The sequence below is a fragment of the Citrobacter sp. RHB35-C17 genome (genome assembly GCF_013816795.1).
Classification (GTDB): domain Bacteria; phylum Pseudomonadota; class Gammaproteobacteria; order Enterobacterales; family Enterobacteriaceae; genus Citrobacter_A; species Citrobacter_A amalonaticus.
The window spans coordinates 1038089-1153431 of sequence record NZ_CP057150.1 but is presented as its reverse complement, the minus strand read 5'-3'; the positions used below and the strand labels follow the sequence as shown (position 1 = coordinate 1153431).

The 115343-nt window shown below is 53.6% G+C and carries 88 protein-coding genes, 4 tRNA genes, 3 rRNA genes and 4 pseudogenes (2 of these 99 running past the window's edge); 39 read left to right on the top strand and 60 right to left on the bottom strand.

What is annotated here, in order from left to right; all coding sequences use genetic code 11:
- A protein-coding gene (gene rdgC / locus HVZ37_RS05430) for a recombination-associated protein RdgC (protein WP_044259030.1) crosses the window boundary here: on the top strand, positions 1-478 show its 3' portion. Its footprint begins 434 nt before the window's first position; the window shows 478 of its 912 coding nt (coding positions 435-912); its start codon lies beyond the left edge, outside the window; it ends in the stop codon at positions 476-478.
- 37 nt (positions 479-515) lie between these two features.
- Here rdgC and ppnP read toward each other — a convergent pair whose 3' ends face one another.
- From ppnP to HVZ37_RS05405, 5 genes are all read right to left on the bottom strand, one after another.
- A complete protein-coding gene (gene ppnP, locus HVZ37_RS05425; protein WP_042324593.1) occupies positions 516-800 on the bottom strand; it encodes a pyrimidine/purine nucleoside phosphorylase in 285 nt (94 codons plus the stop codon).
- Positions 801-870: 70 nt separating this feature from the next.
- The gene (locus tag HVZ37_RS05420; RefSeq protein ID WP_043001625.1) at positions 871-1548 is read right to left on the bottom strand and encodes an AroM family protein; all 678 of its coding nucleotides are present in this window, start codon (positions 1546-1548) and stop codon (positions 871-873) included.
- A 253-nt stretch (positions 1549-1801) separates the two neighbouring features.
- Complete coding sequence (gene yaiA / locus HVZ37_RS05415) at positions 1802-1993, bottom strand: protein YaiA (protein ID WP_043001626.1); 192 nt, start codon at positions 1991-1993, stop codon at positions 1802-1804.
- Positions 1994-2018: 25 nt separating this feature from the next.
- Complete coding sequence (gene aroL / locus HVZ37_RS05410) at positions 2019-2564, bottom strand: shikimate kinase AroL (protein WP_044326523.1); 546 nt, start codon at positions 2562-2564, stop codon at positions 2019-2021.
- Between the two features lie 182 nt (positions 2565-2746).
- Complete coding sequence (locus HVZ37_RS05405; protein ID WP_043001628.1) at positions 2747-3205, bottom strand: YaiI/YqxD family protein; 459 nt, start codon at positions 3203-3205, stop codon at positions 2747-2749.
- Positions 3206-3353: 148 nt separating this feature from the next.
- On the opposite strand from HVZ37_RS05405, the gene proC reads away from it, so the two are divergent.
- Positions 3354-4163, top strand: coding sequence for a pyrroline-5-carboxylate reductase (proC, locus tag HVZ37_RS05400; protein ID WP_043001629.1), 810 nt, complete (start codon positions 3354-3356; stop codon positions 4161-4163).
- Positions 4164-4178: 15 nt separating this feature from the next.
- On the opposite strand, the gene adrA is transcribed toward proC, so the two are convergent.
- The 6 genes from adrA to HVZ37_RS05370 all read right to left on the bottom strand — a co-directional run bounded on the left by adrA (position 4179) and on the right by HVZ37_RS05370 (position 9907).
- Entirely contained in the window at positions 4179-5279 is a 1101-nt protein-coding gene (gene adrA / locus HVZ37_RS05395) for a diguanylate cyclase AdrA (RefSeq protein ID WP_181628180.1), read from the bottom strand.
- Positions 5280-5395: 116 nt separating this feature from the next.
- Entirely contained in the window at positions 5396-5716 is a 321-nt protein-coding gene (psiF, locus tag HVZ37_RS05390; RefSeq protein ID WP_043001631.1) for a phosphate starvation-inducible protein PsiF, read from the bottom strand.
- Between the two features lie 127 nt (positions 5717-5843).
- On the bottom strand, positions 5844-7259 hold the full coding sequence (gene phoA, locus HVZ37_RS05385) for an alkaline phosphatase (protein WP_104446084.1): 1416 nt from the start codon (positions 7257-7259) through the stop codon (positions 5844-5846).
- 99 nt (positions 7260-7358) lie between these two features.
- Positions 7359-7619, bottom strand: coding sequence for an anti-adapter protein IraP (iraP, locus tag HVZ37_RS05380; protein WP_043001633.1), 261 nt, complete (start codon positions 7617-7619; stop codon positions 7359-7361).
- A gap of 254 nt (positions 7620-7873) precedes the next feature.
- Positions 7874-9079 carry a multidrug efflux MFS transporter gene (locus HVZ37_RS05375; RefSeq protein WP_181628179.1) on the bottom strand — a complete coding sequence of 402 codons (1206 nt, stop codon included), beginning with the start codon at positions 9077-9079 and terminating at the stop codon, positions 7874-7876.
- 168 nt (positions 9080-9247) lie between these two features.
- Entirely contained in the window at positions 9248-9907 is a 660-nt protein-coding gene (locus HVZ37_RS05370) for an extensin family protein (protein ID WP_181628463.1), read from the bottom strand.
- Between the two features lie 128 nt (positions 9908-10035).
- Here HVZ37_RS05370 and ddlA point away from each other — a divergent pair, with 128 nt between their 5' ends.
- Entirely contained in the window at positions 10036-11130 is a 1095-nt protein-coding gene (ddlA, locus tag HVZ37_RS05365) for a D-alanine--D-alanine ligase (protein WP_043001636.1), read from the top strand.
- 42 nt (positions 11131-11172) lie between these two features.
- On the opposite strand, the gene HVZ37_RS05360 is transcribed toward ddlA, so the two are convergent.
- Positions 11173-11379, bottom strand: coding sequence for a DUF2754 family protein (locus HVZ37_RS05360; RefSeq protein ID WP_043001637.1), 207 nt, complete (start codon positions 11377-11379; stop codon positions 11173-11175).
- A gap of 257 nt (positions 11380-11636) precedes the next feature.
- Here HVZ37_RS05360 and HVZ37_RS05355 point away from each other — a divergent pair, with 257 nt between their 5' ends.
- Positions 11637-11945 (top strand): YaiY family protein, encoded by a 309-nt coding sequence (locus tag HVZ37_RS05355; RefSeq protein ID WP_043001638.1) that lies wholly within the window; start codon positions 11637-11639, stop codon positions 11943-11945.
- 11 nt (positions 11946-11956) lie between these two features.
- Here HVZ37_RS05355 and HVZ37_RS05350 read toward each other — a convergent pair whose 3' ends face one another.
- The 3 genes from HVZ37_RS05350 to HVZ37_RS05340 form a co-directional block, all read right to left on the bottom strand.
- A complete protein-coding gene (locus HVZ37_RS05350; protein WP_054176059.1) occupies positions 11957-13051 on the bottom strand; it encodes a DUF1615 domain-containing protein in 1095 nt (364 codons plus the stop codon).
- A gap of 14 nt (positions 13052-13065) precedes the next feature.
- Positions 13066-14286 (bottom strand): peptide antibiotic transporter SbmA, encoded by a 1221-nt coding sequence (gene sbmA, locus HVZ37_RS05345; RefSeq protein WP_043001640.1) that lies wholly within the window; start codon positions 14284-14286, stop codon positions 13066-13068.
- Positions 14287-14404: 118 nt separating this feature from the next.
- Entirely contained in the window at positions 14405-14938 is a 534-nt protein-coding gene (locus HVZ37_RS05340) for an isochorismatase family protein (protein ID WP_099433859.1), read from the bottom strand.
- A gap of 201 nt (positions 14939-15139) precedes the next feature.
- Between HVZ37_RS05340 and ampH the strand changes: the two genes are divergently transcribed.
- Positions 15140-16297, top strand: a complete 1158-nt coding sequence (gene ampH, locus HVZ37_RS05335; RefSeq protein WP_044259053.1) for a D-alanyl-D-alanine-carboxypeptidase/endopeptidase AmpH — start codon at positions 15140-15142, stop codon at positions 16295-16297.
- Here the strand turns inward: ampH and iprA are convergent, their stop codons facing one another.
- Both iprA and ehaB read right to left on the bottom strand, forming a co-directional pair.
- The gene (gene iprA / locus HVZ37_RS05330) at positions 16298-16921 is read right to left on the bottom strand and encodes a hydrogen peroxide resistance inhibitor IprA (RefSeq protein WP_044328998.1); all 624 of its coding nucleotides are present in this window, start codon (positions 16919-16921) and stop codon (positions 16298-16300) included.
- An 88-nt stretch (positions 16922-17009) separates the two neighbouring features.
- Positions 17010-19931: an autotransporter adhesin EhaB gene (gene ehaB / locus HVZ37_RS05325; RefSeq protein WP_181628178.1), complete on the bottom strand. Its 2922-nt coding sequence runs from the start codon at positions 19929-19931 to the stop codon at positions 17010-17012.
- A 510-nt stretch (positions 19932-20441) separates the two neighbouring features.
- Between ehaB and hemB the strand changes: the two genes are divergently transcribed.
- Together hemB and HVZ37_RS05315 are read left to right on the top strand one after the other, a co-directional pair.
- A complete protein-coding gene (gene hemB, locus HVZ37_RS05320) occupies positions 20442-21416 on the top strand; it encodes a porphobilinogen synthase (protein ID WP_043001645.1) in 975 nt (324 codons plus the stop codon).
- 120 nt (positions 21417-21536) lie between these two features.
- A complete protein-coding gene (locus HVZ37_RS05315) occupies positions 21537-23258 on the top strand; it encodes a GNAT family N-acyltransferase (protein WP_043001646.1) in 1722 nt (573 codons plus the stop codon).
- Between the two features lie 42 nt (positions 23259-23300).
- Here HVZ37_RS05315 and tauD read toward each other — a convergent pair whose 3' ends face one another.
- From tauD to tauA, 4 genes are read right to left on the bottom strand one after another with little or no spacing between them, the layout of a single operon-like run.
- The gene (gene tauD, locus HVZ37_RS05310; protein WP_181628177.1) at positions 23301-24152 is read right to left on the bottom strand and encodes a taurine dioxygenase; all 852 of its coding nucleotides are present in this window, start codon (positions 24150-24152) and stop codon (positions 23301-23303) included.
- Positions 24149-24976 (bottom strand): taurine ABC transporter permease TauC, encoded by an 828-nt coding sequence (gene tauC, locus HVZ37_RS05305; RefSeq protein WP_043001648.1) that lies wholly within the window; start codon positions 24974-24976, stop codon positions 24149-24151. The genes tauD and tauC overlap by 4 nt, the downstream gene beginning before the upstream one ends.
- The gene (gene tauB / locus HVZ37_RS05300) at positions 24973-25740 is read right to left on the bottom strand and encodes a taurine ABC transporter ATP-binding subunit (RefSeq protein WP_109739927.1); all 768 of its coding nucleotides are present in this window, start codon (positions 25738-25740) and stop codon (positions 24973-24975) included. The genes tauC and tauB overlap by 4 nt, the downstream gene beginning before the upstream one ends.
- 11 nt (positions 25741-25751) lie before the next feature.
- Positions 25752-26714, bottom strand: a complete 963-nt coding sequence (tauA, locus tag HVZ37_RS05295) for a taurine ABC transporter substrate-binding protein (RefSeq protein ID WP_099433861.1) — start codon at positions 26712-26714, stop codon at positions 25752-25754.
- A gap of 997 nt (positions 26715-27711) precedes the next feature.
- Between tauA and HVZ37_RS05290 the strand changes: the two genes are divergently transcribed.
- The 6 genes from HVZ37_RS05290 to fbpC all read left to right on the top strand — a co-directional run bounded on the left by HVZ37_RS05290 (position 27712) and on the right by fbpC (position 35572).
- Positions 27712-28341: a response regulator transcription factor gene (locus tag HVZ37_RS05290; RefSeq protein WP_043001651.1), complete on the top strand. Its 630-nt coding sequence runs from the start codon at positions 27712-27714 to the stop codon at positions 28339-28341.
- A complete protein-coding gene (locus tag HVZ37_RS05285; protein WP_181628176.1) occupies positions 28341-29879 on the top strand; it encodes an MASE1 domain-containing protein in 1539 nt (512 codons plus the stop codon). The genes HVZ37_RS05290 and HVZ37_RS05285 overlap by 1 nt, the downstream gene beginning before the upstream one ends.
- Before the next feature lie 84 nt (positions 29880-29963).
- Entirely contained in the window at positions 29964-31268 is a 1305-nt protein-coding gene (gene uhpC / locus HVZ37_RS05280; protein ID WP_044268742.1) for an MFS transporter family glucose-6-phosphate receptor UhpC, read from the top strand.
- Positions 31265-32296: an ABC transporter substrate-binding protein gene (locus HVZ37_RS05275; RefSeq protein WP_043001654.1), complete on the top strand. Its 1032-nt coding sequence runs from the start codon at positions 31265-31267 to the stop codon at positions 32294-32296. Before uhpC ends, HVZ37_RS05275 begins: the two co-directional genes overlap by 4 nt.
- Before the next feature lie 139 nt (positions 32297-32435).
- Positions 32436-34514: an iron ABC transporter permease gene (locus HVZ37_RS05270; protein WP_044259080.1), complete on the top strand. Its 2079-nt coding sequence runs from the start codon at positions 32436-32438 to the stop codon at positions 34512-34514.
- A gap of 11 nt (positions 34515-34525) precedes the next feature.
- A complete protein-coding gene (gene fbpC, locus HVZ37_RS05265; RefSeq protein WP_043001655.1) occupies positions 34526-35572 on the top strand; it encodes a ferric ABC transporter ATP-binding protein in 1047 nt (348 codons plus the stop codon).
- Between the two features lie 40 nt (positions 35573-35612).
- Here fbpC and mmuM read toward each other — a convergent pair whose 3' ends face one another.
- From mmuM to HVZ37_RS05250, 3 genes are all read right to left on the bottom strand, one after another.
- Positions 35613-36545 (bottom strand): homocysteine S-methyltransferase, encoded by a 933-nt coding sequence (gene mmuM / locus HVZ37_RS05260; RefSeq protein WP_090048901.1) that lies wholly within the window; start codon positions 36543-36545, stop codon positions 35613-35615.
- A 352-nt stretch (positions 36546-36897) separates the two neighbouring features.
- Positions 36898-39012, bottom strand: a complete 2115-nt coding sequence (locus tag HVZ37_RS05255; RefSeq protein WP_181628175.1) for an autotransporter outer membrane beta-barrel domain-containing protein — start codon at positions 39010-39012, stop codon at positions 36898-36900.
- Positions 38999-40270, bottom strand: coding sequence for a hypothetical protein (locus tag HVZ37_RS05250; RefSeq protein WP_181628174.1), 1272 nt, complete (start codon positions 40268-40270; stop codon positions 38999-39001). Before HVZ37_RS05250 ends, HVZ37_RS05255 begins: the two co-directional genes overlap by 14 nt.
- A gap of 584 nt (positions 40271-40854) precedes the next feature.
- On the opposite strand from HVZ37_RS05250, the gene HVZ37_RS05245 reads away from it, so the two are divergent.
- The 3 genes from HVZ37_RS05245 (at position 40855) to HVZ37_RS05235 (ending at position 45797) form a co-directional block, all read left to right on the top strand.
- On the top strand, positions 40855-41631 hold the full coding sequence (locus HVZ37_RS05245; protein ID WP_181628173.1) for an MBL fold metallo-hydrolase: 777 nt from the start codon (positions 40855-40857) through the stop codon (positions 41629-41631).
- A 19-nt stretch (positions 41632-41650) separates the two neighbouring features.
- Positions 41651-42619 (top strand): helix-turn-helix domain-containing protein, encoded by a 969-nt coding sequence (locus tag HVZ37_RS05240; protein ID WP_181628172.1) that lies wholly within the window; start codon positions 41651-41653, stop codon positions 42617-42619.
- A gap of 100 nt (positions 42620-42719) precedes the next feature.
- Entirely contained in the window at positions 42720-45797 is a 3078-nt protein-coding gene (locus tag HVZ37_RS05235; RefSeq protein ID WP_181628171.1) for a beta-galactosidase, read from the top strand.
- 89 nt (positions 45798-45886) lie between these two features.
- Here HVZ37_RS05235 and prpE read toward each other — a convergent pair whose 3' ends face one another.
- The 4 genes from prpE to prpB all read right to left on the bottom strand — a co-directional run bounded on the left by prpE (position 45887) and on the right by prpB (position 51432).
- Complete coding sequence (gene prpE / locus HVZ37_RS05230; RefSeq protein WP_181628170.1) at positions 45887-47773, bottom strand: propionate--CoA ligase; 1887 nt, start codon at positions 47771-47773, stop codon at positions 45887-45889.
- Between the two features lie 39 nt (positions 47774-47812).
- Positions 47813-49264, bottom strand: a complete 1452-nt coding sequence (locus HVZ37_RS05225) for a bifunctional 2-methylcitrate dehydratase/aconitate hydratase (protein WP_044327221.1) — start codon at positions 49262-49264, stop codon at positions 47813-47815.
- Between the two features lie 40 nt (positions 49265-49304).
- On the bottom strand, positions 49305-50474 hold the full coding sequence (gene prpC / locus HVZ37_RS05220; protein WP_043001662.1) for a 2-methylcitrate synthase: 1170 nt from the start codon (positions 50472-50474) through the stop codon (positions 49305-49307).
- A gap of 79 nt (positions 50475-50553) precedes the next feature.
- A complete protein-coding gene (gene prpB / locus HVZ37_RS05215; protein WP_044268728.1) occupies positions 50554-51432 on the bottom strand; it encodes a methylisocitrate lyase in 879 nt (292 codons plus the stop codon).
- A 250-nt stretch (positions 51433-51682) separates the two neighbouring features.
- Here prpB and prpR point away from each other — a divergent pair, with 250 nt between their 5' ends.
- Positions 51683-53278, top strand: coding sequence for a propionate catabolism operon regulatory protein PrpR (gene prpR, locus HVZ37_RS05210; RefSeq protein WP_181628169.1), 1596 nt, complete (start codon positions 51683-51685; stop codon positions 53276-53278).
- 78 nt (positions 53279-53356) lie between these two features.
- Here prpR and yahO read toward each other — a convergent pair whose 3' ends face one another.
- On the bottom strand, positions 53357-53632 hold the full coding sequence (gene yahO, locus HVZ37_RS05205; RefSeq protein WP_043001665.1) for a DUF1471 family periplasmic protein YahO: 276 nt from the start codon (positions 53630-53632) through the stop codon (positions 53357-53359).
- A gap of 879 nt (positions 53633-54511) precedes the next feature.
- On the opposite strand from yahO, the gene HVZ37_RS05200 reads away from it, so the two are divergent.
- The 3 genes from HVZ37_RS05200 (at position 54512) to HVZ37_RS05190 (ending at position 60930) form a co-directional block, all read left to right on the top strand.
- Positions 54512-57016 carry an autotransporter outer membrane beta-barrel domain-containing protein gene (locus HVZ37_RS05200; RefSeq protein ID WP_249418379.1) on the top strand — a complete coding sequence of 835 codons (2505 nt, stop codon included), beginning with the start codon at positions 54512-54514 and terminating at the stop codon, positions 57014-57016.
- Between the two features lie 90 nt (positions 57017-57106).
- The gene (locus HVZ37_RS05195; protein ID WP_249418378.1) at positions 57107-60169 is read left to right on the top strand and encodes an autotransporter outer membrane beta-barrel domain-containing protein; all 3063 of its coding nucleotides are present in this window, start codon (positions 57107-57109) and stop codon (positions 60167-60169) included.
- A gap of 128 nt (positions 60170-60297) precedes the next feature.
- Positions 60298-60930 (top strand): LysE family transporter, encoded by a 633-nt coding sequence (locus HVZ37_RS05190; RefSeq protein ID WP_044258897.1) that lies wholly within the window; start codon positions 60298-60300, stop codon positions 60928-60930.
- Between the two features lie 121 nt (positions 60931-61051).
- Here the strand turns inward: HVZ37_RS05190 and HVZ37_RS05185 are convergent, their stop codons facing one another.
- The 4 genes and pseudogenes from HVZ37_RS05185 to HVZ37_RS05170 form a co-directional block, all read right to left on the bottom strand.
- Complete coding sequence (locus tag HVZ37_RS05185; RefSeq protein WP_249418377.1) at positions 61052-63994, bottom strand: autotransporter outer membrane beta-barrel domain-containing protein; 2943 nt, start codon at positions 63992-63994, stop codon at positions 61052-61054.
- Between the two features lie 598 nt (positions 63995-64592).
- Positions 64593-66137, bottom strand: coding sequence for a peptide MFS transporter (locus HVZ37_RS05180; protein WP_043001668.1), 1545 nt, complete (start codon positions 66135-66137; stop codon positions 64593-64595).
- A gap of 532 nt (positions 66138-66669) precedes the next feature.
- A pseudogene (locus HVZ37_RS05175) lies at positions 66670-67494 on the bottom strand (class I SAM-dependent methyltransferase); the annotation flags it as partial.
- Between the two features lie 106 nt (positions 67495-67600).
- Positions 67601-68290, bottom strand: coding sequence for a cyclic nucleotide-binding domain-containing protein (locus HVZ37_RS05170; RefSeq protein ID WP_043001670.1), 690 nt, complete (start codon positions 68288-68290; stop codon positions 67601-67603).
- 331 nt (positions 68291-68621) lie between these two features.
- Here HVZ37_RS05170 and HVZ37_RS05165 point away from each other — a divergent pair, with 331 nt between their 5' ends.
- The gene (locus tag HVZ37_RS05165) at positions 68622-68936 is read left to right on the top strand and encodes a PTS cellobiose transporter subunit IIB (RefSeq protein ID WP_043002012.1); all 315 of its coding nucleotides are present in this window, start codon (positions 68622-68624) and stop codon (positions 68934-68936) included.
- Positions 68937-69031: 95 nt separating this feature from the next.
- On the opposite strand, the gene HVZ37_RS05160 is transcribed toward HVZ37_RS05165, so the two are convergent.
- The 6 genes and pseudogenes from HVZ37_RS05160 to proB all read right to left on the bottom strand — a co-directional run bounded on the left by HVZ37_RS05160 (position 69032) and on the right by proB (position 77508).
- Positions 69032-69928 carry a PHP domain-containing protein gene (locus HVZ37_RS05160; protein ID WP_230324197.1) on the bottom strand — a complete coding sequence of 299 codons (897 nt, stop codon included), beginning with the start codon at positions 69926-69928 and terminating at the stop codon, positions 69032-69034.
- A gap of 363 nt (positions 69929-70291) precedes the next feature.
- Positions 70292-73977, bottom strand: a pseudogene (locus HVZ37_RS05155) (S6 family peptidase).
- 417 nt (positions 73978-74394) lie between these two features.
- A pseudogene (locus HVZ37_RS05150) lies at positions 74395-74750 on the bottom strand (IS3 family transposase); the annotation flags it as partial.
- A 199-nt stretch (positions 74751-74949) separates the two neighbouring features.
- Positions 74950-75025: transfer RNA gene (locus tag HVZ37_RS05145), tRNA-Thr, on the bottom strand.
- A 114-nt stretch (positions 75026-75139) separates the two neighbouring features.
- Complete coding sequence (proA, locus tag HVZ37_RS05140; protein WP_181628167.1) at positions 75140-76393, bottom strand: glutamate-5-semialdehyde dehydrogenase; 1254 nt, start codon at positions 76391-76393, stop codon at positions 75140-75142.
- 11 nt (positions 76394-76404) lie between these two features.
- Positions 76405-77508 (bottom strand): glutamate 5-kinase, encoded by a 1104-nt coding sequence (gene proB / locus HVZ37_RS05135; protein WP_042324793.1) that lies wholly within the window; start codon positions 77506-77508, stop codon positions 76405-76407.
- Positions 77509-77795: 287 nt separating this feature from the next.
- Here proB and phoE point away from each other — a divergent pair, with 287 nt between their 5' ends.
- On the top strand, positions 77796-78848 hold the full coding sequence (phoE, locus tag HVZ37_RS05130) for a phosphoporin PhoE (RefSeq protein WP_042997818.1): 1053 nt from the start codon (positions 77796-77798) through the stop codon (positions 78846-78848).
- Positions 78849-78927: 79 nt separating this feature from the next.
- Here the strand turns inward: phoE and crl are convergent, their stop codons facing one another.
- The 3 genes from crl to gpt form a co-directional block, all read right to left on the bottom strand.
- Positions 78928-79329, bottom strand: coding sequence for a sigma factor-binding protein Crl (crl, locus tag HVZ37_RS05125; RefSeq protein ID WP_042997819.1), 402 nt, complete (start codon positions 79327-79329; stop codon positions 78928-78930).
- A gap of 57 nt (positions 79330-79386) precedes the next feature.
- Entirely contained in the window at positions 79387-80631 is a 1245-nt protein-coding gene (gene frsA, locus HVZ37_RS05120) for an esterase FrsA (RefSeq protein WP_181628166.1), read from the bottom strand.
- A gap of 99 nt (positions 80632-80730) precedes the next feature.
- On the bottom strand, positions 80731-81189 hold the full coding sequence (gene gpt, locus HVZ37_RS05115) for a xanthine phosphoribosyltransferase (RefSeq protein WP_042997821.1): 459 nt from the start codon (positions 81187-81189) through the stop codon (positions 80731-80733).
- Positions 81190-81483: 294 nt separating this feature from the next.
- Between gpt and pepD the strand changes: the two genes are divergently transcribed.
- On the top strand, positions 81484-82941 hold the full coding sequence (gene pepD, locus HVZ37_RS05110; RefSeq protein WP_042997822.1) for a cytosol nonspecific dipeptidase: 1458 nt from the start codon (positions 81484-81486) through the stop codon (positions 82939-82941).
- Between the two features lie 67 nt (positions 82942-83008).
- On the opposite strand, the gene dinB is transcribed toward pepD, so the two are convergent.
- Positions 83009-84064, bottom strand: a complete 1056-nt coding sequence (gene dinB, locus HVZ37_RS05105) for a DNA polymerase IV (protein ID WP_044265098.1) — start codon at positions 84062-84064, stop codon at positions 83009-83011.
- Between the two features lie 96 nt (positions 84065-84160).
- On the bottom strand, positions 84161-85021 hold the full coding sequence (gene lafU, locus HVZ37_RS05100) for a putative lateral flagellar export/assembly protein LafU (protein ID WP_181628165.1): 861 nt from the start codon (positions 85019-85021) through the stop codon (positions 84161-84163).
- On the opposite strand from lafU, the pseudogene HVZ37_RS05095 reads away from it, so the two are divergent.
- A pseudogene (locus tag HVZ37_RS05095) lies at positions 85002-86705 on the top strand (flagellar biosynthesis protein FlhA); the annotation flags it as partial. The gene lafU and the pseudogene HVZ37_RS05095 overlap by 20 nt on opposite strands.
- A gap of 105 nt (positions 86706-86810) precedes the next feature.
- On the top strand, positions 86811-87050 hold the full coding sequence (locus HVZ37_RS05090) for a hypothetical protein (RefSeq protein WP_042997826.1): 240 nt from the start codon (positions 86811-86813) through the stop codon (positions 87048-87050).
- On the opposite strand, the gene HVZ37_RS05085 is transcribed toward HVZ37_RS05090, so the two are convergent.
- The gene (locus tag HVZ37_RS05085) at positions 87047-87796 is read right to left on the bottom strand and encodes a C40 family peptidase (protein ID WP_071888436.1); all 750 of its coding nucleotides are present in this window, start codon (positions 87794-87796) and stop codon (positions 87047-87049) included. The two genes, HVZ37_RS05090 and HVZ37_RS05085, sit on opposite strands and share 4 nt — an antisense overlap.
- 348 nt (positions 87797-88144) lie before the next feature.
- Between HVZ37_RS05085 and dpaA the strand changes: the two genes are divergently transcribed.
- Complete coding sequence (gene dpaA / locus HVZ37_RS05080; RefSeq protein ID WP_042997828.1) at positions 88145-88885, top strand: peptidoglycan meso-diaminopimelic acid protein amidase; 741 nt, start codon at positions 88145-88147, stop codon at positions 88883-88885.
- Here dpaA and HVZ37_RS05075 read toward each other — a convergent pair.
- Both HVZ37_RS05075 and lpcA read right to left on the bottom strand, forming a co-directional pair.
- A complete protein-coding gene (locus HVZ37_RS05075) occupies positions 88856-89623 on the bottom strand; it encodes a class II glutamine amidotransferase (protein ID WP_044258806.1) in 768 nt (255 codons plus the stop codon). The genes dpaA and HVZ37_RS05075 overlap by 30 nt on opposite strands.
- 45 nt (positions 89624-89668) lie before the next feature.
- Positions 89669-90247: a D-sedoheptulose 7-phosphate isomerase gene (gene lpcA, locus HVZ37_RS05070; RefSeq protein ID WP_028017728.1), complete on the bottom strand. Its 579-nt coding sequence runs from the start codon at positions 90245-90247 to the stop codon at positions 89669-89671.
- A 239-nt stretch (positions 90248-90486) separates the two neighbouring features.
- Between lpcA and fadE the strand changes: the two genes are divergently transcribed.
- The gene (gene fadE / locus HVZ37_RS05065; protein WP_042997831.1) at positions 90487-92931 is read left to right on the top strand and encodes an acyl-CoA dehydrogenase FadE; all 2445 of its coding nucleotides are present in this window, start codon (positions 90487-90489) and stop codon (positions 92929-92931) included.
- Between the two features lie 109 nt (positions 92932-93040).
- Complete coding sequence (locus tag HVZ37_RS05060; protein WP_061070498.1) at positions 93041-93811, top strand: amidohydrolase; 771 nt, start codon at positions 93041-93043, stop codon at positions 93809-93811.
- A gap of 62 nt (positions 93812-93873) precedes the next feature.
- Here the strand turns inward: HVZ37_RS05060 and HVZ37_RS05055 are convergent.
- Both HVZ37_RS05055 and dnaQ read right to left on the bottom strand, forming a co-directional pair.
- Positions 93874-93950: transfer RNA gene (locus HVZ37_RS05055), tRNA-Asp, on the bottom strand.
- 133 nt (positions 93951-94083) lie between these two features.
- Positions 94084-94812, bottom strand: a complete 729-nt coding sequence (dnaQ, locus tag HVZ37_RS05050) for a DNA polymerase III subunit epsilon (RefSeq protein ID WP_044258800.1) — start codon at positions 94810-94812, stop codon at positions 94084-94086.
- Between the two features lie 64 nt (positions 94813-94876).
- Between dnaQ and rnhA the strand changes: the two genes are divergently transcribed.
- Positions 94877-95344, top strand: coding sequence for a ribonuclease HI (rnhA, locus tag HVZ37_RS05045; RefSeq protein WP_181628163.1), 468 nt, complete (start codon positions 94877-94879; stop codon positions 95342-95344).
- On the opposite strand, the gene HVZ37_RS05040 is transcribed toward rnhA, so the two are convergent.
- Complete coding sequence (locus HVZ37_RS05040; protein WP_044265108.1) at positions 95341-96063, bottom strand: class I SAM-dependent methyltransferase; 723 nt, start codon at positions 96061-96063, stop codon at positions 95341-95343. The genes rnhA and HVZ37_RS05040 overlap by 4 nt on opposite strands.
- Positions 96064-96100: 37 nt before the next feature.
- Between HVZ37_RS05040 and gloB the strand changes: the two genes are divergently transcribed.
- Both gloB and mltD read left to right on the top strand, forming a co-directional pair.
- On the top strand, positions 96101-96856 hold the full coding sequence (gene gloB / locus HVZ37_RS05035) for a hydroxyacylglutathione hydrolase (protein WP_181628162.1): 756 nt from the start codon (positions 96101-96103) through the stop codon (positions 96854-96856).
- Positions 96857-96927: 71 nt separating this feature from the next.
- Positions 96928-98295, top strand: coding sequence for a murein transglycosylase D (gene mltD, locus HVZ37_RS05030; RefSeq protein WP_042997837.1), 1368 nt, complete (start codon positions 96928-96930; stop codon positions 98293-98295).
- Positions 98296-98343: 48 nt separating this feature from the next.
- Here the strand turns inward: mltD and HVZ37_RS05025 are convergent, their stop codons facing one another.
- From HVZ37_RS05025 to HVZ37_RS05015, 3 genes are all read right to left on the bottom strand, one after another.
- On the bottom strand, positions 98344-99114 hold the full coding sequence (locus tag HVZ37_RS05025; protein ID WP_054177343.1) for a class I SAM-dependent methyltransferase: 771 nt from the start codon (positions 99112-99114) through the stop codon (positions 98344-98346).
- A 77-nt stretch (positions 99115-99191) separates the two neighbouring features.
- Positions 99192-99992, bottom strand: a complete 801-nt coding sequence (locus HVZ37_RS05020; protein WP_042997839.1) for an endonuclease/exonuclease/phosphatase family protein — start codon at positions 99990-99992, stop codon at positions 99192-99194.
- A 131-nt stretch (positions 99993-100123) separates the two neighbouring features.
- Positions 100124-101302 carry an MFS transporter gene (locus tag HVZ37_RS05015; RefSeq protein WP_181628161.1) on the bottom strand — a complete coding sequence of 393 codons (1179 nt, stop codon included), beginning with the start codon at positions 101300-101302 and terminating at the stop codon, positions 100124-100126.
- Between the two features lie 104 nt (positions 101303-101406).
- Here HVZ37_RS05015 and yafC point away from each other — a divergent pair, with 104 nt between their 5' ends.
- Positions 101407-102321 (top strand): DNA-binding transcriptional regulator YafC, encoded by a 915-nt coding sequence (gene yafC, locus HVZ37_RS05010; protein ID WP_090050897.1) that lies wholly within the window; start codon positions 101407-101409, stop codon positions 102319-102321.
- A 21-nt stretch (positions 102322-102342) separates the two neighbouring features.
- On the opposite strand, the gene dkgB is transcribed toward yafC, so the two are convergent.
- The 7 genes from dkgB to gmhB all read right to left on the bottom strand — a co-directional run bounded on the left by dkgB (position 102343) and on the right by gmhB (position 109500).
- Entirely contained in the window at positions 102343-103146 is an 804-nt protein-coding gene (gene dkgB, locus HVZ37_RS05005; protein WP_181628160.1) for a 2,5-didehydrogluconate reductase DkgB, read from the bottom strand.
- A 164-nt stretch (positions 103147-103310) separates the two neighbouring features.
- A tRNA-Asp gene (locus HVZ37_RS05000) sits at positions 103311-103387 on the bottom strand.
- A 54-nt stretch (positions 103388-103441) separates the two neighbouring features.
- A 5S ribosomal RNA gene (gene rrf / locus HVZ37_RS04995) occupies positions 103442-103557 on the bottom strand.
- Positions 103558-103757: 200 nt separating this feature from the next.
- A 23S ribosomal RNA gene (locus HVZ37_RS04990) occupies positions 103758-106663 on the bottom strand.
- A gap of 196 nt (positions 106664-106859) precedes the next feature.
- Positions 106860-106935, bottom strand: a tRNA-Glu gene (locus HVZ37_RS04985).
- Between the two features lie 86 nt (positions 106936-107021).
- A 16S ribosomal RNA gene (locus tag HVZ37_RS04980) occupies positions 107022-108563 on the bottom strand.
- The 16S, 23S and 5S rRNA genes sit together here with 2 tRNA genes alongside, the layout of an rRNA operon.
- 370 nt (positions 108564-108933) lie before the next feature.
- A complete protein-coding gene (gmhB, locus tag HVZ37_RS04975; RefSeq protein WP_042997843.1) occupies positions 108934-109500 on the bottom strand; it encodes a D-glycero-beta-D-manno-heptose 1,7-bisphosphate 7-phosphatase in 567 nt (188 codons plus the stop codon).
- A 189-nt stretch (positions 109501-109689) separates the two neighbouring features.
- Here gmhB and metN point away from each other — a divergent pair, with 189 nt between their 5' ends.
- The 7 genes from metN to HVZ37_RS04940 all read left to right on the top strand — a co-directional run.
- On the top strand, positions 109690-110721 hold the full coding sequence (gene metN, locus HVZ37_RS04970; RefSeq protein WP_042997844.1) for a methionine ABC transporter ATP-binding protein MetN: 1032 nt from the start codon (positions 109690-109692) through the stop codon (positions 110719-110721).
- A complete protein-coding gene (locus HVZ37_RS04965) occupies positions 110714-111367 on the top strand; it encodes a methionine ABC transporter permease MetI (protein ID WP_042323638.1) in 654 nt (217 codons plus the stop codon). Before metN ends, HVZ37_RS04965 begins: the two co-directional genes overlap by 8 nt.
- A gap of 39 nt (positions 111368-111406) precedes the next feature.
- Complete coding sequence (gene metQ / locus HVZ37_RS04960; protein ID WP_042997845.1) at positions 111407-112222, top strand: methionine ABC transporter substrate-binding lipoprotein MetQ; 816 nt, start codon at positions 111407-111409, stop codon at positions 112220-112222.
- 118 nt (positions 112223-112340) lie between these two features.
- Positions 112341-112745, top strand: a complete 405-nt coding sequence (rcsF, locus tag HVZ37_RS04955; protein ID WP_042323642.1) for an Rcs stress response system protein RcsF — start codon at positions 112341-112343, stop codon at positions 112743-112745.
- Positions 112742-113449, top strand: a complete 708-nt coding sequence (gene tsaA / locus HVZ37_RS04950; RefSeq protein WP_181628159.1) for a tRNA (N6-threonylcarbamoyladenosine(37)-N6)-methyltransferase TrmO — start codon at positions 112742-112744, stop codon at positions 113447-113449. The genes rcsF and tsaA overlap by 4 nt, the downstream gene beginning before the upstream one ends.
- Before the next feature lie 111 nt (positions 113450-113560).
- Complete coding sequence (gene proS / locus HVZ37_RS04945; RefSeq protein ID WP_181628158.1) at positions 113561-115279, top strand: proline--tRNA ligase; 1719 nt, start codon at positions 113561-113563, stop codon at positions 115277-115279.
- 53 nt (positions 115280-115332) lie between these two features.
- Positions 115333-115343, top strand: partial view of a YaeF family permuted papain-like enzyme gene (locus HVZ37_RS04940; protein ID WP_125339474.1) — the beginning only. The gene runs 814 nt beyond the window's last position; 11 of the gene's 825 nt are visible here — the first part of the coding sequence; its start codon is at positions 115333-115335; its stop codon lies off the right edge, out of view.

The window sequence follows — 115343 nt, the reverse complement described above, 5'->3', positions numbered from 1 at the left end:
AAAAGCGGAAGATACGCTGGCGCTGCTGCGTAAGAGCCTCGGCTCTCTGCCGGTGGTTCCGCTGGCGCTGGAAAACCCGATTGAGCTGACGCTCACCGAGTGGGTGCGTTCCGGCACCGTGGCGCAGGGCTTCCAGTTACTCGACGAAGCCGAACTGAAAGCCATGCTGGAAGACGGCGGCGTGATCCGGGCAAAGAAACAGGATCTGGTGAGCGACGAGATCGCCGTGCACATTGAAGCCGGTAAAGTGGTGACCAAACTGGCGCTCGACTGGCAGCAGCGTATTCAGTTTATGATCTGCGATGACGCGTCGATTAAGCGCCTGAAATTCAGCGACGAACTACGCGATCAAAACGAAGACATCGACCGGGAAGATTTCGCCCAGCGTTTCGACGCGGACTTTATCCTGATGACCGGCGAACTGGCCGCGTTGATTCAGAATCTGGTGGAAGGTTTAGGCGGCGAAGCGCAGCGCTAAACGAAGATTCCCTCTCCGCACGGAGAGGGAAAAAATATTACAGATAGCGACAAAGATAAGAGGTCGGTTCTGCGACCTGTAAATGAAACTCGCTATGGCCCGGGACGTTAAATACTTCTCCTGCGGCATACACTTTCCATTCGGTGGTATCCGGCAGTAACACATTCAACGCGCCGCTTACGACCGTCATCTCTTCAGGCTCTGCGGTACCGAAGGTGTATTCACCTTCCAGCATCACGCCTACACTGGCACGGCCAGTACTGCTGCTGGTAAAGCCGATTGATTTTACTTTGCCGGAAAAGTATTCGTTACTTTGAAGCATAAACGGACCCTGTCTCGTTGGTAAATTGACAACCAATATAGGGGGCAACCCTTTGGCCTGTCACGCAAAATTAAACCAGCAATTCTGAAGCCAGTCGCGCAATCAGCACATTAGAGAGCAGTACCGGGACATCGAGCGATTTTTGCAGGACATCGCGGTGGCGCTGATGAAAACCCAGGGAGTCCAGCATGATGACATCCGCCCCTTGTTCCAGCAGGTCTTTACCGGCTTCAATCAACTGCTGGGTACTGCCGTGAACCGGATTCGCCAGCGAGAACAGCGGCGGCGACTGTAAAACCTGCCATTTTTCCGCTTGATCGGCCATCAGATCTTCAACCGGCACAATCACCCCCACCTGATGGCCATCGACAATTGAGGCCACCAGCGGTGGAATAATACGCAGCGGCTCAAGCAGAATGCTGTTACGGGCGGTCATGCTGGCAATCGACACGGTGCTCATCAGTAAAATGACGTCGTAGCCCTGGTTATCCAGCACTTCGATGACGCTTTGCAGATCGCGTTCTACTTTCTGCCGCGAAACATAAGCCAGTTCATTATCGTTAAGCAGGGTTAACAGCGGGTCTTCGTCGGACTCCAGCGCATATTCCGCCAGGACGTCATCACGACTCATTTTTCCGAGCAAGCTGTGATGGGTGATATGTTGTTCGTCGATGTACTCAGTCAGAAGCGGTAAGACTTCACTCATGGGTACAACACCGATTGTGAGGATAGCCAACGACGCACTCATTTTTTCCACCTTCTTTTTTACTTCGTCGTTTATTCCCGGGCAAATGCGCTGCACCACTGCCGACACTTACCTTTTGCAAATGCAAAAAAGCGTAGCAGGCGCAGCGCAAATCGCTGTGTAAAGATTCCAGATCGTTCCAGTAATAGGTTGTTATTGTTTGATGTTAGTTTTCAGGTACAACGATTCATCGGCGAAAAATGTGATGCAGGTTGGGTTTACACTCGCTCAGATTCCATTCCGAGCTGTTCAGTCGTCAGGTTTTATCAGGATCTTCGTAACGGGCTTTCGCATCCATCGCTTCCTGCGCGCTGGGATGCTCGCTGATTAACGAATCCGGTTTCGGGTGATCGGCGCGCAACTGGTACCAGGTGACCGTCTGTCCCGGCGTCCCTTTCTCAATGGTGACAATATACGCTTCGCGTGGATATGGCGGTTTGGTTGGCATAGTGCTTCCTTCTGTCGAATGAAGTTTAAGTATAGACCCCGCCTTGCCTGCAGCGCGCGCGCTGCGCCAGCCTGCGCTGAATTTCAGAAATCACCTGGTCAGGTGAATTCGCCGCATCAATGATGAAATGGGCCGCTTCGCGATACAAAATATCCCGCTGTTGCAGCACCTCCCGCACCTCTTCGCTCAGGGGTTTACCGGTCAGCGTGGGGCGCAACTCCTCTTCAGGCGAGGCCTCAAGACGATGAACCAACGTGGAAACCGGCGCGCTTAAATAAATGACGATGCCGTTATCACGCATAAAGTGACGGTTATAATCAGTGAGAATGATTCCTCCACCGGTCGCGATGACCGTTGACGGTGCAGTCACCGCCGCCAGTGCAGCCGTTTCTCTGGCGCGAAAACCCGGCCAGCCTTCACGCTCGACGATTTCCGCGACGGTCATTTGTACCTGCGACTGCAGCCATTGATCGGTATCGACAAACCGACAACCAATTGCCGTAGCCAGCGCCATGCCAACCGTTGTCTTTCCACAGCCGCGTGGGCCAACAAGATAAAGCGGTTGCGTCATAGTGGGCGTTCCCCAGAAGGCCGCAAAGCGGCAGGATCAGATGTCATTAAAGGAATAATCATACCATCAAACTAGTACAGCGTTAAGTGTAAAGTATTTATTCCACCAGAAGTGAAAATATCAATGTACGCCCTACTATATCAAGAAATAGCGCCGAGGAAAGTGTAAAAAATAAATTACATTCACGCGTTTCTGCGCTGAACTTCCAGCCACCACTTTTCCAGTTCCGCCGCAAAATGCTGACGATCGCGGGCAGAGAGGCTATCCGGACCGCCCGTCTGGATCCCGCTGGCGCGCAATGTATCCATAAAATCGCGCATTGTCAGACGTTCGCGAATGGTCGATTCGGTATAGCGCTCACCGCGCGGATTAAGCGCCGACGCGCCTTTCGCCAGCACCTCGGCGGCCAACGGGATATCGGCCGTGATGACCAGATCGCCCGCCGCACACTGGCGCACAATCTCGTTATCCGCCACGTCAAAACCCGCAGGTACACGCAGCGTACGGATATACGGCGACGGCGGCACGCGCAGGCTCTGGTTCGCTACCAGAATCAGCGACATTTGCATGCGCCCGGCGGCACGATAGAGGATCTCTTTAATTACGTTCGGACACGCATCCGCATCCACCCATATGGTCATACTTGCTCCCGTCTCTTGTGCAATCGGCTATTGTCTCGTGCTTTTGCGCTGCGGCAAAGTGCTGTTTACCCTTCATGCGTCTTTCAATCCGCGCTAAGCTAGGCTTTATCAAACAAAACAACAACTATCACCCATAGGGAGTGACGAGATGGAGAAGAAAATCGGTTTTATCGGCTGCGGTAATATGGGGAAAGCAATCCTCGGCGGCCTGATTGCCAGCGGTCAGGTGCTTCCAGGCCAGATCTGGGTCTACACCCCTTCCCCCGATAAAGTTGCCGCGTTGCACGATCAGTATGGGATCAACGTCGCGCAGTCCGCCCAGGAAGTCGCCCAGGTGGCGGATATTGTTTTCGGCGCCGTGAAGCCGGGCATTATGATCAAAGTGCTCAGCGAGATAACCTCCAGCCTCAACAAAGAGTCGCTGGTGGTCTCTATTGCAGCAGGCGTGACCCTCGATCAACTCGCCCGCGCGCTGGGACACGACCGGAAAATCGTACGCGCAATGCCGAACACGCCGTCGCTGGTTAATGCCGGGATGACCTCAGTGACGCCAAACGCGCTGGTTACCCCGGAAGACACCGCGGATGTGCTGAATATTTTCCGCTGCTTTGGCGAAGCCGAAGTGATTGCCGAGTCGATGATTCATCCTGTGGTTGGCGTCAGCGGCTCCGCCCCGGCGTATGTCTTCATGTTTATCGAAGCGATGGCAGATGCCGCAGTATTGGGCGGTATGCCGCGCGCACAGGCTTACAAATTTGCCGCTCAGGCGGTCATGGGTTCCGCGAAGATGGTACTGGAAACGGGCGAGCATCCTGGCGTACTGAAAGATATGGTTTGTTCGCCTGGCGGCACGACGATTGAAGCGGTCCGCGTACTGGAAGAGCGAGGATTTCGTGCGGCGGTGATTGAAGCGATGGCGAAGTGTATGGAGAAGTCAGACAAACTCAGTAAATCCTGAGTGAACAACCGGACGTCAGGCCGCCACTTCGGTGCGGTTACGTCCGGCATTCTTTGCTTTGTAGAGCGCCAGATCGGCCGATTTCAACCATTCCCGATAGTGACTGAACTGCGGCGTTAACGGCGCAACGCCCACGCTGATATGTAAAATGACCTGCGGCGCGCAGGCCAGACGTAACCCGCGTAGCCCCTCATGAATCCGTGACATCGCCGCGATGGCGCTCTCGGCTGGCGTACCGCACATAATCACCGCAAATTCATCACCGCCAAAACGCCCGATCACATCGCTCCCGCGCAAGGTGATTCTCAGCTGTTGGGTTAGCGCCAGAATAGCTTCATCGCCAACATCATGACCCCAGGTGTCATTAATACTTTTGAAATGGTCGATATCAATGATCAGCAGCGTGGCCTCCCGATGCTGGCGACGGCAGTGCTCAAATTCGTTGCGCAGTAATATTTCCCAGTGTCGCCGGTTGTAAACGCCTGTCATGCCATCACAGGTACTCATCACCTGTAACCGGCGCTTATGTTGCGCCAGCCTGGTCGCAGCCTGATAGCTAATCCAGGAGAATAACAGCGGGTAAATCACGATGACCGGCAGCGTCAACACCCCTTCCAGCGGCGCGCTTCTTAAAGCCAGAGAGGTTCCCGTTAACTGCAATGTGACCAGACAGGCAACCACCATCAGGGCCAGTCCGGTAACAAACAGTCGCACACCGCCTGCGCCCATCAGATTCATACAGATGATCATCAACAACGCGGCGGTAGGCAGCGCATTGACGCCCATCAGTCCCATCCACATTCCGGCGAGTACCGCATCTGTTTTTAAATTGGCAAATTCCCGACTCATCGGGTCGACGGCTCTGCTGGCGATTTGCCAGGCCAGATGAGGCCAGACGAACGCCCATCCCACCAGCAACAACCACCAGACGCCGGGGACAGGGTTCGCGACCAGCGCGGCGGCGACAGGGAAAAACATCCCTCCCAGCGCCACTGCGCGCGGCACTCTTACTCGCCGGGCGAATCGCAGTCCAGAACGTTGATGGTCGTTTTGCTGCGATGAAAGAGCGGTTTCATCGAGATCGACCGCTTGTTTGTAAAAGTTTTCGTCGTTCATTATTTTTTGGGAACATTCTGAAACAATTTTCCCAAATTATAGAGACGGGTCAGGCGGGGAAAGTATGATATTTCGGGTGAGCGTTTTTCTTTGCTCACCCGTAAGCACTAGGTCGGCTAGGCTGCTTTCTTCAGGCAGGCACTCATAAACTTACTGCGGTCGTCACCTTTTAGCGATTGTTCCGTCGCCTGGACGTTGCACTCGCGCATTTTTTGCTGTTGCGGCGTCAGGCTTTTTTCACCAGGAGCTGACTTGCTGTTTTTAAGGCAATCGCTCATGTACGTCTTACGGGCATCTCCTTTCAACGCTTTCGCCGTCGCCTGTTGATTGCAGGTGGTCATGCGCTGCTGCTGCGGGGTTAACGTTTTCTCAGCCGCACCAACGGTCGTTAAAAAGATCAAACCAAACAATAGGGTAACCAGTAATGTTATTTTCATAGCACCATCCTTTTTTGAGTATTCACTCGACTATCTCCCGCGAATAAACGCCGGGAGATTCAGATAAGTCTGGCTGCTAACGATAAAAAAACCACCCGACAGCAAAAGTTATCCTGCCGGGGGTGGATTATTTCAGGCCGAGTGCCGCTTTCATGGTATAGAACAGGTCGGTTTGATCGGTCAGCCCCACCACGTTGGCCGCATGAGGGCCGTAGGCCGCAATACGCAACTGGCTGCCGGTATGCTCCTGCGATTCCTCTTCGGAGTTGCCATAGCTGATCACCATCACGGCGCCATCTTTGGTGTTTAATGCCTGGGTCAAGCCCGGCGCTTTTGTCTCTGGTGCGACGATCTGGCTGGCGTGAGCGTGATCGGCAGTGACGATCACCAGCGTGTTACCTTCTTTTTTCGCAAAGGCCAGCGCGCGCTGCACCGCTTCGTCCAGATCCACCGTCTCGCCGATCTGTCCGCAAGGATTGGCGGCGTGATCCTGTTTATCGATGGAGGCCCCTTCCACCTGCAGGAAGAATCCCTTCTCATTTTTGCTGAGCAACTCAATGGCTTTGTCGGTCATTTGCGCCAGCGTGGGTACGGTCTCATCGCGTTTTGGATTCGGCGTACAGGTTACGGCAGGCTTATCAATATTGCCGTGATAAGACGCTTTTGGGCCTTCCCAGCGCACAGGCATGTTGCCGTCAGAGAACAGTCCCAGCAACGGTTTGTCCTGACTGGCTTCACCGATCGCCGCCAGCGAAGCCGCATCGCCGACCAACTGGTAACCCCGGGCCTCGGCCTGTTCACGCAGCGTTTTGCCCTGCCACTCGCCGGCGGTTGCGGTTTCGGCGAACGTTTTCGCACCGCCGCCCAGCGTGACATCCGCGCGGGCATTCAGCAGTTGTTCGGTGATCGAGCCTTTACCGCCATTTTCCAGCGCATTCGTCGGGCATTTCTCGCTCGTTACGCTCGGGCCATAGCATTTACGAGACGTCACGTGCGCTACCAGCGCGGCTGGAGTGGCATCCTGCAGCTCGGCGGTTGAGACGTTACCCGTCGCCAGCCCCGCCGCTTTCGCCATTTCCAGCAGCGTCGTATGATCTTTTTCGTGAATATCGACGCCCAGCGCGCCATTGTAGGTTTTCACGCCGGTTGTCCATGCGGTTGCTGATGCCGCAGAATCCGTCACGTAATCCGGTTTACCGGTTTTTTTATTCAGCGCATAGTGGGTGTATTGGCCAGTCAGCGGTAAGGCATCAATCCCTTTAAAATAGCCACCCGCGCCTTCAGCATAATTTCGCGCGGCCGTAATTTCCGAATCCCCCATACCATCGCCAATCAATAAAATAATATTTTTAGCCGGTTTATCATTCAGTGATTCGCGCAATGCTTGTGTTTGATCGGCCGATAATCGGCGTGCTCCGCCTGGCGTTGTAATATCACCCTGTGCGGCACGATTGTCCAGCACCGCCATTGACGACGTTTCAGAATGACTCACAGGCATATACAACAGTGGTAACAATGCAAGAGCAATAGCGCTTTGTTTCACTTTATTTTCTCCATGTACTTAATACACTTAAAATAAAAAACAAAGCGACTATAGGTCTCTGATATGACAGGTTTATGACAGCATAGAAACGAAATAAAACTAGTAACGAGGATGCCTCAACAGCTTTTGTACGTACTGGCGCAGCAACTCCGTATCGTTATCCGGAACGCTGGCATCGGGCTTTACGTCATCAAGTGCGCCCTCTACCTGATGAATCAGCATTTGCTGCTCGTTCTGAGCCATATTGCGCAGCATCGCTGTAACGATAATCTCTAATGCTTCTACCTGAGCAACCAGTTCTTTCGACTCTTCCTCTTTCTGGGCAAGCTTAAGCAACAACTCAGCTATTAGATTTTTCATGACCGCATTTCCTTATCCAAAGAAGGCTGACGGTATCACTATGAATCCATGCTGCCTAGAGTCTGAAAGTAGTATTTTTATAAAAAAGGAAAGACTTTGCGTAAATAATCACAGAATACGGTGAGCGAAACGTTTCTCGCGCAAAAACCGAACGCTAAATTAAAAGCCAGGAATAAAATAGTCACCCCTGGCCATAATCAAAAGTTATGCTAAAAAATGACTAATTTCACTTAAGTCATTTCTTTTTAATCGCTTCACACCCGCTTGCGGATATTTCGCCGCTGACGCAGAACCAGGGCTAACTGACAAATGTTAATCATCACGATAATGGCAGTGGCAATAAATACCCAACGAAATCCTGCCATGGCTGAAACCGTTGCGCCCATCAGCGGGCCAGCGACATTGCCAAGATACATAAACGATTGGTTATAACCAAATATACGCCCGGTTATTTGGTCACTGGAATATTTGACCAGTAGCGTCTGAACCGCGGGTAGCATGGCGCCATCGGCAAAACCGAGCAGAAAACGTAATACCCCGAGCTGGAAAGGCGTCGTCACCCACGACATGGCAAAAAACAACACGACCGCACAAATCAGCGTTGCCATCAGGATCCTTTCGGTGCCGATGCGATCCCCAAGTTTACCCAGCCGGGGCGCGGAGATAAGCGCGGAGACCCCAGGCACCGAGGCAATTAATCCACTCAGAAAAGCAATATTATTACTGTCAGGGGCCATCGACTTAATAAATAGCGCCAGGATCGGGCTGATTGAGCCATTACATAACTGAATCACCAGCGTGGTGAAAAACAGGCTGATCACCAGCACCGGATAAGGTAGCGACGCAAATACGGCTTTTCCGCTCAATCGTTCGCTCTTTTTCAGCGTCGGGCGCACGCCTTCTTTAATCAAAAAGAGCGTGACCATAAAGCTGACGATCAGCAGCATTGCAGTGATAAAAAAGACCGGGCGTAAGCCCACATGATCGGCAATAAAACCGCCCATCAGCGGGCCACCAATCACACCGCTGATTTGCGCGGTCGCCAGCGTACTGAGTGCCCATCCACTACGTTCACGGGGCACCTGAGACGCCACCAGCGCCATCGCGTTAGGAATATAGCCGGACGTTAACCCCATGATGCCGCGCAGCAGGAAAAGCTGCCAGACGTTGGTAGCAAAAGCCTGCAGCAGTATCGCAATCGCCATGCCGAGCGAGGCGCGTAGCAACATCAGCTTGCGACCTTTACGGTCTGCCAGGCTACCCCAGAGCGGAGAAACAATCGCGGAAATTAAGAATGTGACACTGAATGTCAGACCGGACCACATTGAGAGCGCTTCGTGGGAGGTCACCCCAAGCTGCGAAATATAGAGTGGCAAAAACGGCAGGATTTGACTGATTGCCAGACCGGTAAAAAAGCAGCCGAACCAGACGGAAATGAGATTAACTTTCCAGGATTCCATAAACGCTCATCGTGATAAATAGCAGAAAACGCCGGCTAGTTTAGCAATCTCCACGTCTGTCAGGGGATCCGCAGGTGCGGTGGCACGTAATTTGCTATTTTATCTTCCCGTTCACCACATTTGTGATACACATCACATTAAAACCCAACAAGCCACAGGGCTTTATGCTTAGCGACAAAGGCCAATTCCCCGTATTCCCAGGTGAAAATGGTTGGCGTGAGCGGCGTTGTAGTCCGGCCCCAGGCCGTTGCCATAATATTGACAGCTCGCACTGAGCAACGCCCGCAGCCACGTTGCGCTTTCTTCCTGCTTCCAGCCGCGCAGAACGGTAACGTGTCGCCCGTCAGCAAGAATAAAGCCGCTGATGTCCAGGGCCTCTGCGCTCGCGTGTTCGCTACGGCGTGCATCAGGGCGATGGTAAATGTTGCGGCAGGCATAGCTGCCGAGATGCTCGATCCGGGTCAGCCGGCTTTCCATCATACGTTCCGTTAAGGGTGCAGCCTGCTGAGCGACATACAGCGCGGAACGCAGCGCCAACGGACAGGAGGCAAGGAAGCTGCTGCTCAGTTTAACTGCGCCAAAATCCCGCACCCGTACTACGTCGGTTAAGGGACATTCGCCAGCGCTGTCGGCTATGGACTGCGACGTGATCAGCTTCTGCTCGTTTGCCTGTTGCAACAGCGTCTGACAGCGCGCTGGCGTCAGACGTTTAAGCTTAAATTGGGTAAGCCAGTTTGGCGGATCGGATACCTCAAGCGGGGCGAGCGGGTCATAATAAGACGGCAGATAGCGATATCCCACGCCACACGCCACGCTCAGAATCATCATCGTCAGCCAGACTTTTCCTCTCACGCATCCTCCCGTGTAATTCTCCCTAACATTATGGCAGAAGCCCGCGAATCCCTCGTTTTGTCGTGGTAATGTATACGCTTTGCGTTCGAAGGAATGGGTTTAAGATGGCAAAGTTGCGGGTAGGAATCGTATTTGGTGGTAAATCAGCGGAACATGAAGTGTCATTGCAATCGGCAAAAAATATTGTCGATGCCATCGACAAGACCCGCTTTGAGGTCGTGCTGTTAGGCATTGATAAGCAAGGACAATGGCACGTCAGCGATGCCAGCAATTATCTGCTCAATGCCAACGATCCTGCGCATATTGCGCTGCGTCCTTCTGCGACCAGCCTTGCGCAGGTTCCGGGCAGACACGAGCAACAGTTGATTGATGCGCAAAATGGTCAGCCGCTGCCGACCGTAGACGTGATTTTCCCGATTGTGCACGGCACGCTGGGTGAAGATGGCTCACTGCAGGGAATGCTGCGCGTGGCGAATCTGCCCTTCGTCGGTTCCGATGTGCTGGGTTCAGCCGCGTGTATGGATAAAGACGTCACCAAACGCTTGTTGCGTGATGCCGGACTGACTATCGCGCCGTTTATTACGCTGACGCGAGCCAACCGCAACACGATAAGCTTTGCCGAGGTAGAAGCCCGTCTTGGCCTGCCGCTGTTCGTTAAGCCCGCCAATCAGGGATCGTCTGTCGGCGTTAGCAAAGTCACCAGCGAAGCGCAGTACGCGCAGGCGGTCGCCCTCGCCTTCGAATTCGATCACAAAGTGGTGGTGGAGCAAGGGATCAAGGGGCGCGAGATCGAGTGCGCGGTGTTGGGTAACGATCATCCGCAGGCCAGTACCTGTGGCGAGATCGTGCTCAACAGTGATTTCTATGCCTACGACACCAAATACATTGATGATAACGGCGCGAAAGTGGTGGTTCCTGCGGCGATTGATCCGCACATCAACGACAAAATCCGCGAGATCGCCATTCAGGCGTATCAGGCGCTGGGCTGCGCTGGCATGGCACGCGTCGATGTCTTTTTAACCGCCGACAATGAGGTGGTGATCAATGAGATCAACACCCTGCCAGGCTTTACCAACATCAGCATGTATCCGAAACTCTGGCAGGCCAGTGGCTTAGGTTACACCGACTTGATCACCCGCTTGATCGAACTGGCGCTGGAACGCCATGCTGCAGATAACGCGCTGAAAACGACAATGTAATCTGCACTCCCCGATAAGCCTGACTGCGGTTTGTTGTCAGGCTTACGCCGCGTCATCCTCCACACGACGACGAATAATCAATCCTGCCAGCCAGAAACTGACGATCCAGGTCACCAGCCCCACGGCATAGGTTTGCCAGCCCCTGGCTTCAAACCCCAATAGCCCGACAACGCCGTTCAGAATGAAAATCAGGCCGATAGCAAAGGCGTAGTAGTGCCAGTCACGGCGAATTTTTAAAGGCAGGTTCATGGAAACTCCGCAGCGAAAAAAACGTATCGTCGCATATTACGGGAAACCGGTCTGTGTCGTGTGCGGAATTTCTTAAATGTTGCCAAATTTAATTTAAGGTAACCAATTTGTGACAACTGACAAAAATCTGCAATCCAGGATTCATCCCAGACTGAAATTACCATCATTCTGATATTGACAAACGCGATGACCTGTCACACTCACGGTAAGTTACTGGCATGGTGTCAGAGATGCAGAATTACTCGCGGAGGTCATTTATGGCTGATTTCACTCTCTCAAAATCCTTGTTTAACGGGAAACATCGAGAAACCGCCTCTACGCCAGGCAATATCGCTTATGCCGTGTTTGTTCTGTTCTGTTTTTGGGCCGGGGCGCAGATCCTGAACCTGCTGGTTCACGCGCCTGGCGTATATGAACATCTGATGCAAGTGCAAGAGACAGGACGCCCGCGCGTAGAGATTGGGCTGGGCGTCGGCACCATCTTTGGTCTGGTGCCGTTTCTGGTCGGCAGTCTGATTTTCGGCGTCATCGCCGCCATTCTGCGCTGGCGCTACCGCCGCCAGTAATGGCCAGGCGGTTATTGCCCCATGCACTTCGCCCGACGATCGTCGACCCGTTTTGCAAACCATGCCGTGGTGAGATTACGGGTGATTTTCGGGCTTTCCAGTTGAATACCGGGCAGCATTTCACGCGGTAATCTCTTCCCTGTCTTTGCTTCAGCAAGCGTAAACACCTTTTCATAAAGCGCCGTTTCTTCAAACGCCAGACTGTCGCCTTTCTCCAGTTGGCGACGGATCGCGCTTTCGCTGAGATCCAGTTTTCCCGCCAGTTTACGCACCGCCAGCTCCGTTTTACCGGCGTCTTTACTGCCGTAGGCGATCAGGTCGCCATCCAGCGCCAGTTTGACGCCGCTGGCTTTACTGACTGCGTTCTGAAACGCGGCGTTTCGACTGGCATACCATCCGGCGTTGAAGTCGGCAAAGCGGAAAATCGGCGCGCTGTAGTTGGCCGGGTAATTGAGCAAATGGTAGGTTCCGAACCAGAGTCCACCGCGACGGCTGAACACTTCCTGGCGCACCGTTCCCTCCATCTTCCACGGATATCCTTTGCTGTGCTGCTCGGCAAACGCAATGCTGACCTGCATCGGACCACCGGTATGGACCGGATTCAGCGAACCGAACAGCGTCTGCCCCATCGGCACCATATTAATAAAGTCATCGAAAATGGCGCTGAGCTGTTTTTCCGTTTTTACTGTGTCCAGACGCTCGCTATAGCTCTTCCCGTTCGGGGAGGTGATTTTCAGCGCGGTATGCACCAGGAAAACCGGAATATGCATCCGTTCGGCGCGCCGGTCTATCTCCTTCCAGGCAATGTTGTTCAATCCCGGAACGGCGGGATCGGCCTGATAGTTGGACTCCTGCTGCGCGACCGCCAGCACCGAACAGATATTTTCCACCGTCGGTGCCAGCTTCTGGCTTTCAAAGGTTTTGGCGATATCCTGCGCCCAGGCGTCCCGATCCTTCACGCTGGCCGGCATTTTCTGGCGCACCACGCTCGCGACATCGACCGGTTTCTCGCCTTTTTTGAGCGGTTGCGAAGGCTGACTGCTACATCCCGCCAGCACCAGTCCGGCCAGCAATGACAAAGGGTAAAGACGAGACACCGCCGACATAACGTTTCCTTTTGTTAACCAAGTGTGTGGGTGACAGCCTGAATATCCCGCTCGTCCAGTTCACGCTCAAAACTGCGCAGACGTTTATAGATAGACATCAGTTCAACCAGCGTTGTCCAAGAGTTGATCAGGTACTGGAACGCGCCCCGCACCTGGCTAAAGACGTTGGTAATTTGCGTCATCAGACCCAGGGTAATCGTACCGGCAACAATCGACGGAAACAGCAGGAACAACCCGAAAACGTTGTCCACCTGCAGGTAGAGAATGCGCGCGATATTAAAATACATGTAGTGGAAATAGAGACGGAAATAGTTCTGGCGAACCGCACTGAACAGCTCACGAACCGTCGGCGGCGTGGCGCGGTTGGCATCATCTTCCCCGTATACCAGCTCTTTACGATAAGCCGCTTCCACCCGCTGATTTTTAAATTCCAGTCCCGGGAGCTTGATCCCGACTACCGCCAGCATACCGGTGCCCATCAGTGACCAGACGATCGCCGCAATCACCAGGCCATAAGGCACATGACCGACTATCGGCAGTTCGGGCACGTGCGGAGAAAGCGCAACCAGCACCGGCAGGAAGGCGATTAGCGTCATGATAGCGTTAATAAAGCTCACGCCCATGCTTTCCAGCGTTGAGGCAAAACGCATGGTGTCTTCCTGCACACGCTGCGCGGCCCCCTCAATATGGCGCAAATGCTGCCACTGCGCCATGTAATATTCGTTCATCGCCGTACGCCAGCGGAACACATAGTGGCTGACAAAAAAGTTGTTAAGCACGCTAATCACCACGGCAATCAGCGCGATACCAAGAAAGATCCCCAGTTCGTTATAGAACTGGCTCATGGTGACCTTATGTGGTGCGCTGAGGGCGGTCTGGATCAGATCGTAAAATGGCGCATACCAGGCGTTGACGGCCACCCCGACTTCAACGAGAAACCAGGTGACGAAGATAATCAGCGAGGTGCCAAGAATTGACCAGTACTGCCAGCGATGCGGACTGTAGAGAAACCAGAACAGCGCAAACAGCCCGACACAGAGCACGTAGTAGGCATAAAAAATCAGGTAGCTCGGCGACCAGAAACGGGCGGCGCTGATAGGCACGGCGCCCGTTGCGCCAGTCATCCGCGCAACCCAGTCCCCACCACCGGCTTGCCAGAAAATAACCGCGACTATTGCCCAAATAAAAGCCGAAAGGAAAAAAGGACCCGGCTTTGGGAAAAAAGACTTAAACATGATGCTCTCCTGCTCACTTCTTATCGTTATGACAACTGCTGTGCTTCTGCCGCTGCGCGGACTAAAAATAAACGATCACAACAGGCGAAACCGCCCATTGTGACCAACATGGCGACGCTTAGTTCGTTTTCCAGTCCTGAAGAATTGTTTCGACGGGTTTCACACGTACCGGATTGCCCGGCACGATCAGATTGCGCCAGACATCATTATGGTGCGCAATCAGCGTCTGGGCAGGTGCAGCCGCGCGATGTGCGGTGGTGTGGGCATCTTCCGCAACCGTAATGCGATAACCCCGGCTGGCACCGTTTCTGATGGTGGTATCGACACAATAGTCCGTCGCACAGCCGCAGATGACAAAGTGTGAAATCGCCTGCTCGCGGAGCAACTGTTCGAGCGCCGTTTTGTAAAAAGCATCACAGGCGGTTTTCGTGACATATTTGGCGTTCACGGGTGTCTCCAGTTCAGGCAGCAGCGCAAACCCCGCGCTCCCCTCCTCCAGGCCACCCGCCTCGGTGTGTTGAATAAAAATCGTGAGATCGGCTGCCCGCGTCAATTGATTGATACGTTCCACACACGCATCCCGATTAATACGCGGCGTGGCAAACACGCCGATTTGCATATCAACAACCATCACAACCCGTTTTTCAGACATCGTCAGCCCCATCCAAGAGTGGTAATGAAAGATTATTGCACGCCCCGGATCACAAAAGCGGACTTTCTTTCGCGGCAAAAACGCTACGTTTACGCGTCGTTACGTTTTTCTCACTATCCTTGCTCTAATTAGCGCTTTGCAACAGGCGGTACAGTAGTATAAATACGCTTAGTTTTTTACTCTCATTCATGGACACCACCGTTGAAACGTAGTCTGCTTTTTTCTGCCGCGCTGTGTGCGGCGTCATTGACCTCAGTCCAGGCGGCTCAGCCTGTTGCCGAACCGGTTTTTGCGTCTGATATTGTCGAACGTTACGCCGAACATATTTTTTATGGCAGCGGCGCGACGGGGATGGCACTCGTCGTGATCGACGGAAACCAGCGTGTTTTTCGCAGCTTCGGTGAAACCCGTCCGGGCAATAACGTTCGTCCGCAGCTGGATTCGGTGATTCGCATTGCGTCACTCACCAAACTGATGACCAGTGAAATGCTGGTCAAACTGCTCGATCAGGGCACCGTAAAACTGAACGATCCGCTGAGCAAATATGCCCCCGTCGGCGCGCGCGTACCGTCGTATGAGGGAAAACCGATCACGCTGGTCAACCTGGCGACGCACACCAGCGCACTGCCCCGTGAACAACCCGGCGGCGCGGCAAAGCGCCCGGTATTTGTCTGGCCGACGCGTGAACAGCGCTGGAGCTATCTCTCCACGGCGACGTTAAAAGCCGCTCCGGGTTCACAGGCGGCCTATTCCAATCTGGCGTTCGACCTGCTGGCGGATGCGCTGGCAAACGCCTCCGGCAAACCCTATGCCCAGCTTTTTGAAGAGAAAATCACCCGCCCGCTGGGCATGAAAGACACGACCTATACTCCCTCTCCCGATCAGTGCAAACGTCTGATGGTCGCGGAGAAAGGGGCCAGTCCGTGTAATAACACGCTGGCAGCCATCGGCAGCGGCGGGGTTTATTCAACGCCGGGGGATATGATGCGCTGGATGCAGCAGTATCTTTCCTCTGATTTTTACCAGCGCAGTAATCAGGCCGACAGAATGCAAACGCTGATTTATCAGCGCGCGCAGTTAACGCGGGTAACCGGTATGGATGTCCCCGGCAAGGCCGATGCGTTGGGCTTAGGATGGGTCTATATGGCGCCGAAGAATGGACGCCCGGGCATTATTCAAAAGACCGGCGGTGGCGGAGGGTTCATTACCTATATGGCAATGATTCCGCAAAAAAATGTGGGTGCGTTTGTCGTTGTCACTCGCTCTCCGCTCACCCGCTTCACAAGCATGAGCGATGGTATTAACGAACTGGTGGTTGAACTGAGCGAAAATACACCGCGCGAGGTTCCTGCGTCTTAATTAATAATCTGAAGGCAAACGGTTTATTCCCACCAGTTTGCCTTTATTCATTTCGATGTAGCCGCCTTTTCGTAACGCCGCAAGGACCTCTGCTACCACGGAACGCGAAATTTGCGTGCGCTGATGAATATAACTCATCACCCCAATTTTTGAGCGTAAACCTTCATCCCACTCAATCATCGAGAAAAGGGTGGTTCGGATCTGTTCGTAGGAATTATTGCCAATTAACTGGCGATCGCGCTGCTGCAGGATACGGTTCTGCCAGGTCAGCCAGTAAAACGCCTCACGCCATAGCTGATATTCTTCAATAATCTCAATAGCTTGTGACGACGGCAGGTGATAGCCTGAACATAATCCCTCGCTGATGAGATCATAATGAGCATCATTTTTCATCACCCCATTGCTCAATCCCATAATGAAAGGGGCCTGGGCGATACCCACAAGAATATGTTCATTACGTCTTAATGAGATAATCCCCTCCAGAATCACTACCGTCGTGTCGGGATTTTTTTCAGTGGAATAAAGAAGATGTTTTGCATGGACATATTCAAAACGTGTCCCAAATTTTGACAACGACTTATCAAGCTGAGCAAATTCTTTTAACGGTTTATTCAGAGATAACATCTGCGCGTTCCTTGCAGTAATGCCCGCCAAATTCTTGACGGGCATTTTTTAGATTAACTACGCGATATCCATTTCCGTAAGGGAATGATTACCAGGTATATTTAACGCCTGCGTTAGCCGACCAGTCCTGATCAACATCGCCGCCGCCAAGGTAGTTCGCATCGGTATACGCGCTGAAGTTCTTGGTAAAGCTGAACTGCGTACCCAGCCCAACGCGAACCGCTGAACCTTTGGTGCCATTGTCGATTGAATCGCCGTTGACATCCGCATGGTTGCCCTGATCGTCATACACGTACGCCAGTTTGAAGTAAGGCGTCAGAGCCTGATCCTGGCTATAGGTGAAGGTATAGCCCGTATCTACACCCAGTTCATAACGCATGCTGTCGTAAGACTGACCATCAAGATGCATGTCGTTGCTCAAACGATAGTCGTCACCAGACTGGAACAGACCTGACACGCTGCCATACGGCGTAACATAACCCGCGTCACCCACTTTCCAGTCGTAGCCCACTTTCAAACCGAAGCCCCAGGCATCTGTTGACGTGTTGCCATCGACATACTGACCGTCACTCATATTGGCAGACAGATCGTTGTTGAAGTGAGAGTAGCTCAGGTTGCCATCCACAAAGACGTCATTGGCAAATCGGGCAGAGGAGTACAGGTAAGCAGACTGACTATCCTGATCTACCTGGCCGGTATGGTCGCTCATGTCGCCTTTAGCGAAACCAGCTGCCGCACCAACAATCCATTTAGCGTTGTTACCATCAACTTTGGTATCCACACCCACCATGATGCCGTTGACATCCTGGTCGTAATTGATGGTGCCATTGTCGCCGCTGAAACCGCCGCCGAAGTAGCTTACCCATGCGCCGCCGTTATCCGCCAGACCGTGGCGAGAGTTGGTCAGACGTGTTCCAACGGTATCCTGCTCCAGGTTCCAGGTATTGGTGTTCGCAGACGGGATGCTCAGCGCCATATTGGCATAGTCAGTCAGCTCCATCTGTTGCATAACAACCGTATTACCCTGCTGCTGAGCCTGGTACGTGTACGCCCCCAGGTCTGCTTTATTGGCCGCAGAGAAAGTCGCGGTGCTGTTCTTATCGTTAACGTAGATCAGCTCTTTGCCTTTGTAATCGGCAATGGAGCCTGCACCCGTGGCGTTATCGATACGCACTTTGTAGTTACCGGTTGCCGCCGCAATGCCGTCGCCCGCGTTATCCACTTCAGACTGGTCAGCGGTGTAAGCATCGCCGTTACCATTAATCGTCAGGTGACCATCGGAATTCATGCCGATAACACCGTAACCATAGTTAGACTTGCTGGTGTCTGCAGTGCGATCGTTGACCAGATCAGCGTTCAGAACGTAGTTGTTGCTGTGAAGGTCAAATACACCGGCATGCACATTGCCACCCGCATCGGTGGTGCTGGTCAGATTCAGGGTATCCGTCTGCAGCGCATAGTCCGCGCTGTTACCGACATCCAGAACACCGTCGTTTGTGACCTTAATGGTGTTGGCATACAGCGCAGCATCACCCACGCTCCAGCCTGAAGCCACATCATCAGCAATAGTCACGGTACTGTTGTCAACCGTCAGGGTATCTGTCGCGACATGACCATCTTCGTTAATGTTCAGCGCTGCGCCACCGGTCAGGCCAATGGTGTCAGAAACCAGCGATGAATCGCCGACGTTCACCACAGAACCGCTGTTGATGCTCAGCGTATCAATCAGAGAGGTTTTGGTGGTATCCCACTGTGAACCATTCTTCAGCGTGACGTTGAACAGACCGCTTTGATAAACCTCTTTCCCCACAACATGACCATTTTCGTCATAGGCGGTGTCGCCGTTATCAATGCCATACGTTGAGGTCGGCCACAGGCTGTTAGACGCGATATCAATCAGCGTAGCAGTCGCGTCAGTACCCGCAGCAACGCTGTCATACACACCGTCGCCATCGGTATCGACCTGGTGGACGGACATCGCCGCACCCACCCATTTACTACCGTTATCTAATGTCAGATCCAGACGATCGGTGCCATCCCAGCCGTTGGTATCCACATTTGCATCGGTATCACGATAGCTATCAGCGCCGTTCGGGAAGAAGTTTTCGTCAAAGTTGCTGGAGAAAACCACATCGCCCATCAGCGTAGAATTACTGAAAGTTGCGGTGGTCTGCATCGCATTGTCTGCCGCCGGATTTGCAATCACAGCTAATGCAATATCATCTGCGGTGTTTGTACCGCTGTAATCGCTGGCGTTACCGTTATTGCCGAACCAACCCGTGGTGCCTTCGTCAGACAATGAGCCTGAGGTCACGGTAGAGTCCTTCACCGTAATGGTGTTATTGAACACTTCATTGCTGTTTACGCCAGTGCTGACGGTATTATCGTCAACATCCTGCCATTCATAACCCTGAGTCAGGGTAATACCGGCAACATGGGAGTTGTTGCTGATAGCCAGGTCAACTTCCTGATCCAGGGTGATCGCGGTGCCCAGGTTGTAGACATCAACAACATGCGTATCTGCAGTGCCGTCGGTATGGGTGCCGTTGTAAGTATAATGTTCGTAGTTGTCGTCGATAGTTGAGTTATCAACGGTCAGCGCCAGACGATCATAAACATAGCCGGTCGCATCACGTCCGGCACAATCCTCCGTCATGCACTGTGAGGTAATCATTCCGTGAACAGTACTGTTTTTAATCGTCAGGCTGTTACTGTTGGTGTTGGTCGTCAGACCATCATCCAGATAGTACGTTGAAATCACACCGTTAACGGTCGCGTTATTGATGACCGGATAGATGTCTCCGTTATACACGCTATCGGTGCCGTAGTTATTCCAGCCGACATAGCCATCGTAGTACACACCATCCGCATAAGTCGCGTCGTTAAGGTGTTCAAAGGTGGTGTACGTCTTGCCAGAAATATCAGTTGAAGCATTCGCCTGAGAAGTGATTGCCAAAGTGCAGGCTAATGCTAATTGTGAGACTACAAGTTTCTTTTTCCAGGAGTGCATTTGTCATCCCTCCTCAGGGACGTAATAGTGTTGATCCATCAATATCAATGCATAGAAAACATTATGTTTCGCGAAGAGGATTATGCGGTGTCCACAATGAAAGGTTCAATTATTCTTTATCCGTAGTCCGAAAACGGACAATAACAAAAACCAGGAAAACACTCAGTTGAAAAATAAAAAATTACTTATAAATCAATGCAATAAAAATGAAAAAGACAAGGATACATATAATAAATCAATACTTAATGCAGCGAGCATTGATAATAACGAACAAATAAAAAACCAGCCAACCTAAATAAATAAAAACTCAAATAAATAGATATTCAAAATAACCAAACGAATAACAATCACACTTTCAAATATGAATTTTTAGCTATTCATATTAAAAAATTGCCATGCGATTTCTTTTATTTATTAATAAAACAAAACAATAAGGCCCATTTTCGTAAAACACTCGTCCGCGGCTTCAGGTATACTATGGCCTTCACTTTCACAAGCATCAGGCATCCCATGACAGACTTAATCCATCGCCCTCGCCGTCTGCGCAAATCTGCAGCGCTACGTGCCATGTTTGAAGAGACAACACTCAGCTTGAACGATCTGGTGTTGCCGATCTTTGTTGAAGAAGAACTCGACGACTACAAAGCGATTGAGGCCATGCCCGGCGTCATGCGCATCCCGGAAAAACACCTGGCGCGCGAGATTGAGCGTATTGCCAACGCCGGTATTCGTTCCGTCATGACCTTTGGCATCTCACACCATACCGATGACACCGGTAGCGATGCCTGGAAGGAAGACGGTCTGGTGGCGCGGATGTCGCGTATCTGCAAGCAGACCGTACCAGAAATGATCGTGATGTCAGACACCTGCTTCTGCGAATATACCTCCCACGGTCACTGCGGCGTGCTGTGTGAACACGGCGTCGATAACGACGCCACGCTGGCAAACCTGGGTAAACAGGCGGTTGTCGCGGCCGCCGCAGGCGCAGATTTCATCGCCCCTTCCGCGGCGATGGATGGTCAGGTGCAGGCGATTCGCCAGGCGCTGGATGCCGCAGGCTTTACCGACACCGCCATCATGTCCTACTCCACCAAATTTGCCTCGTCGTTCTATGGTCCGTTCCGCGAAGCGGCGGGCACGGCGCTGAAAGGCGATCGCAAAACCTACCAGATGAACCCGATGAACCGCCGTGAAGCGATTCGCGAATCGTTGCTTGATGAAGCACAGGGCGCGGACTGCCTGATGGTGAAGCCGGCGGGAGCCTATCTTGACGTACTGCGTGACATTCGTGAGCGCACAGAGCTGCCGCTCGGCGCGTATCAGGTCAGCGGCGAATACGCGATGATCAAATTTGCCGCTATGGCAGGCGCCATTGATGAAGAAAAAGTGGTACTGGAAAGCTTAGGCGCTATCAAACGCGCAGGCGCGGATCTGATCTTCAGCTACTTCGCACTGGATCTGGCAGAGAAAAAAATCCTGCGTTAAGTTTTCCCTGAACATGCCGGGTGGCCTCGCCATCCGGCCTTTCCCCAAAACGTCACCCAAACGTCATACCAGCGACACTTACCGCTTCTACTGTCAGCACAGGAAGAAGGAGGTGTTGTGATGTTCAGTCTCGATAACGTACTCAGCGACCTTTGGCCCGAGGCGAGAACCACGCCCTGGCAGAAAAAGGTGTTACAACGCGTATTGTATGAAAAAGAGTTCCAGCTGTTTGCCGCCCGCCATTGCCATCTGAAAGGCGTGGATATGGTGGAACAAGTCCTGGAACATCTCCAAATACGTTGTGAAATCCCCGAGCACCACATTGAAAACATCCCCGAAAATGGCCCTCTGATCATTATTGCCAACCACCCTACCGGGGCGCTGGATGGACTGGCGCTCATCTATGCCCTCTCCCGCGTACGGCGCGACATCAAAGTGGTGACTAACCGGCTGCTCTCCCATCTGGAACCTTTGAGTTCGTTGTTTATCCCGGTCGATAATATTCAGGGACGCACGCCCAAATCGTCGTTACAGCAAATGGATAGCCATCTGCAGACCGGCGGCGCGCTGGTTTTCTTCCCGGCAGGGGAAGTTTCGCGTCTGACGCTAAAGGGAATCGCTGAACGCCGCTGGCACTCCGGGTTTATCCGCATGGCAGAAAAGTACCGGACGCCGCTGCTACCGGTACATATTCAGGCCTATAACAGTCCGCTGTTCTATGCCAGCGGACTGGTTTCTTCCCGCGCCACGCTGCTGCTGTTAATGCAGCAAATGTTTCGCCGCCGTGGCAGCACGCTACCCGTACGTATAGGCCAACAAATTGCCTGGACGCAATGGTCTACCAGCAAAAGCAGCGTGCGCGAGCAGGCGGAAAAGTGCCGGGAGCACGTGATTGCGTTGGGCAAAGGCCGACCAGGTCTCTTTCGTACCGAATCGACAATCGCCCCGCCGGAAAACAGAGCGCGACTGAAACGCGAGCTGGCACAGGCGGAATGTCTGGGAATAACCGCCGACGGTAAGCACATTTATCTCTGGCAGCGCAACGGGCAAGAGGAAGCGACGGTCCTGCGCGAGCTGGGACGACTGCGTGAAATCGCCTTTCGCGCCGTGGGTGAAGGGAGCGGCAAGCGCAGAGATATCGATCGCTACGATGATGACTATCTGCATCTGATCTTATGGGACGAGGAGGATCTTGAGATCGTCGGCGCTTACCGGTTTATCCCCTGCGCACAACAACTGGAAAAGCAGGGGCTGGATGGACTCTACAGTCACAGTCTGTTTGATTACGATGAGCAGATGGCGGACATCATGAAACACGGTATTGAGCTGGGACGTAGCTTTATTCAGCCGCGCTACTGGGGACGTCGCGGGCTGGATTATCTCTGGTCAGGAATCGGCGCATACCTGGCGCGTTACCCGCAGTATCGTTACCTGTTCGGACCCGTGTCTATCTCCGGAGGATTACCGCCGGATGCGCGCGATCTGCTGGTTGCCTTCTATCGTCTGTGGTTCCCGCCCACGCATCCGCTGGCCGTCTCACGCCAGCCGTATCCCGCTTCGCTACCGGATGTGCTGGCGCAGTTTACCGGTAGCGACTACGCCGACGATCTGACGCGGCTGAAGTCGCTGCTGGGAAATCTGGGCTGCGGTATTCCCCCACTCTATAAGCAATACTCAGAGCTCTGCGAACCCGGCGGCGTACAGTTCATCGATTTCGGCAGCGATCCGGATTTTAACCACTGTGTCGATGGCCTGGTATTGGTGGATTTGACCCGTCTGAAGGCCAACCGTTATCAGCGCTATATTGAGGCACATTTATCACGCCATTGCCCGGTGACGTGACGCGTACCGGGCCGACAATGACATACCGGCCCGAGGCGGAAATTACGGCGCTCGATAAAACGGTTTATCCCCTAAAATCGTGGCCCGGTGCATAATACGCCGCTGCGGCAGGTAATCGGCGTTCGCATAATGCTGCGTCACACGATTATCCCAAATCGCCACATCATTCGGCTGCCAGCGCCAGCGCACCTGGAATTCCGGTTTCGTAATATACGCAAACAGAAAGCCAAGCAGCGCCTCACTCTCTTTCTCCGTGACGTCAACAATGCGCGTAGTGAAGCCTTCATTCACAAACAGCGCCTGTTTACCACTGATCGGATGGGTTCTTACCACCGGGTGCACCAGCGGCGGATGCTTTGCCACCGCTTCACGCCAGCGCTGATGCTCTTCCTCTGTTTTGCGGTATTTGTATTCCTGGAAGGACTTGCGGAAGTCATGCTCCGCCCGCAAACCGCTCAGCAACTGACGAAACGGCTCCGACAACGCCTCATACGCCGCAATGCCGCTGGTCCACAACGTGTCGCCCCCGGTTGACGGCAACGCTTTTGCCGCCAGAATCGCCCCGGCAGGCGGTGTCTCAATAAACGTCACGTCGGTGTGCCAATTGTCATTATCCGGCGGATTATCATTGTGAGTATCCAGCACGATAATCTCCTCGACGCCCTCCGCATGCGGATAGACCGGATGGATATGCAGATCGCCAAAGCGCTGGGCCAACGCCCGTTGCTGTTGTGGCGTAATGGCCTGTTCGCGCAGGAACACCACCTGATGGCGCAGTACCGCATGATAAAGCTGCTCAAACTGATTGTCGCTCAGCGGACGGGTCAAATCCGCCCCGGCGATCTGTGCGCCGATGTACGGCCCCAGCGGGGTAATGCTCAGACGTTCACTCATTGGACTTCTCCATGCCAGGGCGTCAGACGGCGCTGAAGCGCACGCAGACCCAGTTCTAAAATAAAGGCGATAATCGCAATCACCGCGATCCCCGCCAGCACCACGTCGGTCGCCAGAAACTCACCGGCCGACTGCACCATAAACCCTAACCCCCGCGTTGCCGCAATCAGCTCCGCCGCCACCAGCGTCGACCAGCCCACGCCAAGCCCAATGCGTAATCCGGTGAGGATCTCCGGCAGCGCGCCTGGCAGGATCACCAGCCACAGTACCTGCGCCCGGCTCGCGCCCAGCGATCGGGCGGCGCGGATCCGTACCTGCTGCGCGCTCTTCACCCCCGCCAGCGCCGACATGGCGACCGGGGCAAAAATTGCCAGGTAGATCAACAGGATCTTTGAAGTTTCGCCAATCCCGAACCAGATAACCATTAATGGCAGATAAGCCAGCGGCGGCACCGGACGATAAAGCTCGATGATCGGATCGAGAATGCCGCGTAGCGTCGGACTGAGCCCCATCGCAATCCCGACCGGAATACCGAACGCCACCGCAGCCAGCAGCGCCAGCACGATGCGGGTCAGGCTCGCGGCCAGATGCTGCCACAGCGTGGCATCCATAAATCCTTGCGGACCAGCGATGGTGATAAGCTTTTGCATCACCTGGTCCGGCGGCGGCAAAAACAACGGGCTTATCAGCTGCAGCGCGGCAACCGTCCACCACACCGCCAGAATCACCGTTAGCGTCGCCAGGCTCAGCGTAATCTGGCGCGAGAACGGCCAGCGCCATCTCAGTGGCCGTTGGCGCGGTTTGTCGTTGATCACCACACTCATGAGAAGGCCTCCCGTTGTTCAAAGACGCGGCTTAAGACATATTCGCGGGTCGCGATAAACTGCGGATCGGACTTAATGCTGCGGCTCGCTTCGCCTGCCACAAAGCGCCGGGCAAAGGTCAACGGCAGACGCTCCAGCACCCGGCCAGGTCCTGGTGACAACAGCACCAGTTCGGTCGCCATAAACACGGCTTCTTCAATATCATGCGTTATCAGCAGCACCTGCTTGCCGGTCTCATGCCAGAGTTTCAGCAGCAGGGTTTGCATCTGTTCACGAGTAAAGGCGTCCAGCGCGCCAAAGGGTTCATCCAGCAGCAACAGCCGTGGGTTCGCCGCCAGCGCGCGGGCAATGCCAACGCGCTGGCGCTGACCGCCGGAAAGCTGCCAGATGAAGCGTTTTCCCGCACCTTCCAGCCCCACTTTTTTCAACATATCCTGAGCGATGCTGACACGCTGCGCTTTCCCGATGCCCGCCAGTTGCAGACCCAACGCGACGTTATCCTGCACGTTGCGCCACGGCAGCAGCCCTTCGTGCTGAAACACCACGCCGCGCTCTGCCCCCGGCCCGTCAACGCGTTTTCCCGCCAGCTGAATGCTACCGTGTTGATACGGTACAAATCCGGCAATCAGGTTCAGCAGCGTCGTTTTGCCACATCCCGAAGGCCCCAGCACCACCAGCAGTTCACCGCTGTCGAGCGTCAGATTGATATCTTCCAGCGCCGGTTTACCACCGTAATCGGCGTACAGATGAGAAAGTTGCAGCATCAGCACCTCCTTTATTGCACGAAGCGGTCGGTGACGTACTGGCTGTAATCGCTTGCCACCGCAGGCACCTTGCCCTGCTCTTTCAGAAACTGCGCGGTGTCGATAATCGCGTTGTTCACCGGTCCGGTTAGCTCAGCCGTCTGCTGCTGGGGAGTGAGATAGGTATTGCCTTTTACCAGTCCCGGCACATCGGCTTCCGGAACGCCGCTCAGACGCGACAGCTTGCTGATGTTCTCCGGTTGCTTCAACCATTCGTCGGGATTGGCGATATAGGACTGCTGCGCGTCGATGGCGCTTTTCGCGAAGGCTTTCACTACCTCCGGATGCTTCTCGGCAAAGTCTTTGCGCACGACCCACACATCCAGCGTCGGTGCGCCCCACTCACCGACTTTTTCCGAGTCGGTCAGCACCTTGCCGTCTTTTTCCAGCGCGTTAACGGCAGGTGCCCAGACGTAGGCACCATCAATATCTCCGCGCTGCCAGGCGGCGATAATCGCTGGCGGCTGCAGGTTCACAATCTCCACCTGACCGGGTTTAATCCCCCAGTGTTTTAACGCGGCCAACAGGCTGTAGTGGGTGGTGGAGATAAACGGCACCGCGATGCGTTTGCCGATCAGATCCTCGGGTTTACCAATCGTTTTTTTCACCACCAGCGCTTCGGAGTTACCGAGTTTTGACGCCAGCAGGAAAACCTCGATCGGCACCTGTTGACTGGCGGCGACCGCCAGCGGACTGGAGCCGAGATTGCCGATCTGTACGTCGCCGGAGGCCAGGGCGCGCACAATACTCGCGCCGCTGTCGAATTTACGCCAGTCGACGGTGGCCCCACTCTCTTTGGCGAAGGTGTTATCCGCCTGGGCCACTTTTGCCGGTTCAGCGGAGGTTTGATACGCGACGGTGACGTTCACCGCCTGCGCCTGAAAGGTGATGAATGCCAGTGCGGCAAGAAGTGTATTACGCGATGAAACGGCCATAGTGTCTGCTCCCCTGTCTTGTTATGGAGGCAGTATTTCGTTGTGGCCGGATTTGATAAAGGAATTAAAAATTCTTGCTAAGAACAAAGCGTTTTTAGAAAAAAAGTGGGAATGGTTAGTTGGGATATGACTTTCATGTCACCGTATCAAACGGTTCCGTTCGCCTTGTATTTCTAACCGTGGAACAGACGTTTTCATGTCACTTCATCAAAGGGTTCCGTTCGCCCTACGAACCGTGATTCTCTGGACGTAAATTTTCCGCGAACGTGTTAAGGAGGCTCGTCGCCGCCTCCTTAACAATCCTGGCTCCCGGCAGGAAAATTGTCGCTTCGCGATACCCTCCGCTTATTCCTCCAGGCTACCGGGCCGGGCGCGACTCAGCTCCCTGCTTCGCGCGCCCTGAACCCGCATCCCTGCGGGTTCTCCCGGCCCTCCGGAAACACGTCGGCAATTTTCAGCCGGACCCATCCACACCTGACCATCTCTGCGGTTTGCTTTTTTTACAGCGAAATGAATTTACCTGAAGAGCAGAGAATCGAAGCGGTGCCATTGGTCCGGCGTGAAAATCGATGAGCCGTTGACGGCTGCCCGGGTCCGCCCGCAGGGAAGCGGGCGGAGGGGTCGGCCTGCAGGGATGCAGGCTCGACCCCGACCCGAAAGGCAGACGACATAAGGCGAATGGACCACGAAGTGGCGATTTTCCTTGCCGGGAGCCGGGATTGTTAAGGGCGTGGCGGAGAACGCCCTTAACACGTTCGCGGGTGAGTAAGTTCCAAAGAAGCAATAGTCATAAAGCGAACGAAACCCTTTGATGAAGTGACATGGAAATGCCTGACACTTTGTGGAACCGTTTGATGAAATAACAGGAAAAACGCATACCACCAGCGCCCCCAAATATTGCCATTTTGTTACATTCATTCCATAACTGTACCTGATTGATTGCCAGCGCAGCGGCGCCAGGCATCATAGGATCATTATCCGGCAAGAGAGCAATATCATGATACGTGTGGTGCTGGTGGACGACCATGTGGTGGTGCGTTCCGGCTTTGCGCAGTTACTCAGTCTCGAAGAAGACCTCGACGTCGCAGGCCAGTACAGCAGTGCGGCGGAAGCCTGGCCTGCGTTGTTGCAGGACGACGTTAACGTTGCGGTGATGGACATCGCCATGCCGGACGAAAACGGTCTGAGCCTGCTGAAACGCCTGCGGGCACAGAGGCCGCAATTTCGCGCCATTATTCTTAGCATCTATGACACACCAGCCTTCGTGCAGAGCGCGCTGGATGCGGGAGCCAGCGGTTATCTGACCAAACGCTGCGGGCCGGAAGAGTTAGTGCAGGCCGTCCGCTCCGTTGGACTGGGGGGACATTACCTCTGCGCGGATGCGCTGCGGGCGTTGCGTGGTGGAGAACCGCCATCACCGGTACTGGAAGTTCTGACACCACGCGAACGGGAAGTGTTTGATTTACTGGTCAAAGGCGACAGCGTTAAGGAGATTGCCTTCAAACTCGATCTCAGCCATAAAACGGTCCATGTCCATCGCGCCAACGTGCTGGGCAAGCTGAACTGTCACAGCACCATCGAGCTGGTTCATTTCGCTCTCGACCATCAGTTACTGGCGGGGCATTGATGTCGCACAACCTCCGCCACGTCGTCATTTCACTGTTTATTGTGCTGGCCTGGGGTACCGGTTGGCTGATGCTGTGGACGCTTGGTTTTTATCTGACCCACAACGGCCAGCAGGCGGCCCTGTTCCTGCCGCACGGCGTCTACCTGGCGCTGCTGATCCTGCTTTCACGCCGCTACTGGCTCGCGCTGGTGCTGCCACCGATGATGATGTTCTGGCTGCACAGCGAGCAACTGCTCAATGGTTATATTCTGCTGACCACACCGCTTATCAGCATGATTCCCGCCAGCCTCGCACAGACTTTCTGGTACCGTTTCCCTCTTTACTGGCAGCGGCTGACGCTGCTGCTGTCCACGGTAACAGCCGCCTCATTGCTCAACGCCGCTCTGCTGTCGCCGTTTGTCAAAAGTCCGGCGATGCTGCTCGGGCTGGCGTCCTTTACCGGTGGCGTGCTACTGACGCCGTTCGTTTATCTGATCTTCGAGTTTCTGCGCCAGCAGCATCGCTATCACCTGCTGGGTCTGGACACCAATAACCCGCCGCTGCGTACCTCGCTCATCATCTGGTGCAGCCTGTTTTTTATCATTGGCATTGGCACCCAGATGGTGCTGTCGCCAGAGATTGAACGCCTGCTGTTGATTGTGGTGTTTCTGCCCAACGTGGTGATGGCGTGGAAATTCGGCTGGCAGGGTGGCGTGCTCTCGGGGCTACTCGGCAGCATGATGATCACCATCGCCCGCCAGATTGGCGTGGGCTTCAGCAATCTGATTGAACTGGAGATTTTTCTCGCGACACAGTCACTGCTCGGTATTGGTCTGGGGATCGCCATCAGTCGTCAGCAGCATCTGGCGCAAAACCTGCACCATTATCGCCGGCGTCTGGAAGCGGAACTGGCGGCGCGGCGCGCGCTGGCCGAGAAACTGGTGCATACCGAAGAGGATACGCGCAAGAGCCTGGCGCGCGAACTGCATGACGAGATTGGGCAGAACATCACCGCCATTCAGATCCAGTCGCAACTGGTAAAACGGGCGCACGATCCGGCGCAAGCCCAGGCCGCCGCCAGCCAGATCAACGATCTCGCCCGGCGAATCCATCACTCCACCCGCCAGTTGTTGCGCCAGCTTCGCCCACCCGCGCTGGACGAACTGTCGTTCAAAGAGGCGCTGCTCCACCTGCTCAACGAGTTTGCCTTTACGGAACGCGGCATTCACTGCCAGTTTGACTATCTGCTTACCGCCACGCCCGAGAATGAAACGGTGCGCTTCACTCTCTATCGACTGTTACAGGAGTTGCTCAACAACATCTGTAAACACGCCGGGGCCAGCGAAGTACGAATTGTTCTGCGTCAGCAGGGAGATATGCTGCATCTGGACGTGTCCGACAACGGCGTGGGGATCAGTGCAGACAAGATAGCCGGTTTTGGCATTCAGGGAATGCGCGAGCGGGTCAGCGCCCTCGGGGGTGAACTGGCGCTGGAATCGCGGCACGGTACGCGGGTAAGTGTTAACTTGCCCACAAATTTGCAACAAATCGCCTTCTGACCAGGAAAAAGTCTTAGTCACTCCGGACTTTCTCTCATCCCCTTTCGGTTTCTCTTTCTTATAGTCAACAAAACGGAGACGGCTATGCACGCAGGCGCAGCAACTGACATCACACAACGTTACCGGACGCTGCGTCCCCGGCTGCTGATGTACATGGTCATCGGTTACGCCGCGTTTTACCTGACGCGTAAAAGCGTTAACTACGTGCTGCCAGCGCTGCAAACCGATCTCGGGCTGGATAAAAGTGACATCGGTCTGCTGGGTTCCTTGTTTTATCTGACCTACGGCCTGTCGAAATTTACCGCCGGGTTGTGGCATGACAGCCACGGACAGCGTTGGTTTATGGGCGCGGGACTGTTCGCTACTGGCCTGTTGAACGTGGTGTTTGCTTTTGGCGAGTCGCTGACGCTGCTGCTGGCAGTCTGGACGCTGAACGGTTTTTTTCAGGGCTGGGGATGGCCGCCCTGTGCTCGCCTGCTGACCCACTGGTATTCGCGTAACGAACGCGGCTTCTGGTGGGGCTGCTGGAATATGTCGATCAACATTGGCGGGGCGATTATCCCGCTGATTAGCGCCTTCGCCGCCCACTGGTGGGGCTGGCAGGCCGCAATGCTGATGCCAGGGATAATTAGCATGGCGCTGGGAATGGGGTTAGCGCTGCAACTGAAAGGCACGCCCCAGGAAGAGGGGTTACCGTCCGTCGGCAACTGGCGTAACGATCCGCTGGAGCTGCGCCAGGAGCAACAGAGTCCACCGATGGGACTGTGGCAAATGCTGCGTACCACGATGCTGAAAAACCCGATGATCTGGCTGCTGGGCGTTTCGTATGTACTGGTCTATCTGATCCGCATTGCGCTTAACGACTGGGGCAACATCTGGCTGACGGAAAGCCACGGCGTCAACCTGCTCAGCGCCAACGCCACGGTGATGCTGTTTGAAGTCGGCGGACTCCTCGGCGCGCTGTTTGCCGGCTGGGGGTCGGACCTGCTGTTTAGCGGTCAGCGGGCGCCGATGATTTTGCTGTTTACGCTGGGCCTGATGGTCTCTGTCGCCGCGCTATGGCTGGCACCCGTTCATCATTACGCCCTGCTTGCTGTCTGTTTCTTTACGGTGGGCTTTTTTGTCTTTGGTCCACAAATGTTGATTGGTCTGGCGGCGGTGGAATGCGGACACAAAGCGGCTGCAGGCTCAATCACTGGTTTTCTCGGCCTGTTCGCCTATCTGGGGGCAGCGCTGGCGGGCTGGCCTCTGTCGCTGGTCATTGAACGCTACGGCTGGTCGGGGATGTTCAGTTTGCTCTCGGTCGCCGCCGTACTTATGGGTTTACTGCTGATGCCGCTGCTGATGGCGGGCATCACCACCACTCTCAGTCAAAGGATAAAACAATGAAAATGACCCTTACCTCTACTCTGATTGCCTCCGCCGTTGCGCTGGCGACCTTATCGGGCGCCGCACACGCGAAAGGGCGTCTGGTGGTGTATTGCAGCGCCACCAACGAGATGTGCGAAGCGGAAACCAAAGCCTTTGGGGAAAAATATGACGTGAAAACGTCGTTTATTCGCAACGGCTCCGGCAGCACGCTGGCAAAGGTTGATGCCGAGAAGAAAAACCCGCAGGCTGACGTCTGGTACGGCGGCACGTTGGATCCACAATCTCAGGCCGGTGAAATGGGTCTGCTGCAGCCGTACAAATCCCCTAACCTGGAACAGGTCATGGAGAAATTCCGCGATCCGGCGAAAGTGAAAGGCAACCTCTCGTCAGCGGTCTACGTGGGGATCCTCGGTTTTGGCGTCAACACTCAACGTCTGAAAGAGAAAAACCTGCCGGTGCCGAAATGCTGGAAAGACCTGACCAAACCGGAATACAAAGGTGAAATTCAGATTGCCGATCCGCAAAGCTCCGGTACGGCCTACACCGCACTGGCCACTTTCGCCCAACTCTGGGGTGACGATCAGGCCTTTGATTACCTGAAACAACTGAACGCCAACGTCTCGCAGTACACCAAATCCGGTATTGCCCCGGCGCGTAACGCGGCTCGTGGCGAAACCGCCATCGGCATTGGCTTCCTGCATGACTACTCGCTGGAAAAAGAACAGGGCGCACCGCTGGAGCTGATCTCTCCGTGTGAAGGTACCGGTTATGAAATCGGCGGCGTCAGCATCCTGAAAGGGGCACGTAACCTCGACAACGCCAAACTGTTTGTCGATTGGGTACTGTCAAAAGACGCCCAGGAACTGGCGTGGAAGAAAGGCAAGTCCTATCAGATCCTGACCAATACCACCGCCGAAACCTCGCCGAACTCGCTGAAGCTCGACGACCTGAAGCTTATCAACTATGACATGGATAAATACGGTTCAACGGATGTCCGTAAAGCGTTGATCAATAAATGGGTCAGCGAAGTGAAGATGGGTAAATAAGCCCACACGATGACTTCCTGACGTTAAGGTTACGTAGGCCGGGTAAGGCAACGCCGCCCCCCGGCAATCATCGTCACCCTGAATGCCGGATGGCGCTCACGCGTATCCGGCCTACTCGGGATTGAACACCGGAAAACGTATGTCACACACACTTGCACTCCATCCTGTGAAAAAGCGGGATGCGATATTCCTTTGGGTTTTACTCGGCTGGCTGGCATTCGTTCTGCTGCCGAGCTGGAGCCTGGATTACGGTCTGCTGGAGTCCACGAGCGATGAAATCCTCGAGGCCTACGGCTGGTCACGGTTCAATATCAGTTGGCTCTGGTATCTGCTGCCGAGCCTGCTGCTGGTACGCCCGTTCCACGAAGCCAGACGCGAACAGCGCAGCCGCCACACCCTCGATGCGGGCTGGGCGCTGTTGTGTATGGCGTTTATCGTCATCAGCGCCACCGTTGAAGGGCGCGGTTTAGGCTACGCCACTATCGTGCTGTTTGTCGCGCTGGGGGCGATCATGACGCTGGCGCTGACCCGCCTCGAATGGCTGGGCGGCGACCGGTTTGTGATCGGTTCGCTGGTCACTATCGTGGCGCTCATCGGCATCTTTATCGTCTGGCCGAGCATCGCCATTTTCATCCCAATGTTCACCAACGACGCCGGGGAGTTCGCGCCGCTGGCGTTTATGAATGTGCTGTCGCAGGCGCATATCATTCAGGTGATCCTCAACTCTATCGCCCTGTCGATTGCGGTAGGTATCGGTTGTACTTTCTTCGGTCTGGTACTGGCGATTTATACTACCCGCATCGCTCAGCGAAGCGCCATTATTGGGCGTATCTTTTCGATTCTGCCGATCGTCACACCGCCGTTTGTGGTGGGGCTTGGCGTCACGCTGATGATGGGCCGTTCCGGCTATGTGACCGAATTAATGGTCGACTGGTTCGGGTTGACGAACACCAACTGGCTGTACGGATTTACCGGCATCTGGCTGGCACAGGTGCTGGCGTTTACCCCAATGGCATTTATGATCCTCGACGGCGCGATCAAAACCATTCACCCGTCGCTGGAAGAAGCGTCATATACCCTGCGCGCCAGCCGCTGGCAGACGTTTAACGGCGTGTTTGTCCCACTGCTGAAACCGGCGCTGGCGAACGCCTTCCTGATTGTCATCGTGCAGTCGCTGGCCGACTTCAGTAACCCGTTGGTGCTCGGCGGGAACTTCGACGTGCTGGCAACGCAAATTTACTTCTACATCACCGGCTCACAGCTTGATTACCAGGCCGCCAGTACGCTGGGTGCGTTCCTGCTGCTGTTCTCGCTGCTGGTGTTCTGTGTACAGTACATGTGGATTGGCAAGCGCTCTTACGTCACCGTTTCCGGGAAATCGTACCGTGGCGACGTCCAGCCGCTGCCGGTGACGCTGGTCTGGAGCGTGGTGGCTATTCTGGCGATATGGATTGCCTTTAACGCCCTGCTCTATGGCAGCATTTTCTACGGCAGCTTCACCGTGAACTGGGGCGTGGACTACACCCTGACGCTGGATAACTTCATCAAACTGTTTGGTCAGGGGATGAGCGACGGCGCATGGCCTTCCTTGCTCGACACCCTGCTCTATGCCGGCATTGCCGCGCCGATCACCGCCGCCTTCGGTCTGCTGATCGCCTGGATTGTGGTGCGCCAGCAGTTCAAAGGCAAAAAGACTATCGAGTTCACCACCATGTTGTGCTTTGCCGTACCGGGCACCGTGGCGGGCGTTTCGTACATCCTTGCCTTTAACAGCGCTCCGGTATACCTCACCGGCACGGCGGCGATTGTCATTATCTCGATGGTGATGCGTAACGTCCCGGTCGGTATTCGCGCCGGGATCGCCGGACTCGGCCAGATCGATAAATCACTGGACGAAGCCTCGCTCAGTCTGCGTGCCGGGAGCTTACGCACCATCACGCACATTCTGTTGCCGCTGCTGCGCCCGGCCATTCTCTCGGCGCTGATCTACAGCTTCGTGCGCGCCATCACCACCGTCAGCGCGATTGTCTTCCTCGTTACGCCGGACACCCGCGTAGCAACGGCCTACATTCTGAACCGTGTGGAAGACGGCGAGTACGGCGTGGCGATTGCCTACGGGTCGATTCTGATCGTGGTCATGCTGGCGATTATTTTCATCTTTGACTGGCTGATTGGAGAAGCGCGTATTTCCCGGTCTAAAGCCAAAAACCAGGCGTAATGGAGCGCACTATGAGTCAGAAAAATTTCGTTGAACTGCGCAACGTCACTAAACGATTCGGCAGCAACACGGTCATCGACAATATCAATCTCACCATCCCGCAAGGGCAGATGGTGACGCTGCTTGGCCCGTCCGGCTGCGGCAAGACCACCATTCTGCGCCTGGTCGCCGGTCTGGAAAAACCGAGCGAAGGTCAAATTTTTATTGATGGCGAAGACGTCACTCATCGTTCTATTCAGCAGCGCGATATTTGTATGGTGTTCCAGTCGTATGCTCTGTTCCCACATATGTCGCTGGGGGAAAACGTCGGCTACGGTCTGAAGATGCTGGGCGTGTCGCGCGCCGATGTGAAGACGCGGGTGAAAGAGGCGCTGGCAATGGTCGATCTGGAAGGATTCGAGGACCGCTATGTTGATCAGATCTCCGGCGGTCAGCAGCAGCGCGTGGCGCTGGCGCGCGCGCTGATCCTCAAACCGAAGGTGCTGTTATTTGACGAACCGTTGAGTAACCTCGACGCCAACCTGCGCCGCAGCATGCGCGATAAGATCCGCGAGCTGCAAAAGCAGTTTGATATCACCTCGCTGTACGTTACCCACGATCAGAGCGAAGCCTTTGCGGTTTCCGACACCGTGCTGGTGATGAACAAGGGGCATATCATGCAGATCGGTTCGCCGCAGGATCTCTATCGCCAACCCGCCTCCCGTTTTATGGCGAGCTTTATGGGTGACGCCAACCTGTTCCCGGCGACCTTCAGCGAAGCCTCTGTTGATATCTTTGGTTATCGCCTGCCTCGACCGGCGCACTTTGTGGCTCAGGGCACCGGCACCGTTGGCGTCAGGCCGGAAGCGATCACCTTAAGCGATCGCGGAGAGGAGAGTCAGCGCTGTGTGATTCGTCATGTCGCCTATATGGGACCACAGTATGAAGTCACGGTGGAGTGGCACGGACAAGAGATCCTGTTACAGGTCAACGCTACACGCCTGCAGCCGGATGTCGGTGAGACGTACTATCTGGAAATCCACCCGTACGGCATGTTTGTGTTAGCGGATGCGGCATGATGCAATGCCGGGTAAGGCATCAGCCACACCCGGCACAAACTCAACGTTGCGCGTTCAGCGCGGCAATATCCTCTGGCGTGGTGCGACAGCACCCGCCAATCAACTTCGCCCCGGCCGCCTGCCACTGCGGCAGGTAATCCGCCAGGCGCGCACACGATTCATCATGATGATGCCAGCTTTTGCTGCTCGCATCGTAATGCTCTCCGCTGTTCGGATAGACCACCAGCGGCAGCGCCGTTAACCCGTGCAGATGCTGCAAAGCGGCGGTGGCCTGTTGCAGGGCAATACAGTTGATCCCCACCGCCACCGTCTGCGGATAGTGTTCGAGAAACGTCACAACCTCGCGTAGCGGCGTGCCGTCGCTCAGATGCTCGCTGTCGCGCAGGGTAAAAGAGTACCACGCTCGCGCACGCGGATATGCGGTTAACAACGCCGCCAGTGCCTGAATCTCGGCAAAATTTGGTAGCGTTTCGCAGGCCAGCAGATCGACTCCGGCATCCAGCAACGCCTCCACGCGCGGACGGTGAAACGCCTGAAAATCTTCGCCGCTCAGCATGTAATCTCCGCGATACTCCGAACCATCAGCCAGAAATGCGCCGTAAGGCCCAACCGAACCGGCGACCAGCAGCGTGCCCGCCTGCGGATTTTCTGCCAGAAACGCCTCACGCGCTTTACGCGCCAGCTCAACACTTTTCCCAATCAGCGCTTTCGCCTGCGCCTCATCAAAGCCGCAGGCGGCAAATCCCGCTGGCGTCGCCTGATAGCTGGCGGTGATGGCGCACTGCGCCCCCGCCCGAAAATAGTCAAGGTGCACTTCGCGGATAAGCTCCGGGTTTTCCAGCAGGATTTTCGCTGACCATAGGCTGTCGGCTAAATGGCATCCACGCGCTTCCAGCTCCGTCGCCAGTGCGCCATCCAGCAACAGGAAATCCTGCTTATCCAGGAGTGCACTTAACGGATTATATTGCGACATGATAAGGCTCCTGTTTTGCGAACGAGAACAGTCACCATAACACAGCGTCAGCGACGGGGATCCGCGCTCGCACGCAATTCCCGACATACCGTCAGCGTTGCACCAGTCGTAAAAACCCGCGCCGGGCGCTTAATGCAGGATCAGGAGTCACAATCAGATACAGAATGGGTCGCCAGCTCATAACACCTCCACTTCATGGGGTTATCTACACTCTGGCAGGGGCAAAGCAGCCTGACACTAAGACAAAAGTAGGAATGCTGTGCTATTGCTCATACCACAACGTGCGGGGCAAGTAAGAGAGAAACAGCCCTCCCGGCAAAAAAGCCGGGAGGGCTGGAGGCACATCATAAGGCTAGAACTGGTATTTGATTCCCAGCACGCCGCTTGTATCGCGAAAACCGTTATGACCCATTTGTTGCGCAACGTTGCTCCAGACGCTCAGGTCCCGGGTCAACCGCCCCTCGACGCCCACCTTCACTTCACCGACGTTTCGACTTCCCTGCAGGGAGGTGCTCGTGTCATTCATCCTGACGCCGTACTGCTTCGAGTTGTGTATCCAGTTCGCCTCGATAAAGGGTTCAAACTCGCGTACGGTTCCTTTTTCCGCGGCGCTTTTACCATTGACGTAAAGACGCATGCCCAGACGGGTCTGAATATTGTTGTCGCCCTGCCCCTGAACCCGCGTGCCGTTTTTCTCTGTATGGTCGTTAGCTTTCACCCCCATCCAGGTGACCTGTGCCTGTGGGCGAAGATACACGTTGCTTTCTATGTCGTCTGCTGCCATGAATGACCCCAGATGGAAGGCGTAACCCGATTCCAGCGACGCCGTCAGCCCCTTGCTTTTATAGCTTTCCTGAGCAATCTCATCACCTTTAACCGTATTGTCAAACCAGTTATAGAGTACCCATGAATCGACATACAGGCCGGTTTTATCCACGGCGTTCTGATACCAGGTTCCGTACAGACCCGCGCTGTAGCCGCTCACCTCACCATGAGAATCGTAGCCTGACAGGCTGTTATGGATGTCGTTATCCTGCTTACCATAGCCTGCCATTACGCCCAACTGATAGCCATCCGTGCCGTTCACACTCCCCTGCAACAACGCGCCGCCGATCTGCACAACAACGCGGTTAGAAGACGATGTGTTCTGATCGTCCGACATCCGCCCCTTGCTGTGCCCGCCTGACGTACGCAGCCACAGACTGGTCATATGCCGTTCCCCGGTAGCAGGGTCGGTATACCAACCTCCCTGACGGTCCTGCAGTCGGGTGTTAAACAGCGTATTCGCTGCCGCCAGGTTGCTGGCATAGCTTCCCCCCTCAGGGCGATAGAGGTTGACCGCATCCGAGGGTTCGCCCGGCGCAGGCCGATCGTTATCAATGACATCAGGGGAATCATCAGGAACAGGCGTATCCGCCAAATGGGTTAAATACCAGTTATTCCTGTCACTGCCGGCAGCCGTTCCCTGCTTCACGTGATATTCATAGCTTCCCGCCACGATACGACCTCGTTGCACAAAGGCCTCTGGCGTTGAACTGCCGGTCTCAATAATTTTAATCCCTTCATGCAGCAAGGCTCCTGAGCCATTCTCATTGTTAACATGCACATAGGTCGTGCCGGTCGCGTTGCCGGTAATCACCAGCTTATCCGTCAAGCTGTTGTCGCCGCCGAGAACGGTGCCCAGCGAAAGCGTACCGCCATTACCCGCATAGTCACCATTGATGGTTAATGTATTCCCGGCGCTGGTCACGCTGTTGTTAAGAATGATATTGCCGCTATTCGTCACATCGCCCGTCAGCATGACGTTGAGAGGTGAGGAAGGCGGAACACCATAATCATCAATCAGCAAGGTGCCACGGTTCTCCAACGCGTTGACGATCTGGCTGTTGCCGTGAAGGTTAAGCGTCCCTTCCTCGCCGACGATAACGCCGGAGGTACTTGCAAATGCATTCGACGTGGTCGTCTTCAGCATGCCTTCACTGACAAAAGTCGACCCCGTATAGGTATTTTCCGCTGACAGTATCAGCGTGCCTTCTCCCGCTTTGGTCAAGCTTTTACCGTTCCAGGCCGGATTGACCTGCACCGTATTGTCCGCCAGCGCGACGCCGAGATCGAAGGTTCTGCCCTCATCAAGCGTGAACGTTCCGTGCGCATCCGAATCCAGCCCGTTCCAGTACAGAGAGTACTTAATGACTCGAGAACCTGCGTTGATATAAGCAAAGTCCGGCTGGTTCATGCCTGCCACGAGGGCATTACTGTAAGAAAAAGCGCCCGTAATCCCGTTTGTGGTTTCAACCAGAAGAATGTCCTGCATATCCCAGTGGGTAATGTTGGCGTTAAGCGAGGCGTTGTCGCCAACAGTAAGCGATGCCGCCTTGAGGCTGACGTCACTGCCAAGGGTGAGCGCTGCCCCATCGGCAAACGAAGCATTACCGGAAAATTCAATCGGCTGTTCAGCCAGCGCCACCGTAGGATCCCTCGCCACCGACGATCGAACCGCTGGCCATATTGGTTATAGTCAGATGATTACCGTATATGCCTGCACCACCGTCTGCGCCATCGGGGCCTGTTGTCTGACCGCCTGAAAAACCCCCATCACCACCGGTAACCGATCCCGCATTGGTGATTGTCATATTATTACCCAGTATTCCCGCGCCCCCTGCGCTGGGCATCCCGGCACCGCCTGCATCGTCCAGACCGCCATAGCCGCCTTCACCGCCGGTCACGGAACCATCGGCTAAATTGTTAATGGTCATATTGCTGCCGGATATTCCCGCGCCAGCATTGCCGGCATTCTCTCCGTAGCCAAACCCTCCTTCGCCCCCGACAATGGATCCGCCGTTGGTGATTCTCAGGTCGGTACCCGATATCGCATCGCCACCTGCGCTGCCGGATTCGCCTCGACCACCCGTAATTGACCCACGGGCAATATTATCAATCACCATATTACTGCCGGATATTCCGGCGCCGGCATTGCCACCTTCAGCCCCATCATAGCCATAGCCCCCTTCGCCACCAAGAATAGCGCCGCTGTTGGTTATGGTCAGCGCAGAACCCGAAATGGCATCGCCTCCCACGCCACTGGAATCGCCTTCACCACCGGTAATACGGTAAGTATTGATAATCGTCAGGTCAGTGCCGGATATTCCAGCACCGCCAATACCGCTCCTACCGCTGTAGTCATCATAACCGTAACTGCCATCGCCTCCGGTGATAGCACCATCGTTGGTGATCATGAGGCTGTTACCTGAGATACCCGCACCGCTAGCGGAATATCTGTCCCCTTCGCCACCGGTGATAGAGCCAGTACGAGAATTGGTTATCGACAGGTCAGAACCCGAGATTCCCACCCCCCCTGTGCCACTGCTGCTAACGCTATAGCTCCCATCACCACCCGTAATTGCTCCGCCGTTAGTGATGGTTACATTATTACCGGTCATTCCGTCAGCACCGTCGCCGCCAGCGTAGCCATTACCGCCTTTAATCGTGGTGCCGCTGCCAACGCTTACGCTGTTATCCGCCGCGGTCGTTTCCGGGTTCGGCGATAAGACATACCCGGCTCCGGCGCCTTCACTGCCGCCGCTAATCCCGTGAGTCCCTGTGTTGGATTGCGCCGTATAAGGAAATGAGCCATCAACATGAATCGTGGCACCGATTACCAGTCCAGGGGAAATAAAGAGTGAAGCAAGCAATAACGCTATTTTATTTTTATTAAAATGTTGCATAAATAAATCCTTTGTTAGTTTCTACAACATTTAATTCATTTCAATGCATTATTTAGACAATAAATAAGCCTGAAAAAACTAACGAGTAAGAAAAACAGTGAATATTTAAATTATGGAATTTCGCTTAACACTGAATGGGTAGCAAGCATAGTATTTGAAAACTACCGAACTTCCGTTATAGAGTAAATAGCAAAAGAAAAGTAACGAATAATTCTTAAATAACTTTATGCTTTAATAAATAAGAACATTAACAACACAAAATCAACAAGTTAGTTAGAATTCAAATCGCCATGGCATTAATATAGAGAAAATCACTTAAGCAACAGCATTAATTTAATTCTTGATAAAAACAGGCTGTTACCTCTCGTACTCGACAATATAAAGTGGTACGTTTATAAATCCTTAAATTTCTTTATTTCATCTGCAACCAATAAATAAGCTGGGAAATGTAGAAGCGGTATTCGGATTTGGCACAAATTCCCTCTGTTGGCCCAATCCCATCGGTATTCGCCCATTTGCCCACATTCAGCTTCTGGTCAACACTCTACGATGACACCACTGGCCCCCTCACGTGGAGTATCACTATGAACATTACCCATATTCGCAACGCCACCCAGTTGATTACCTTTGGCGGCAAAACCTTTCTGATCGATCCGATGCTCGCCCCGCAGGGCGCGTATCCCGGTTTTCCCGGCACGGCGCGGGCCGAAATCCGCAATCCTGGCGTAGAACTTCCGTGCGACATCAACACCCTGTTGCAGGCGGATGCTCTGATCGTCACCCATCTTCATGCGGACCACTGGGACGAGGTCGCCGCAAAGGTCGTGCCGAAAGAGAAGCCGATATATGTGCAAAACGACCAGGATGCGCAAATCCTGCGAGACCAGGGTTTCAGTCAACTCACCGTGCTAACGGACGAGACCCGATTGGGTGAGGTAACCCTGCGCAAAACGGGCGGTCAGCACGGTTCCGACCGGCTGTACGCCATTCCCGCCATGGCCGAGCGGATGGGCGATGCATGCGGGATTATTTTCCAGCACCCACAGGAAAAAACGCTGTATCTGGTTGGCGATACGATCTGGCGCGATGAGGTTGAAAGCAACTTCATCGCCTTCCAGCCGGATGTGGTGGTCCTGAACGCCGGGTTTGCCCACGTGATCGGTTTTGGTGCGATTATCATGGGCGCAGAAGATGTGCTGAAAACCCACTTCGTTCTGCCCGACGCGCAGATTGTGGCTGTTCACATGGAGGCGATAAACCACTGCCTGCTAACACGCGCGGCGCTCAGGGAATACGCGCGCGATAACCAGATTGCAGAATACGTACGGGTGCCGGAAGATGGAGAAACCCTGACGTTTTAATCCCCAGTCGAGGAGTGGTATGCGCCCTGTTACCGTCGCGATCGTCGCCGTTGAAGATTTTAGTCCGTTTCACTTCTCAGTGCCGTGCATCATGTTCAGTGAAAAAGCGGCAACGAAGAAACGCTTTGAGGTGCAGATTTGCGCAGAAGTACCCGGCGTGGTCACCTCTGTTGAAGGCTTTTCCGTTACTGCCCGCCAGGGATTTGCAGCGCTGACAGGGGCTGATATCGTGATTGTTCCCTGGTGGGGGACGACCGCGATTCGCCCACCGCAGTCGCTACTCGATGCGCTGGTTCAGGCCCGGCAAAACGGCGCCCAGGTGGTCGGGTTATGCCTTGGCGCATTTGTTCTCGGTTACGCAGGACTGCTCGACGGCAGACGCGCCGCTACCCACTGGGAGTTGGAAGCCGATTTTCAGACGCGTTTTCCCGCCGCGCGCCTGGATATCAACGCCCTGTACGTCGACGATGATGGCATCATCACCTCGGCCGGTACCGCCGCTGCGCTAGACTGTTGTCTGTATCTCATTCGCCAACGGTTTGGCACTTCGGTGGCGAATCAGATTGCGCGCCGGATGATTGTGCCACCGCATCGCGAGGGGGGGCAGGCGCAGTTTATTGCCCAACCGGTGGCGAAAAACACCCAGGATCAACGGATTAACGGCCTGCTGGAGTACCTTCGCCAGCATAGCCACGAACAGCACGATCTGGACTCGCTGGCGCAAAAGGTGATGATGAGTCGCCGCACTCTGACCCGTCATTTTATGAAAGCCACTGGCTCAAGCGTTGCTGAATGGCTGATTGCTGAACGTCTACGCCGCAGCCAGGAACTGCTGGAATCCTCCCGGCTGCCCGTCGAGCGTATCGCCACAGAGGTCGGTTTTCTGTCTCCGGTGACCTGGCGACAGCATTTTAAGTCCCGCTTCGGCGTCAGCCCGGCAGAATGGCGAAAAACCTTTCAGGGTGTAACGCAAGCAGATTCTGAGTGAGAGACCTCACTCATTCCTCTTTCTCACCTTTACAGGCTTTCACCGCACACCGTATCTTCAGCAACCTGTGAACGAACAAACTGCGCAACAGGATGCCTCCATGACCTTCAGCACGAATTCACTCGCCGCCGTACTGGCCCGACGCGACTGGGAAAATCCCGGCGTCACGCAGCTAAACCGTCTGGAGGCGCATCCTCCTTTTGCCAGTTGGCGCAACGCGACTGATGCGCGTCACAATACCGCCTCATCTTCCGTTCGCAGTCTGAACGGCGCGTGGAAATTTATCTGGTTCGCCTCGCCGGAAGCGGTGCCGGAACGTTGGCGTCTGGGCGATCTGGACGATGCCGATACGATCGCGGTGCCATCAAACTGGCAGTTGCTCGGCTATGACGCCCCCATTTATACCAACGTGACCTATCCGATCCCGGTGGATCCGCCGTATGTGCCGCATGAAAATGCGACAGGATGTTATTCGCTCACCTTTACAATCAGCGAAGCTGAAATACGTGATGGACAGACGCGAATTATCTTTGATGGCGTAAATTCCGCTTTTCATCTCTGGTGCAACGGGCTTTGGGTGGGCTACGGTCAGGATAGTCGCCTGCCGTCGGAATTTGATCTCAGTGAGTTTCTGGTCAGCGGTGAGAACCGTCTGGCGGTGATGGTGCTACGCTGGAGCGACGGCAGCTATCTGGAAGACCAGGATATGTGGCGAATGAGCGGCATTTTCCGCGATGTCTCCCTGTTAAACAAACCCGCCACGCAAATCAGCGACTTACGCATCACCACCCACCTCAACGAGGATTTCAGCCGGGCAATCTTTGCCGCCGAGGTCAGAATGCGTGGAGAATGCCGTGACACTCTGCGCGTGACCGTTCAACTGTGGGATGGCGACGAGCTGACGGGCGAAATCACCGCGCCTTTTGGCAGCGAGATCGTTGATGAGCGCGGAGCCTATGGCAATCGCACGACGCTGCGTCTGCATGTCGATCAGCCTTCACTGTGGAGCGCCGAAACACCGCATCTTTATCGCGCAGTTGTGCTGCTCCATACGGCGGATGGCACACTGATTGAAGCCGAGGCCTGCGATGTCGGCTTCCGGAAGGTGTGCATTGAAAATGGCCTGCTGTTGTTGAACGGTAAGCCACTGCTGATTCGCGGCACCAACCGTCATGAACATCATCCTGAAAACGGTCAGGTGATGGACGAAGAGACGATGGTGCAGGACATCATTCTGATGAAGCAGAACAACTTTAACGCCGTGCGCTGCTCCCACTATCCGAATCATCCGCGATGGTACACACTTTGCGATCGCTATGGTCTGTATGTGGTGGATGAGGCCAACATCGAAACCCACGGCATGGTGCCGATGAATCGCCTGAGCGACGACCCGACCTGGCTGCCCGCCATGAGCCAGCGCGTGACGCGCATGGTGCAACGCGATCGCAACCATCCGAGCATTATTATCTGGTCGCTGGGGAATGAATCGGGTCACGGCGTCAACCATGACGCGCTGTATCGCTGGCTGAAATCAGACGATCCGTCACGCCCGGTGCAGTATGAAGGTGGCGGCGCGGACACGGCGGCAACGGATATAATTTGCCCGATGTATGCGCGCGTCGATCAGGATCAGCCGTTCCCGGCAGTGCCGAAGTGGTCAATCAAAAAATGGCTGTCGCTGCCCGGCGAACAGCGCCCGCTGATCCTCTGCGAATATGCCCACGCGATGGGTAACAGCCTCGGCGGATTCGCCAAATACTGGCAGGCGTTCCGCCAGTACCCGCGCCTGCAGGGCGGCTTCGTCTGGGACTGGGTCGATCAGTCGCTGATTAAATACGATGACGAAGGCAACCCCTGGTCCGCGTACGGCGGCGACTTTGGCGACACGCCTAACGATCGCCAGTTCTGTATGGACGGGCTGGTGTTTGCCGACCGCACGCCGCATCCGTCGTTGTTTGAGGCGAAGCACGCGCAACAGTTTTTCCAATTCACGTGGCTGCCTGGCGCGCAACGTCAGATTGAGGTCACCAGCGAATATCTGTTCCGCCATAGCGACAACGAGATCCTGCACTGGACCCTCGCTCTGGATGGCAACCCAGTTGCCACCGGGGAGGTCACGCTGGATATCGCGCCGCAGGGTCGTCAGCGCATCACCCTGCCGGACATCACACAGCCTGACGCGGCAGGTCAGCTCTGGTTGACGGTGCGTGTGGAACAACCGCAGGCAACCGCCTGGTCGCCTGCCGGACACATCAGCGCCTGGCAGCAGTGGCCGCTGGAGGAAAAACTGAGCGTCGTATGCTCACCGCGCGCCAGTACTGCGCCACAGCTCAGCGTCAGCGACGCCGCATTTACCGTCACGCTCGGTCATAAGCGCTGGGAATTCTGCCGCCAGCAGGGCACGTTAACGCAATACTGGATTGGCGATGAAGCCCAGTTACTGACGCCACTGCGCGATCAATTTACCCGCGCGCCGCTGGATAACGATATTGGTATCAGTGAGGTGACACGGATCGATCCTAATGCCTGGGTTGAGCGCTGGAAAGCCGCCGGGCATTACCAGGCGCAGGCGGTGTTGCTGCAATGCGAAGCCGATACCCTTGCAGACGCGATTCAGGTAGCCACCGTTCACGCCTGGCAGTATCAGGGTGAAACCTTGTTTATCAGCCGTAAAGCCTGGCGCATCGACGGCCACGGCGAAATGCAGATCGCCGTTGATGTCGATGTTGCCAGCGGCACGCCGCATCCGGCACGTATCGGTCTGACCTGCCAACTGGCGCAGGAAGCAGAACGGGTGAACTGGCTGGGGCGTGGTCCGCATGAAAACTACCCGGATCGCCTGTCTTCTGCCTGTTTTGACCGCTGGGATTTATCACTGGATGAGATGTATACCCCTTACGTTTTCCCCAGTGAGAACGGCCTGCGCTGCGGTACGCGTGAACTGAAGTACGGTGCGCACGTCTGGCGCGGTGATTTTCTTTTCAACATCAGCCGATTCAGCCAGAAACAACTGATGGAGACCAGCCATCGACATCTGCTACAACCGGAGGCCGGGGCCTGGCTGAATATTGATGGTTTCCATATGGGCGTCGGCGGCGACGACTCCTGGAGTCCTTCTGTGTCGCCGGAATTTCAACTGAGCGCCGGGCGCTATCACTATCGTGTTAGCTGGAGCTAAGTGCCTGATGGCACGACGCTTATCAGGCCTACATGTTGAGTCATTGTAGGCCTGATAAGGCGTTTACGCCGCCCTATCGGGCCATCAGATTACTCCTCCATCGCCTGGCGGATGTGCTGCAGCGCCGCCGGATCGTCAAGCGTGGTGAGATCGCCCGGATCGCGGCCTTCGCAAATGGCCTGGATCGTGCGGCGGAGCATTTTGCCGGATCGGGTTTTCGGCAGTTGCGAAACAAACCAGACGTGGGCAGGACGACCAAAGTTGCCAATCTGGCTGTCCACCAGCGCCATGATCGCCTTCTCTTCCGAATGCGCCACATCGCGGTCTTCCAGACTGTCGCTCTGTTTGGGAATGACAAACGCTACCGCCACCTGCCCCTTCAGCGCATCTTTTACCCCGACCACCGCCACTTCCGCCACGTTCGGATAGCTGGAGATACTCTCCTCAATTTCCCGCGTGCCCAACCGGTGCCCGGCGACGTTAATCACATCATCCGTGCGCCCCAGAATGAAGTAGTAGCCGTCGGCGTCACGAATACCCCAGTCAAACGTGGCGTATACCTGACGATTGAACAGCGACCAGTAGGTATTCACAAACCGTTCATCGTCGCCCCAAATGGTCTGAATACAGCCGGGTGGCAGCGGCCCTTCGATCACCACCATCCCCTTCTCGTTGGCGCCGCAGGGTTCGCCGGTCATCTCATTGAGCAACTGGACGTTATAGCCATACATGGGCACGCCGGGACTGCCGAGGCGCGACGGCCGGTCATCCAGTGCCCGGGCCAGCGCCATAATCGGCCAGCCGGATTCGGTCTGCCAGTAATTATCAACAACCGGCACGCCCAGTGTTTCCGTTACCCAGCTTGCGGTCGGTTCGTCCAGCGGCTCGCCTGCCAGATAGAGCACCTCCAGCGAGGAGAGATCGTGATTGCGGATCTGCGCGGTCGGGAATTTTTTCAGCACGCGAATGGCGGTCGGTGCCGAGAACATCCGGTTGACCTGATATTTCTCGACGATCTTCCACCACACGCCGCAGTCCGGATACGTCGGCAGTCCTTCATACACAATGGTTGCCATCCCTGCCAGGAGCGGTGCGTAGACAATGTAGGAATGCCCGACAACCCAACCGATATCCGACGCGCAGAAGAACACGCCCCCCGCTTTGCCGCCAAAAATGGTCGCCATTGAGGTCGCCAGCGCCACGGCATAGCCGCCGACATCGCGCTGCACGCCTTTGGGTTTTCCGGTGGTGCCGGAGGTATAAAGAATGCAGGACGTTTCATTGGATTCCAGCCACGTCACCGGCACCGTGGCGCCGAGATGCTGCTGGCGCAACGTCGCAAAGTCGAGATCGCGACCGGCCACACGCGCCATTTTCGCCAGCCCGCGATCCACCAGTAACACCTGTTTCGGCTGATGTTGCGCCTGCTCGATCGCATCATCGAGCAGCTTTTTATAGGGCAACACTTTACCGCCGCGCGCCCCCGCATCGGCGGAGACAATCAGCACCGGCTTCGCGTCATCGATGCGCGCCGCCACGCTGTGCGAAGCAAAACCGCCGAACACTACCGAGTGGATCGCGCCAATCCGTGCGCAGGCCAGCAGCGTGATATGCGCCTCAGCGATCATCGGCATGTATACCAGAACCCGATCGCCGCGCTGCACGCCGAGCGATTGCAGCATTGACGCCACCACGTTCACTTCGTCATAGAGCTGACGGAAGGTAAAGGTGCGCTCCTCTTCGGTCTCGGATGAGACAGCGATCAGCGCCAGCGCATCCGGTTGTTTCTCCAGCCAGCGGTCAATGGCGTTATGACACAGATTGGTGGTACCGCCGCAAAACCAACGGGCAAACGGCGGATGGCTGTGATCCAGCGTGCGGATAAACGGCTGCTGCCAGTCAATCCGCCGGGCCTGTTCGGCCCAGAATGATTCCGGTTGCGTAACAGAACGCTGATAAAATTCGCTAAAAGACATAACGCTCTCCTGTTGAACTTACGCCTGATGAAGCGGGTTCTAGATGACATAAAGGTCCATGTACTCATTGACCGGCATCTGCTCCAGGCGAGTTCTGTCCAGGGAGACCTCCAGGATGCGCTGCTGTTGGCGAGTCGGGAACTGGCGCGCCAGGTTAATTTTGAATTTTTCGATCAGTTTCGGGATCCCGTCGGTACGGCGACGTGCATGGCCAATCGGGAACTCCACGACCACCTCGTCAAACTGTGAACCGTCAGTGAATTCCAGGGTGATCGCATTGGCGATGGCGCGTTTTTCCGGATCGTGATAGTCCGCGGTAAACGCCGGATCTTCAACACAACGGATCTTCTCGCGCAGGGAATCGATTCGCTTGTCCTGTGCCACGCCGTCCTCATAATCCGCCGCCGTTAAGCGTCCGAACAGCAGCGGGATCGCCACCATATACTGAATACAGTGATCGCGATCGGCCGGGTTATTCAGCGGCCCCTGCTTATCAATGATGCGAATGCAGGCTTCGTGGGTGCGAATGGTCACTTTTTCGATATCTGCAGCGCTTTTACCTGCTGCCTGCATTTGCGCATACAGCGTCATTGCCGCTTCAACCGCCGTCTGAGAGTGGAACTCCGCCGGGAACGAAATTTTGAACAGCACGTTTTCCATTACGTAGGAGCCGTATGGACGCTGGAAGCGGAACGACTCGCCTTTGAATGAGACGTCATAAAACCCCCAGGTTTTCGCCGTCAGCGCTGACGGATAACCCATCTCACCGGTTTTCGCCATCAGCGCCAGACGCACCGCGCGCGAGGTCGCATCGCCCGCCGCCCAGGATTTACGCGTGCCGGTATTCGGCGCATGGCGATAGGTGCGCAGCGACTGTCCGTCGACCCACGCCAGCGACACCGCGTTGAGGATCTCATCACGCGTTAGCCCCAGCATTTCAGCCACCACGGCGGTGGAGGCCACTTTGACCAGCAGAACGTGGTCAAGCCCCACGCGGTTAAAGGCGTTTTCCAGCGCGATACAGCCCTGAATTTCGTGGGCCTTAATCATTCCGGTCAGCACGTGTTTCATGGTCAACGGCGCTTTACCCGCCGCGACCGCGTTGCGTGAGAGCCAGTCCGCTGTCGCCAGGATCCCGCCGAGGTTATCGGAAGGGTGGCCCCACTCCGCCGCCAGCCAGGTGTCATTGAAGTCGAGCCAGCGGATCATCGCGCCAATGTTAAACGCGGCCTGTACCGGGTCGAGCTGAAACTGGGTACCCGGCACGCGCACGCCGTTGGGCACCACGGTCCCCGGAACAATCGGCCCCATCAGCTTTTTACAGGCCGGATATTCCAGCGCTTCCAGACCACAGCCCAATGTATCAAGCAGACAGTAGTGGGCGGTGTCATACGCCACCGTTGACGCTATCTCGTAGTTGACGACGTAATCCACGATATCAACGATTTCACGATCGAATTCCGGGCGAACATTTAAAATTTGAGCGGACATAAGGTACGTTTCCTGTTTTTTTATCTTTAGAGGTAATGAATTACTGACGCTGATCAATCGGCACAAACTCACGATCGTCCGGGCCGGTATAGTTGGCGGAAGGACGAATGATTTTGTTGTCCTGGCGCTGTTCAATAATGTGTGCCGCCCAGCCGGTGACGCGGGCGATAACAAACAGCGGGGTAAACATTTCGGTGGGAACGCCCATCATGTTGTAGGAGACCGCCGAGAACCAGTCGAGGTTAGGGAACATCTTCTTCGTCTCCCACATCACCTCTTCCAGACGATCGGCAATGTTGTACATCTTCAGCGAGCCCCCCTCTTCGGAAAGCTGCTTCGCCACACGTTTGATGACCTGATGACGCGGATCGGCAATGGTATAAACCGGATGACCAAAACCAATCACCACTTCTTTGTTTTCCACGCGCTTACGGATATCGGCTTCGGCTTCGTCCGGCGTTTCGTAGCGCTGCTGAATCTCCAGCGAGACCTCATTCGCCCCGCCGTGTTTCGGACCGCGCAGTGCGCCAATCGCGCCGATAATGGCCGAGTAAACATCCGATCCGGTGCCGGCAATCACGCGGCTGGTAAAGGTGGAGGCGTTGAACTCATGCTCGGCGTACAGCACCAGCGAAATGTGCATTGCTTTTTCCCAGCTCTGCGTCGGTTTTTCGCCGTGCAACAGGTGCAGAAAATGGCCGCCGATAGAGTCGTCATCGGTTTCTGGCTGAATACGCTCGCCGTTGTGACTGTAGTGATACCAGTAGAGCAGGATGGAACTGAGCGAGGCCAGCAGCTTATCGGCAATATCACGCGCGCCGGAAACGGTGTGCCCCTCTTTTTCCGGCAGCGTACAGCCCAGCGCCGATACGCCGGTGCGCATCACGTCCATCGGATGCGATGCCGCTGGCAGTGCTTCCAGTACGGTACGGACGTTAGCCGGTAATCCGCGCAGCGCTTTGAGTTTACTTTTGTATGCCTGAAGTTCGTCACGGGTCGGGAGTTTGCCGTGAATCAGCAGATGCGCGACTTCTTCAAATTCGCACTGCCGGGCGAGATCGAGAATATCGTAGCCGCGATAGTGCAGATCGTTGCCGCTTTTGCCGACGGTGCACAGCGCGGTATTGCCCGCCGGTACGCCGGACAGCGCGACGGATTTTTTAGGCTTAATAACATGGGTATTATTTTGCAGGATCGTTGTGTCGCTCATGTTGTCCTCATCATTATTGTCATATGTAGGGTACTGAGGGTTTTCGTCCAGGCCTGATAAGGCGTAGCCGCCATCCGGCCTACTTGATATACAACGCGTCGAGCTTCTCTTCGTACTGGTAGTAATTGATGCTTTCATACAGTTCGTTACGGGTCTGCATGATGTCGATAACGCTCTTTTGCGTCCCTTCCTGGCGCAGCACGTTGTAGACCTTTTCAGCAGCCCGGTTCATGGCGCGGAATGCCGAGAGCGGATAGAGCGCCATCGCCACGTTCGCACTGCGCAGTTCGTCTGTCGTGAACAACGGCGTAGCGCCAAATTCGGTGATATTGGCAAGAATCGGCACCTGGACTGCATCGGCAAACTGGCGGTACATCGAAAGCGCCGTGATCGCCTCCGGGAACAGCATGTCGGCGCCCGCTTCGACATAGGCCCGGGCGCGATCGATCGCTGCGTCTAAACCTTCCACCGCCAGGGCATCGGTACGCGCCATGATCACAAAGTGGGGATCGGTACGGGCATCCACTGCCGCACGAATGCGATCGACCATCTCCTCTTTCGAAACGATCGCTTTATTCGGACGATGGCCGCAGCGCTTGGCGCCAATCTGATCTTCGATGTGTAACGCCGCCGCCCCGGCTTTGATCATCGACTTGACGGTGCGCGCAACGTTAAACGCCGACGAACCAAAGCCGATATCAGCATCCACCAGCAGCGGGAGCGGACAGACGTCGGTGATGCGGCGAATGTCGGTCAAGACGTCGTCCAGGGTGGAGATGCCCAGATCCGGCAGTCCCAGCGAACCAGCCGCGACGCCGCCGCCCGAAAGATAAATCGCCTGATACCCGGCGCGCTGGGCCAGCAGCGCATGGTTGGCGTTGATGGTGCCGACGATTTGTAAGGGGTTTTCTTTGGTGAGTGCAGCGCGAAATGCCTGACCCGGAGAATCCAGAGACATAGTCCATCCTCGTGTTATCAACTTGTAACTAACCGTTGATTCACATAAAGCAAGGGCTATGCCAAAGGCGCTTTGAAAGAGAGTGTTTTAAATAACCATCGATATAACAATAAGATAAACCACAGCATACCGCGATAAGCGAAAAAAAGCGTGTCAGCTAACGTTTCATGAAACGTCCCGACCGGTTTCATTGCAACAATTATGAAACAAGACTACACCCATTACTCTGTCCTTTTATTTTGGGTTGGCTATGGCGACGACAACGCTTCCCCCGCGGGTGAATGATGACAAACCGGTTATCTGGACGGTCTCAGTAACGCGACTGTTCGATCTGTTTCGCGACATCAGCCTGGAGTTTGATCATCTGGCGACCATCACCCCCATCCAGCTCGGTTTTGAAAAAGCGGTCACCTATATCCGTAAGAAGCTGACCACCGAACGCTGTGATGCGATCATCGCCGCCGGATCGAACGGCGCATATCTGAAAAGTCGCCTGTCGATACCGGTTATTCTGATCAAACCCAGCGGGTTTGACGTTCTGCAGGCGCTGGCAAAGGCCGGAAAACTGACCGCCTCCATTGGCGTGGTGACCTACCAGGAAACGCTGCCAGCGCTGATGGCTTTTCAAAAAACCTTCAACCTGCAACTGGAACAACGCAGCTATATCACCGAAGAAGACGCGCGCGGGCAGATTAACGAGTTGAAAGCAAACGGCATTGACGCGGTGGTTGGCGCGGGACTGATTACCGATCTGGCGGAAGAGGCAGGCATGACCGGTATCTTTATCTATTCCGCCGCCACGGTGCGTCAGGCCTTTAGCGATGCGCTGGACATGACCCGCCTGACCCAACGTCGCCACGGTCATTATGCCTCCGATCAGGCGCTGCGCACCCGCTATGGGCTGGGGGATATTCGTGGCGAGTCCGCACAGATGGAACAGGTGCGCCATACCATTATGCTGTATGCCCGTTCACCCGCCTCTGTCCTGATTCAGGGGGAAACCGGCACCGGGAAAGAACTGGCAGCCCAGGCCATTCACCGCGAGTTTTGTACGCGTCCTGGCACGCGCGGCGACAAAACGGCGCATCCGTTCGTCGCGGTGAATTGCGGGGCGATCGCCGAATCGTTGCTGGAAGCGGAGCTGTTTGGCTACGAGGAAGGCGCCTTCACCGGATCGCGACGCGGTGGTCGTGCCGGGCTGTTTGAAATCGCCCACGGCGGAACGCTGTTTCTCGATGAAATCGGCGAAATGCCGTTGCCGCTGCAAACCCGACTGCTGCGCGTGCTGGAAGAAAAAGAGGTCACCCGGGTGGGTGGACATCACCCCATTCCGGTGACAGTGCGGGTGATTAGCGCCACCCACTGCAATCTGGAAGACGAGATGAAACGCGGGCAGTTTCGTCGCGATCTGTTTTATCGCCTGAGTATTTTACGTCTGTCGTTACCGGCTCTACGGGAGCGCCCCGCCGATATCCTGCCGCTGGCGGAAGGTTTTTTAAAACAATCGCTGGCCGCGCTCTCCGTACCGTTTACCGAGTCGGTGCGCGCCGGACTGGCGCAGAGTACCGGTGCGCTGTTGCACTATCAGTGGCCGGGAAATATTCGCGAATTGCGCAATATGATGGAACGGCTGGCACTGTTTTTAAGCGTTGAACCGATGCCACAACTGAATGAACATTTATTACAGCAGATACTGCCGGAACTGGCGGAGAACGAATCGCCGTCATACCCTTCGCCTTCCGCTACGCCACAGCAGGTGCTGGCGCAGTTTAACGGCGATAAGCGCGCCGCCGCGCGTTATCTGGGGATCAGCAGAACCACATTCTGGCGACGGCTGAAGGAATGAACGGCCGGATGGCGACACACAGCGTCTTACCCGGCCTACACATTTCACCAGGCCAGCGCCATCCGGCACGCTTACGAATTACTTTTTCTTGTAGATATTGGCAGTGCCATGAATTTTGTTGTCGGTTTGACCGGAAGTCAGCACGACCACATCAGCCCCTTTCTCATCCGCTTTTTTGAGCAGATCTTCTTTCGCATCCTGAGTGGACGTTTCATTGCTGGTATTGATGTTGCCAATCAGGGTGTACTGCGACTCCACCTTCTCAAACTCAGCTTTTGTTAACAGCTCCGCTGCAAACGCATTTGTCGCCACAAAAGCCAACGCACCAATCAAGAGTTTATATCCAGTTTTCATAGAGAAGCTCCAGGTTATGTTATGACGCTATCATCACCGCTGAATCCATGCCGCTGTTCAGGGATGATTAATAACTAGTTCAGCTTCCAGAAAAAATCCAGAGCCCTTTCAGTGATAGGTTGCTTTTGTGATTTCGGCCTGCTCAGTCCTTTTTTGCATACTACGGTAAAGTTAAGTCACTTTCTGCATATAAATAAAATAATGACCGACAGCCCTGTCTTTTAATAAATCTCTCATTATTGCGTAAATATGCATAACCCTGTTCGGAACAACTCCACTTAAGATTATTATCAAAACCCTTACAGACTTATTGGTAATAATCTTAACATCGATAAAAAACATTCAGATTAATACCAATGTAAAAATTGACGGTCATCAAAACAATGATAATTAGCCAGCCTAAAATTCTTAAAAAACATTATTCCCGTCCGTAATTAAACATATTAAAGCGATACTCACACTAATGTTAATCCTTCGCATCTATTCAGTCTATCTTATCAAAATCCTCGCCTATCCTGTTGTTTTCCGCCTTATATTTGCATTATTCCTGGAGGGATAGCCAAAAACAATAAACATTTGTAATCAAATAATTAGCCATCACTTAAATATTTTCACTCTGTTAACGACGGTTAATAGACTCAGCCTATCAATATCGAATGCAAGCCTGCGGCAAAACGATTACGCTATATCGCCAACGGCAAATAATATTAAAAATCATCAGAATTTTATTTGCATGAGCAACCCGACAAATAGCCGTGTATTCAGCACTGGCTTTTCTGGCTTATGCCTGGATGTAATATTTAAATCTTAAGGAAGAGTCAATATATGAAAATAAATGCACAGTGTTTCCCTGAAACTCTATTAGCCATTGCAATTTCCATGGCTTTAACGTCCACTGCGGTAGCCAATAATAATATTTCCCCACCAACAGGTGTGGGGGATACTGTCATTATTAATAATGGACAAAATATTACGCTTTCCGCCACGGAAAATACCGACCCCGCATGGAATAACTTCCGCAGTCTTTGGGTGGGTGATAACTCCGACGGCTCACTGCTGATCGATGGTCGGGCTATCACCACCGCCGCCGGTATGATCGGTAATGGCGCAAACGGCAGCGTGACGCTGACGAATGGTGCGACCTGGACACTGGGCAATTTGAATCTGGTACTCGGGACCCATGATGGTTCAGGTACGCTGCTGGTGAATAACGGCAGTAAAATCAGCGGCATTGATGAATTACGTATTGGAGAATATGCTGCAAACGCGCAGGGAACGGTTACCATCGATGGCGCAAATTCGTCCGTCTCTTCCGTCTGGAGCGTGGTCGGCGATCAGGGGCGCGGTAACCTGGTGATTACCCGCGGCGGAACCCTCTCCTTAAGCGAACACATGAACATTGGCTACGTCGGCAATACGAGTAACACCAGTCGTAATGGCTACGGTGTCGCCCTCGTGGACGGTGAAAACTCGCTGCTGGATGTGACGGAAGGTATTTACCTCGGGGGGTTCGCAACAACACCCAATGACGCCACCGGGATCCTCACCATCAGTAACGGCGCAACGGTCCGCTCGGGTAACTTAATCTGGCTGGCAGTGGGAGAAGGCAGTACCGGCATCCTGAATATTGGCGGCGCAAAGGGCGAAGCACAACAGGCTGCGGGAACACTGGACCTGCCGTGGATCTACCTTGGCAACACCAGCGGTATGAGCACGGCAGAGCTCAACTTTAATCACAACAGCGACGACTTCGTACTCTCGGCCAAAATCACAGGTATTGGCGAAGTCAACCATTTCGGCTCCGGGACGACCACGCTGACAGGCGCTAACACCTATCAGGGCCCTACCCACGTCGCAAATGGTACATTGCGCGCCGGGGCAGAAAATACCCTGAGTGCAAGATCCGATTACCGCGTGGACAGCGGCGCGCAGCTGGATCTTAACGGCTATTCACAGACGCTGAATTCGCTGGAGCTGGCAGGCACAGCGATACTCTCTTCCCCGTCGCAAGTGCAAGCAGCCTTTAGCCCAACCCTGTTGACAATTAACGGTGATTACACCGGAAACAACGGCTTGCTGGCCTTGCGCACTGTGCTGGGTGATGACCTGTCGCCAACGGATAAGCTGATTGTGAAAGGTGATACCCACGGCATCACGCGCGTCAGCGTCAGTAACGCGGGCGGTAACGGAGCCGCGACGATTGAAGGTATCCGTATTATCGACGTTGAAGGGACTTCAAACGGTACCTTTGTGAAAGAAGGCCGTATTGTCGCAGGCGCATATGACTACGACCTTGTGAAACGAGACAACCAGAACTGGTCGTTGACCAGCCTGGCCTTGCCAGAACCGGTTCCACCAACTGAGCCGAAAGAACCCGTAATTCCAGAGTCTCCGACACCTGAAGGTCCGCACCAGTATCGCCCGGAAACCGGCAGCTATCTGGCGAACACCCTTGCCGCCAACACGCTGTTCACCACCCGGCTTCACGATCGTCTGGGTGAAACCCAGTACACCGACGCGTTAACCGGCGAACAGAAAGTCACCAGCCTGTGGATGCGCCACATCGGCGGACATCACCGCTTCAAGGACGGTTCCGGGCAGATCAGCACCCAGAGCAACCGCTACGTGATGCAACTGGGCGGCGATATCGCGCAATGGAGCACCGACGGCTTCGATCGCTGGCATCTGGGTCTGATGGCCGGTTACGCCAACAGCAAGAGCCGCAGCCACTCCAGCCTGACCGGATACTCATCCCGTGGGGAGATCAGCGGCTACAGCGCCGGTCTGTACGGCACCTGGTATGCCAACGACGCCGATAAAACCGGTGCGTATGTCGATGGCTGGCTGCTCTATAACTGGTTTGACAACACCGTGTCCGGACAGGGTCTGGCGTCTGAAAAGTATGATTCAGACGGCATCACCGCCTCTGTCGAAACGGGCTACACCTGGAAGCTGGCCGAATTCAGCGAGCGTAACGCGCTGTACATCCAGCCTAAAGCGCAAATCACCTGGATGGACGTGCAGGCTGATACGCACGTTGAGAAAAATGGCACCCGGGTGGTGGATAAAACCGACGGCAACCTGCAAACGCGTCTTGGCGTCAAAGCCTACCTGCAAGGCCATAACGCCATGGATGACGGCAAAGACCGCACCTTCCAGCCGTTTGTCGAAGCCAACTGGCTTCACAACACCCGTAGCTACAGCGTGAAGATGGATGACATCAGCAACGACGTGAAAGGCAACCGCAATATTGGCGAACTGAAAGTGGGCGTTGAAGGCCAGCTTAGCCAGCGTCTGCAACTGTGGGGCAACGTCGCCCAGCAAATTGGCGACAACGGCTACAGCGATACGCAGGGAATGTTAGGCATCAAATATAGTTTCTGATCGCCCAAACAAAAAATGTCCTGCAAAGGCCGGACATTTTTTTCTTTATTACAAATAAAAATAAGTCGTTAATCTCACGGAGAGTCATAAATGACATATATAAAATGGAAATGTCTTGTACCTGTCGTGGTGGGAAGTTCGTTTCTCGCCTCACCGTTTGTCTTATCGGCCGAGTTGGAAAATAAGACCTTCACCAGTTCGATTTCGTCTATTAGCAGTGGAACCCACACCGTTAGCCTCGGTGATGTAACCCTGGACGCCAGCGGTTACACGGGCAGCGCCAGTTACCAACGCGCGCTAATCAATACCCTGAACGGTGCAGTGAACATTAATATCAGCGACGGGAATACCCTGACACTAAGAGGTTTTAATAATAACACGACAGACGAACGTGCAACGCTGCATGCTTACAAGCGAGATACACTCAGCGGCACAATGACATTCACTGGCGGCAATATTGTCGTCAGTAATGAGGTCAAAAATAGTTACGCCGATATTTACGGTTTATTTGCCGGGCCAGGTGGTAAATTTGATTTCAAAAGCGACGGCGATAATAAAGTTAATTTGACTGTACTGATGCCGCAGGCGGGATATGTCAGCACCCACCGCTGGGGGATTGGTTTGTATAACGGTGAGCTGGCCTTTGATGGTGGAAACTTTGTCATCAATGTTGACTGCGATCCGGGCGACAACTCTATCGACCGTCGCGTGGGGATGGTTCTTGCCGCAGGAAGTGATGTGGATATCAAAGCCGATCGTATTGATATCGATGCCAATGAACTGGCATTACAGTTTGCCGCAAGGGCTGGCGCGAGCACGAGTAACACTGCTTATAACGTGATTAATACTGCCAAATTTGAAGCTGACTACATCACTCTGAAAGGCAGCCAGGGTATCCTGGCGGCGCTCCCCTACGCCACTTATGGGACGAGAAATAGCATCGAATTTACGGGGCTGACGAAGATTGAAGCGCTCTCACGTGGTGATGAAAATAACCTCTTTGGTGAGGCTGGCGGTGGCCGTGCACTTGACCTGATGGCAACGGATATCACCTTCAACAGCAATGCGATCATCGTCGGCGAGAACCTGACTTACCTGGGCAACCGACCCGGTTACGAGCATGAATTCACAGGTTGGATCGACCCGTACTGGATGCGAACCATCTCCCTGACTGACCAGTCGTCGCTTATCGCAAAAGGCGATTTTCTGCTGACCAGCAACGGTGGCTATTACAACACAGGCCTTTACCTTTGGAAAAGTGAGGCGCAGTTTCAGGGTAAAACCGCTATTACTATGCAAAATGGCGTCGATACCGCACGAGCGGTTTATGCTTATGATGGCGGCAGTAACACCACAAAAGTTGAATTCCAGGATGATTTAGGCATCTCACTGTCTGATACGCACGCCAACTATGTGGCGGGTATCGAAGCCGCGGCGGGTGGTATTGTCGATGTGCAGAAAGGTCTGCTGATGACGGATAACAGCGATCCCACCTGGTCCCTGCTCTCCCGTGGAGCAAACAGCCTGATCAACGTGAATTCATTAGAAACCGGCACGGTACAGGTCATTGGCGACATTGGCGCAATTAACGATGCCACGCTCAATATGGTACTGAATAACGAAAACTCATTCCTGACGGCCACCAGTTATACCGCTACGTCTGGCTCAACCAGCAACGGTATTGTTAACCTGGATCTTTCCAACCAGGCCGTGTGGAATATGACCGGTAGCTCTCATGTCACCGACATCACCTTAGACAATGGGACTGTCAATTTCCTGCCTCCGGAAAGCAGCGGTGTGTTTAAAACTCTGACTGTAGAAGGTAATTTCTACGGCGGCGGAACACTGAAAATGAACACGACACTGGGTGGCGATGATTCTCCCACCGATAAACTTATCGTGGAAGGCGACACGTCCGGTAATACGCTGGTTGCGGTGAATAATATCGGCGGTACGGGCTCGCAAACGGTGAACGGTATTGAAATTGTCGAAGTGTATGGCGATTCCGCAGGTACTTTTGCCAAAGCCGGACGTATTGTCGCGGGGGCTTATGACTATGATGTGGTGAAAAAAGGCAGTAACTGGTATCTGACCAACACCTTCATCACTGACCCAGTGCCGGAGCCTACTCCCGATCCCGCCCCGACACCGGCCCCAACGCCACAGCCGGAAGGAGAGAAAACCTATCGCCCGGAAACCGGCAGCTATCTGGCGAACACCCTTGCCGCCAACACGCTGTTCACCACCCGGCTTCACGATCGTCTGGGTGAAACCCAGTACACCGACGCGTTAACCGGCGAACAGAAAGTCACCAGCCTGTGGATGCGCCACATCGGCGGACATCACCGCTTCAAGGACGGTTCCGGACAGATCAGCACCCAGAGCAACCGCTACGTGATGCAACTGGGCGGGGATATCGCGCAATGGAGCACCGACGGTCTGGATCGCTGGCATCTGGGTCTGATGACCGGTTACGCCAACAGCAAGAGCCGCAGCCACTCCAGCCTTACCGGATACTCATCCCGCGGGGAAATCAGCGGCTACAGCGCCGGTCTGTACGGTACCTGGTATGCCAACGACGCCGATAAAACCGGTGCGTATGTCGATGGCTGGCTGCTCTACAACTGGTTTGACAACACCGTGTCCGGACAGGGTCTGGCGTCTGAAAAGTATGATTCAGACGGCATCACCGCCTCTGTCGAAACAGGCTACACCTGGAAACTGGCCGAATTCAGCGAGCGTAAGGCGCTGTACATCCAGCCTAAAGCGCAAATCACCTGGATGGACGTGCAGGCTGATACGCACGTTGAGAAAAACGGCACCCGGGTGGTGGATAAAACCGACGGCAACCTGCAAACGCGTCTTGGCGTCAAAGCCTATCTGCAAGGCCATAACGCCATAGATGACGGCAAAGACCGCACCTTTCAGCCGTTCGTCGAAGCCAACTGGCTCCACAACACCCGTAGCTACAGCGTGAAGATGGATGACATCAGCAACGACGTGAAAGGCAACCGCAATATTGGCGAACTGAAAGTGGGCGTTGAAGGCCAGCTTAGCCAGCGTCTGCAACTGTGGGGCAACGTCGCCCAGCAAATTGGCGACAACGGCTACAGCGATACGCAGGGAATGTTAGGACTGAAATACAGCTTCTGACTTTCTACCACCCGTGGTAACACGGGTGGTTTTTTTCACTCGCCTCCCTTTGTGATCCCATTCGCATCCCTCAGATTTTGTTGTAAATAAGATGGAGTGACGTTATCCAGCTCAGGGAAATGTGGTTTATGGAACCTCTACATGCGGTTTTCCTCACCGTCAGCCTGTTCGTGTTAACCTTCTTCAACCCCGGCGCCAATCTGTTTGTGGTCGTGCAAACCAGTCTGGCCTCCGGACGGCGCGCAGGAGTATTAACCGGTCTGGGCGTTGCGTCAGGTGACGCTATCTATTCCGGGCTGGGGCTGTTTGGCATGGCGACACTGATCACCCAGTGCGAGGCGGTATTTTCGGTGATCAAAATTGGCGGCGGCGCGTATCTGCTGTGGTTTGCCTGGAACAGTATGCGTCACCAGGCCACACCGCAGATGCCAACGCTGCAGCAACCCGTTAGCGCGCCATGGACCGTGTTCTTTCGTCGTGGCTTACTGACCGATCTGTCAAATCCGCAAACCGTCCTGTTTTTTATCAGTATCTTCTCCGTTACGCTGAGTGCCGACACGCCTATGTGGGCAAGGATGATGGCCTGGGCCGGGATTGTGCTCTCTTCGGTTATCTGGCGCGTCTTTCTGAGCCAGGCCTTTTCGTTGCCTGCCGTGCGTCGGGCATACGGCAGAATACAGCGCGTCGCCAGTCGCATCATCGGCGCGATAATTGGCCTGCTGGCGTTACGTTTAATTTATGAAGGGATTACGCATCGGTAACATACTGTTTAGAGAGAGGATTTCATACCCATACTGCCGGATGGCGATGCGTTGCGCCTTATCCGGCCTACAGGTTTTTTGCCTGGCCGGGTAAAGCGAAACCGCCTCCCGGCACTTTGCATCAGAACGACGCTTTAATACCGATCATCGCTGAAGTGTCGCTGTAGCCGTTGTTACCAACCTGCTGAGCGACGTTGCCCCACAGGGCGACGTTCTTCGTCAACTGGCCTTCAACCCCGGCTTTCAGTTCGCCAATATTGCGGGCGCCTTTCAGATTCACATTTTCACCGTTCATTGCGACGCCAAAGTCTTTGCTGTTGTGGATCCAGTTGGCTTCGACAAACGGCTGGAAGGTGTGGTCTTTGCCGTCGTCCAGTGTGTTGTGGCCCTTGCCGAACAGACGGACGCCGACGCGGGTCTGGATGTTGCCATCGCCGTTACCTTCAACGCGGGTACCGTTAACTTCTTTGTGCTCATCTGCCTTCACGCCCATCCAGGTGATCTGGGCTTTTGGCTGAATATACAGCGCGTTACGCTCGCTGAGTTCGGCCAGTTTCCAGGTGTAGCCGGATTCGACAGAGGCGGTGAAGCCCTTCGAATCATACTCTTCAGATTCGACGTCACGACCAGAAACGGTGTTATCAAACCAGCTGTACTGCGCCCAAGTATCGACATACGCGCCTTCGTGCGTCGCGTTGTCCTGCAGCCAGGTGCCGTACAAACCAACGCTGTAACCACTGATGCGGCTGTCGGCCCGGTTACCGTTACGCTGGTTTTCGGCACGCGCTTTCTGGTTCGCATAACCGGCCATCAGACCCAGATGGTAGCGGTCGGTGTTGTCCGAAGACCACTGCGCAATGTCGCCGCCCAGTTGCATGACATAACGGTTGGCCTGCATATCCAGTTGACCACTGCTGTCTTTCTGACGGGTATGACCGCCCACGTTACGCAGCCACATACTGGTGACGGCTTCTTCGCCGGTCAGCGCGTCCACGTAATGCGTTTCGCCCAGACGATCCTGCAAACGGGTATTGAACAGCGTGTTCGCCGCCTGCAGGTTCATGCCGTACAGACCGGCTTCCGGACGCACCGCGTGTTCGCGCGGCGTCGGAGTTGGCGGCTGCGGATCGGTAGGATTCAGAGGATCCAGCGGAGTAACCGGAGACAGGGCGCTGCTCAGATACCAGTTTTTATTATTCTCGCCTTCACCACGATGCAGGGTGTAGTCATACGCACCAGCCACGATACGGCCATTTTGTTTAAACACACCGTCAGAATTGCCGCCAACGCTAATCAGTTCGATGCCCGACGTCGTCAGACCGCCCGCGCCCCCGGCGTTCAGTACTTTAACGTTCGTGCTGCCGGAGGTGTTGCCCGCAACGATCATCCGGTCAGTCGGTGAGCTGTCATCGCCCAGTTGGGTGTTCATCACGAGATTACCGTTAGTGCCTGTGTAATCACCGTCCACTGTCAGGGTTTTGAAGCTCGCGGTATCACGCGTCAGCATACGACGCTTTGCGGCGGTCGGCATAAAGGTCAGCGTGGAGTCATCCAGCGTCAGGTTGGTGAGCTGAGAACTTTTAGTCATGTTCCAGGCCGAGCCATCGGCCAGCGACAGGTTATTCACTGCATTGCCGCGGGTGACCATCCCGCCGACGAAACGCGACTGGTTAATCGCATTCACATCAACCACGGCGGAATCCAGGGCTTCAATCGTCCCGACAACGTCGATTTTCTGCGGGTTAATCGTCACGCGGGAGTCGGCGTTTTCCGCCAGAATGGCAGTGGCATCCGGGTCGTTGTAGTTAACCCCCATCTGTACCCCACCGTTCAGCGTGATTTCGCCGCCCTTGTCCGCACGGACGTAGTTCCAGCTCCCGCTGCGGGTAGTATCGACAACATCAATGTTCAGACGACCATTAATGTCGATTTTACCCGCCGTGAGGGCATCTTCTTTACTGGCCCGAATGCCGGTACCGGTTGTTTGCTGATGCCCCTGAGTGTCCAGCGTGATATTCAGGTCGTTACTGGTAAACTGCGAAGCGCCCACGGACTCGACACCACTGAGAACCGTACTCTCCGCGCCTGACTTCAGCAACAGGCTCGTCTTCCCTGCCATGGTCACATGTGCATCCAGATCAACGCCGGTGAGACCATCTGAAACCCAGATCCCGGAAATCACGCCATTCGCATCGTTCACGGTGACATCAATAGCGGTGTCGCCCAACGCTTCAACGTCAGCCCCGTTAGAACTGATGCCGTCCGCATACTGATCGGCGACGGATGTAATCGTGGCATTTTTATAACGAATCAGTGAACGGTCGGCATCCACACTGGATTCCGAATCGAGGCCGACGGCGTAGAATGTCCCCTTACTATTGACGATCAAATTTTCAGCGTTGATTTTCGATCCCGACTTTGCATAGATCGCGAAATTCTTCCCATTCGCCCCGGTCACCGCAGAATTAACCGTGGTGGTGCCGGTTAAGGTAAAGACGCCATTGTGTTTATTGCCAAGAATGCCCGCAATATCTTTGCCATCACGCTTTTGACTCATATTTATCGTCAAATTATCGGCAACGATCGAGCCTTTTTGCGCGAGATAGGCTGCACTGTTACCACCCACCTGAACGATACCCACCGCATACATGAACTGATAATCATTATCCAGCGGAATATCTGGTCGCCCCTCGACGGTGCCTGGAATGACATCGCCGATGATATGATTCACGGTAGTCCCTGAACCTAAATTAATGGTTCCGCTGTTGGCAACAATCACTGTCCCGTTGGAAATTAAAAAGTCACCGTTTTCAAATTCGCCCCCACCCGAGACCGTGGGCGTTCCGCCAGGGTTGGTAATGGTTACACCACCATTATTCGCCACGGAGATCGTATTGTTTTCCCCTGCGGTGCTAATGATTTTATATTCCTGATCTTTAGCGATGATCCCGCTTCCGCTAATAATACCATCTACATCATGAATGACTGCACCGGCGTTATTTGCCATTAACAGACTACTGATTAACAACGCCATGGTTGTTAATTTAAATTCTTTTCTCTTCATATCAATTCCACTGTATCGAAATAACAGCACGCTATACATCGCATGATTAAATGCAGTGTATTTGTGAATGCGTTAAGTAAAAGTCACGGCAATGTAACGTATGTCCTTCCGACCCAAACGCCCTGAGTCTCATTGCGGTATTTAGGCAATATTTTCCAGATATCAGGCGTGAGAACAAATGAAATGATCTTAGCCATAATGACAATTCAATCATCTTAAAAACAAAACAATAAAAGAATATAATTCCTTAAATAGCATTATATACAGCATATTATTTCTTTAAATGCAGTTCAGAAATGAGGTGTTTAAGAATAATTAATCTCCACTTAAGATCTTTCCTCATTAATCAGACATAAAGGATCATGTGAAACCTCATTTTGTGAGGAAGAGTGACGGTATTTCGCCGATCATCTCCGGCAACATAGCGACAACAGGCCGACGTTTTTTCAGCCTGAAGCATGTTCTGGTGGGAATAGCATTAACGATTATGAGACGGGCGTTTGTTCGTCAGAATAAAGATTTTACCTGGCAAGAAAAAATAAAACCGGCGCATCAGGCACCGGTTTTATCTGTGAGTGTTAATTATCGGTCAGGCATTTTACGCCGGTTTTTGCTCCGTTTTCGTTTGCGCGTTTTCCAGCATCCGACGCACCGGAACAATCAGCACAATCAGTACTGCCGCACAAATCAGCAATGCAATGGAGCAGCGGGCGAAGAGATCAGGCAGCATGTCCAGTTGGTCAGCCTTAACGTGCCCACCAATCAGACCCGCCGCCAGGTTACCTAAAGCGCTGGCACAGAACCACAGGCCCATCATCTGACCCCGCATTCTTTCGGGCGCTAACAGCGTCATGGTCGCCAGACCAATCGGGCTCAGACACAGCTCACCCAGCGTCAGCATCAGGATGCTGCCCACCAGCCAGAACGGCGATACGCCTGCTCCACCGTTGCTCAGGACATTCTGCGCCGCCATCATCATCAGGCCAAAGCCCGCTGCCGCGCACAGAATACCGATAACAAACTTGGTGATACTGCTCGGGCGCACATTTCGGCGCGCCAGTGCCGGCCAGGCCCAGCTAAAGACCGGAGCTAGCAGGATGATAAACAGGGCGTTGATCGACTGGAACCAGACGGCTGGAATTTCGAAATCACCGATCATGCGGTTGGTGTAGTCGTTCGCGAACAGGTTGAACGAGGTTGGTTTCTGCTCAAACGCCGACCAGAAAAAGGCCGCAGAAACCAGTAAAATAAAGCAGACCAACAGTCTGGCGCGCTCTTTGCGGGTCAACCCGGCAAACACGAACAGATAGATAAAGTAGAGCGCCACAGACGCGGCAATAACGTAGACCAGCATGCTGGCAACGGCGACCGGATTAATGACAATCACGCCCTGGGCAATCAGCGTCACAATGATAGCAACACCAACGGCCAGCGCCAGCAACCAGCGTCCCACGCCGTTTCTCTTCACCACCGGGCTGTTCCAGGTCGAATCAAGCCCCACTTCGCGGTCATAGCGTTTCATGGAAGGAACGGCAAACACGCGGAAGATAATCAGCGCGACCAGCATCCCGATCCCACCGATACCAAAGCCCCAGTGCCAGCCGTGAGATTTGATTAACCAGCCAGAGATCAACGGGGCAATGAATGACCCCATGTTAATCCCCATGTAGAACAACGAAAAACCGCCATCGCGGCGGGCATCGCCTTTCTTATAGAGGGTTCCCACCATGACCGAGATACAGGTTTTGAACAGACCCGACCCCAGCACGATAAACATCAAACCGATGAAAAACAGGTTGTCGCCCATCCAGGCCGACAGGGCAATCGACAGATGGCCGAGCGCGATCAGGATCGAGCCGTACCACACCGCGCGTTGCTGCCCGAGCCAGTTATCCGCGAGCCAGCCGCCCGGCAGCGCTGCCAGGTACATACTGCCGGCAAAAATACCGACGATAGCAGACGCATTTTCCCGCGCCAGTCCCATGCCACCGTCGTAGACGGTCGCGGCCATGAACAGAATCAGTAACGGACGAATGCCATAAAACGAAAACCGTTCCCACATCTCCGTGAAGAACAGTGACCCCAGCGGATAGGGATGGCCGAAGAACGTTCGGCTTTCGTTTTTATTAACAGAGGAATGCATAATTTCTCCCGAAATGGTGTGTTGTCTTGCTTGTAGCCGCTGAATTACCCGCCGACCATTCATCTATCTGGTCGATCATTCACATCCAGCGAAATATTATTTAACCATTTGATAACCATAAGACAGTTTTGTCTAGTGCCAACATCGGGACTTTAAGATGAAAACTCGATAGATGTCTAGTTTTGTAGATTTTATGTTTGATAAACAAGGATAATGATTGACTTTAAAGGCTTGCAAATAATTGCCTATCAATTTTTTAATAAACAAGGTGTTATCTACAAGCATTGTCCCGGGAAGCGCGAAGGATCGAGCTGTATCTTCCAGGGCATTTTTTTACTGAGATACTTGCACGGGAGGTTGAATCGCTTCGCCGTCGCCCGAATGACATGGCTGAATCCTGAGGATGAATCATGCCCTTGCCAGGTAAGGTTCTCCGTTATAGCGAAAAAGCCCGACAGCGTAAGCCATCGGGCATCGGTTTTCTCTGGTTGCAGCACAGAGCAATTGTCGTTTATACCGTCTCTCGACGTCCCATCAGGGCGTAGAGCTTGCCGGCAAAGGTTTCACTGACCGGCCACTCTTCAGCGGCAATACGCGTCGTCGTGTGAAAACCGCACTGCGCCAGCAACTGCAAATACTCGTCATCCCGCCAGGCCCGCGTCTGGCTGCTAAAATGCACAACGCTGGCGTCGGCCTTGAGCGCCCAGAACGTCGTGGTGCTGGTTTGCGTTTCTTCATTCCAGCGATTTTCGCTCAATAACAGATGCGGTTCGGCGAGAAAAAGCCCCTCTGGACACCGCTGCCAGAACGCGGGAGCCATCCCCTGTCTTTTGACCTCGTCAAACGTATGCACTTCAATCAGCAACTTGCCCCCCGGCTTCAGCCAGGCTGCACTACGCGCCACCAGCCGTTGCGCATCCTCAAAACTGAAGACATTGATTTCACCGAAGGTCATCATAACGAAATCAAACGTGCCATCAGGCTGGTAGTCGCGGACGTCCTGTTCCTGATAATCAATATCCAGCGCTGCGCTCTGCGCCTGTTCTCGCGCCCACTGCACAGAGGCCGGAGAAAAATCGACGCCAGTGCAATCAAATCCGCGCTGCGCGAGACGTTGAGTGTAAAATCCGGGGCCGCATCCCAAATCAAGTATTGTTGCGCCCACGGGAAGCTGGCGGGCGATCCAGTCGACCTGTTGTTCAATGACCGAGAGTTTACGACTGGCCCAGTCGTGTTCCTGCGACAAATGGTTTTCCAGCATCCTGCGGCTGAAATCCGGATCATTCCACGGGATCTTTCCGCCCGTTTCACGATCGTTGTATTGTCCACTCAGAAGTGTCAGTTCAAGAAGATTCATCCGTTGATCTCATCGTAATGTACCTGGTGGCTGAAATATCGCTCCAGCCTGCCTTCACAACGGGCGCATTATCTCATGCTTCCGGGATTATTTACCCCACTCCAACTCACACCAATTCAGATTTGTCAGCAGGAAAATCTGATAAGCGAACAGGATTAATCACCTTCAGGGTTTTATTTTTGTGTTGAATAATCCCTTGCTGCGCAAGTTTTATCAGCGCACGATTGAGTTGCCTGACAGAAACTCCCAACATGGCCGCGAGTGACTCTCTTTTCTCCAGTTGAATTGTGGCGCCTTCGTTTTGCGTTTTAATAAGTAAGAATTTACGCAATTTAGATTCCACCGAAATCGCGCCACTGGAATGGATCAGTGAATTATGCAGTAGTTTATGACTTAAATTCTGGCACATAAAAAGAAGAAAGGCGGGATCGTTCATCGCGTGTTCTTTTACGGCCTCGACCGGTAGGGTCAGTAACCATGAGTCCGTTAATGCCTGAACGGAACCGACAGCCTTACTTTTCTTAATGGAGAAAAGTTCCATTTCGCCAACCACCGAAAAAGGCGTTTCAAAAGAATAAACCGCGTGCGTCCCGTTTGGATTATGGCGCTCGACCTGCAGTTTACCGTCAACCAGGAAATAGAGATGCGTCAAATAGGTGTTTTGCGTCATCAGATACTCCCCGGCATCAATTTTGACCAGACGCAGTGTCGCTAACAGGGAGGGGTTAATTATCGCCGATAACCTGTTCGTTAAAATAAACCGCTCTTTTAAGGCACTGTCATTGATATTTTTCATCTTCCCCTCGACGCAATCCCATTTTCCCTTTATGGGATAGCACAATAAAGTGAGCGCGGCGATAACAAAAAGGACATCTGTCTCTTTTACTATCGCCAACTCCCTGTGTTGTCACATTGATGCGAATTGACTACTGTGCGTACCACACCTTTTCATGACGTGTTCAGGAACTCAGTTCCACTTAAGTGTCATCAACCTGTCTTCACGGCAGGAGGCACCAGAGGTCTGCGCTACCGACGCTGAATATATTTGTTATGCAAATAAGATGTGGCGCTCATTTTTTGAACACAGCCAGCCCTATTCTGTGAACCGTTTTCAGGAGGTCAAAAACATGAAAAAGCTTCTGATAGGTTGTTTGTTCGGGAATACGGCAAATTCTCTTGCCAAAAAGATGCAGGTACTGGCTGAAAGCCGCGGCTATCCTCTCATGATAAGCGCGGTGGGGCTGGATAATTTCGAAAGCGTGGCGCCCGCTTTCGACGGTTTTCTCATAGCGCCGCATATTCAGTACAAGCTCAATGAAATTTATGACATTGTCGGAAATGCACGCCCTGTCGCCATTATTGAAAGCCTGCCCTACGCGTCGCTGGATGCGGAGAAAGTGTTAAACTTTGTGAAGGAGAAAATGCCTGAGCTGGCAGCCTGACGCCGCAACGTATTAGCCGCTTCCGCTCATGAATAAGAATAACAGGGGCAATCTCAAAAAATTAAACCCGGTGCGTTCCGCCGGGTTTGTCTATGTCAATAAAGCGTCACCCTTTCAAGAATTTCCAGCGTCTTCGGCAGTGCGGTCGCCCAGGGCTGGCTGCTGCCCATCTTGATATTGGGCTTGTTTTTACCGTGGAAATCGCTGCCGCTGGTCGCCAACAACGCGTTATCCAGCGTGAACTGATAAAGTTCGCGACGAAGTGCTTCATCATGATAGCTGGAAAAAACCTCCACGCCCTGTACGCCGAGCGGCAACATTTGCTCAATCACCGACAACGGCTTTTCCTTTACGTTGGCGCCGATATGCGCAATCACCGGAATACCGCCGTTATCAATAATCATCGACGCCATCTCAGCCATGGGTGGCAGATCAACCTTCACATGGCAGGGTTTATCACGACCAAAAAAATCCCAGAAGAAGTTAATCAACGGCATGTCACTGCGAGAGTTCCCTGCCCGGTACGGCAGCAACAGTTCATGATTCGCATTGCGCGCATCCTCTAAAATTAACTCCGCCATCTGCTCTTCCTGCGGAACGCGATCGCCCGCCAGGGCATACAGGCGATCGACGTCAAGCTGGAACCCGAGCGCCCGAAGTTTCGCCAGTTTCAGCGGGGTCGCGACGCTTTCCAGATGGTGGAAATTCTGCTCGACGACGTCAAAGTCCCGACAATCACGACGAAAACCGTAGCCCAGCAGATGATAGTTATTACCCGCAAACGAGCAGTCAATTTCAATGCCCGTCATCACTCTCACAGCGTTTTCATTGCCATAGTGAATAGCTTCCTCAACGGACCGCGCCGAGTTGTGATCGGTTATCGCCAGCACCGCCAGGTTCGCCGCTTTCGCCATTGTCAACAGATCGCTGACAGGGAAATCCGCATCGTCGCTGTATACCGAATGCATGTGCAAATCGATACGCTTCATCATCTTCTCCTTAAGCTGATATTCAGGTACTGCAGGCACTATATGACCAGACAGGGGATTAATACAGCGCAGCGCGCGCGAAAATTCTGAGTTTGAAAATCAGTAGAAATATCGGTGCGGGTTAATCCGTTTCTCATAAGGAGAACCCGAGGGGAGCATTACGTTTGTCCCTCATTGTGAAAACGATTAATTTTCCGAATAAAGGAAATAATCAAAATCGGCATATATGCGCTCGCCGGTGAAATCCTGACAACAACAGATGAAAAATCAACAAAGGGATATCTCTATGATCGATAATCTGGAGACCTCATCGAAGACTTCCGACTTTAGTGGAGAGTGTCTCATGACACTCTCCACTAATATCTGTCAGAACATATAACGGAAATTCGCGTTTATCGCGTTATCCACGTTGTATTTACCAAAGGTGGATTTCTCAAACTCCAGCCCGAAGCGCATGTTGTCCTTTATCTGCGCGTTCATGCCGACATTGAACAACATCCGGCTGTCCTTCTCCCCTTTAATCCGTTTCTCTCCGGACGCATCACGAAGTACGGTCTCGCCGTTATTCAGCAGGTCGAACTGCCAGCTGGTGCCGGCCCGGGCCGTCACGCTCCAGTCCTTACCGCTAAAGGTTTTGCCCAGCTCCACACCTGTCCGGCCGACCAGTGGACTGAAGTCCTTGTTCTTCATGCTCAGGTCCATATTTCCCTCTTTCCAGCGGAACGTTTTGCCTGACACCGCGCCATAAACCAGTTCGGCCTGCGGCTCAATAAAGGTGTCCTCCGTCAGGTGATAACGGTAACCCGTTTCTGCACCGGCATACCAGGAGTGCGTACCGTAATGCTTCGTCCCCAGGCCGGCAAAGTTGCCCGTGCAATCATTGTCATGGTGAATATATTTACCAATCAAATCGATATAGGCACCGGAATTAAACAGCGCTGAAGCATACAGACCGCCGCCCACGGATTTTGTCTTCCCGCTGAACGCATCACTGTCTGCGCTGCTGTCGGTATAGGTCATCGTGACACCAGTGAACAGGTCCACACCGTCCAGCGTATGTTTTTTGTCAAAATCGACCTGAACGTGGGTGTAGTTATCACTGTACCCGCCGTCTGCTGAACCAGCGCCGTTCATGATACGGGCCCAGGCTCCGGCATCACCTTTCGTGTCACGCAGCTCCCCCATACGTTTATTCAGATTGTTCACTTCCGTCATGAAGTTTTTGTAGCCGGCATTCATGAAACTGTCCGCCTTCGCCGCAGCGGCTTTATCAGCCTCTGCTCTGAAACCATCCAGAATCCACTTCGTACTGCCGCCGGTGGTGTCGACATGCAGCGTCGGTGTCACCCGGCTGAACCCCGTGACCCGGGTACCGGCCTTAAAGACATCCCCTGCCGTGCCGGCCGGCGCACTGACCAGCGGGATGTTCAGGGACTGCCCCGGAGCCGGGTTCTTCATAAAGCTGACGTTGAGGGTGTTGTCTGAACCGCCGGCTTTCCCCGTCACGCTGATTTTATCGGCATTTTTCAGGTCAGTACGCAGGACAAAGTCACTGCCCGTGGCATCAAGCGTGTTTACCGTCAGGGTGCGGAAGGCGCCCTTTTCTTCAGACTGTACCCGGCTGTTACGGGCCGTCAGGTTGTTGACGGTGGAATCTCCGGTCAACTGCCACAGACCACTGTTCATGCTGACGTTTCCCTTACCGCCGGTGATGGCACCGTAGTATGCCGCGTTATATCCACCAAACATTCCTTCAGCCAGTGCGGACGAAACGGAGGAAGACAGCGTCCCGGGCGCATCCGTTCCAATACGGACAGCGGACGGGCTGGTTGCATGAATGTCCCCGGAAACATGTGCCCAGTTGCGGATGTCCAGAGTGGCATTGTTGCCGGTCAAATCGTATCCTTCTGTCATAGACAACATCGGCGTGAACTGACCGTCTGAGCCGGTAACCGGCGTTCCGCTCAGGGAAAGCGTACCATTCTTCCCAATCTGAACCCGGCCGTCACTGTAGAGCCCTTTCTGTGCTTTCAGATGACCGCCGTCACGAACAAAGAGAGCTGAGTTCACAAAGACACCGCTGTCCTGCAGCACGGCCTCAGATGAGGTGACGTTTACCTGACTGTCATGAGCCTCAATCCCGCCGGTGAAGCGGCTGTTAATGTCCAGCGTGGAGCCTTTCTGCAGCGTGATATTGCCCTGATACTGGCTTTCCACCGGAGAAGATGTACCTTCCTCCGGATTGACGTAATTACCGGTACTGTCATTTTTATCAATAATGACCTTATTACTTCCCAGCGTGATATGGCTGTTGTCCGACTGTATGTCACCGTTCAGGACAGCATTACGTGAAAGATGGAAGTCAGCATTCTTCAGCGACAGCGTTTTCAGTGTGAACTGACGGTTCTCCCAGTCTTTCTGGGTCAGGGAGACGGGGGCACTGCCGTTGACTGAAGCATGGATAACCGGATGCCCCTGGAAAATCAGACTGCCCCCCTCTTTACTCAGGTTTCCGCCAGGCAGATTTACGGAACCATCCATCACCACCTTACGTTCACCCGGCAATTGCGGGATAGTGACATCCATATTCCCGGTCAACTGGCCATGATAGATGACGGGCTGTTTTGCACGTTCAGCCAGGACCCGGTCTTTTACTGTCTGAATGGCTTTGTTTTTATCAGTACCGACAAATTCCCATTGTTTCGGGTCATTCAGGCTGTTCCCCCACAGGGTATTACCATAGGTGGAGGATTTAAGAATATAGTAGGATGTCTGTCCATTCAGATTACGGCTGTATAAGCTTCCGGGTGTACCTTTTCCGCCAAACGGATTAACAGTACCAATCGGGACGCTGACTTCTTCATTATTTGCTGTAGACAAATTCAGTGACAGGTGGGATTTATTCGCGGCCTTGTTTGCAATGACCGCACCATAATCAGACACCCGCAGACGAGTGAAAGTGATATCGTTACCGTTCAGGTCAAGCACCCCTCCCCGATAACCCCAGGAGATATTATCCGGGTTAACCTGTCGTGAATCCGCAAGCACAACGGTCGGACGTCCACTGGCAAGATTGACTGAGCTGAAAGCCTGGACATTTCCTGCGGCATCAGGCTTTTGAGCCAGAATGACAGTCCCGTCCCCGGTTTTAAGCCCGCCGGGATTAACCCCGATACCGCTTACGGTCAGCGTCCCTTCACCAAGTTTATGCAGGTTGTCACCGGCAACACCGTTGACCTTCCAGGTCACATTGGTCCCCTTGTCTGTAATAATACCTGCGCCTGTCCATGTTTTTCCGGCGTCAGCAGACACTGTGTAACCGGATTGAAAGTCTGGCCGGGGTTGGTAACAATGGTTCCGTTTGAAATGAGGGGAGTACCAATTGTTCCCCCTGTTTTAAAAGCATATCCGCCTGCAATCCTGGTTAATTTTCCATCCCTGTCTTTTGTATATTGCGCTCCACTCCCCACACGATAAAACTCCGTATAACGTTCAGTATTTTTATAGGCATTAACTTTGGTACCTTCAGCTGTAACGCTGACAGGGGCAACTTCAGTGACCAGTTTATTCAGGCGTGGTGCATGGAAATCAGTAGAGGGGTGATCATTACGATCGACTATCGTATAAGTATTTTTCCCATCACCGAAACTGACACTTTGATAACCACTGTTATGTTTCACACTGGCCAGATACTGCGGCGAAATCAGTGTGGCCACCCCACTGGTACTTACGCTACTGAAATCCGCCATTGGTGCTTTATCCAGACGACCTACAAGCTGACCATTTTTATCATAGACGGGGATATCAGTAGCACCGGGAACAAAGAGTCCTTTATTCTCTGCAAAGTCGCGAAATAACTGATAAGAAATATCGTCTCGAACAATACCAGCCTGTGACATCATCGGATAAGATAAACAAGTCACAGAGATGCTAATAAGTGATATTTGCTTTAATTTCCGGCTTGTTCGTTTAACCACCCGGCTGGCCAGCTCAGATACAGCAATGGGCCCTTGCGTAACAGGGCAATATTTAAGTGAATATATTTTGTTCACAGCAAACTCTCCACGACCCTCATAGATAACATCAACAATTAAACTAATTTATATTCATCTAATAAAAAAGGATATGTTAAACATGACAAAAGAAAATAAAGTGTAATTATTTTAAATTAACACCTCCGCCAATCAATAAAGTCCCGACACTTCACTTTTTGAAAACATCATTTTCCTGATCTGGTGTTAACTTTTATATCATAAAATTATGCATATTCATGTCGATTTATCAAAAAATTCATTTAATTATCATTTTGTGATATTTTACTGCCACCAAAAAAATCATAAACATCAAATATTAGCATCAATAGAATTACACCAATCAACAAATCAGTTTTTCCTTATTGACCTTGCGTAAGAGGCTGCTTATATCGAAATTATTTTGATGCGTGAATCGCCACGGATAATCCAGACACTTCAGAGCCGTTGATAATATTGATTTTCACATTCTGCCGGTGGCATCCGATCGCCAGAACCATACCGACGTTTATTGTTATAAATATTTCGATGTAATCAAAAATATCACTGCGGGCTTCTTCCCGCGTTCCGTAGAACTATTTATTTATCCGTTCACGCTTCAATAGCGGGAAAAACTTTATGCAACGGCGTTGTCGTGGCATTTACCACGACGGCTCATACTACTACTACCCTTTAGTCCGTGTGATTTCGGAAACGACTGTCACTCATAGCTTGTGTATGACGACCTTGATCAGAATGAACCAGCACCTGTTTTGAGGATTACGTCGCCATACGGCCATCAGAGGCGTATTTATCTCTGGATATAGCAACCCTGTCGCGTATGAAGCTTGATCGGGGGCGCCTCCCTGGACCGAACACAGAATGCCCCCACTGATGCCCCCGACTGTGACTTGATTCCGGTTGAGTCCCGTTGATAACAAGAGATAAGATCGGGCTATAAACCGCAGTATATGGGCTTTAGTTGATTTCTGTAGGCCTGGGAAGCGTTTGAAATGGTGCCGATAATAGGAGTCGAACCTACGACCTTCGCATTACGAATGCGCTGCTCTACCAACTGAGCTATATCGGCCCTGAAGAGGACGTGACCACGAGTGTGAACACGGGGTAGAAGGTTAAAACTAACCGGGCGATGCGTCAATAGCCTTGCGAATCAAGTGGCTGATTTTGCATCACCCGGCGTTATTTAGGCACGAATCGTATCGTCACCAAAGCCGATCCACTTATAGGTAGTCAGCGCTTCCAGCCCCATAGGACCACGGGCATGTAATTTTTGCGTACTGACGGCAACTTCCGCACCGAGACCAAACTGTCCGCCATCGGTAAAACGGGTCGAGGCGTTGACGTATACCGCGGACGAATCCACTTCGTTCACAAAACGGTTCGCGTTGTGCATGGTGCGCGTCAGGATGGCGTCGGAATGCTGAGTGCCGTGCTCGCGAATATGCGCGATGGCGTCATCCAGGTCCGCGACGATTTTGACGTTCAAATCCAGCGACAGGAACTCGTCGTCAAATTCTTCCGCTTTCACTGCCACCACGTTTGCCGGGCCCGAGCTCAACAGGACAAGCGACCGTTCATCCGCATGCAGCGTTACACCGCTCTCCGCCATCTGCTGACTCAGCGCAGGCAGAAAACGCGCCGCGATGTCCTGGTGCACTAACAGCGTCTCTACCGTGTTACAAGTACTCGGACGTTGCGTTTTCGCATTGACGATAATCTTCAGCGCCGGGGCAATCTCTGCGCTGTCGTCGACAACGATATGACACACCCCAATCCCACCGGTGATCACCGGAATGGTCGACTGCTCGCGGCACAGCTTATGCAGACCCGCGCCGCCACGCGGAATCAGCATGTCGATATATTTGTCCATGCGCAGCATCTCATTCACCAGCGCACGGTCGGGGCTTTCAATGGCCTGAACCGCCGCTTCCGGTAGCCCGCAGGAGGTTAACGCCTGCTGGATCACGCGCACGGTGGCAGCATTGGTGCGATACGTCTCTTTACCGCCGCGCAGAATCGCCGCATTGCCCGTTTTCAGGCACAGAGAGGCGACATCGACGGTGACGTTCGGGCGGGCTTCATAAATCACGCCAATCACGCCCAGCGGCACACGGCGACGCTCCAGACGCAGCCCGCTGTCCAGTAGCCCTCCGTCAATCACCTGCCCAACCGGATCCGCCAGATTGCAGACCTGACGGACGTCATCAGCAATCGCTTTCAGGCGCGCCGGCGTCAGCGCCAGGCGATCAAGCATCGCCTCGCTCAGACCGTTCGTACGCGCTTCGGCCACGTCCTGCGCATTGGCGTTCAGGATAGTTTCCGTTTGCGCTTCAAGCGCATCAGCTATTTGTTCCAGCACGCGATTTTTTTCGCGGCTGGAGAGTTGCGCCAGTTTGTACGACGCGGCTTTGGCAGCAATGCCCATTTGTTCCAGCATTTATCTGCTCCTTAACGGGTAATCATATCATCGCGATGAACGGCGACCGGGCCATATTCGTAACCCAGAATCGCGTCAATCTGCTGAGAGTGGTGTCCGGCAATGCGGCGCAGCGCGTCGCTGTTGTAGCGGCTCACGCCGTGGGCAATATCACGCCCCTCCAGATTACAGATGCGGATCACTTCACCACGTGAGAAGTTGCCTGTCACGCTTTTAATGCCTTTCGGTAGCAATGAACTGCCGCGTTCCAGAATCGCCGCCGTCGCGCCTTCATCGACGGTGATTTCACCAGCAGGCGGCGCGCCAAAGATCCAGCGCTTGCGGTTCTCCAGCGGAGAGGCCTGTGCATGGAAGCGGGTACCGACAGAGATGCCTTCCATCACATCACCAATCACGCCCGGCTTGCTGCCAGCGGCGATAATCGTGTCAATCCCGGCGCGGCAGGCGACGTCAGCGGCCTGCAACTTAGTGCCCATGCCGCCCGTTCCCAGCCCCGATACGCTGTCGCCGGCGATTGCGCGCAACGCGTCATCAATCCCGTAGACATCTTTAATCAGTTCGGCCTGCGGGTCGGTACGTGGATCGGCGGTGAACAACCCCTGTTGATCGGTCAGCAGCAGCAGTTTGTCTGCCCCGGCGAGGATCGCCGCCAGCGCGGAGAGATTGTCATTGTCGCCCACTTTAATTTCCGCTGTGGCAACTGCATCGTTCTCATTGATCACCGGAACGATATTGTTATCCAGCAGGGCACGCAGAGTGTCGCGCGCATTCAAAAAGCGTTCCCGGTCTTCCATGTCCGCCCGCGTCAGCAGCATCTGCCCGACGTGAATGCCGTAAATCGAAAACAGCTGTTCCCACAGTTGGATCAGTCGGCTCTGCCCGACCGCCGCCAGCAGTTGCTTGGTGGCAATGGTCGCCGGCAGTTCCGGATATCCGAGATGTTCACGCCCGGCGGCGATAGCGCCCGACGTGACGATAACAATACGGTGTCCTGCGGCATGCAACTGCGCGCACTGACGAACAAGTTCTACGATGTGGGCACGGTTCAGGCGGCGCGATCCGCCCGTTAGCACACTGGTGCCGAGTTTTACCACCAGCGTCTGGCTGTCACTCATGATTCTCTGCCGTTCAAAATAGGGAAAATGATAGTAAACGAACGTTTTAGCAGGACTGGCCCCGGTTGCCAACAAGCAGCGCACAAAGCATGGAATTTTGTTGTGCTTGATCAGCAAGCGTAGCGGCAATTTTTGACGTTTTTATTACTGAAACAGAAAAACATCCTTTTTTAAAATTATTCTTACGTTGTCATAAAACCTTCACTCCAGAACGTTAAAACCCTCCTGTCTTTCAACGGGGATCACACCCAGTAAATAATAGCGCGTACGTTAAATCAGGACTGAAAATGAAAAAGAGCACTCTGGCATTAGTGGTGATGGGTATTGTGGCATCGGCATCCGTGCAGGCAGCGGAAGTGTTTAATAAAGACGGTAATAAACTGGATGTGTATGGCAAAGTCAAAGCGATGCACTATTTCAGCGACAATGACAGCAAAGACGGCGACCAGACCTATGTCCGCTTTGGTTTTAAAGGCGAAACGCAGATTAACGATCAACTGACTGGTTACGGTCGTTGGGAAGCGGAATTTGCGGGCAACAAAACCGAAAGCGAATCTGGTCAGAAAACGCGTCTGGCGTTTGCCGGTGTCAAGCTAAAAGATATCGGCTCTTTCGATTATGGTCGTAACCTGGGCGCGCTATATGACGTTGCCGCCTGGACCGATATGTTCCCGGAATTTGGTGGTGACGGCCTGGCGCAGACCGATAACTTTATGACCAAACGCGCCAGCGGTCTGGCGACATACCGGAACACCGACTTCTTCGGCGTGATCGACGGTCTGAACATGACCCTGCAATATCAGGGCAAAAACGAAGACCGTGACGTGAAGAAACAAAACGGTGACGGGTTCGGGACATCACTGAGCTACGACTTCGGCGGCAGCGATTTCGCGATCATTGGCGCCTATGCCAACTCTGACCGTACCAATGAGCAAAACCAGCAGGCGCGCGGTCATGGCCAGAATGCTGAAGGCTGGGCGACCGGTCTGAAATACGATGGCAACGACATCTATCTGGCGACCATCTATTCTGAAACCCGCAACATGGCGCCGATCTCCGGTGGTTTTGCCAACAAAGCGCAAAACTTCGAAGCCGTCGCACAATATCAGTTTGATTTCGGCCTGCGTCCGTCCATCGGTTACGTTCAGTCGAAAGGCAAAGATATTGAAGGTATTGGTGATGAAGATATCGTGAAATATATCGACGTCGGCGCGACCTATTATTTCAACAAGAATATGTCGGCGTTTGTTGATTATAAAATCAACCAGATTGATGACAACAACAAACTGGGCGTCAACAGCGATGACATCGTGGCGCTGGGTATGACCTATCAGTTCTGATGCCAGAATGGTCCGGATGAGTTGACTTATCCGGCTAAAAACAGAGAGGCCGGATGATTCATCCGGCCTCTTTTTTGGATTACGCCGTTAGCTTCACCGGCTCATCACGGAAATCGTCTGCGGGCTCCAGTGACAAATGCAGCGTGTTTAACAGCTCACGCAACTTCTCGTGAAACTCGCGCAGGGTATATTCCAGTCGCTCAACGACTTCTTTATCTTTGATCGCCACAGTCTTCCAGTCGCCCGCTTTGTCGAACAGACCAAATTTGTAGCTGTAGGTAAAACGCTTTTCGTGCGCTTCCAGTTCCATCCACCAGCCCCAGAATTCGCGCAGTTCAGGCGCGGGCTTCACGTTGACGCAAACAGCCAGACAATCGAAAAAGAATCGATTATCTTCGCACTTTCCTTCGCGGATATAAGGGCCAAGCGCGGTGAATTTCTTGATCAATCTGCTCTTCGGGTGTCCACTCGGTAACGTCATTGCGATCTCCTGTTGTGAAGCAACTGTTTTACCAAAACAGTAGAATTTAGCAAATTATTAACACAATCTCTTTTCAATCCAGCGGGTGATTTCCTGTAACGCGTTGTCAAAATTGCGATACACCGGATTGAAGGGAATCTCCAGCAGCTTACCGTCAGAAGATGAAGACGTGATTAAACGCGACTCCTCTTCCGGACTGAACGGATCGTTCTTCCAGAAGCCCGACAGCATTGGCGTCGGGCAGCGTCTGCCAAGCAGTCCCTGCACCTTCAGCGAATAGCGATTAAGCTCCACGCGCAACGCTTCATCGGACGCATCGTGCATCCCCAGTCGACTTGCCAGAACGTCAAGATACATTTCCGGTACCGCTCCCTGACGTAACGGATCGCTCAGCAACGCATGGACAACCGGACCGAGGCAGGCCACCGCTTTCAGACGCGGTGATTCAAGATAGGCCAGACGCACCGCCACGTTGGCACCAAAACGAAATCCGAACGCCGCCACCCGGGTATGATCCACCCACGGCACATTCGGCAGCGCTTTCAACACATGCTGGTGCAACAGGCTGGAGTCCTGAGAGAGCTTCCACTTTGACGAGAAACCGACGGAAGGCATGTCCAGCGTCAGCATGGCGATGCCGCGCGGCGCGAAATAGCGCTCATACAGGGTGTAGTAATCGGTTTGCATTGAATCCAGACCGCCGCACATCAGCACCGTCGGAAACGGGCCGTCGCCTTTTGGCATATGCAAGAACCCGGTGACGGGCGAGCCGCCAGGCACGCTAAATTCCATCTCACGCAGCGTACCGGGCAGTCGCTGCGCGGCTTCTTCATAGGCACGGTTAGATAAGGCCTGCGCCTGTTCCGCCAGATCGTCCCCTTTCAGGTGCGGATAGGCAGCGATGTTGTACAGCGTCGAGGCGTGTAGCCAGTAGCGACCACTGCGCTCAGGGTCCGTTTCCTGGCAGGCTTTCTGCTGCCAGTCCATCGCCTGTTTTGCCCATTCATAAATCCAGTTGCCGCCACGGTAACCGATCACCGTATCGTAAAGATCGGCATCGGTGCGCTCGGCGTCACTCATCACGATGCGCGCCTGAACATCCAGAATTTCTCGCGGATCCACCCCGCGCCAGATCCACATCAGGCGGTTAATCATGCGATACCAGTGGGGAATATTCTTGCCATCCAGCGCCGATTGCACAGGCGGCTGCGTCCCGACATTAAAACGGCGGACCAGGGTCGACGTTTCGGGATGTTTGAAACGGGGTTTGAACAGGATTTCGCTTAGATTAGCCTGTGACATGCGTACAGCCTCCTGAAGTACTCACTGAGGCTTATTGTAACCCGACACCGGCTAAATAGAACAACGCCCGGCTGTGCCAGGCGTTGAAAAAGTCAGAGATTAGCGGCCAGAAATCGGCGGAACGAAGGTCACGCCCATGTCCCACGGCTGCTCAATCCAGGTATCCTGCGGGATATCAATCACGTAATCATCGACTAACGGACGACCCGCCGGTTTCGCGAAGATAGTGACAAAGTGCGCTTTTGGGTACATTTCACGGATAGCCACGGCGGTACCACCGGTATCCACCAGATCGTCGATGACGATAAAGCCTTCACCATCGCCTTCAGCGCGTTTCAGAACTTTCAGTTCACGCTGGTTGTCGTGATCGTAGCTGGAAATGCATACGGTATCGACATGACGAATGCCCAGTTCACGTGCCAGCAATGCGCCCGGCACCAGACCACCACGACTAACGGCAATGATGCCTTTCCACTGTTCTGAAGGCATCAGGCGGTTTGCCAGTTTGCGTGCATGGATCTGCAGCATGTCCCAGGTGACGACGTATTTTTCGCTCATGTGAAGTGTCCCAGCCTGTTTATCTACGGCTTAAAAAGTGTTCGAGGGGGAAATAGGTTGCGCGAGATTATAGAGATCTGAGCCACCAAAAACCAGTGTTTCGCGGAATCGGGCCCTCTTTTTACGTGCTTTATACTCGCAGCGGGCGCAGAAAGTGGTATTCTCAAGCGCATCTCGCAAGCCAGACTTGTGGTAATAATTAACCTGCTAACCCTGTGACCTGCAAGCCTGTTTGCAGCGCATCTATACCCTGAATACCACCTAAAGTATGACGGGTATACAAGGAGAATTATCGTGTCTGAACTATCTCAACTCTCCCCGCAACCGCTGTGGGATATTTTTGCAAAAATCTGTTCAATTCCTCACCCGTCCTATCATGAAGAGCAGCTCGCTGAGCACATCATCGGCTGGGCAAACGAGAAAGGTTTCCACGTCGAGCGCGACCAGGTAGGGAATATCCTGATTCGCAAACCGGCCAGTGCGGGAATGGAAAACCGTAAACCGGTGGTTCTGCAGGCGCACCTGGACATGGTGCCGCAGAAAAACAACGACACTGTGCACGATTTCACCAAAGATCCGATCCAGCCTTATATTGATGGCGAATGGGTGAAAGCGCGTGGTACCACGCTGGGCGCCGATAACGGCATCGGGATGGCTTCCGCATTAGCGGTTCTGGCTGACGACAGCGTCGTTCACGGCCCGCTGGAAGTGCTGCTGACCATGACCGAAGAAGCGGGGATGGACGGTGCATTTGGTCTGCAGGCCAACTGGCTGCAGGCGGATATTCTGATCAACACCGACTCGGAAGAAGAAGGTGAGATCTACATGGGTTGCGCAGGAGGGATCGACTTCACCTCTAACCTGCCGCTGACCCGCGAAGCCGTTCCGGCAGGTTTCCAGACCTTTAAGCTGACGCTGAAAGGGCTGAAAGGCGGTCACTCCGGTGGCGAAATCCACGTTGGTCTTGGCAACGCGAACAAACTGCTGGTTCGTTTCCTGGCCGGTCATGCTGAAGAGTTGGATCTGCGTCTGGTCGATTTCAACGGCGGTACGCTGCGTAACGCGATTCCACGTGAAGCCTTTGCGACCGTTGCCGTTGCGGCAGACAACGTAGAGGCGCTGAAAGCGCGGGTTAACGCTTATCAGGACATTCTGAAAAACGAACTGGCTGAAAAAGAGAAAAACCTGGTGGTTCTGCTGGAGAGCGCCGCGAGCGATAAAGCCGCACTGACCGCACAATCTCGCGATGGCTTTATCCGTCTGCTGAACGCAACGCCGAACGGTGTGATCCGCAATTCCGACGTCGCAAAAGGCGTGGTTGAAACCTCACTGAACGTGGGCGTCGTCACCATGACCGACGACAACGTCGAAATCCATTGCTTGATCCGTTCGCTGATCGACACCGGTAAAGACTATGTCGTTAGCATGCTGGATTCGCTGGGGAAACTGGCAGGCGCGAAAACCGAAGCGAAAGGGAGCTACCCTGGCTGGCAGCCGGATGCGAACTCACCGGTGATGCATCTGGTGCGCGAAACCTATCAGCGTCTGTTCAACAAGACGCCAAACATCCAGATTATCCACGCGGGTCTGGAGTGCGGTCTGTTTAAGAAACCGTACCCGGATATGGATATGGTCTCTATCGGGCCAACCATTACCGGTCCACACTCACCGGATGAGCAGGTGCATATCGAAAGCGTCAGTCATTACTGGACGCTTCTGACCGAACTGCTGAAAGCGATTCCGACGAAGTAAGTTACGGCTGTCGTGCTATAAAAATGCCGGATGGCGGCGCGTTGCGCCTTATCCGGCATTTTGCTCTTTATAACCCCAGCAATAACTGCCGTTCCAGTTGCGGATCGAGTAGCGTTACGTGCAGCCCCACCAGCCTTACCCCCCGCCCTGCCCGCCGCTCATCCCAGGTTTTATGCGCAGTAGAAATCAGGTCTTCTTTATTCAGCTTCGGCCAGACGTGTTCCTGGGTGGTTTGCTGAAAGTCATTGAACTTGAGCTTTACCCCCTGGCGAGCAATGCATAAATCGGGTTTGACTTTCGCCAGTCGCCGTTCGAGTTCCGGATATAACTGCTCAATGATCGCCTCACAGTCAGACCACTGATGAATATCTTCCGCCATGGTGCGTTCCACGCCGACCGATTTGCGTAAGCGTTCATTATTGACATCCCGTTCGTCGATTCCCTGGCTACGCTCCCACAATACCCGCCCAAACTTACCGAAGCGCTTAAGTAATGTCGCCAAATCGCACTGCTGGACATCACCGCAGGTGCGTAGCCCCATGCTTTCCAGTTTTGCCGCAGACACTTTACCGACGCCGGGAATTTTCCCCAGCGGCAACGTACTGAGGAACGCCGGCACATCATCCGGCGTAATGACATACTGTCCGTTGGGTTTATTCAGATCGGAGGCGATTTTGGCCAGAAACTTCACTGGCGCCACGCCCGCCGAGGCGGTAAGTTGCAGCTCGTTGAAAATCGTCTGGCGTATTTCCTGAGCGATAAGCGTGGCTGACCCATGACAGTGTGTACTGTCCGTGACGTCCAGATACGCCTCGTCCAGTGACAGCGGCTCAATTAATGAGGTATAGCGGGCGAAAATGGACTGGATTTGGCGGGAGGCTTCTTTGTAGGCCTCATAACGGCCCGGTAATAACGTGAGGTGCGGACACAGTTTCAGCGCCATACCGGTCGGCATCGCGCTGCGCACGCCAAATTTACGGGCGGGATAGTTGGCGGTGCTGATAACGCCTCTGCGCTCACGGCTGCCGCCAATGGCAATAGGGATGTCGCGCAACGCCGGGTTGTCCCGCATCTCAACCGCGGCGAAAAAACAGTCCATATCAACATGTATGATTTTACGCATCACCCACCTCCCGAAATACTGTTTAAGTATACAGTGAAATCAATAAATGGGAAGCGATCGCTCACCCGAACAACGCGACGAATTCCAGCGTCGTGACTACTGTGGCATCGGGTTGCGATGTAATGCAGCGAGGTGCTGTTTTTTATCCAGTTTCTCCACTAACGGTTGAACCACTTTTTCACCATGCTGACCAAAATATTGATACAAAGTATCGGCTGCGCTCTTGGTCAGAATCATGATTTCGATGCGTCGGTTTCCTGCGCTTTCCGGATTATTGGTATCCAGCAGCATCTGGTCAGCCATCGCACTAACCTGCATCACTTTATCCTCCGGCATCCCCGCTTCTTCCAGTACGCGACGTGCGGATAACGCTCTGTCCCCTGACAGGTTCCAGTTGTTATAAATATTATTTTTATAACCCATGGCATCCGTATGCCCGGTAATAATGATCTTATTGTCCAGCGAGTCAAAAACCGGCGCCAGCTCAACCAGAAGCGATTTAAAGAACGGCATGATCCGTGCACTGCCACGCTCAAACATACTGCGGTTTTGGTCGTCTTTAATCAGCACACGTAACCCCTGGGGCACTATCTCCATTTCCAGGTTAGTTTCCATGTGCGCATTTCGCGCAACAGTATTAATACTGGTGGCCAATTCACCTAATTCTGAGGCGGATTTTCTTTTCAGCAGCGCCGTTTTCTCATTCACATCACGCGCTTTTCTCTCGGTTGCCTCACTCACTTTTATCCGTTCTTTTGCTGAGTTCGTTTCCTCGGTGGTGGACTTATTACGCGGGGTGCTACTCCTGCTTGCCATCGCGGTAATCGGCTTTTGACCAATTTTATTCAGCGCCGTTAAGCCCCCGCCATTAAAGATCGACTGGCCATGCAACGCCGCCACAATGTTTTCTCGATCGGATTTACTGACGCTGTTCACAATCAACTTCATCGTCGTCACCAAAGGCGCTGAACGTATCTCCGAAGTGTCCGCCCGCTTTACCCTTGATGCGATGCCAGGCAAACAGATGGCGATCGACGCCGACCTGAATGCCGGGCTTATCAACCAGCAGCAGGCGCAGACGCGACGTAAGGACGTCGCCGGCGAAGCCGATTTCTATGGCGCGATGGACGGGGCCTCGAAGTTCGTGCGCGGCGACGCCATCGCCGGGATGATGATTCTGGCGATCAACCTGATCGGCGGCGTGTGCATCGGGATTTTTAAATACAATCTCAGTGCCGAAGCGGCATTCCAGCAGTACGTGCTGATGACCATCGGTGACGGTCTGGTGGCGCAGATCCCTTCCCTCCTGCTCTCTACCGCCGCCGCGATCATCGTGACCCGCGTCAGTGACAATGGCGATATCGCCACCGATGTTCGCGCACAGTTACTGGCCAACCCGTCGGTGCTGTATACCGCCACCAGCATTATGTTTGTACTGGCAGTGGTGCCGGGAATGCCACATTTCCCGTTCCTCGCGTTCAGCGGCCTGCTGGGCTTCACCGCCTGGCGGATGAGTAAACGCCCGAAAGCCGCTGAGGCTGAAGAGAAAAACCTCGAAACGCTGACGAAAACAATCGTCGAAACGACCGAGCAGCAGATTACCTGGGAAACCATCCCGCTGATTGAGCCAATCAGCCTGAGCCTGGGGTATAAGCTGGTCTCACTGGTGGATAAATCAAAAGGCAATCCGCTGACCCAGCGTATCCGTGGCGTGCGCCAGGTGATCTCCGATACCAACGGCGTGCTGCTGCCGGAAATTCGCATTCGTGAAAATTTCAGGTTAAAGCCCAGCCAGTACGCGATCTATATCAACGGGATTAAGGCCGATGAAGCCGATATTCCCTCTGACCGCCTGATGGCGCTGCCTTCCAGCGAAACTTACGGCGAGATAGATGGCATTCTGGGTAATGACCCGGCGTACGGGATGCCGGTGACCTGGATCCAGGCAGCGCAGAAGGCGAAAGCGTTGAATATGGGGTATCAGGTGATCGACAGCGCCAGCGTGATTGCCACGCATGTGAATAAGGTGGTGCGCAGCTACATTCCCGATCTATTTAATTATGATGACATTACGCAGCTGCATAACCGTCTCTCGTCAATGGCACCGCGCCTGGCGGAAGATCTCAGCGCCGCGCTCAACTACAGCCAGTTGCTGAAAGTGTATCGGGCGCTGCTGACTGAAGGCGTATCACTGCGCGACATTGTGACTATCGCCACCGTGCTGGTTGCCAGCAGTAGCGTAACGAAAGATCCCATTCTGCTGGTCGCTGATATCCGCCTTGCGCTGCGTCGCAGCATTACGCACCCGTTTGTCCGCAAGCAGGAACTGGCGGTCTATACGCTGAATAACGAACTGGAAAACCTGCTTTCTAACGTGGTGAATCAGGCGCAGCAGAGCGGTAAGGTGATGCTCGATAGCGTGCCGGTGGATCCGAACATGCTCAATCAGTTCCAGAACAATATGCCGCAAATTAAGGAGCAGATGAAAGCCGCAGGCAAAGAGCCGGTGCTGCTGGTCGCGCCGTCGCTACGTCCGCTGCTGGCGCGCTATGCCCGACTCTTCGCGCCGGGTCTGAACGTTCTGTCTTATAACGAAGTGGCAGATGAACTGGAGCTGAAAATTATGGGGGCACTGAGTTAAATAATTACCCGGCTGTTTAAGTCGGCGTTTTTTCTGCCGCTTTATAAAGATGACGCGACAAGGAGGTTGCATTTCAAATGCCTGCTCAAGTTAAAGGATTGATGAGTGACCATTCAACAGAATATCCCATCCCCTTCAGAAAACGACGCTCAGCATGATGACGCCAGATTGTACTGGCGCACATACCGGGAGTTTGTGCGCCAGCAAGAGTTGCAACAACATAATGAAACGCAATCAACAGATGACGCGATGCCCGCGCACGTCGCGCTCATCGAACCCGTCGATCTGTTGCTGGCAGGCACGATGATGCTTGTCTTCATCATCCTGCTGCTGCTTGCCTGTTAGATGATGGTATTTTCCTTGAGGATCCGGCGTGCGCCGAGGAAGTGATCCTGCCAGAACGGATCGGTCAATTGGCTCACCCGGATGGTTTCGCCCGTACGCGGGGACTGGATAAACTGTCCATCCCCCAGATAAACGCCCATATGGTCGGCGATATCCTGACTGTGTATATGGAAGAACAGCAGATCGCCACGGCGCAGGTCACGGTTAGCGACAATGGTTGCCCGACGGTAATGATACATTTCATTTGCCGTGCGCGGTAATTTGGCCGCCAGGATTTTATTGTAGGCGTAGAAAACCAGCCCACTACAGTCGAATCCGCGATCCGGATTGACGCCTCCCCATACGTACGGTTTCCCCAGTTGCGCCTCAAGGCGATGAATCGCCACTTCCGTGATGTTCTGCAAATGGTCGCTAGTGAGGAACGCCTTATTTTCTGCCAGTTCCTGCCAGCGGTGGTTGTCCGCGCGCAGCGGCCCCGGGAACCATTCTGGATGCTGTTCAAGCAACTCACGGTTGTGCTGGCGCAACGCTCTCTTGCTCTGCGGGGTTCCGGAAACAATGTAATGCGCCTGCCTTCTGCGCTTCGCCTGATATTTACTGAGCAGACGTTCACGGTTATGCATCCGCAACGTCGCGGCATAGCTAAACGTCTGATGTGAAGAGACGGCTGCAGATAACGGTGAATAAAGGAGACATAACGAGAGTAGCCCCGGCAGAATGGCGCGCGGAGCACCTGATAAAAACATAAAAAAACATAACCTAAATAAACAGTGAGGCGACAGTTTAACCAGGCGAGGAACTGACCAGGCTTAATAATCAATAATTAAAAAATTAATGGTTTATTATCAGTGAATTGTATCCGCCAGGCCCCTGGCAACGAGCCTGACATCCGTTCTGCGGAAATGGACAAAATCGGGCCGGTTCTGACAGCCAGTGTCGCTAACGTTCTGTATAAATTGTAAACGCACCACGAGGGGCTTGCGAAAAACTGTCGTGGTGTTAATGTGAGCGTTCCAAATCCAGATTAGTCCGATTTGGGGATCTTATTTTTGCCGTTCTGGCGTGTGCAATCGTTTTATCAAGGAACAAGCAGTATGCGTAAAATCGCATTATTTATTGCGATGCTTTTGATCCCGTGCGTGTCATTCGCCGGCTTGCTGAGTAGCAATAGCTCCACAACCCCCATCAGCAAAGAGTATAAGCAACAATTGATGGGATCGCCGGTCTATATTCAGATCTTCAAGGAAGAGCGCACGCTCGATCTCTACGTCAAGATGGGCGAACAGTATCAACTTCTCGACAGCTACAAAATTTGTAATTACTCCGGCGGATTAGGTCCAAAACAACGCCAGGGCGATTTTAAAAGTCCTGAAGGTTTTTATAACGTCCAGCGTAGCCAGCTCAAACCTGACAGCCGCTTTTATAAAGCCATTAATATTGGCTTCCCCAACGCCTATGACCGTGCTCATGGTTATGAAGGCAAATATCTGATGATTCACGGTGCCTGCGTCTCGGTTGGCTGTTACGCCATGACCGACAGCGGCATTGATGAGATTTTCCAGTTTGTCACCGGTGCGTTGGTCTTTGGTCAGTCGAGTGTGCAGGTCAGTATTTATCCCTTCCGCATGACCGATGCCAATATGCAGCGTCACAAGTATTCGTATTACAAAGAGTTCTGGTCGCAGTTAAAACCGGGATACGATTATTTCGAGCAGACCCGCAAGCCACCGACCGTGTCGGTTGTCGATGGCCGCTATGTCGTCAGCAAACCGTTGAGTCATGAAGTGGTTCAGCCGCAGCTGGCGTCAAACTACACGCTCCCCGAGACAAAATAACGCCCACTCGCCTGGCATAATCTTTTGCCAGGTTTCGTTGCCTGTCAGTGGTTGCGTGGCAATGACGGTGACCACATCGTTCGGTGTGGTCTCTTTCTGAAAATCTATCTCCACATCCTGATCGAGCAACGTGGCGACGCCAAACGGTGCACGGCGCGTGATCCAGAACAGATTCGTCGAGCAGAATGCCATCACATAGCGCCCGTCAGACAACAGCATGTTAAAGACCCCTTTCTCACGCAGTACGCCCGCCAGCGTTGCGATATACCTGAACACCGCCGTCATGTTGCCAGGCGTGCGCGGGTAGCGCTGAGTGAGTTTGTGCAGCAACCAGCAGAATGCCTTTTCGCTGTCGGTTTCACCCACCGGGCGAAAATTGCCGGTTTCCAGCGTTTTATAGCCCGAAAGCTGACCATTGTGCGCGTAGGTCCAGTGGCGGCCCCACAGTTCACGCGTGAAGGGATGGGTGTTCTCCAGCGCCACTTCGCCCCGGTTCGCTTGGCGAATATGGGCAATCACGGAACAGGATTTGATCGGGTAGTCCTGTACCAGTCTGGCGATGGGGGAGTTAAAGCTGGGTTGCGGATCTTTGAACGTCCGGCAGCCTTTGCCTTCATAGAAGGTGATGCCCCAGCCGTCTTTGTGCGGTCCGGTTCCCCCTCCACGCTGAACCAGCCCGGTAAAACTAAAGCAGATATCGGTAGGCACATTGGCGCTCATCCCGAGCAGTTCGCACATACATCACCCCCACAACTGCGGGGGCGCAAAACCCCCGGCGAAGACTTACTTAACCATCTCTTTTTCGATCAACTGAATCAGGATATGAATCACTTTAATATGAATTTCCTGAATACGGTCAGCATAGCCGAAATGCGGAACGCGGATTTCGATATCGGCAGTACCGGCCATTTTGCCGCCGTCTTTACCGGTCAGGGTGATGACCTTCATTCCCTTCTCGCGTGCCGCGGCGATGGCTTTGATCACGTTACCCGAATTGCCGGAGGTTGAGATGCCTAACAGCACATCGCCTTCGCGCCCTACCGCTTCCACATAACGGGAAAAGACGTAGTCGTAACCGAAATCATTGCTGACGCAGGAGATGTGGCTAACGTCGGAAATCGCAATGGCCGGATAGCCCGGACGGTTTTCGCGATAACGCCCGGTCAGTTCTTCGGCAAAGTGCATGGCGTCACAATGAGAGCCGCCGTTACCGCAGGACAGTACCTTACCTCCTGCTTTAAAACTGTCTGCCAGCAGGACCGCCGCGCGCTGAATGGCGTGAATATTGGCATCATCTTTTAAAAAATTCGCCAGCGTTTCCGCCGCTTCGTTCAGTTCGTTACGAATAAGATCCTGGTACATGAGGATATCCTTCAGCATGAATGTAAATGACAGGATGCAGTGTACCGGATAGCACTGGCAGCGAGAAGCATAAGCCACATCAATGGCGACGGCTTTTGATTTTTCGTGCCGCAGAAATCGGCAACAATGTGAGCTTTGTTGTAATTATTTTGTAAACACATTGCTAAAAGAATTCACATCCACTACAACCATATCATCACAAGTGGTCAGACCTCCTACAAGCAAGGGAGCTTTTCGTTATGATGATTTTGAGTATTCTCGCTACGATTGTTCTGCTCGGCGCGCTGTTTTATCACCGCGTGAGCCTGTTCCTCAGCAGCCTGATTCTGCTCGCATGGACGGCCGCGCTTGGCGTGGCCGGACTGTGGAATATCTGGCTGCTGGTTCCGCTGGCCATTCTCCTCGTCCCGTTCAATGTGACGCCGATGCGTAAATCAATGATCTCCGCGCCGGTGTTCCGTGGCTTCCGTAAGGTGATGCCGCCGATGTCACGTACGGAGAAAGAAGCGATTGATGCCGGTACCACCTGGTGGGAAGGCGATCTGTTTCAGGGCAATCCGGACTGGAAAAAACTGCATAACTATCCGCAGCCGCGTCTGACCGCCGAAGAGCAGGCGTTCATCGACGGCCCGGTGGAAGAAGCGTGCCGCATGGCGAACGACTTCCAGATCACTCACGAGCTGGCCGATCTCCCGCCGGAACTGTGGGCGTTTTTGAAAGAACATCGCTTCTTCGCGATGATCATTAAGAAAGAGTACGGCGGGCTGGAATTCTCCGCTTACGCCCAGTCTCGCGTGCTGCAAAAACTCTCAGGCGTCTCCGGGATCCTGGCGATTACCGTGGGCGTGCCGAACTCCTTAGGCCCAGGCGAGCTGCTGCAACATTACGGTACACAAGAGCAGAAAGACCATTACCTGCCTCGTCTGGCGCGTGGTCAGGAGATCCCTTGCTTTGCGCTGACCAGCCCGGAAGCGGGTTCTGATGCGGGTGCCATTCCGGATACCGGTATTGTTTGTATGGGCGAATGGCAAGGCCAGCAGGTGCTGGGGATGCGTTTGACCTGGAACAAGCGTTACATCACCCTCGCGCCTATCGCCACCGTCCTGGGACTGGCATTTAAACTTTCTGACCCGGATAAGCTGCTGGGCGGCGAAGAAGAACTGGGGATCACCTGCGCGTTAATCCCAACCTCGACGCCGGGCGTGGAAATTGGTCGTCGTCACTTCCCGCTGAACGTCCCGTTCCAGAACGGTCCGACTCGCGGTAATGATGTATTTGTTCCGATCGATTACATCATCGGCGGCCCGAAAATGGCCGGTCAGGGCTGGCGTATGCTGGTGGAATGTCTGTCGGTGGGCCGCGGGATTACCCTGCCGTCTAACTCGACCGGCGGCGTAAAATCCGTTGCGATGGCTACCGGTGCTTATGCCCACATTCGTCGTCAGTTCAAAATCTCTATCGGTAAAATGGAAGGGATTGAAGAACCGCTGGCACGCATTGCCGGTAACGCCTACGTGATGGATGCCGCTGCGTCCCTCATCACCTACGGTATTATGCTCGGTGAGAAACCGGCAGTGCTGTCGGCAATCGTCAAGTATCACTGTACTCATCGTGGTCAGCAGTCAATTATTGACGCGATGGATATCACCGGTGGCAAGGGCATTATGCTGGGCGAAGGTAATTTCCTGGCGCGGGCCTATCAGGGCGCGCCGATCGCCATCACCGTGGAAGGCGCGAACATTCTGACCCGTAGCATGATGATCTTCGGTCAGGGGGCAATTCGCTGCCATCCGTATGTCCTCGAAGAGATGGCGGCCGCACAGAATAACGATGTGAATGCGTTCGACAAACTCCTGTTTAAACATATCGGCCACGTCGGCAGCAACAAAGTGCGCAGCTTCTGGTTGGGTCTGACGCGTGGTTTAACCAGCCAAACGCCCACCCGCGATGCGACGAAGCGTTATTATCAGCATCTTAACCGCCTGAGCGCGAACCTGGCGCTACTCTCTGACGTGTCGATGGCTGTGCTGGGCGGAAGTCTCAAACGCCGCGAGCGCATATCTGCTCGTCTGGGAGATGTACTGAGCCAGCTGTATCTGGCCTCTGCGGTTCTGAAACGTTACGACGACGAAGGCCGTCATGAAGCGGACCTGCCGCTGGTTCACTGGGGTGTGCAGGATGCACTGTATAAAGCGGAACAGGCAATCGACGATCTGCTGCAGAACTTTCCGAACCGCCTGGTGGCTGGCCTGCTGAACGTGGTGATCTTCCCGACCGGTCGTCACTACCTGGCCCCTTCCGATAAGCTGGATCATAAAGTCGCGAAGATATTGCAGGTACCGAGCGCCACCCGTGACCGTATCGGCCGTGGACAGTATCTGACGCCGAGCGAGCATAACCCGGTGGGATTACTGGAAGAAGCGCTGCTGGATGTGATGGCCGCCGACCCTATTCATCAGCGTATTTGCAAAGAGATTGGCAAAAACCTGCCGTTCACCCGTCTGGATGAACTGGCGCAAAATGCGCTGGCCAAAGGGCTCATTGATAAAGACGAAGCGGCGATTCTGGTCAAAGCGGAAGAAAGCCGACTGCGCAGCATCAATGTGGACGATTTTGAACCCGAGGAGCTGGCGACAAAGCCGGTAAAGCTGCCAGAGAAAGTGCGTAAAGTCGAAGCCGCGTAACGCTTACGCATGACCTTTTAGCCTCGCTTCGGCGGGGCTTTTTATCATCCGCGTTTCCTGAAATCACGTGCTACAGTGTCAGAATGCTGTTCAACAAGGAGACCCTACCGTGCCTGGTTTGAAAATTACGCTGCTGCAACAACCGCTGGTCTGGATGGATGGACCCGCCAATTTGCGTCACTTTGACCTTTTACTGGAACCGGTAATGGGGCGCGATCTCATCGTCTTACCCGAAATGTTCACCACGGGGTTTGCGATGGAGGCTGCCAGAGAAGCGCCCACTCAGGAGGAGGTGATTTCATGGATGCAAAAACAGGCGCAGCGAACAAACGCTCTGATTGCCGGTAGCGCCGCGCTTCAGACAGAACGTGGCGCGGTGAACCGTTTTTTACTGGTCGAGCCAGAAGGTAACGTGCACTTTTATGATAAACGCCACCTGTTTCGAATGGCTGACGAACATCATCATTACCAGCCAGGCAACCGCCGCGTGATCGTGGAATGGCGCGGGTGGCGCATTCTCCCGCAGGTCTGTTATGACCTGCGGTTTCCGGTATGGTCACGCAATTTGAATGATTATGATCTGGCGCTGTATGTCGCCAACTGGCCGGCGCCTCGTTCTCAGCACTGGCAGACGTTGCTGGCGGCTCGCGCGATTGAAAATCAGGTCTGGGTGGCTGGATGTAACCGCGTCGGCACCGACGGCAACGGGCATCACTATCGTGGCGACAGTCGGGTTATCAGTCCACAGGGCGAAATCATTGCGACAGCGGAAGCCCATCAGGCTACTCGCATTGACGCGGAACTTTCTTTGAGTGCGCTGAAAGCGTATCGGGAGACGTTTCCGGCCTGGCAGGATGCCGACCCGTTTATTCTGCGCTGATTTTTTGACGAGATAAAAACGACGAAAGCCTGAATCATTACTGACTCAGGCTTCCTGAATAGTGGCGGAACGGACGGGACTCGAACCCGCGACCCCCTGCGTGACAGGCAGGTATTCTAACCAACTGAACTACCGCTCCGCGATGTGTTCCGCTTGGGAACGAAGCGCATATTACGGATTGCCACACACCTCGTCAACGCTTTTTCTCACGTTTTTAATCGTTTGCTCTAAAAATCACCCGAGCGGCGGTTTTTAACTCATTTGCCGACTTTCTACGCCCGCCAGAGGCAACTTCCCCCTTTCTTTTCCACCAGGTCGAGGCGCGATTCATGGGCCGCCACTTCCTCATCGGTGGCGAAAACGACGCGTAGCCTGCTGGCCTGACGTACAAGCCGCTGGATCCCCGTATTGCCCTGCTGCTGAGTTTCCCCTTCCATCGAAAACGCCATCGTCGTCTGACCGCCGGTCATCATCAGATAAACATCAGCCAGAATCTGGGCATCGAGCAATGCGCCGTGCAGCGTACGCTTGCTGTTGTCTATCTCATAACGCGAGCACAATGCATCCAGGCTATTACGCTTGCCAGGGAACATCTTCCTCGCCAGCGCCAGACTATCGGTGACTTTACAGAAGGTATTGGTTTTCGGGATATCGCGGTTGAGCTTGCTGAACTCGTAGTCCATAAAGCCGATATCAAACGACGCGTTATGAATGACCAGTTCCGCCCCGCGGATATAATCGAGAAATTCATCCGCCACCTCGGCAAATGTCGGCTTGTCCAGCAGGAACTCATCCGCAATTCCGTGGACGCCGAACGCTTCCGGATCCACCAGCCGATCAGGCTTCAGATAGACATGGAAGTTATTCCCCGTCAGACGGCGGTTCACCACCTCTACAGCACCGATCTCAATGATCTTGTGCCCTTCGTAGTGCGCGCCGATCTGGTTCATACCGGTGGTTTCGGTATCGAGGACGATCTGTCGTGTAATTGCAGTGCTCATAGCGGTCATTTATGTCAGACTTGTCGTTTTACGGTTCGATTCAATTACAGGAAGTCTACCAGAGATGCTTAAACAGGTAGAAATTTTCACCGACGGTTCGTGCCTGGGCAATCCAGGTCCGGGCGGTTACGGGGCAATTTTACGCTATCGCGGGCGCGAAAAAACCTTTAATGAGGGCTATATCCTCACGACCAATAATCGCATGGAGCTGATGGCGGCGATCGTCGCCCTGGAAGCCCTGAAAGAACATTGTGAAGTCATTTTGAGCACTGACAGTCAGTATGTGCGCCAGGGGATCACCCAATGGATTCATAACTGGAAAAAACGCGGCTGGAAAACTGCCGACAAAAAACCGGTAAAAAATGTCGATCTCTGGAAGCGTCTTGATGCCGCCCTCGGGCAGCATCAGATCAAATGGGAGTGGGTAAAAGGCCATGCCGGTCATCCAGAAAACGAGCGTTGCGATGAGCTTGCCCGTGCCGCCGCCATGAATCCTACTCAGGAAGACGTTGGTTATCAGTCCGAAGCTTAAACGTCCGGCTTGCGATATTGCCGGGTCGCGCCAACGGCCTGCGGTATGCGCGCTTTCGCCTTGTTCTGTTTCATCGGATTGAGCGTAAGCGGAATCGTTCGCTTACGCGCCACAATCATCTGCATACAGCCCAGCGCAGGAAGGTGTGCACTCAACATCTTTCCTCCTTGCTTTTTCCACGGCAGGACGTGAAAACGGCTGTAGTGCAGCACTTCAAAATTCAGTAGCGACAGCCAGTCCAGTTGGCGCATCAGCGTAAACATACGACTATTATAAGGCGATGATTTACGCAGCACCGGCACCAGCTTGCGCAGCCCCATCAGGCTCACCGGGTTGAATCCGCTCAGTACCAGCCAGCCATCATCAATAAGTACCCGATCGGCTTCACGTAACAAGCGGTGGGGATCGGCGCACCAGGGTAGCGTGTGCGCCAGCAGACAGACATCGACCGATTTATCGGCAAAAGGGAGATGAAGCGGATCGGCCTGAACCTGAACCGGCGAGCCTTTGGCAGAAACGTTAACCTGATGCGAAACCGCACAGGCTTCCGAGTTGATTTCTGCACTTAAATTGCCCACCTTAAGCAGGTGAAAACCATACATTTTTGCAAACCACGGGTTAAGCTGTTTTTCCAGCGCCTCACGATAGTACTCTCCCCAGGGCAAATCGCTCCAGCGATCGGGTGCTACGACTGTTTGAGGGTTCCTTGCCGGTTTCATCACAACCATCCGTTATGCATAGACAGAGAGGTAATTTATGAATCTTAACAGTATTCCGGCGTTTCAGGACAATTACATCTGGGTTCTGAGTAATGATGAAGGACGTTGTCTGATCGTGGACCCGGGCGACGCCGCGCCGGTGTTAAAGGCGATTGCCGAAAACCAGTGGCAGCCAGAGGCTATTCTACTCACTCATCATCATCAGGACCATGTGGGTGGCGTGAAAGAACTGGTACAGAACTTTCCTAAACTAGTGGTTTACGGACCAGCAGAGACACAAGATAAGGGGGTCACTCATATAGTCGAAGATGGCGATTCCGCCCTCATTTTGGGGCATGAATTTAGTATATTTGCTACACCCGGTCACACTTTAGGACATATCTGTTACTTTAGCCATCCTTATCTTTTCTGCGGAGATACGCTGTTTTCGGGAGGTTGTGGACGCCTGTTCGAAGGCACAGCGAGTCAGATGTATCAATCGCTTAAAACAATATCCGGACTTCCAGACGATACGCTTATTTGTTGCGCCCATGAATATACTTTAGCAAATATGAAGTTTGCCCTGAGCATTCTGCCGCACGATTCGTTCATAAATGATTATTATCGTAAAGTTAATGAGTTACGGGTAAAAAAACAAATGACACTCCCCGTTATTCTGAAAAATGAGCGGAAAAATAATATTTTTTTGAGAACAGAATATATTGATTTAATTAATGAAATTAACAAAGAAACAATATTGCAACACCCTGAAGAGCGATTTGCCTGGTTAAGGTCAAAGAAAGACAGCTTCTGATAATTGCAGGTTGCCTTTTCAAAACTTCGCCGTTATGATCGGTCGTCTTTTAAGCAACTATTGACACACACATGAAGGCAAAAGCGATCTTACTCGCCTCTGTCCTGCTCGTGGGTTGCCAGTCGTCTCAAAACGCCGGTAATGTCCAACAGCACGCACAGAGCCTTTCTGCAGCTGGTCAAGGGGAAGCAGGAAAGTTTACGAGTCAGGCACGATGGATGGACGATGGGACGTCCCTCGCGCCGGATCAAGACTTGTGGGCTTTCATTGGCGACGAGCTAAAGATGGGAATTCCGGAAAACGACCGGATTCGCGAACAAAAACAGAAGTATTTACGCAATAAGAGCTATCTCCACGATGTAACTTTACGGGCAGAGCCGTATATGTACTGGATAGCCGGGCAAGTTAAGAAACGTAACATGCCAATGGAACTGGTACTACTACCCATAGTGGAGAGCGCTTTTGATCCTCATGCGACGTCTGGCGCCAATGCCGCAGGCATCTGGCAGATCATTCCGAGCACGGGGCGCAATTATGGTTTAAAACAGACCCGCAGTTATGACGCGCGTCGCGATGTGGTGGCTTCCACAACCGCAGCGCTCGACATGATGCAACGTCTGAACAAAATGTTTGACGGCGACTGGCTGCTGACCGTTGCGGCTTATAATAGCGGTGAAGGTCGGGTCATGAAGGCGATTAAAACGAACAAAGCGCGTGGGAAATCCACCGACTTCTGGTCGTTGCCGTTGCCTCAGGAAACGAAGCTGTACGTGCCAAAAATGCTGGCCCTGAGTGATATTCTCAAGAACAGCAAACGTTATGGCGTACGTCTGCCAACCACAGACGAAAGTCGTGCACTGGCGCGTGTTCGTTTAAGCAGTCCGGTTGAAATGGCGCAGGTTGCCGATATGGCGGGGATTCCCGTCAGCAAGCTGAAGACCTTTAATGCTGGTGTGAAAGGCTCCACGCTGGGCGCAAGCGGTCCGCAATACGTAATGGTACCAAAGAAGCATGCAGAGAAACTGCGTGAATCTCTGGCCTCTGGCGAAATTGCTGCCGTACAGTCCACTCTGGTGGCTGATAACACCCCGCTGAACAGTCGTAGTTACACCGTTCGCTCTGGCGATACGCTTTCAGGCATTGCTTCACGTCTCGGCGTGAGCACGAAGGATCTGCAGCAGTGGAATAAGCTGCGTGGTTCAACGCTGAAAGTGGGCCAAAGTCTGACGGTGGGTGCCGGTAACAGTGCACAGCAACTGGCTAAAAACAGCGACAGCATTACCTATCGTGTACGTAAGGGCGATTCGCTTTCGAGCATTGCTAAACGTCACGGCGTTAACATCAAAGATGTCATGCGCTGGAACAACGATACGGACAATCTGAAGCCCGGCGATCAACTGACGTTGTTTGTGAAAAACAACAATACGCCAGACTCCTGATAGCTCACAATATTAAAAGGCACCGATTTCCCCCGGTGCCTTTTTTCTTTATGCCGCTTTGTGCGCTTCGGCCATGATGGTATCGCTGGTAAACGATCCCTCGTCCTGTAAAGCGAAGTAAGCTTTCACCTCCGCAGAGGCGCTTACCTGATACAGACGAATCGCATCTACCAGTTCAGCGGGCGTGCGCATTCTCGTCACCCATGAACTAAACTCCAGCGGCAAACGGTCGGTTATCAACGAATCAACAATCAGGTTTGCATCATTCATCAGCGCCAGCCATTCGCCGCTGGAATAGTTGCGAACGTGCGAGGTGTCGCGCAATGCCTCCACCGTCTGTAACCAGATATCGCGGACCGGATGCCCTGGGGACATGACATCCATAATAATCAGGACACCGCCCGGTTTTAATACCCGATTAACTTCGCGCAGCGCTCTGCCCACATCATGCCAGTGATGCGCGGAATAACGACTGATAACAACGTCAAAGACAGCATCCTCAAACGGCAGGCTTTCGGCATAGCCCTGCCTGGTGGTGATGTTGGCTAATCCCTTCTCTTTTGCCGCCTGCGCCACAACGTCAAGCATCTGCGAAGATAAATCGTAAGCCACCACTTGTTTCACATTCTGCGCGGCGATAAAGCTTGCATGCCCGGCACCACAGCCCATATCCAGTACGCTGGCATGAGGGAACGCAGACAGACGCTCAGCCAGACGCTGCAAGTCGCGACCGGTTGCATGCACGGCACTGGTTAAATAGGCATTCGCCTGGGAGCCAAACTGCTTTTCGACGTTATCGTGGTGGGAGTGTGTTGTCATTATGCTGTCCTTTGGTTGTTTGCAAGATAAAGGGCAGCACCACTACAGGTCTGCCCCAACGGCAGACCTGACACACCTTACTGCACAGGTTTGCCGGGACTGAATTCAACGAGTAGCGGATTGTGATCGGATGCGCGTGTGACCAGTACTGAAGCCTCACTGACGTTCAGACCACGATAAAAGACAAAATCCAGGGGGCGACCAAACGCGCGACGGCGCTGATCGTCAGTAAAACGAACCTGTCGCAACGACATTTCGCGCGCGAAGCGATACAGCGCATTCATGCGGCGTCGACTCCAGGCATTAAAATCTCCGGCCATAATCACCGGGCCACTGTGATGCGCAATCTGGTCACCGATTGGAAGTAACTGCTTACTATACACATCGACCCCCAGACTAAAGTTAACCGCATGGATATTAACGACCATCAACAGTCGCGTATCGGGCAACGGATAGACGGTAACCAGCGCCGATTTTGCCAGGCGCAGGATAGGCTCTCGCTCACGAAGTGGGCAACAGTATACGGGATGCGCGGATGAGAGCGTCATCACCCCTGACGGATGCTGTGGCAGAACAAATGCCGGCACCTGATCGGCCGCCAGGTAATTCGCCGTCGCAAACTTCACCAGCTCCGGCGTCGTTTGCGCTTCCTGTAACAACACCAGGTGCGCATCTTTGCCAAAATTCTTCAGCACCGAAAGCCATTCCGCTCGCTGCTGCTTAAAGATATTCCACACCAGGATACGGATCCGATCTTCACTGCTTAACGGCGCCCCGGCGGGTAATGCCTGGCCGATGCTCGAAAATGACCCGGGCGGCAAAATCCGCTCAGCGGGTTGTCCGGCAACATAGCGCATGGCATAGGTGTTTTTTCGCACTTTTGACTTTCAAACCTCTGTAACGTCAACCAGCCCGGTGCCGGACTGGTTCTTCTGTTATAGGGATTTTAGCTCACACTTTCAACGACCAATTGCAGATTGTTTTGTAAGCACACACATACTTCAAGTACTTAACCCAGCACGGCTACGCGTGCGGGTTTATCCAGTCGACCACTAATCCCCATCAACAGGAAGGCTCCCAACACAATCAATGCCCCAATCCACGGTGTTTGCGCCAGGCCGAAGTGCTCCACCGTCTGTCCGCCGACAACAGAACCGATCGCAATCCCGATGTTAAAAGCCGCGATGTTGAGGCCGGATGCCACATCTACCGCATTGGGCGTAAATTGTTCGGCTTTTTGCACCACATAGACCTGCAAACCCGGTACATTGCCGAAAGCAAAGATCCCCATCACCAGTACCGTTGCCAGCGCGGCGTACTGCATTGTGGCGGTAAACTGAAAGACGAGCAACAGTACAAACAGTGTGGCGAAAATAAACTTCAGCGCAGGCACCGCCCCATGTTTATCCGCCAGTTTTCCGCCCCAGATGTTACCTACCGCGACGGATACGCCATAGCCTAATAAGATCCAACTCACTGCGGCAGGCGAGAAACCCGCCAGATCCTGCATCATCGGCGCCAGAAAGGTAAATGCGGTAAAGACGCCGCCGTAGCCCAATGCCGTGATCGCATAGATGATCAACAAGCGTGGATGCGTTAAGACACTCAACTGGTCACGCAGCGTCGCCGCGGCGCGTCCCGGAATGTTCGCCGGAATGAGCCACTGACTGCTGATCAGCGCAATCACGCCCAACACAGAAACGGCCAGAAAGGTTTCGCGCCAGCCAAAATACTGACCGATGAACGTCCCCAGAGGAACCCCGGTCACCAGAGCAACCGTCAGACCACCAAACATGATTGCAATGGCAGAAGCCGCTTTTTCTTTTGCTACCAGACTGGTGGCAATGGTGGAGCCAATCGAGAAGAACACGCCATGAGCCAGACCGGTCAGTAAACGGGCCGCAATCAGCGTCATATAGCCAGGAGCCTGCCATGCCAGCAGGTTGCCCGCCGTGAACAGGACCATCAGCGCAACCAACAACGGCTTACGCGGCAGACGTCCAGTCAATGCCGTCAGTACTGGCGCGCCAATCGCCACGCCGAGAGCATAGATGGAAACCAACATCCCCGCTGAAGGCAGAGAAATGGCCAGCTGTTCGGCAATTGTCGGCACCAGGCCTACAATCACAAATTCGGTTGTGCCAATAGCAAAGGCACTTATTGTCAGCGCAAATAACGCGAGAGGCATAAATCGCTCCATATCATCAGTATTCGGATGACACGCAGTATGCCGGGATGGTTTAATAACAAAAATATCCAAAATCTCAATACAATTTTGCTTCGGGTGCAAAAATGAAAGCAACTTCAGAAGAACTCGCCATTTTTGTTTCAGTGGTAGAAAGCGGAAGTTTCAGCCGGGCGGCAGAACAGTTAGGTCAGGCAAACTCAGCGGTTAGCCGGGCAGTTAAAAAGCTGGAAATGAAGCTTGGCGTGAGTTTACTCAACCGCACAACCCGGCAGCTCAGCCTGACAGAAGAAGGTGAACGCTATTTTCGCCGCGTCCAGTCTTTGTTGCAGGAGATGGCGGCGGCAGAAACGGAAATCATGGAGACACGCAGCACTCCACGCGGGGTGCTCCGTATCGATGCCGCCACGCCGGTGATGCTGCATTTTCTGATGCCGTTGATAAAGCCTTTCCGCGAACGTTATCCGGAAATTACGCTTTCTCTTGTTTCCTCTGAAACCTTTATCAATTTGATCGAGAGAAAAGTGGATATTGCAATCCGTGCAGGCACATTGACGGATTCCAGTCTCCGCGCCCGACCGCTCTTTAATAGCTATAGGAAGATTATTGCCTCGCCGGATTATCTTGAACGATACGGGAAGCCGGAAACAGTGGAAGAGCTAAAAGCACACCTGTGCCTGGGCTTCGCCGAACCCGTATCCCTCAACACCTGGCCTATCGCCTGTAGCGATGGGCAACTTCACGAGATTGACTGTGGAATTTCGTCAAACAGCGGCGAAACGCTTAAACAACTCTGCCTCAGCGGAAACGGCATTGCCTGCCTGTCGGACTACATGATTGATCGGGAAATTGCGCGAGGTGAACTGGTGGAGCTGATGGCCGATAAACGCCTGCCGGTAGAGATGCCGTTCAGCGCCGTCTATTACAGCGATCGTGCCGTGAGTACGCGTATTCGGGCATTTATCGATTTTCTGAGTGAATATATAAGAACAGCTCCCGGAGGAGCTGTTAAAGAGGGTTAAAGGCATTCAGGGCTTAACGCATTAATCCCACTGCGGTGCCAGTCCTTCCGGGCTTACCAGGCGATCGTTGCAATCCAGAGCAGCGATCGCTTTTTTATCTTCGGCATCTAACGTTAGATCCAACGCCAACAGGTTGCTTGCCAGGTTTTCTCGCTTAGTGGAAGAAGGAATGACCGAGTAACCTTCATCCATCGCCCATGCCAGGATCACCTGAGCTGCAGTGGCGTTGTGTTTCGCCGCGATGCGGGTAATCACTTCATCTTTCAGAGCTTTACTATATGCAAGCGTCATGTAAGACGTGATGTGGATACCGTGTGCTTTCGCCCAGTCAACCACTTTGCCATTTTGCAGGTAAGGAGACAGTTCAATCTGGTTAGTCGCAATATTTTCAGCACCGACCGCTGCAATGGCTTTTTCCATCAGCGGGATAGTGAAGTTAGAGATACCGATTTCACGCGTCAGTCCCTGCTTTTTCGCTTCCAGCAGCGCCTGCATGAATTCCTCAACCGATACAGCATCATTTGGTGATGGCCAGTGGATCAGCGTCAGATCAACATAATCAGTACGCAGTTTTTTCAGGCTCTCTTTCAGGCTAGGGATCAGCTTGTCTTTGCTCAGATTCTCAATCCAGATCTTGGTCGTAATGTACAACTCATTGCGCGGAACGCCGCTCTCTGCAATTGCCTGGCCAACTGCGGCTTCATTATCATAGATTTGTGCAGTATCGACAGCACGGTAACCGAGTGCCAGAGCCGTTTTTACGGATGCAATAACAACATCGTCCTTAAGACGGAAGGTACCTAAACCGAATGCCGGGATAGTCATAATAATTCCTCTTTGATTCATCATGTTCGTTAACTGAGAGGATTATGACGTTTTGCGTTTTGTTGAAAAAGAGCGAAAAATGCAGAGGATTTTTGCGTTTTTAGCAACAATTAGATTTAAGGCAAAGAAAAAGCCCTGAGTGTTAACTCAGGGCTCTTAATAAGTGGCGGAACGGACGGGACTCGAACCCGCGACCCCCTGCGTGACAGGCAGGTATTCTAACCAACTGAACTACCGCTCCACCGAATTTTTCTACAACCACTGATTTTTACATCAGTTTACTGCTTAATTTGATGCCTGGCAGTTCCCTACTCTCGCATGGGGAGACCCCACACTACCATCGGCGCTACGGCGTTTCACTTCTGAGTTCGGCATGGGGTCAGGTGGGACCACCGCGCTACAGCCGCCAGGCAAATTCTTGGTGCTCTGTACGCAATATTTTATCGCATCAGCTGCGTTGGCTGCATTCGCCAACGTCAGTCACATACCTGTGTATGCTCCTTCCGTCGCTTCATTTGCCGCCTTGCCGCTGCGCAAACTATTGCGCACTACAATCCGGTATCAGTGCTGAAAATTTTCTCTCAATTCCGCCAAAACAGCTTCGGCGTTGTAAGGTTAAGCCTCACGGTTCATTAGTACCGGTTAGCTCAACGCATCGCTGCGCTTACACACCCGGCCTATCAACGTCGTCGTCTTCAACGTTCCTTCAGGACCCTTAAAGGGTCAGGGAGAACTCATCTCGGGGCAAGTTTCGTGCTTAGATGCTTTCAGCACTTATCTCTTCCGCATTTAGCTACCGGGCAGTGCCATTGGCATGACAACCCGAACACCAGTGATGCGTCCACTCCGGTCCTCTCGTACTAGGAGCAGCCCCCCTCAATTCTCCAGCGCCCACGGCAGATAGGGACCGAACTGTCTCACGACGTTCTAAACCCAGCTCGCGTACCACTTTAAATGGCGAACAGCCATACCCTTGGGACCTACTTCAGCCCCAGGATGTGATGAGCCGACATCGAGGTGCCAAACACCGCCGTCGATATGAACTCTTGGGCGGTATCAGCCTGTTATCCCCGGAGTACCTTTTATCCGTTGAGCGATGGCCCTTCCATTCAGAACCACCGGATCACTAAGACCTGCTTTCGCACCTGCTCGCGCCGTCACGCTCGCAGTCAAGCTAGCTTATGCCTTTGCACTAACCTCCTGATGTCCGACCAGGATTAGCTAACCTTCGTGCTCCTCCGTTACTCTTTAGGAGGAGACCGCCCCAGTCAAACTACCCACCAGACACTGTCCGCAACCCGGATTACGGGCCCACGTTAGAACACCAGCCATTAAAGGGTGGTATTTCAAGGATGGCTCCACACGAACTGGCGTCCGCGCTTCAAAGCCTCCCACCTATCCTACACATCAAGGACCAGTGTTCAGTGTCAAGCTATAGTAAAGGTTCACGGGGTCTTTCCGTCTTGCCGCGGGTACACTGCATCTTCACAGCGAGTTCAATTTCACTGAGTCTCGGGTGGAGACAGCCTGGCCATCATTACGCCATTCGTGCAGGTCGGAACTTACCCGACAAGGAATTTCGCTACCTTAGGACCGTTATAGTTACGGCCGCCGTTTACCGGGGCTTCGATCAAGAGCTTCTCCTTACGGATAACCCCATCAATTAACCTTCCGGCACCGGGCAGGCGTCACACCGTATACGTCCACTTTCGTGTTTGCACAGTGCTGTGTTTTTAATAAACAGTTGCAGCCAGCTGGTATCTTCGACTGATTTCAGCTCCACGAGTAAATCGCTTCACCTACATATCAGCGTGCCTTCTCCCGAAGTTACGGCACCATTTTGCCTAGTTCCTTCACCCGAGTTCTCTCAAGCGCCTTGGTATTCTCTACCTGACCACCTGTGTCGGTTTGGGGTACGATCTGATGTTACCTGATGCTTAGAGGCTTTTCCTGGAAGCAGGGCATTTGTCACTTCAGCACCGTAGTGCCTCGTCATCACGCCTCAGTGTTAAAGTGAACCGGATTTACCTGGAACACACACCTACACGCTTAAACCGGGACAACCGTCGCCCGGCCAACATAGCCTTCTCCGTCCCCCCTTCGCAGTAACACCTGGTACAGGAATATTAACCTGTTTCCCATCGACTACGCCTTTCGGCCTCGCCTTAGGGGTCGACTCACCCTGCCCCGATTAACGTTGGACAGGAACCCTTGGTCTTCCGGCGAGCGGGCTTTTCACCCGCTTTATCGTTACTTATGTCAGCATTCGCACTTCTGATACCTCCAGCATGCCTCACAGCACACCTTCACAGGCTTACAGAACGCTCCCCTACCCAACAACACTTAGTGTCGCTGCCGCAGCTTCGGTGCATGGTTTAGCCCCGTTACATCTTCCGCGCAGGCCGACTCGACCAGTGAGCTATTACGCTTTCTTTAAATGATGGCTGCTTCTAAGCCAACATCCTGGCTGTCTGAGCCTTCCCACATCGTTTCCCACTTAACCATGACTTTGGGACCTTAGCTGGCGGTCTGGGTTGTTTCCCTCTTCACGACGGACGTTAGCACCCGCCGTGTGTCTCCCGTGATAACATTCTCCGGTATTCGCAGTTTGCATCGGGTTGGTAAGCCGGGATGGCCCCCTAGCCGAAACAGTGCTCTACCCCCGGAGATGAATTCACGAGGCGCTACCTAAATAGCTTTCGGGGAGAACCAGCTATCTCCCGGTTTGATTGGCCTTTCACCCCCAGCCACAAGTCATCCGCTAATTTTTCAACATTAGTCGGTTCGGTCCTCCAGTTAGTGTTACCCAACCTTCAACCTGCCCATGGCTAGATCACCGGGTTTCGGGTCTATACCCTGCAACTTAACGCCCAGTTAAGACTCGGTTTCCCTTCGGCTCCCCTATTCGGTTAACCTTGCTACAGAATATAAGTCGCTGACCCATTATACAAAAGGTACGCAGTCACCCCATAAAGAGGCTCCCACTGCTTGTACGTACACGGTTTCAGGTTCTTTTTCACTCCCCTCGCCGGGGTTCTTTTCGCCTTTCCCTCACGGTACTGGTTCACTATCGGTCAGTCAGGAGTATTTAGCCTTGGAGGATGGTCCCCCCATATTCAGACAGGATACCACGTGTCCCGCCCTACTCATCGAGCTCACAGCACATGCAATTTTGTGTACGGGGCTGTCACCCTGTATCGCCGGCCTTTCCAGACCGTTCCACTACCACACATGCTGATTCAGGCTCTGGGCTGCTCCCCGTTCGCTCGCCGCTACTGGGGGAATCTCGGTTGATTTCTTTTCCTCGGGGTACTTAGATGTTTCAGTTCCCCCGGTTCGCCTCGTTAACCTATGGATTCAGTTAACGATAGTGCAACGAATTGCACTGGGTTTCCCCATTCGGACATCGCCGGCTATAACGGTTCATATCACCTTACCGACGCTTTTCGCAGATTAGCACGTCCTTCATCGCCTCTGACTGCCAGGGCATCCACCGTGTACGCTTAGTCGCTTAACCTCACAACCCGAAGATGTTTCTTTCGATTCATCATCGTGTTGCGAAAATTTGAGAGACTCGAACACACCATTAACGGTGTGTCGTTTCAATTTTCAGCTTGATCCAGATTTTTAAAGAGCAAATATCTCAAACATGACTCGCTGAGTCAGTTTTGAGATACAGGGGCCGGCGACTTTCACTCACACAAACCAGCAAGTGGCGTCCCCTAGGGGATTCGAACCCCTGTTACCGCCGTGAAAGGGCGGTGTCCTGGGCCTCTAGACGAAGGGGACACTGAAGTCTGCTTCGGCAAGACGCCTTGCTTTTTACTTTTCATCAGACAATCTGTGTGGGCACTACAAAGGCAGGTTCTTTAAGGTAAGGAGGTGATCCAACCGCAGGTTCCCCTACGGTTACCTTGTTACGACTTCACCCCAGTCATGAATCACAAAGTGGTAAGCGCCCTCCCGAAGGTTAAGCTACCTACTTCTTTTGCAACCCACTCCCATGGTGTGACGGGCGGTGTGTACAAGGCCCGGGAACGTATTCACCGTGGCATTCTGATCCACGATTACTAGCGATTCCGACTTCATGGAGTCGAGTTGCAGACTCCAATCCGGACTACGACATACTTTATGAGGTCCGCTTGCTCTCGCGAGGTCGCTTCTCTTTGTATATGCCATTGTAGCACGTGTGTAGCCCTGGTCGTAAGGGCCATGATGACTTGACGTCATCCCCACCTTCCTCCAGTTTATCACTGGCAGTCTCCTTTGAGTTCCCGGCCGGACCGCTGGCAACAAAGGATAAGGGTTGCGCTCGTTGCGGGACTTAACCCAACATTTCACAACACGAGCTGACGACAGCCATGCAGCACCTGTCTCACAGTTCCCGAAGGCACCAAGGCATCTCTGCCAAGTTCTGTGGATGTCAAGACCAGGTAAGGTTCTTCGCGTTGCATCGAATTAAACCACATGCTCCACCGCTTGTGCGGGCCCCCGTCAATTCATTTGAGTTTTAACCTTGCGGCCGTACTCCCCAGGCGGTCTATTTAACGCGTTAGCTCCGGAAGCCACGCCTCAAGGGCACAACCTCCAAATAGACATCGTTTACGGCGTGGACTACCAGGGTATCTAATCCTGTTTGCTCCCCACGCTTTCGCACCTGAGCGTCAGTCTTCGTCCAGGGGGCCGCCTTCGCCACCGGTATTCCTCCAGATCTCTACGCATTTCACCGCTACACCTGGAATTCTACCCCCCTCTACGAGACTCAAGCCTGCCAGTTTCGAATGCAGTTCCCAGGTTGAGCCCGGGGATTTCACATCCGACTTGACAGACCGCCTGCGTGCGCTTTACGCCCAGTAATTCCGATTAACGCTTGCACCCTCCGTATTACCGCGGCTGCTGGCACGGAGTTAGCCGGTGCTTCTTCTGCGGGTAACGTCAATGGCTAAGGTTATTAACCTTAACCCCTTCCTCCCCGCTGAAAGTACTTTACAACCCGAAGGCCTTCTTCATACACGCGGCATGGCTGCATCAGGCTTGCGCCCATTGTGCAATATTCCCCACTGCTGCCTCCCGTAGGAGTCTGGACCGTGTCTCAGTTCCAGTGTGGCTGGTCATCCTCTCAGACCAGCTAGGGATCGTCGCCTTGGTGAGCCGTTACCTCACCAACAAGCTAATCCCATCTGGGCACATCCGATGGCAAGAGGCCCGAAGGTCCCCCTCTTTGGTCTTGCGACATTATGCGGTATTAGCTACCGTTTCCAGTAGTTATCCCCCTCCATCGGGCAGTTTCCCAGACATTACTCACCCGTCCGCCACTCGTCAGCAAAGCAGCAAGCTGCTTCCTGTTACCGTTCGACTTGCATGTGTTAGGCCTGCCGCCAGCGTTCAATCTGAGCCATGATCAAACTCTTCAATTTAAGTTTGATGCTCTTAGAATTAAACGTCGTAATGAATTACGTGTTCACTCTTTGAGACTTGGTATTCATTTTTCGTCTTGCGACGTTAAGTATCCATGTCACTCTGAGTGCCCACACAGATTGTCTGATAAATTGTTAAAGAGCAGTTGCGACGCGCTTTAGCGCTCTGTCGCGAGGTGGCGTATATTACGCTTTCCTCTTTCAGAGTCAACCCTGATTTTCAGGATTTTTCTCTTCAACCGAACCGGCTGTTTGTGTGAAGTGATTCACATCCGCCGTGTCGATGGAGGCGCATTATAGGGAGTCGACTCAGGAAGACAAGCGGAAAAATGCAGTTTTATTTCAACCGCTCACCTTTTAACCACAATGCTTATTTTTGCTGCTTTTTTATCGCCGATGGCAGATCAGCAAGACTATTTAATACCCAATCTGCCGCATTTTCTGCTTCCGCAGTAATGGGCTTGCCGGTTCGCACTAACACTTTTGTCCCGACTCCTGCCGCAGCCGCAGCCTGCATATCTTCTAATTTGTCGCCCACCATATAAGACGCGGCCATATCAATGTGCAGGAAATCGCGGGCCGAGATCAGCATACCGGGATGCGGCTTACGACAATCACAAACCTGGCGATACTCTTCCACACTGCCTTGCGGGTGGTGTGGACAATAATAGATACCGTCGAGGTCGACATCGCGATCGGCCAGTGACCAGTCCATCCACTCTGTTAATGTTTCAAACTGCGCTTCGGTAAATTTGCCGCGCGCAATCCCTGACTGGTTGGTGACAACTACCAGCGCATAGCCCAGTGTTTTAAGCTCGCGCATAGCATCAATAACACCGTCGATAAATTCGAACTCGTCGATTTCGTGTACGTAGCCGTGATCAACATTAATTGTGCCGTCACGGTCGAGAAAAATAGCGGGTACGGACTTTGCCACCTTTTATAGCTCCTGAATAAGGCATGTGGCGCTAGTATCGCATGTTTCGGCAGGCAAGAAAGTGCTCATCGTAGAAACCCTGATTGATTTAGACGTCTGGATGCCTTAACATCCATTTTGTTGACGGCTTTTGACCGCATCAGACAGACGAAAATGCCACGGTAACTTCATTACGATAATAAATAATCAATGATTAAACTTTCGAATATCACCAAAGTGTTCCATCAGGGGACCCGCACTATTCAGGCGTTGAATAACGTTAGCCTGCATGTTCCTGCCGGACAAATTTATGGCGTTATCGGTGCCTCAGGCGCAGGTAAAAGTACGCTGATCCGCTGTGTAAACCTGCTGGAGCGCCCGACAGAAGGAAGCGTTCAGGTTGGCGGACAGGAACTGACGACGCTATCAGAATCTGAACTGACTAAGGCGCGTCGTCAGATTGGCATGATTTTCCAGCACTTCAACCTGCTGGCCTCCCGAACCGTTTTTGGTAACGTCGCGCTGCCGCTGGAACTCGATAACACCCCAAAAGAAGAAATTAAGCGCCGCGTGACGGAACTGCTCGATCTCGTTGGCTTGGGTGATAAGCACGACAGCTACCCTGCGAATCTGTCTGGTGGTCAGAAACAGCGTGTCGCTATCGCCCGTGCACTGGCAAGTCAGCCAAAAGTGTTGCTGTGCGATGAAGCGACCAGTGCGCTGGACCCAGCCACTACTCGCTCCATTCTTGAACTGCTGAAAGACATTAACCGTCGCCTTGGCCTGACCATTCTACTGATCACGCACGAAATGGACGTGGTGAAACGCATCTGCGACTGCGTAGCCGTCATCAGCAACGGTGAGCTGATTGAGCAAGATACCGTCAGCGAAGTGTTTTCCCACCCGAAAACGCCCCTGGCGCAGAAATTTATTCAGTCCACACTGCATCTGGATATTCCGGAAGATTATCTGGCACGCCTCAAAGCGGAATCGACGACCGACAGCGTCCCGATGTTGCGCATGGAATTCACCGGTCAGTCGGTGGATGCGCCGCTGCTTTCCGAAACAGCGCGCCGCTTTAACGTGAATAACAACATTATTAGCGCGCAGATGGATTACGCCGGCGGCGTGAAGTTCGGCATCATGCTGACTGAAATGCACGGCACACAAGAAGAAACGCAAGCCGCGATCGCCTGGCTGCAGGAACACCATGTAAAAGTAGAGGTACTGGGTTATGTCTGAGCCGATGATGTGGCTGCTGGTTCGTGGCGTCTGGGAAACGCTGGCGATGACCTTCGTATCCGGGTTCTTTGGTTTTGTGATTGGTCTTCCCGTTGGCGTGCTGCTGTACGTCACGCGTCCCGGGCAAATCATTGAGAACGCGAAGCTCTACCGCACACTGTCTGCGGTTGTGAACATCTTCCGTTCGATTCCGTTCATTATTCTGCTGGTATGGATGATTCCGTTCACTCGTGTGATTGTCGGGACATCAATCGGTTTGCAGGCTGCCATTGTCCCGCTCACCGTCGGCGCGGCACCGTTTATCGCCCGTATGGTGGAAAACGCCCTGCTGGAAATCCCGACCGGCCTGATTGAAGCGTCCCGCGCAATGGGCGCAACACCGCTGCAAATTGTACGTAAGGTGCTGCTGCCAGAAGCCCTGCCAGGGCTGGTAAACGCTGCGACAATTACGCTGATTACCCTGGTTGGTTATTCCGCCATGGGCGGTGCCGTGGGTGCCGGCGGTCTTGGACAGATCGGCTATCAGTACGGCTATATTGGATACAATGCTACTGTTATGAATACGGTACTGGTATTACTCGTTGTTCTGGTTTATTTAATTCAGTTCGCGGGCGATCGCATCGTCCGGACTGTGACGCACAAGTAACGTTCTACAAAACACAATTATCACATTAAGGAAATAAGCATGGCGTTCAAATTCAAAACCATTGCGGCAGTCGGCGCCCTGATTGGTTCTCTGGCACTCGTGGGTTGCGGTCAGGATGAAAAAGATCCAAACCACATCAAAGTCGGCGTGATTGTCGGTGCGGAACAGCAGGTAGCTGAAGTCGCACAAAAAGTTGCGAAAGAAAAATACGGTCTGGACGTCGAACTGGTGACCTTCAATGACTACGTTCTGCCGAACGAAGCGCTGAGCAAAGGCGATATCGATGCCAACGCCTTCCAGCACAAACCGTATCTGGATCAGCAGATCAAAGATCGCGGATACAAGCTGGTTGCCGCAGGCAATACCTTCGTTTATCCGATTGCGGGCTACTCTAAAAAAATCAAATCTCTGGATGAGCTTCAGGATGGCGCACAGGTAGCGGTTCCGAACGATCCAACCAACCTGGGCCGTTCTCTGCTGCTGCTGCAAAAAGTCGGTCTGATCAAACTTAAAGATGGCGTGGGTCTGCTGCCGACCTCACTGGATATCGTCGGGAACCCGAAAAATCTGAAAATTGTTGAACTGGAAGCCCCTCAGTTGCCGCGTTCTCTTGACGATGCGCAAATTGCTCTGGCGGTAATCAACACCACTTATGCCAGCCAGATCAACCTGACGCCGGCGAAAGACGGTATCTTCGTTGAAGATAAAGATTCCCCGTACGTCAACCTGATCGTGACCCGTGAAGATAACAAAGACGCGGAGAACGTGAAGAAATTCGTTCAGGCCTATCAGTCTGACGAAGTTTACGAAGCCGCCAATAAAGTCTTCAACGGTGGTGCTGTTAAGGGCTGGTAATTTTTAGGCGCTTTTCACAATCTGTAATATCATTCAGGACGGGCGTTTGCCCGTCTTGTCATTTATGCAAGCTCCTGATTCAATATGTGACAGTTAGATCATTCATTGAGGAAATATTATGCGTGCTTTACCGATCTGTTTATTGGCACTCATGCTGAGCGGCTGTTCCATGCTAAGCAGATCCCCTGTTGAACCCGTTCAAAGCACCGCAACCCCGCCAAAAGCGGAGCCGGAAAAACCGAAAGCGCCGCGCGCTGTTCCCGTCAGAATTTACACTAATGCTGAAGATCTGGTCGGCAAGCCGTTCCGCGATCTCGGTGAAGTGACCGGTGAATCCTGTCAGGCCTCTAACCAGGACTCTCCGCCGAACATCCCGACAGCACGTAAACGCATGCAGATTAATGCGTCAAAAATGAAAGCCAATGCCGTGTTACTGCATAGCTGTGAAGTCACCAGCGGGACGCCGGGTTGTTATCGTCAGGCTGTCTGCATTGGTTCTGCGCTCAACATCTCGGCTAAATGAGTCATTTTCAGTTTGAGCAAATCGGTGTCATTCGCTCGCCTTACAAAGAGAAGTTCGCCGTTCCCCGCCAGCCAGGGCTGGTAAAAAGCGTCAACGGCGAACTGCACCTGCTGTCTCCTTACAATCAGGCCGATGCGGTACGCGGTCTTGAAGCATTCAGCCACTTATGGGTGATCTTTGTTTTCCATCAGACGATGGAAGGGGGATGGCGCCCTACCGTGCGCCCGCCTCGTCTTGGCGGCAACGCGCGGATGGGCGTATTTGCTACGCGCTCAACATTTCGCCCCAATCCCGTCGGCATGTCGCTGGTTGAACTGAAAGGCGTTGTCTGTCAGAAAGATCAGGTCATTCTGCAACTGGGCAGTCTGGATCTGGTTGACGGTACGCCGGTCATCGATATCAAGCCTTACCTGCCGTTCGCGGAATCGCTACCGGATGCGACCGCCAGCTACGCGCAACAGGCACCGCAAGCCGAAATGTCGGTGAGTTTTACCGACGAGATTGAGCAACAGTTTCCCGCGCTGGAAAAACGTTATCCCCTGCTGAAGACGTTTATTCGTGATGTGCTGGCGCAGGATCCGCGTCCTGCCTATCGAAAAGGAGAAGAGACCGGTAAAAATTATGCTGTCTGGCTGCATGATTTCAACGTGCGCTGGCGCGTAACCGAGACGGGTTTTGAAGTCTTTGCGCTTGAACCCCGCTAATTTCACGCCCTTCTCTTTTGACATCCCTTTCTCGCTGGTAAACTGAGTTACTTTTTTTTGTGTCAGGCTCACTTTGAGCCTGTTCGATCGTTCAACTGGAACCGTAACAACATGCGTACTAGCCAATATCTGCTCTCCACTCTGAAGGAGACACCTGCCGACGCCGAGGTGATCAGCCACCAACTGATGCTACGCGCCGGGATGATCCGCAAGCTGGCCTCCGGGTTATACACCTGGCTGCCGACCGGCGTGCGCGTCCTGAAAAAAGTTGAGAACATCGTGCGTGAAGAGATGAACAACGCCGGTGCGATCGAGGTGTTAATGCCGGTGGTTCAGCCTTCTGAACTGTGGCAAGAGAGTGGTCGTTGGGAACAGTACGGTCCGGAACTGCTGCGTATTGCTGACCGTGGCGATCGTCCGTTCGTACTTGGCCCAACGCATGAAGAAGTGATCACCGATCTGATTCGTAACGAGCTCAGCTCTTACAAACAGCTGCCGCTGAACTTCTACCAGATTCAGACTAAATTCCGTGACGAAGTGCGTCCGCGTTTCGGCGTGATGCGCTCCCGTGAATTCCTGATGAAAGATGCGTACTCTTTCCATACTTCTCAGGAATCTCTGCAGGAAACCTACGACGCGATGTACGCGGCTTATAGCAAGATCTTCAGCCGCATGGGGCTGGATTTCCGCGCGGTACAGGCTGACACCGGTTCTATCGGCGGCAGCGCCTCGCACGAATTCCAGGTACTGGCACAGAGCGGCGAAGACGATGTGATCTTCTCTGATTCCTCTGACTACGCGGCCAACATTGAATTTGCGGAAGCCGTTGCGCCAAAAGCGCCGCGCGCCGCTGCAACGCAAGAAATGACGCTGGTTGATACGCCGAACGCAAAAACTATCGCCGAGCTGGTTGAACAGTTTAGTCTGCCAATCGAGAAAACCGTGAAAACCCTGCTGGTGAAAGCCGTGGAAGACAGCAAGTCTCCGCTGGTCGCACTGCTGGTTCGCGGCGATCACGAGCTGAACGAAGTCAAAGCGGAAAAACTGCCGCAGGTTGCCAGCCCGCTGACGTTTGCAACCGAAGAAGAGATCCGCGCGCTGGTGAATGCCGGTCCGGGTTCTTTGGGCCCGGTAAACATGCCAGTGCCGGTGATTATTGACCGTACCGTTGCCGCAATGAGTGATTTCGCGGCAGGCGCTAACGTGGATGGTAAGCATTACTTCGGCATTAACTGGGATCGCGATGTCGCAACCCCGGAAGTCGCTGATATCCGTAACGTCGTCGCCGGCGATCCAAGCCCGGATGGAAAAGGCACGTTGCTGATCAAACGCGGTATCGAAGTCGGTCATATCTTCCAGTTGGGCACCAAGTACTCGGAAGCAATGAAAGCCGCCGTCCAGGGTGAAGATGGCCGCAACCAGATCCTGACCATGGGTTGTTACGGTATCGGGGTCACACGCGTGGTAGCAGCGGCTATTGAGCAGAACTACGACGAGCGTGGGATAGTATGGCCTGACGCTATCGCGCCGTTCCAGGTGGTGATTCTGCCGATGAACATGCACAAGTCCTATCGTGTGCAGGAACTGGCGGAAAAACTGTATGCCGAACTGCGTGCGCAGGGCATCGAAGTGCTGATGGACGACCGTAAAGAGCGCCCAGGCGTGATGTTCGCCGATATGGAACTGATCGGTATTCCGCACACTATCGTGCTGGGCGACCGTAACCTCGACAACGACGATATTGAATACAAATACCGTCGCAATGGCGAGAAACAGTTGATAAAAACCGGCGACATCGTCAACTATCTGGTTAAACAGATTAAAGGCTGATGTCATAAGAGGCTCTGATTTTCAGGGCCTCTTTTTTACATGGATTGTATAAAATGGCTAAACT

What these genes read in the sequence shown, in the direction of transcription:
- HVZ37_RS05075 (WP_044258806.1), bottom strand. Translation starts at nt 89,623, where the DNA reads ATGTGCGAACTGCTCGGGATGAGCGCCAATGTGCCTACCGATATCTGC.
- ddlA (WP_043001636.1), top strand. Translation starts at nt 10,036, where the DNA reads ATGGCAAAGTTGCGGGTAGGAATCGTATTTGGTGGTAAATCAGCGGAA.
- HVZ37_RS05240 (WP_181628172.1), top strand. Translation starts at nt 41,651, where the DNA reads ATGCGCCCTGTTACCGTCGCGATCGTCGCCGTTGAAGATTTTAGTCCG.
- HVZ37_RS05250 (WP_181628174.1), bottom strand. Translation starts at nt 40,270, where the DNA reads ATGCAACATTTTAATAAAAATAAAATAGCGTTATTGCTTGCTTCACTC.
- HVZ37_RS05085 (WP_071888436.1), bottom strand. Translation starts at nt 87,796, where the DNA reads ATGTTTTTATCAGGTGCTCCGCGCGCCATTCTGCCGGGGCTACTCTCG.
- HVZ37_RS05370 (WP_181628463.1), bottom strand. Translation starts at nt 9,907, where the DNA reads ATGATGATTCTGAGCGTGGCGTGTGGCGTGGGATATCGCTATCTGCCG.
- ehaB (WP_181628178.1), bottom strand. Translation starts at nt 19,931, where the DNA reads ATGCACTCCTGGAAAAAGAAACTTGTAGTCTCACAATTAGCATTAGCC.
- tauA (WP_099433861.1), bottom strand. Translation starts at nt 26,714, where the DNA reads ATGGCCGTTTCATCGCGTAATACACTTCTTGCCGCACTGGCATTCATC.
- proA (WP_181628167.1), bottom strand. Translation starts at nt 76,393, where the DNA reads ATGCTGGAACAAATGGGCATTGCTGCCAAAGCCGCGTCGTACAAACTG.
- HVZ37_RS05015 (WP_181628161.1), bottom strand. Translation starts at nt 101,302, where the DNA reads ATGCCTCTCGCGTTATTTGCGCTGACAATAAGTGCCTTTGCTATTGGC.
- crl (WP_042997819.1), bottom strand. Translation starts at nt 79,329, where the DNA reads ATGACGTTACCGAGTGGACACCCGAAGAGCAGATTGATCAAGAAATTC.
- HVZ37_RS05245 (WP_181628173.1), top strand. Translation starts at nt 40,855, where the DNA reads ATGAACATTACCCATATTCGCAACGCCACCCAGTTGATTACCTTTGGC.
- HVZ37_RS05040 (WP_044265108.1), bottom strand. Translation starts at nt 96,063, where the DNA reads ATGAAACCGGCAAGGAACCCTCAAACAGTCGTAGCACCCGATCGCTGG.
- iraP (WP_043001633.1), bottom strand. Translation starts at nt 7,619, where the DNA reads ATGAAAAATCTAATAGCTGAGTTGTTGCTTAAGCTTGCCCAGAAAGAG.
- yahO (WP_043001665.1), bottom strand. Translation starts at nt 53,632, where the DNA reads ATGAAAACTGGATATAAACTCTTGATTGGTGCGTTGGCTTTTGTGGCG.
- yaiA (WP_043001626.1), bottom strand. Translation starts at nt 1,993, where the DNA reads ATGCCAACCAAACCGCCATATCCACGCGAAGCGTATATTGTCACCATT.
- HVZ37_RS05405 (WP_043001628.1), bottom strand. Translation starts at nt 3,205, where the DNA reads ATGACCATATGGGTGGATGCGGATGCGTGTCCGAACGTAATTAAAGAG.
- frsA (WP_181628166.1), bottom strand. Translation starts at nt 80,631, where the DNA reads ATGTCACAGGCTAATCTAAGCGAAATCCTGTTCAAACCCCGTTTCAAA.
- mltD (WP_042997837.1), top strand. Translation starts at nt 96,928, where the DNA reads ATGAAGGCAAAAGCGATCTTACTCGCCTCTGTCCTGCTCGTGGGTTGC.
- HVZ37_RS05285 (WP_181628176.1), top strand. Translation starts at nt 28,341, where the DNA reads ATGTCGCACAACCTCCGCCACGTCGTCATTTCACTGTTTATTGTGCTG.
- adrA (WP_181628180.1), bottom strand. Translation starts at nt 5,279, where the DNA reads ATGAACGACGAAAACTTTTACAAACAAGCGGTCGATCTCGATGAAACC.
- sbmA (WP_043001640.1), bottom strand. Translation starts at nt 14,286, where the DNA reads ATGTTTAAGTCTTTTTTCCCAAAGCCGGGTCCTTTTTTCCTTTCGGCT.
- HVZ37_RS05350 (WP_054176059.1), bottom strand. Translation starts at nt 13,051, where the DNA reads ATGTCGGCGGTGTCTCGTCTTTACCCTTTGTCATTGCTGGCCGGACTG.
- hemB (WP_043001645.1), top strand. Translation starts at nt 20,442, where the DNA reads ATGACAGACTTAATCCATCGCCCTCGCCGTCTGCGCAAATCTGCAGCG.
- HVZ37_RS04965 (WP_042323638.1), top strand. Translation starts at nt 110,714, where the DNA reads ATGTCTGAGCCGATGATGTGGCTGCTGGTTCGTGGCGTCTGGGAAACG.
- HVZ37_RS05315 (WP_043001646.1), top strand. Translation starts at nt 21,537, where the DNA reads ATGTTCAGTCTCGATAACGTACTCAGCGACCTTTGGCCCGAGGCGAGA.
- HVZ37_RS05200 (WP_249418379.1), top strand. Translation starts at nt 54,512, where the DNA reads ATGGCTTTAACGTCCACTGCGGTAGCCAATAATAATATTTCCCCACCA.
- HVZ37_RS05375 (WP_181628179.1), bottom strand. Translation starts at nt 9,079, where the DNA reads ATGGAATCCTGGAAAGTTAATCTCATTTCCGTCTGGTTCGGCTGCTTT.
- aroL (WP_044326523.1), bottom strand. Translation starts at nt 2,564, where the DNA reads ATGACGCAACCGCTTTATCTTGTTGGCCCACGCGGCTGTGGAAAGACA.
- HVZ37_RS05270 (WP_044259080.1), top strand. Translation starts at nt 32,436, where the DNA reads ATGTCACACACACTTGCACTCCATCCTGTGAAAAAGCGGGATGCGATA.
- proS (WP_181628158.1), top strand. Translation starts at nt 113,561, where the DNA reads ATGCGTACTAGCCAATATCTGCTCTCCACTCTGAAGGAGACACCTGCC.
- proC (WP_043001629.1), top strand. Translation starts at nt 3,354, where the DNA reads ATGGAGAAGAAAATCGGTTTTATCGGCTGCGGTAATATGGGGAAAGCA.
- prpE (WP_181628170.1), bottom strand. Translation starts at nt 47,773, where the DNA reads ATGTCTTTTAGCGAATTTTATCAGCGTTCTGTTACGCAACCGGAATCA.
- prpB (WP_044268728.1), bottom strand. Translation starts at nt 51,432, where the DNA reads ATGTCTCTGGATTCTCCGGGTCAGGCATTTCGCGCTGCACTCACCAAA.
- HVZ37_RS05165 (WP_043002012.1), top strand. Translation starts at nt 68,622, where the DNA reads ATGAAAAAGCTTCTGATAGGTTGTTTGTTCGGGAATACGGCAAATTCT.
- HVZ37_RS05160 (WP_230324197.1), bottom strand. Translation starts at nt 69,928, where the DNA reads ATGATGAAGCGTATCGATTTGCACATGCATTCGGTATACAGCGACGAT.
- HVZ37_RS05190 (WP_044258897.1), top strand. Translation starts at nt 60,298, where the DNA reads ATGGAACCTCTACATGCGGTTTTCCTCACCGTCAGCCTGTTCGTGTTA.
- ppnP (WP_042324593.1), bottom strand. Translation starts at nt 800, where the DNA reads ATGCTTCAAAGTAACGAATACTTTTCCGGCAAAGTAAAATCAATCGGC.
- fbpC (WP_043001655.1), top strand. Translation starts at nt 34,526, where the DNA reads ATGAGTCAGAAAAATTTCGTTGAACTGCGCAACGTCACTAAACGATTC.
- phoE (WP_042997818.1), top strand. Translation starts at nt 77,796, where the DNA reads ATGAAAAAGAGCACTCTGGCATTAGTGGTGATGGGTATTGTGGCATCG.
- rcsF (WP_042323642.1), top strand. Translation starts at nt 112,341, where the DNA reads ATGCGTGCTTTACCGATCTGTTTATTGGCACTCATGCTGAGCGGCTGT.
- dnaQ (WP_044258800.1), bottom strand. Translation starts at nt 94,812, where the DNA reads ATGAGCACTGCAATTACACGACAGATCGTCCTCGATACCGAAACCACC.
- HVZ37_RS05025 (WP_054177343.1), bottom strand. Translation starts at nt 99,114, where the DNA reads ATGACAACACACTCCCACCACGATAACGTCGAAAAGCAGTTTGGCTCC.
- HVZ37_RS05185 (WP_249418377.1), bottom strand. Translation starts at nt 63,994, where the DNA reads ATGAAGAGAAAAGAATTTAAATTAACAACCATGGCGTTGTTAATCAGT.
- HVZ37_RS05360 (WP_043001637.1), bottom strand. Translation starts at nt 11,379, where the DNA reads ATGAACCTGCCTTTAAAAATTCGCCGTGACTGGCACTACTACGCCTTT.
- tauB (WP_109739927.1), bottom strand. Translation starts at nt 25,740, where the DNA reads ATGCTGCAACTTTCTCATCTGTACGCCGATTACGGTGGTAAACCGGCG.
- dkgB (WP_181628160.1), bottom strand. Translation starts at nt 103,146, where the DNA reads ATGACTATCCCGGCATTCGGTTTAGGTACCTTCCGTCTTAAGGACGAT.
- HVZ37_RS05275 (WP_043001654.1), top strand. Translation starts at nt 31,265, where the DNA reads ATGAAAATGACCCTTACCTCTACTCTGATTGCCTCCGCCGTTGCGCTG.
- tauD (WP_181628177.1), bottom strand. Translation starts at nt 24,152, where the DNA reads ATGAGTGAACGTCTGAGCATTACCCCGCTGGGGCCGTACATCGGCGCA.
- prpR (WP_181628169.1), top strand. Translation starts at nt 51,683, where the DNA reads ATGGCGACGACAACGCTTCCCCCGCGGGTGAATGATGACAAACCGGTT.
- HVZ37_RS05180 (WP_043001668.1), bottom strand. Translation starts at nt 66,137, where the DNA reads ATGCATTCCTCTGTTAATAAAAACGAAAGCCGAACGTTCTTCGGCCAT.
- lpcA (WP_028017728.1), bottom strand. Translation starts at nt 90,247, where the DNA reads ATGTACCAGGATCTTATTCGTAACGAACTGAACGAAGCGGCGGAAACG.
- HVZ37_RS05355 (WP_043001638.1), top strand. Translation starts at nt 11,637, where the DNA reads ATGGCTGATTTCACTCTCTCAAAATCCTTGTTTAACGGGAAACATCGA.
- mmuM (WP_090048901.1), bottom strand. Translation starts at nt 36,545, where the DNA reads ATGTCGCAATATAATCCGTTAAGTGCACTCCTGGATAAGCAGGATTTC.
- proB (WP_042324793.1), bottom strand. Translation starts at nt 77,508, where the DNA reads ATGAGTGACAGCCAGACGCTGGTGGTAAAACTCGGCACCAGTGTGCTA.
- HVZ37_RS05340 (WP_099433859.1), bottom strand. Translation starts at nt 14,938, where the DNA reads ATGTCTGAAAAACGGGTTGTGATGGTTGTTGATATGCAAATCGGCGTG.
- dpaA (WP_042997828.1), top strand. Translation starts at nt 88,145, where the DNA reads ATGCGTAAAATCGCATTATTTATTGCGATGCTTTTGATCCCGTGCGTG.
- dinB (WP_044265098.1), bottom strand. Translation starts at nt 84,064, where the DNA reads ATGCGTAAAATCATACATGTTGATATGGACTGTTTTTTCGCCGCGGTT.
- HVZ37_RS05290 (WP_043001651.1), top strand. Translation starts at nt 27,712, where the DNA reads ATGATACGTGTGGTGCTGGTGGACGACCATGTGGTGGTGCGTTCCGGC.
- uhpC (WP_044268742.1), top strand. Translation starts at nt 29,964, where the DNA reads ATGCACGCAGGCGCAGCAACTGACATCACACAACGTTACCGGACGCTG.
- gloB (WP_181628162.1), top strand. Translation starts at nt 96,101, where the DNA reads ATGAATCTTAACAGTATTCCGGCGTTTCAGGACAATTACATCTGGGTT.
- iprA (WP_044328998.1), bottom strand. Translation starts at nt 16,921, where the DNA reads ATGTTATCTCTGAATAAACCGTTAAAAGAATTTGCTCAGCTTGATAAG.
- yafC (WP_090050897.1), top strand. Translation starts at nt 101,407, where the DNA reads ATGAAAGCAACTTCAGAAGAACTCGCCATTTTTGTTTCAGTGGTAGAA.
- HVZ37_RS05195 (WP_249418378.1), top strand. Translation starts at nt 57,107, where the DNA reads ATGACATATATAAAATGGAAATGTCTTGTACCTGTCGTGGTGGGAAGT.
- tsaA (WP_181628159.1), top strand. Translation starts at nt 112,742, where the DNA reads ATGAGTCATTTTCAGTTTGAGCAAATCGGTGTCATTCGCTCGCCTTAC.
- gpt (WP_042997821.1), bottom strand. Translation starts at nt 81,189, where the DNA reads ATGAGCGAAAAATACGTCGTCACCTGGGACATGCTGCAGATCCATGCA.
- HVZ37_RS05225 (WP_044327221.1), bottom strand. Translation starts at nt 49,264, where the DNA reads ATGTCCGCTCAAATTTTAAATGTTCGCCCGGAATTCGATCGTGAAATC.
- HVZ37_RS05235 (WP_181628171.1), top strand. Translation starts at nt 42,720, where the DNA reads ATGACCTTCAGCACGAATTCACTCGCCGCCGTACTGGCCCGACGCGAC.
- rnhA (WP_181628163.1), top strand. Translation starts at nt 94,877, where the DNA reads ATGCTTAAACAGGTAGAAATTTTCACCGACGGTTCGTGCCTGGGCAAT.
- metN (WP_042997844.1), top strand. Translation starts at nt 109,690, where the DNA reads ATGATTAAACTTTCGAATATCACCAAAGTGTTCCATCAGGGGACCCGC.
- HVZ37_RS05170 (WP_043001670.1), bottom strand. Translation starts at nt 68,290, where the DNA reads ATGAAAAATATCAATGACAGTGCCTTAAAAGAGCGGTTTATTTTAACG.
- psiF (WP_043001631.1), bottom strand. Translation starts at nt 5,716, where the DNA reads ATGAAAATAACATTACTGGTTACCCTATTGTTTGGTTTGATCTTTTTA.
- prpC (WP_043001662.1), bottom strand. Translation starts at nt 50,474, where the DNA reads ATGAGCGACACAACGATCCTGCAAAATAATACCCATGTTATTAAGCCT.
- HVZ37_RS05420 (WP_043001625.1), bottom strand. Translation starts at nt 1,548, where the DNA reads ATGAGTGCGTCGTTGGCTATCCTCACAATCGGTGTTGTACCCATGAGT.
- fadE (WP_042997831.1), top strand. Translation starts at nt 90,487, where the DNA reads ATGATGATTTTGAGTATTCTCGCTACGATTGTTCTGCTCGGCGCGCTG.
- metQ (WP_042997845.1), top strand. Translation starts at nt 111,407, where the DNA reads ATGGCGTTCAAATTCAAAACCATTGCGGCAGTCGGCGCCCTGATTGGT.
- tauC (WP_043001648.1), bottom strand. Translation starts at nt 24,976, where the DNA reads ATGAGTGTGGTGATCAACGACAAACCGCGCCAACGGCCACTGAGATGG.